This is a genomic window from Microbacterium sp. ACRRU, from assembly GCF_022346945.1.
Classification (GTDB): Bacteria; Actinomycetota; Actinomycetes; order Actinomycetales; family Microbacteriaceae; genus Microbacterium; species Microbacterium mcarthurae.
Genome location: NZ_JAKRNI010000003.1, coordinates 56,122 through 170,544, shown reverse-complemented (window position 1 = coordinate 170,544; position 114,423 = coordinate 56,122). Strand labels below are relative to the sequence as shown.

The window sequence follows — 114,423 nt, the reverse complement described above, 5'->3', positions numbered from 1 at the left end:
AATCTCCCTCGCCGTCGTCGGCGCCACCGGCCAGGTCGGCACCGTCATGCTCGAGATCCTCGCGGAGCGCGCCTTCCCGATTCGCGAGCTGCGCCTGTTCGCCACCGCCCGCTCGGCGGGCACCTCGATCGACTTCAGCGGCCACACGGTCGTCGTCGAGGACGTCGCCACCGCCGACCCGGCCGGCGTGGAGGTTGCGCTGTTCTCCGCCGGCGCCACCGGTTCGCGCGCCCACGCGCCGCGCTTCGCCGAGGCGGGGGCGCTCGTGATCGACAACTCCAGCGCGTGGCGCATGGACCCCGAGGTTCCGCTGGTCGTGAGCGAGGTCAACCCCCACGCCATCGCCGAGGCGAAGAAGGGGATCGTCGCGAACCCCAACTGCACGACCATGGCCGCCATGCCGGTGCTGAAGGTGCTCGACGCCGAAGCGGGTCTCGGACGTCTCATCGTCAGCACCTACCAGGCCGTGTCGGGTTCCGGCCTCGCGGGTGCGCGGGAGCTCCTCGGCCAGGTCGAGGGCGTCCTCGCCCAGGGCGACGTCGAGCGTCTCGTGCGCGACGGCTCGGCGCTCGACTTCCCGCAGCCCGAGAAGTACGTCGCGCCCATCGCGTTCGACGTCATCCCCTTCGCGGGCAACCTCGTCGATGACGGCCTCAACGAGACCGACGAGGAGAAGAAGCTCCGCAACGAGAGCCGCAAGATCCTCGAGCTCCCCGACCTGCGCGTCGCGGGCACGTGCGTGCGCGTCCCCGTCTTCACCGGCCACTCGCTCAGCATCAACGCCGAGTTCGACCGTGACATCACGCCGGAGCGCGCGCGTGAGCTGCTCGCCGATGCGCCCGGCGTCGTCCTCGAAGAGGTGCCGACCCCGCTGCAGGCCGCGGGCACCGATCCCAGCTACGTGGGCCGCATCCGCGCCGACCAGTCCGCGCCCGAAGGCAAGGGCCTGGTGCTGTTCATCAGCAACGACAACCTCCGCAAGGGGGCCGCGCTGAACGCCGTGCAGATCGCCGAGCTCGTGGCGAAGGAGCTTTCCGCACGCGTCTGAGCTCGGCATCCGGATGCCGTTCGAGCGGGCGTTGTCTCGATATCGAACCGACGGATCTCTCGATGTCGAGACACTCTCACCCGGCACCTAGAATCGTCTGGTGACCGAAAACGTCGACGTTCTCCTCATCGGAGGCGGCATCATGTCCGCCACCCTCGGCACGATGCTGAAGGATCTGCAGCCCGATCTGAAGATCGCGGTGCTCGAGAGGTTGAGCGACGTCGCGCAAGAGAGCTCGAACGCCTGGAACAACGCCGGCACCGGGCACGCGGCACTGTGCGAGCTGAACTACATGCCCGACAACCCCAACGGGCCGCTCGATCCGTCCAAGGCCGTCACGATCAACGAGCAGTTCCAGCAGAGCCGCCAGTTCTGGGCCTCGCTGGTCGCGGAGGGCGTGCTCGACGAGCCGTCGACCTTCATCAACCCGACCCCGCACATGACGTTCGTGCGGGGCGAGAAAGACGTCGCCTACCTGCGCCGCCGCTACGAGGTGCTCAAGCAGCAGCCGCTGTTCGCCGGCATCGAGTACAGCGAGGACTCCCGCGTCATCAACCAGTGGGCGCCGCTGCTCATGCAGAAGCGTCGGAAGGGGGAGCCGTTCGCGGCGACCCGGGTTCCCGCGGGAACCGACGTCGACTTCGGCTCGCTGACGCGTCAGCTGTTCGCGGGGCTTCGCGAGAAGGGCGTCGAGGTCGTCACCAACCACGAGGTGAAGAAGCTCAAGAAGCGCAAGGACGGTCGGTGGGACGTGAGCTACCGTCACGTCATCGGTCACACCCCCGGCACGATCACGGCGAAGTTCGTCTTCGTCGGCGCCGGCGGCTGGGCGCTGAAGCTCCTCCAGCGCTCCGGCATCCCCGAGATCAAGGGGTACGGCGTCTTCCCGATCGGCGGCCAGTGGCTCAAGACGTCGAACCCGGCGATCGTCGCGCAGCACCGGGCCAAGGTGTACTCGCAGGCGTCGGTCGGAGCGCCCCCGATGTCGGTGCCGCACCTCGACACCCGTGTCGTGGACGGCGAGACGTCGCTGCTGTTCGGTCCGTTCGCGACGTTCAGCCCGAAGTTCCTCAAGAACGGCTCGATGCTCGACATCGTCACGCAGGTGCGCCCCCACAACATCTTCCCGATGCTCAAGGTCGCCATCGACAACCCCAGCCTGCTGAAGTACCTCATCAGCGAACTCCTCAAGAGTCACGCGAAGAAGGTCGACAGCCTGCGGGAGTTCATGCCGACGGCCAAGGCCGAGGACTGGGAGCTGCTCGACGCCGGTCAGCGCGCGCAGGTGATGAAGCGCGACAAGGACAAGGGCGGTGTGCTGCAGTTCGGCACAGAGGTCGTCACGTCGGGCGACCGCTCCATCGCGGGTCTCCTCGGGGCGTCGCCGGGGGCCTCGACCGCCGTCTCGATCATGCTGGGCCTGATCAAGACCTGTTTCCCCGAGCGGATGCCCGAGTGGGAGCCGCGCCTGCGTCAGCTCATCCCCAGCTATGGCGAGACGCTCAACACGCGTCCCGAAGCGGCGCGCGCCGAACTGGATGCCACGGCCCAGGCGCTCGCGATCAACGCCTGAGGCACCCGTGGCCAAGCTGTACTTCCGCTACGGAGCGATGAACTCCGGCAAGTCCACGGCCCTGCTGCAAGCGGCGTACAACTACGAGGAACGCGGCCAGCGGGTGCTTCTCGCCAAACCCGAGATCGACACCAAGGGCGCTGACCAGATCGACAGCCGACTGGGGGTCACCCGGGCGGTGGACTTCCTCGTCGGCCCGGCCGATGACCTGCGCGCCGTCTTCCACGAGGCCGCGGGTAAGGCGCCCGTGGCGTGTCTCCTGGTCGACGAGGCGCAATTCCTGACCGCCGAGCAGGTCGACGACCTCCTGCGCATCGCCGTGCTCGACGGCATCCCCGTCCTCGCCTACGGCATCCGCACGGATTTCCGTACCGACGCGTTCCCCGGTTCGGCGCGGCTCCTCGAGATCGCGCACAGCCTGGAAGAACTCAAGACCATCTGCCGGTGCGGCCGCAAAGCCGTGTTCAACGCGCGTCTGGTGGGCGGCCGGTTCGTGTTCGACGGCGACCAGGTCGCGATCGACGAGGGGCAGATCGCCGGCGAGGTGACGTACGAGTCGATGTGCGCGGCGTGCTACCTGCGCGAGTCCGGCGGTCGTCTCGACGGGCGCTGAGGCCGCGCCGACCGACCTCGTCGGGCGAGGCCGTCGTCGGCCGATAGCCTGGAGACATGCGCGTACTCCTGGCCGGTGGTGCCGGCTACATCGGAACACACACGGCCGTCGCTCTTCTGGATGCCGGTCACGACGTCGTCCTCCTCGATGACCTCTCGGGCACGCACGCCGTCGCCGCAGAACGCGTCGAGCGCATCACCGGAAAGTCGGCGCCCCTCGTCGTCGGCGACGCGGCCGACGAGGCCGTGGTCGCGTCCGTGTTCGACGAGCACGGCCCCATCGACGCGATCATTCACCTGGCCGCGTTCAAGGCCGTGGGCGAGTCCACGCAGAAGCCGTTGGAGTACTACTCCAACAACCTCGACACGACGTTCACGCTTCTGCGTGTCGGTATCGCCCGCGGCATCCGATCGTTCGTGTTCTCCAGCACGGGAACGGTGTACTCCGACCCGGCGGACCTCCCCTTCACGGAGGAGTCCACGACGAGCGTCGACCTGTCGAACGCCTACAGCAAGTCCAAGCGCATGAACGAGGTCGTCCTCGCGGACGTCGCCCGCGTGAACCCCGAGCTGAACGTCACGGTGCTGCGCTACTTCAATCCCGTCGGGGCGCACCCGTCCGGGCTCATCGGCGAAGACCCGGCCGGCATCCCGAACAACCTGATGCCGTTCGTGTCACGCGTCGCGATCGGAACGCTCGATGAGATCGGCGTGTTCGGTGACGACTACGACACCCCCGACGGCACGGGGCTGCGCGACTACATCCACGTCGTCGACCTCGCCGAGGGGCACGTCGTGGCGCTCGAGCAGGCACGGCCCGGACACCAGGTGTTCAACCTCGGCACGGGCCGACCCGTCAGCGTTCTCGAGCTCGTGGCCTCGTTCGAGAAGGCAGTCGGTCACGAACTGTCCAAGAAGATCCTCGCCCGCCGTCCCGGCGACGTCGCCGCGACGTACTGCGACCCGACGAAGGCCGCCGACGTGCTCGGGTGGCGGACGCGTCTGACGATCGATGACGCGTGCCGTGACTACTGGAACTGGCAGTCCAAGAACCCGGCCGGTTACGCAACCCCCGCCGAGGACTGACGGACCGCGCGTAGTGTCGTGTGGTCAGGCCACATGGTCTGCCGCATCGACCGAGGGGATGCCATGTCGGATTCCGCACTGCGCGCGTGGCAGGTGGTTCTCGAACGTATCGAGACCGACCTGCGTGAGGGGCGGCTCTCGCCGGGCGAGCGTCTGACGCCCGAGCGTGAACTCGCCGCCCAGCTGGGTGTGGGGCGTTCGAGCGTCCGCGAGGCGATCCGCGTGCTGGAGGTACTGGGGGTCGTGCGCACGGCGACCGGATCCGGTCCGTCCTCGGGAGCGATGATCGTCACGACGCCGCGCGGGGGGCTCGCCGCCTTCCTGCGACTCCAGGTGGCGGCGAGCGGCTTTCCGCTGGGTGATGTGGTCCGCACTCGCACCGTGCTCGAGTGCGATGTCGCCGAGACGCTCGCCGACGCGGATGCCGACCTCACCGAGATCCGCGGCATCCTGGATGCCATGGATGCCGCCGCGCTCGATCGCGACGAGTTCCTCGCTCTGGATGCGCGCTTCCACCAGGCTCTGGCGGAGGCGTCGGGCAACGCCGTGATCTCGGCGATGATGGCGGGCCTTCGCAGTTCGATCGAGTCGTACACGCGGGCCGGTGCGGCGATGCTCGAGGACTGGGACGAGACCTCTCGCCGGCTGCGGGCCGAGCATCGGGGCATCGTGCAGGCGGTCGCCGACGGTGACGCCGCGGCCGCACGCGACCGCGTCCACGCGCACATCGCGGGCTACTCCGCGCAGGTGGCCGATGCGTTGCGTCGCCGAGGAGCGGGGGTGGATGCCGCGTGAGCGACCGTCCCGTGCGCCCGCCGCGCCCGCAGCACGTGCTCGAGGTGGTCTCGGCGGAGCGCCTCACGCCCCACCTCGTGCGCCTGCGGGCGCGCGGTGTCGATCTGGCGGTGTTCCGCGACAGCCCGCACACCGACCGGTACGTGAAGATCACCTTCGCCAAGCCCGAGCTGGGCCTGGAACCGCCCTACGACCTGGCGGCGCTGCGAGAGACCCTCGCCCCGGAGGATCTGCCCGTCACCCGCACGTACACCGTGCGGGAGGTCCGGGGCGACGAGCTGACGATCGATTTCGTCGTCCACGGCGACGAGGGACTCACGGGACCGTGGGCGGCGCGCGCGCAGCCGGGGGAGCGGCTGGTGGTGTCGCCGCCCGGTGGAGGGTACGCCCCCGACCCCACGGCATCCTGGCACCTGCTGGTCGGCGACGAGTCGGCGCTGCCGGCGATCTCGGCGGCGCTCGAGGCCCTCGCCCCCGACGCGCGCGGGACGGTGTTCGTCGAGGTATCCGGCACCGACGATGAGATCGCGCTGGTGTCTCCACCCGGTCTCGAGATCGTGTGGCTGCACCGGGGAGGGGCGGCGGCGGGAACGTCCCGTGTTCTCGTGGAGGCCGTCACGGCGTGGACGGTGCCCTCGGGGCGAGTGCACGTCTTCGCTCACGGAGAGCGCGAGGCGATGAAGGCTCTGCGCGAGGTCTTCTTCACGGCGTGGGGTCTGGAACGCGCCCAGGTGTCGCTGTCGGGCTACTGGGCGTACGGCCGCACCGAGGACCGATTCCAGGCCGAGAAGCGCGAACCGATCGGGAAGATCCTCTAGTCGCGGCTCGTGCGCCCCGGCATCGGTCGCGTCGCGGTCGGCGGGATCCGATCGTGTCGGTCGCGTGCGGCGGGTCAGTCGCGTGCGGGCAGAGTGGGGATGAGGGCCTCGAGGTAGTCCGCGGTGTCTTCCCACCCGTGGACGGCGTGACACTCGACACCCATGGCCAGCACGGGGTAGTCGTTGCCGTCGGGGTCGAGCCGGTCGCCGATGAACAGCATGTCGTCGAGCGAGATGCCGGTGGCGTCGGCGAGCTGACGCATGCCGTACGCCTTGTCGATGCCGCGGTGGGTGATGTCGACCGAGGTGGATCCGCCCGAGCGCACCTCGAGGTCGGGAATACGGGCGGCGACCGCCTCGCGCAGCGTGTTCTTCTTCTCGCCCGTGGGATCCCAGGCCATCTTGGCCTCGAGGGGAGCGCTCTGGCCGAGCGCGGAGAAGGTGATCTGAGAACCGCGATCCTCGAGGATCTCGCCCCACGGCTCGGCCTCCCACAGCCCGAGACGCTCCGCCTCCTCGCGAACGGCGGTGAGGGCGCGCGACTTCTCGTCGTCGGTCAGCGAGTGAGCGTAGACGGTCGTGATGCCGTCTTCGCTGAGGCGGTAGTACTGCGTTCCACACGTCGGCATCAGGTGGAGGTGTGACACGAGTGCGGCGTCCGCCTGAGGCAGGCGCTCGACCACCTGCGTCTTGAACTGCTGGAGCTGGCCACCCGAGATGATCGCGACCTCGACACGCTCGGCCAGAGCGAGCAGCAGGTCGCCCATGCGCGGGTCGATCGCGGTCTTCGATGGAGCGAGGGTGTCGTCGAGGTCGAAGGCGACGAGGCGGGGCGAGGTATCGGACACGGTGCTCCTGAGGGCGGGTGAAGTCGGTATCTCGGTACACGAGAGGCCCCACCCGAAGGTGGAGCCTCTCTGCGGTCGGGGTGACAGGATTTGAACCTGCGGCCTCGTCGTCCCGAACGACGCGCGCTACCAAGCTGCGCCACACCCCGTGGCCAACCCTGCAAGTCTACCCCGTCTGCGACCGTGGTCCGAACCGGGCCGTCGGGCGGGCGCGTCGCGATGGGCGCCACGACCCGACGGCGCCGCTCGGTCGTCAGCGGTAGTCGAACCTGTGCTGTTCAGACGCGCCTGGTGACGCGGCGGCGAGCGATGACGAGCGCAATGAGCCCGACCGCGATCGCCGACGCCGCAAGGCCCCCGGCCGTGCCGACGTCGGGGGTCGTCAGACCCGTCGCTGCGAGAGCCGCGGTCGGAGGCGCCGCCGGCGGCGCTACCGGTGCGGGAGTCGAGACGGGCGTCGGCGTCGGCGCGGGGGCGGGAGGGGCGAGCTGCTCGGTCTGGCTGGGCGTGGCGAACCGCTCCACCCACACGTAGCGGGTTGGCAAGTGAGCAAGGGTGGCAACCTCCTGATCGGCGCGTTCGATACGCCAGACCGCGCTGTAGACGCCGGGTCCCGGCAGCGGCCCCGTCGATGCCGTGTAGGTACCCGGCCCGATGTCGGGGGAGGTGGTCAGCTCGAGCTGGGCGACGGGTGTGAGCCCGGCCGGGATCTCGGCAGACTCGGCCGGAAATGCCCCCGTACGGTAGACGTCCGCGCGGGCCCGGAGCCGGACGAAGCTGCCGTCCGCGTGACGGGGCCATACCCCCTCGCCCGAGGTGAACTCCACGTCGTCGACGAAGCGCCCCTCCTGGATGCGGGCGAACGTCTGAATCCGGGGCGAGAACCGCACCGGTCGCGCCGTGGCGTCTTCGGCCGCCAGAGTGAACCGCTGCGGCTCAGCGGGGCCGGCGGACTCCTGCTGGCCCGGTGTCGTGAACAGGCGCACGGCTGCCGACCGCACGGAGAAGGTGCCGCGGACCCGCACGGTGTATGGCCGCCCGTCGGTGTCGACGGGCGGTGGCGCGAGGATCGGATACGCCACCCCGGCGAGGACATCGCTGCGTTCGGACAACCCGGTATCGGCGAACACTGCACCTTCGAGGCGAAGGGCGCCCCGTGCGTCGGGGTCGACGTCGGCGACGACGGTCCCCTGGGTGGGATCGTCGGGGTGCACCGTCAGCGTCAGCGTCCCGCCGACGCGAGGAACTCGGACGGCCGCGGCCTCCGCCAGATACTGCTCCGCGCGCTCTTGAATGGCGAGGCTGTTCTCAGGGCTCGCTCGCCGCATGATGTAGTCGATCGCCTCGCGGAACGAATCCCCCTGGTATCCCCACGAGTGCAACGTCGTGTCGCGGTCGGCGATCGCCTTGACCGCCCACCCGACGCTCGCCGCTTGAACCGGGTCGTCGGTCTGGCCGTAGGTCGTGACGAGGTGGTTGATCGAGACCAACTGCTGGGGGCTCATTCCGTCGGCATCCGTGCGGACACCCTGGTCGGTCGTGGGACCGGTGGCCAAGGGAAGGCCCGGGTGGATGCAGTACGTGTGGATGTCGCCGACGCGCATGGAGCCGTGCCACCCGGTGGAAGACAGCGGGGCCCACGTGCCGAATCCGGTTCCCCGGTCTGCGGCGTGCGCGGGAGCCGCCACGAGAGCCGGAGAGGTCAGGACGGCGGCGCTGAGGAGGAGTGCGATCGCCGAGGGGAGTCGGCGGCGGCGGGGAGGTGGTCGGTGCATCGAGTTTCCCTTCGGTCGAGGAGACTCGATCATGCGATGTCGGCGTGGGCACGGAACGACCGAAAGGGCCGATCCGTGAACGGATCGACCCTTTCGCCAGAGGGGGAGGAGCGGTCAGCGCGGCAGCAGCGTCAGCAGTGTCGCCTCGGGACGGCACGCGAAGCGCACGGGCGCGTAGATCGAGTGGCCGAGACCGGCACTGACGTTGAGCGGAACCGTCCGTCCGCCGTGCGACCACTCGCTCAACCCGCGGGCCTGATCGAGCGGCAGATCGCAGTTGGAGACGAGCGCTTCGCGGCGGAACGGCACGCGGACCTGACCGCCGTGCGTGTGACCGGCGAGGAGGATATCGGCGCCGAGAACGACGAAGCGATCCAGCGTTCGCCGATAAGGCGCGTGCATCACGCCGAGCGTGAGGTCGGCGGCATCCAGGGTCGACAGCACCGGGGGAATGAGCTCGGGCTTGTCCCAATTGCGATGCGCGTCGTTCACCCCGAACGCGGTCAGACGCACACCCTTCACGTCGACGGACACCGCGGTGTCGTCGAGGATGTGCCAGCCGAGATCGTCGGTGAAGAAGCGATCGAGCGCGTCGACATCGAGGTGTTTGTGCTCGGGAACGTTCTCGGACGGTCCGAGGAAGTAGCGCAGCGGGTTGCGCGGCGACGGTTCCTGAAAATCGTTCGAGCCGTGAACGACGAGACCCGGTACGCCGCGCAGCGGCGCGAAGGCCGTCCGGATGCCGGTCAGCCCGTCGCGGTGGCCCAGGTTGTCGCCCGTATTGACGACGAGATCGGGCGACAGCTCGGCGAGCCGCGCCATCCACTCCTGCTTCCGGTGCTGCCACGGCGCCATGTGAGCGTCAGAGACATGGAGGACACGCATCGCGTCCACGCCCGGCGGGAGTACGCGAAGCGCGTGATAACGCACGGTGAAGAGGTAGCGCTCGACGCCCATACCCCATACAGCAGCGCCGACAGCGGCCGCCCCCGCAACCCCGAGGGGTGCGAGGGCGGCCTTCACGAGCGGACCCGTCACGGGCAATCCTTCGCCACGATGTCGAGTCGGATGCCGGTGTTCTTGTTGGCGGACGAGTTCGCGGCCGGATCGGTCGACCTCACCTGACCCTCGTCGGGGGCAGATCCGTTCTCTTCGCAGTCACCGATCGAGACATTGCCGAAGCCCGCGGACTGCAGCGCCGCTCGTGCGGCGTTGACGTTCTGACCGCTGACGTCCGGCACCGTCCCGCCCTGGCCGTTGCCGGGGCGGATCGTGATCACGGAACCGGCGGCCGCCGACCCGCTCGGGCTCTGCTCCGCCACGCGGTCGCCCCCGAACTCGGCGTCCACCGGGTCGCCGACGTTCACGCGGAAGCCCGCGCGTTCGAGCGTGCTCCGCGCTTCGTCGATGCCGCGTCCGACGACGTTCGGCACGTCGCGCTGGATGGTGCGCAAGAGGTTCTGCGCCGGGTCGGGGAACCGGTCGCCACCGTAGAACTCGTTGGCGGCGCTCTGAACGTCGCGAGCGAGCGTGTAACGCATGTCGCTGAGCCGCAGCCCGTTGGAGTACCGGTTGAACAGGTCGACGTCGCCCGTCCAGTTACCGACCCACACCGCGGTGGTGGCGTTCGTGGACGACTCGATCATCCAGGTCTGGAAGCCTTCGTGTGTACCGGTCTTTCCGATCACGGGGACGCCGTCGCGCGGGTTGGCCGACGAACCCGTGCCGCCACCGGCCATGACGCCCTGCAGGGCGTACGCTGTCGTCGCCGCGACCTCGGGGGTCAGCACCGGCTCGCACTTCCGCTCCGGAATGGGCCGCTCGGCGCCATCGGCATCCGTCACCTTGTCGATGACTTTCGGCTGGCAGTGGTTGCCGCCGTTGGCCACTGTGGCGTACGCACCGGCCATGGCGATCGGCGACACGTTGTCGCTTCCGATCACCTCGTTGGCGTTGGCCATGAGGATCTCATTGCCGTCGCCCGTGGTGACGCCCAGCTTCTTCACCGTCTTCGCGATGTCGCACAGGTCGAGCTGAGCGGCCATGGCGAGGTAGCCGGTGTTGAGGGAGTCGCGCGTGAACATCATCGGGGTTCCGACGTAGCCCGAGTTGTTCGCGAAGTTGTTGATGCGCACGTTGCCCTGGTTGACCCACCGGCCCTGGCAGGAGTTCTCCATGTTGGGCACCGGCTGCAGGCGACCGTTCAGCTGCTCGTTGAGCGATTTGCCCTGCTCCAGCCAGTCGACCAGGGTGAACAGCTTGAAGGTCGATCCGGCGTTGAAGCCGATCGAGCCGCCGTTGGTGGAGTCTCCCGCGAAGATGATCGAGTTGTACGACGGGTCGGACTGGGCGAGGTCGGGGTCCTGCGTGAACTTCGTGTTCTGCGCGATGGCGAGTAGGCGCCCGGTCTTGGCCTCCAGGCTCACGGCCGTGGCGCCGAACTTCATGCCGTCGAGGCTCTGCGGCGTGTTCTCGTTGATCGAGTTCTGCGCGGCATCCTGCATGCGCCAGTCGAGCGTCGTCTGGATCGTGAGCCCGTCCTGGCGGAGGGCGCGCACGCGGTCGTCGACCTCGGCGCCGAAGGCGGGGTCGTTCAGGATCGTCGAGACGACGTACTGGCAGAAGTACGGAGCGCGCGAGCTGCCGCAGCCCTGATCGGTCGGGGTGATCTGCGGCGAGATCGGCTCGGTCGCGTACTGCACGTACTGTTCGTGCGTGATCTTGCCGTCAGCCTCCATGCGGCTGAGCACGTAGAGCTGGCGGCCCTTGGTCTCGCTGTAGCCGTCGGCGGCGGCGACGAGCTGCTCCTGGGTGATCTCGCCGTTGTCGAGAAGGGTGTACAGAGCCTGGATCGTGCCCGGGTCGACGTCGTCGATCGAGCCGTCCGGCTGCTTGTTGTAGGCCGTGCCGTCGTTGTCGAAGATCGAACCTTCGGCGCGGTCGATGCGGAAGCGGTTGGGGTTCTGCACCATGCCGGCGAGGACGGCCGACTGCCCGATGTTCAGCTCCGACGCGGGGACGTTGAAGTAGTACTTGGCGGCGGCGTCGATGCCGTACGTCACACCGCCGAAGTTGGCGATGTTCAGGTATCCCAGAAGGATCTGGTCCTTGGTGTACTGCTTCTCGAGCTGCACGGCGTAGCGCATCTCCTGCAGCTTGCGCTGATACCCCTCCACGCCCTCGGCCTGGATCGCCTCGAGAGCGCACGCCTGCAGCGCCTCGTCGCGCGTCATCGCCGGGGTGTCGTCGGTGGCCTCGACCGCGCGCGCGTCGCGCTCGCAACGCTGGACGAGCACGTTCTTGACGTACTGCTGGCTGATCGACGACCCACCCTGCGTCTCGCCGCCCGCGGCGTTGCTGAGGAGGGCGCGCGTGGTTCCGATGAGGTCGACACCGCCGTGCTGGTAGTAGCGCGGGTCTTCCGACGAGAGGATCGCGTCGTACATGACGGGGTTGATCTGGTCGAACGTCACCGGCGAACGGTTCTGGTCGTAGAACTTCGCGAGGACCTCGTCGCCGGCCATGAACGTCGTCGGCAGCATCAGCTGGTCGGGCTGCAGGTAGCTCGGCATGTTGTCGAAGATCGTGATCGCGCTCGACGCCGCGAGGCCCGAAACGGCGATCGCCGGGGTCACTGCCGCGGTCACGAGGACGCCGGCGGCCGCGCTCAGGCCGACGAGGCCGACGATGCCGCCGAGGGCACCACTGGCCGTACGTTTGTTCTCAGGCATAGGCTTGATGCTAAGCGACGTTGCTGGGCGATGCCTCGAAGGCGTGCCCTCGCGCGCGTACGCGCCCATCCTCTCGCTCGCTGATCGAGCCGACCCGCCGGGAGTCCGTATGACCACGTGGGAGTACCTCACCACGCCGCTGCTGATCCACAACACCGCCGCGATCCTCAACAACTGGGGCAAGCAGGGGTGGGAGCTCGTCCAGGTCGTGACCGGCCCCGAGGGGGGACTCGTGGCGTACTTCAAGCGCCCCGTCGGCGGGGGTGAGGCCAACGCCGGCCTGGGCGCCGCCGCGACCGCCGCTCGCCAGTTCGAGGGTCAGCAGTGAGCGTCTCGGAGCGCCTCGCCGCGCTCGGCGTCGAGCTCCCCGGTGTCGTCCCGCCCGTGGCGGCCTACATCCCCGCGAAGCGGCACGGCGACCTCGTCTACACCTCCGGTCAGCTCCCGATGGTGCAGGGCGCGCTCCCCGCGACCGGCAAGGTCGGCGAGGCCGACGCGCTGGTGTCCCCGGCGGATGCCAAGACCCTCGCGCGTCAGTGCGCGCTCAATGCCCTCGCGGCCGCCGCGTCGCTCGTGGGCGGTGTCGACAACGTCACCGGCGTGCTGAAGATCACCGGGTTCGTGGCATCCGTGCCCGAGTTCACCGGCCAGCCCGGCGTGATCAACGGCGCGAGCGAGTTCCTCGGCGAGGTGTTCGGCGAAGCGGGTGCCCACGCGCGTTCCGCCGTCGGCGTGCCGGTGCTGCCGCTCGACAGCCCCGTCGAGGTCGAGGTCGTCTTCACCGTCTCCTGAGCTCGCGTCCGTCGCTGCGCGTCACCGCGACGCGACGCTGCCGAAGACGCGCGCGACGGAGGCGAGCACGGAGGGCCGAGCGGCGATCCACGCCGCGGCGATCACCGCGAGGGATGCCGCGAACACGATGACCCCGAGCCATCCGTCGCCGTCCTGCGCGGCGTACATGTGGTTGAGGTTCCTGCGCGCCCCCGTGGCGAGCACGAGCCCGACGTGCACGACGGTGAAGGCGACGAAGAACAGCATCACCGGGTAGTGCACCGCGCGGGCCCACGCGATCGGGTAGGCGCGGTTGAGGCGCTCGGCGTCCCTCGGCCACACACCCGACATCCGCACCCCCGACACGATCGCGAGCGGGGCCGCGACGAACACGATGGTGAAGTACGCCATCTGCTGCAGCGCGTTGTACGCCACCCACCCGTTCTCGGTCGGCCACTGGAGCGACGCGTACTGCAGGACGGCGCTGACGGCGTTCGGGAAGACCTCCCACGATGTCGGCACGATCCGCATCCACTGCCCGGTGGCGAACAGGAGGACGACGAACAGGATGCCGTTGGCGATCCACAGCACGTCGAGGGCCTGATGGAACCACAGCGTCAGGCTGATCTTGCGCTTGGCGTTGCGACGGGGTGACCAGAAGGCCGACGGGCGCTTCTCGTGCCGCACCTGCAGACCCGACCGCACGATGAGCACGAGGAAGAACGCGTTCAAAAAGTGCTGCCAGCCGAGCCACGCCGGAAGCCCCACGGGGGCGGTCTCGGGCAGCGGGTAGTCGCCCGGGTAGGCGATGAGGAAGGCGGCGACGGCGGGGGTGCTGACGATCCACCGGGTGAAGAGCACCACCATCACGGCCGCGACGGCGAGGGCCGCACCGCCCGCGAGAGCCTGAGCGACGCGTCGCGAGGGCGCGGGCGCCGGGGTTCGCTCGCGTCCGAGCCGTTCGGCGCGCAGGTCGCTCCACTGCTCCGACGACGCCGTGGGGACGACGGTGCGCGGCATGCGGAGCGGAGGTCGGTCGGCGGCCGCGGTCGCAACGGCCGGAACCTCGGATGCCGCGGGATCGGCGAGAGCCGTTGCGCCGGTCGTTTCGTCGCCGACGTGGACGGAGGATGCAACGGCATCCTCGACCGGCCGTCGCGCCGCCGCCGGGGGCCACGGATCGCCCCCCGGGGTGCGGGGGAGTCCGCGGCGCAGCGGGAGTCCCTCGGTGGCGGCGGGAAGGACGGCGTCGGTCGTGCGCGTGCTCGTCGCAGAGGGCATCGGTGCCGCGGCCGGGGCGGCGGGCGCGTCGGAGGACCCCACGGCATCGACCGGAGCGGTGGTCGCCGCCGTGGCCGCGCCGGTTCCCGGCGGCCACGGCTCGCCGCCGGGAACACGGGGGAGCCCGCGGCGCCGCACGGTGGCGTTCATGACCGCTTCGCCTCGAGCGCGGCGATCGCCTGCGGCACCACGGTGAAGACGTCACCGACGATGCCGAGGTCGGCGATGGCGAAGATCGGCGCCTCGGGATCCTTGTTGACGGCCACGATCGTCTGCGCGGTCTGCATCCCCGCGCGGTGCTGGATCGCACCGCTGATGCCGAGCGCGACGTACAGCCGGGGGGATACCGACACCCCCGTCTGCCCGACCTGGGCCGCCGCCGCGACGTAGCCGGCATCCACCGCCGCCCGGGACGCGCCGACGGCGGCACCGAGCGCGTCGGCGAGCTGCTCGACGAGGGCGAACCCCTCGGCCGAGCCCAGGCCGCGGCCGCCCGATACGACGGCGGAGGCCCCGCGCAGCTCGGGGCGGGCCGACGTCGCGACGACGGGTTCGACGCGCTCGATGATCGCGGCGGGCGCGTCCGAGGCCGCGACGTCGAGCGTCTCGACCGGGACGTCGGCGACCCGATCGGCGCGCGCGTCGATCGCTCCGAGACGGACGGTCACGACGAGCGGCCCGAACGTCGAGGCCGAGGTCACGTCATACCCCCCGCCGTACACCGAGTGCCGCGCCAGGACGCCCTGGTCGTCGCGCTCCACGCCGACGGCATCCACCGCCAGCGGAAGGTGACGTCGTGCCGCGAAACGTGCCGCGGCATCGCGACCATCGACGGAGTTCGGGACGAGCACGGCCGCGGGAGAGACGCGGTCGAACGCCGCGTCGAGGGCGTCGACGACGGGGACGGTCAGCGCCGTGGCGTCGCCGCGCGCGACGAGCACGCGCTCGGCGCCCGCGCCCATGGCCTCGTCGGCGAGCGTGGCGACCTCGCCGTCGCCGACGACGAGCGCGACCGCCGTGCCGAGCTCCCGCGCGGCGGCGAGCAGACCCGCCGCGGAGCGTGTCAGGGTGCGCGCGGGGGTGGTCTCCAGCAGGACCAGGATCGTGTCGGTCACAGTCGTCCCCCTCACGCCAGCCGGTTCTCGAGCAGGAACGCCGCGAGCCGCTCGCCCGCGTCGCCCTCGTCGACGATCACGGTTCCCGCCGTGCGGGCGGGTCGCGGCGAGATCGTCGTCATGATCGACCAGGGTGCTCGCGCCGGGTCGGCGTCGAGATCCAGATCGGCGAGCGTCAGCGTCTCGTACGGCTTCTTCTTGGCGGCCAGGATGCCTTTGAACGTGGGGAAGCGTCCGTCGGGCAGCGCCTCCGTCACGGAGATGACCGCGGGAAGCGGCGCCGACACCCGTGCCGTGACGGCCTCGGTCACCCGCGTGCCGGACACCTCGGCGTCACCGAGTTCGACCGTCGACAGCGAAGTCGCGTGCGGCACGCGCAGGTGCTCGGCGAGCATCGCGGGCAGCACCCCGCCGGATCCGTCGGTGGAGAGGTTCCCCGCGATGACGAGGTCGAAGCCGACGCGCGTGACCGCGGCCGCGAGCACCTCCGCCGTCAACGACAGGTCCGCGCCGCGCAGGGCATCGTCGACGATGTGCACCGCCGCGTGCGCCCCCATCGCGAGCGCTTTGCGCACCGTGGCCGCCGCCGCTTCCGGTGCCATCGTCACGGCGACGACCTCGGCATCCGGATGCGTGTCGGCGTAGGCGAGGGCGACCTCGAGGGCGCGCTCGTTGATCTCGTCGACGACGTGATCGCTCGCGTCGCGTCGCGCCAGGCCCGTTTCGAGGTCGAGCGTGCGCTCGCCCCACGTGTCGGGCACGTCTTTCACCAGGACCACGATCTTCATCGATCTCTCCTTGTCCGATTCCGCCGCGTCGCGGAATCCGCCGTCGCCCCGGGTCGGGGCCGATCTCGCGCCCCGGGTCAGGGCGACGAGGTCACTGTGCTTCTGCGTCGCGTTCCGCGACCTCCCGTTCGGCCTCGGAGGCGACGTAGCCCTCGATGTGCCGTTCGTCCGGCCCGTTGTAGGCGGACAGCGGACGGATGAGGGCGTTGGATGCCGCCTGCTCCCTCACGTGGGCCGTCCACCCGGTCACGCGCGCGGCGACGAACAGCGGCGTGAAGGTGAGCGTGTCGAACCCCATGAGGTGGTACGCCGGGCCCGACGGGTAGTCCAGGTTCGGGTAGATGCCCTTGCGTCCGACGAACTCCGCCTCGAGCGCGTCGTACAGCGCGGCGAGGTCGCCGGCGCCGTAGTGCTCGACGAGGGTGTCCAGTGCGGCCTTCATCGTCGGGACGCGCGAGTCGCCCTTCTTGTAGACGCGGTGGCCGAATCCCATGATCTTGCGCTTCTCGGCGAGAGCGGCATCCAGCCAGGGGCCGACGTTCTCGGCGGATCCGATCTCGTCGAGGATGTGCATCACGGCCTCGTTCGCGCCGCCGTGCAGCGCGCCCTTGAGGGCGCCGATGGCCCCGACGACCGCGGAGTACAGGTCGGCGGTGGTCGAGGTGATAACGCGCGCGGTGAACGTCGAGGCGTTGAAGGAGTGCTCGGCGTAGAGCACCATCGACACCGTGAACGCCCGGGCGACGACATCGTCCGGGTCTTCACCGAACGTCATCCAGAGGAAGTTGCGCGCGTAGTCCAGGTCGGCGCGCGGCTCGATCAGGGCCTCGCCGCGTCGACGCCGCTGGTCGTACGCCACCATCGCGGGGATCTTGGCGAACAGCAGCTTCGCCTTGGCGAGGTCGGCCGCGGGGGAGTTGTCGTCGACCCCGGCGGCGGACGCGCCGAGGACCGACACCGCGGTGCGCAGCACATCCATCGGGTGCGCCTCGAGCGGCAGCAGGTCGATCACGGTGCGGACGGCGTCATCGAGATCGCGGTTCGCGCGCTCGTACTCCTCGAACGCGCGCAGTTCCTCGTGAGTGGGCAGCTCGCCGTTCCACAGCAGCAGCGCAACGGCCTCGAACGACTGCGTCGCCGCGAGCTCCTGAACCGGGTAGCCGCGGTAGAGCAGGCTGTTGGTCTCGGGGTTGACCTTGCTGATGGCGGTGTGGTCCACCGTCACCCCGGCCAGGCCCTTCTTGATCTCGACGTCGGTCATGCTCACTCCTTCGTGACGGTGAAATCGAACACGTTCGCGTCGAAGCGCGAGTAGTGCTCGTAGTCGATGAGGTCGTACAGGTCGGCACGGTGCTGCATCTGGTCGAGCTGGTCGCGCAGGTGCCCCTCGGATGCCAGCGCGTCCAGGCCGCGGCCGGCGGCACCCATCGCCAGGCGCAGGAGCGACACGGGCCAGATGACCATGTTCACGCCGGCGTCGCGCAGCTGGGTCGTGGAGAACAGCTCGCTCTTGCCGAACTCGGTCATGTTCGCCAGGATCGGCACGTCCAGGGCGGCGCGCATGGCCTCGAACTCTCCGAGGTCGCGCATCGCCTCGGGGAACACCGCGTCGGCGCCGGCGTCGACCAGGGCTTTGGCGCGGTCGATCGCGGCAGGAAGCCCCTCCACCGCCCGCACGTCGGTGCGGGCCATGATGAGGAAGTCCGGGTCGCGGCGGGCGTCGACGGCGGCGCGGATGCGCTTGATCGCGGTGTCGGCATCCACCACGCTCTTACCGTCGAGGTGGCCGCAGCGCTTCGGGTTGACCTGGTCCTCGATGTGGGTGCCCGCGAGCCCCGCGTCTTCGAGCGTCTGGATCGTGCGGGCGACGTTCATCGGCTCGCCGAAGCCGGTGTCGGCGTCGATGATCGCCGGCAGCTCCGTCATGCGCGCGATCTGCTGGCCACGGCCGGCGACCTCGCTGAGCGTCGTCAGCCCGATGTCGGGGAGCCCGAGGTCGGCCGAGATCACGGCGCCGGAGATGTAGACGCCCTCGAAGCCCTTGCGCTCGATGAGGCGGGCGGACAGTGGGTTGAAGGCCCCCGGCATCCGCACGAGCTCCCCGGATGCCAGTCTCTCGCGCAGCGCGCGGCGCTTCTGCGCCGGAGTGGTCTGGGAGTACAGCATCAGTTCTCCTCCATCGGGCGTGCACAACTCCTGCAGAACCGTGTCGACCGGGGCGTGCGACCGCGGAAACCCGCGGGCCAGGCGCCCCCGACCGGCCGGATTGCCGGAGTTGTGCGGGGCATCGCCCCCGCGCGCGTCATCAGAACAGCCCCTTCGGGGCCGGAGCCAGGGCCAAGACGCCGGGCTTCGCGACAATCGTCAGCTGCAGCACCTCGTCGGCGGTCAGCTCGGGCAGGCGCTGCGCGAGGTCGAGGAAGCGCTCGATCTCGTCGGGCAGCAGCACCGGCTCGGCGAGCAGGCGGAACTTGCGGACGTAGTCCTCGCGCGCGAACGGCCGCGCCCCGAGCGGGTGGGCGTCGGCGACGGCGATCTCGTCCTCGACCACCGAGCCGTCGGCGAGGGTGATCACGACCCGCCCGCCGAACGCCTTCTCGTTCGGGTCCTCGGAGTGGTAGCGGCGCGTCCACTCGGCATCCTCGGCCGTCGTGATCTTGTGCCACAGGGCGACGGTGTCTTCGCGGCCGGCGCGCTCGGGCGAGTAGGAGTCGACGTGGTGCCACGCGGCGTCCTGCAGGGCGACGGCGAAGATGTACGGAATCGAGTGGTCGAGCGTCTCGCGCGACGCGGTGGGGTCGTACTTCTGCGGGTCTCCCGACCCCGAGCCGATCACGTAGTGCGTGTGGTGGCTGGTGTGCAGGACGATGGATGCCACGTTCTCGGGGTCGCGCAGGTCGGGGCGCTCCGTGCCGAGGCGGCGGGCGAGGTCGATCCACGCCTGCGCCTGGTACTCGGCCGAGTGCTCCTTCGTGTACGAGTCGAGGATCGCGCGCTTGGACTCGCCCTCGGCCGGCAGCGGCACGTCGTAGGTGGCATCCGGTCCGCCCAGCATCCAGGCGATGACGCCGTCTTCGCCCTCGTAGATGGGGGAGGGGCTGGTCTCGCCGCGCATCGCGCGGTCGACGGCCTCGATCGCCATCTTGCCCGCGAAGGCGGGGGCGTGCGCCTTCCACGTCGAGATCTCGCCCTTGCGCGACTGCCGTGTGGCCGTGGTGGTGTGCAGGGCCTGACCGATCGCCTGGTAGATCGTCTCCTGGTCGAGGTCGAGCAGCGTGCCGATGCCGGCGGCGGCCGAGGGGCCGAGGTGGGCGACGTGATCGATCTTGTGCTTGTGCAGCGAGATCGCCCGGACGAGGTCGATCTGCACCTCGTACGCGGTTGCCAGCGCGCGCACGACGGCGGCGCCGTCGCGGCCGGTGTGCTGCGCGACGGCGAGCACGGGCGGGATGTTGTCGCCGGGGTGGGAGTAGTCGGCGGCGAGGAACGTGTCGTGGTAGTCGAGTTCGCGCACGGCGACGCCGTTGGCCCATGCCGCCCATTCGGGGCTCGAGCGGCGTTCGAGGGTGCAGCCGAACACGGTCGCTCCGACGCCCCCGATCGAGACGGCGTGGTCGAGGGCCTGCTGCCGGGCGGCGCTGACGGGCCGGCGGGTGAGCGAGGCGGCGGCGACGGCGGCGTTGTCGATGATGCGGTTGATGATCATGTCGACCACGTCGTCTTCGACCGCGACCGGGTCGACGGCGATGCGCGCGAGGGCCCACGCCAGCTGTCCTTCGCGGGCGAGGTTCTCGTCGCTGCGGTGGACACGGAGGTGGTGGGTGATCGTCATGCGGAGGCCTTTCGTTCGGGCGAGGGCGCGGCGTCGTCGAGAGACTCGAGGATGCTCGTCAGGGCGTTGTGCAGGTGCACGTGGGTGGCGTCGGCGGCGAGATCGGCGTCACCGGCGGCGATCGCGGCGGCGATGAGGCGGTGCTCCGACACCGAGGCGGCGAGCCGCTCGGGCTGGTAGCGGGCGAGGCGACGCACGCGCACGAGGTGGGTGCGGACGGTGCGGAGCGCGGAGCTCAGGTATTCGTTCGCCGCGGCCTCGTCGAGCGCCGCATCGAAGCGGGCGATGAGGCGGTAGTACGCGTCGCGCGCGGCCTCGCCGTCGAGGCGGGCGTCGTCGAACGCGTGGACGAGGGCGGCGAATTCCGCCGAACGGTTCGACGCGGCGGCGAGACGCGCCGCGGTCTCTTCCAGGGCGCGCCGGACGACGAAGAGGGCGCGGATGTCATCCCCGTCGATGTGGGTGACGACGGTGACGCGGGGCGAGGTCTGGGCGACGAGTCCGTCCGCGGTGAGGCGCGCGAGGGCCGCGCGCAAGGGTGTGCGGCTCACACCGAGTCGGGCGGCCTGCTCGACCTCGCCGAGGACGGTTCCGGGAGCGAGAGCGCCGGTCTGGATCTCTTCGAGGAGCGCGGCGTACGCACGGTCGCTGGCGCGCATGGCATCCCTCCTCCCCGCCCGTTCCTCTCAGTGTATACACACGGTGCGAGGGTGGCGCTTGAAGGCTGCTGCCTTGCGTCTTTCGTATACAACACCGCCGCGCCGGCATCCGCCGTGAAGAACGCGCCGCGGATGCCAGGGCTCGGGCATCCGCGGCGCGTCCGGGTCTCACTTCACTTGCGCGCTGATGACGCTCATGACCGCGGTGTCGGCCAGCGTCGTGGTGTCGCCGACCTCGCGGCCTTCGGCGACGTCGCGGAGCAGGCGCCGCATGATCTTGCCGGAGCGGGTCTTGGGGAGCTCGCCGACGATGTAGACGTCGCGCGGGCGGGCGATGGGGCCGATCTGCTCCCCGACCCACCGGCGCAGTACGTCGCCGAGTCCGTCGACGCCATTCTTCTTCATGTAGCGGCTCTTGATGATGACGAACGCGACGACGGCCTGACCCGTGGTCTCGTCGGAGGCGCCAACGACCGCCGCTTCGGCGACTCCCTCGTGCCCGACGAGCGCCGACTCGATCTCGGCGGTCGAGAGGCGGTGTCCCGAGACGTTCATGACGTCGTCGACGCGGCCGAGCAGCCACACGTCGCCGTCGTCGTCGAGGCGCGCACCGTCGCCGGCGAAGTAGTAGCCCTTGTCGGCGAACTTCTGCCAGTACGTCTCGACGAAGCGCTCGGGGTCGCCCCAGATGCCACGCAGCATCGACGGCCACGGTTCGGTGATGACGAGCAGACCGCCGTTGCCGTGGCCGACGTGCTCGCCGGCGTCGTCGACGACGTCGACCGAGATGCCGGGGAGCGGCACCTGCGCCGAGCCGGGCTTGGTCTCGGTGACCCCGGGAAGGGCCGAGATCATGATCGCCCCGGTCTCGGTCTGCCACCACGTGTCGACGATCGGGGCGCGGTCGCCGCCGATGATGTCGCGGTACCAGACCCACGCTTCGGGGTTGATGGGCTCACCGACCGATCCGAGCAGACGCAGCGACGACAGGTCGAAGCCCTGCGGCACATCGCGCCCGATCTTCATGAACGAGCGGATCGCGGTGGGCGCGGTGTAGAAGATCGTCACGCCGTGGTTCTGGATCAGCTCCCACCAGCGGCCGGGGTGCGGGGTGTCGGGCGTGCCCTCGAACAGCAGCTGCGTCGCGCCGTTGGCGAGCGGGCCGTACGCGACGTACGTGTGCCCGGTGATCCAGCCGATGTCGGCGGTGCACCAGTACACGTCGGTCTCGGGATGCACGTCGTGGACGACGCGGTTGGTGAACGCGGCCTGGGTGAGGTAACCGCCCGAGGTGTGCAGGATGCCCTTCGGCTTCCCGGTCGTGCCGGAGGTGTAGAGGATGAACAGCGGGTTCTCGGCCGGGAAGGCTTCGGCCTCGTGGTCGCTCGAGGCCTGCGGCACGACGTCGTGCCACCAGATGTCGCGGTCGTCGGTCCATTCGACGTCGTTCTCGCCGCGCTTGATCACGAGGACGTGCTCGACGGTCTCCTGGATGCCGGACCCGTTGCGGTCGGCGAGGGCTTGATCGACCGCGGGCTTGAGGGGCGAGACCTTGCCCTTGCGCCATCCGCCGTCGGCGGTGATGACGAGCTTGGCGCCGGCGTCGTCGATGCGGGCGCGCAGGCTGTCGGCCGAGAAGCCACCGAACACCACCGAGTGGACGGCGCCGATGCGGGCGACGGCGAGCATCGAGGCGATGGCCTCGGGGATCATCGGCAGGTAGATCGCGACACGGTCGCCGCGCTCGACGCCGAGGTCGAGGAGCACGTTCGAGAGGCGCTTGACCTCGTCGGTGAGTTCGGCGTACGTGACATTGCGGCGGTCGCCGGGCTCACCCTCCCAGCGCAGTGCGATGCGGTCGCCGTTGCCGGCCTCGACGTGGCGATCGAGGCAGTTGTAGGCGACGTTGAGCTCGCCGTCGGCGAACCATTCGGCGAACGGCGGGTTCGACCAGTCGAGCACGGTCGTGAACGGCGTGTGCCAGTGCAGTTCCCGCGCCTGGTCGGCCCAGAACCCCTCGCGATCGGCGGCCGCGCGCTCGTACAGACTCGCGTCGGCGACGGCGTTCGCGGCGAATTCCGCCGACGGGGCGAAACGGCGGGTCTCGTTGAGGAGATGATCGATCTGGCTGCTCATCTGGCGCTCCTTCGCGGTCGAGGCACGGCGCGTCCTCGCGCCACGGTCACGTTATCCCGCGGCCTCGCACGGCGGTTACCTCCGATAGTTGGCATCCCTCCTCCGCGACCCGCCTGATATATCGCTCGCTTATCGAGATATATGAGTTGGTGCTCGCTGCTCGCCTGCGTACGCTGGACTTGCCCGAACATCGTTCGGCAGCGCGTCGGGGGGAGCCCCCCAATTTTTCCCCGGCGCGTGGCGGCATCCTTCGCCCCCCATTGACGGGATGCCGCCCCCTCTTTTTTCCGCCGACATCCCTGGCGCGGGTTCTCCCCAGGCGGGCGATCGGCCGAATGCTTCACGCAATCGGCAGCGAGCCCCGCGCGGCCGGCGGCGCTTTTCTTACGTTGTCGGCGTGACTTCCCCCCGCCTCGTTCCCGTCCCGACCTCGCCCCGGTCGTCCGCGGCGCCATCGCCCGCGCCATCGCCGCCCTGGGGTGAGCCCTCGCTCGCCTTTCTGCGTCCCTTTCTCGATGACCCCGCGGTGACCGACGTCTTCGTCAACGGCGAGGACGGCCTCTTCGTCGACCGCGGTGCCGGCCCGGTCCGCGTGCCGTCGTGGCGGGCGAGCGAGAGCGAGGTGAGACATCTCGCTGTGCGCTTGATCGCGCTCGGTGGTCGGCATCTCGACGACGCGTCTCCGTGTGTCGATGTCCGCATCGAACGGGGGGTACGTGTGCACGCCGTGCTCGCTCCGGTCGCCGCGCGGGGGACGGCCATATCGATCCGCGTTCCGCGGTGGGACGCTCCCGATCTCGACGAACTGCAGCACACGGGAATGCTGTCGGGCCCGGTCCGGGATCGCCTGGAGGCGGCCGTTTCCGCCCGATCCAACGTGCTGATCACGGGCGCGACGGGGGCGGGCAAGACCACACTTCTGTCGGCGCTGCTGTCGCGCGTTCCGGCGACGGAGCGCATCGTGACCATCGAAGAAGTGGCGGAGTTAAGCCCCCGACACCCGCATCATGTCTCGCTGGAGGCGCGCCAGGCCAACATCGAGGGTGCCGGCGCTGTCGACCTTGCGCGGCTCGTTCGTGAGGCGCTGCGCATGCGGCCTGACCGGTTGGTGCTGGGGGAGTGCCGCGGCGCCGAGATCCGGGAACTCCTCCTCGCGCTGAACACCGGTCACGACGGCGGGGCGGGCACACTGCACGCGCGCGGGCTCGCCGAAGTTCCCGCGAGGCTCGAAGCCCTCGGAGCGCTGGCAGGAATGGATGCCGTGGCCCTCGCGCGCCAGGGGGTGAGCGCGCTGCACGTCGTCATCCACGTCGAGCGCGTGGCCGGACTCCGGCGCGTGGCCGGACTGGGCCGGCCCGTTCTGCGCGACGGGCGGCTGGCGATCGTCGAGGAGCCCAGCCCGTGAGGACTGCCCGCCGAGAGGACTCCGACGCCGTCATCATCGAGACGACCATGCGGTTGGCTGTCCTCCTCACCGCGGGGGTGGCCGTGGCGTCCGCCTGGGCCCACCTCGCGAAGGCCGGCGACCCCCTACTCGTGCGTGCGGCGCACGCCGCCGAATCGGGGGGAGATGTCGCCGCCGTCTTGCGCTCGGGCGAGGGTGCCTGGCCTGACATCGCGGCCGTCTGGGCGGTGGCGGTGGACGTCGGGGCGCCGCTCGCCGACACCCTGCGATCCGCTGTGGCGGCGTTGCAAGCCGCCACGGAGGTGAAAGCCGAGGTAACCGTCGCGCTGGCCGAACCCGCGGCCACCGCGCGCTTGTTGACGTGGTTGCCGCTTCTGGGCGTTCCGCTCGGATGTGTTCTCGGGCTCGATCTGCTGCGGGCGGTGAGAGAGCCCTTCGGCGCCTGCTGCGTGATCGGCGGGCTGATGCTCGTCGGAATCTCGCACGTCTGGACCTCACGTCTGGCCCGACGCGCCCGACCCTCGCCCGGTATACCGGGCTGGGATGCCGAACTCCTCGCTCTCGCTCTGGCATCGGGGGCGTCGATCGATCGCGCCCGCGAACTCGCAGACGGGCACCGGAGTCTCGCGGAGGCCGAGCCGCCGGAGGGCGTGGACGCGGCACTCGACCTGTCGATGAGCGCGGGGGCGCCCGCGGTAGACCTCCTCCGGGGCGAAGCCTGGCTTGCGCGGCACCGCGCACGCACGAGAGGGCGAGAAGCGGCCGCGCGGCTGTCGACGCGGCTGCTCGTCCCCCTTGGCGTCTGCACTCTGCCCGCGTTTCTGCTCCTCGCCGTGGTTCCCGCGGTGTTCGGCATCGTCCGCTCCACTGTCGTGCCCGTCTAGCCCGTGGTCGGCCCCGCTCGTGCCCACACCTCAAGAAGAAGGAGTCCTATGTTCCGGTTTCTCGCCCCTCGTCCCCTGCCCACAGTCGGTCCTCTGCCCGCGCCCCCGCGGCTCGACTCCCGGCGCGCGTCGTTCCTGTTCCTCGATGACCGCGGGGCCGCCACCGCCGAGTACGCGATCGCAACGATGGCCGCTGTCGCCTTCGCGGGGCTACTGGTCGTCATCATGCGGTCCGACGAGGTGCGGGGCATTTTGACCGACCTCGTGCGCCGAGCGCTGACGGTGCAGTGATACGTCCGCTGCACGACGACCGTGGAGCGGTCACGGCGGAGTTCGCCGTGGCCCTCCCCGCGGTCATCCTCGTCCTGGCGCTGGGTCTCGGTGCTCTCGCCGCCGGCGCGACGGCGGTGCGTCTGCAGCACGCCGCCGCGGAGTCGGCGCGGCTATTCGGCCGCGGTGACGACGGCCGCGCTCGAGAGGTGGTCGCGGGCGTCGGCGCCACGATCTCCGTCGAACGGCACGATCGACTCGTCTGCGTCGAGGCCTCGGCGCCGGTCCCTATTCCCCTTCCCTTCGGACCGCTCACCGCGCGCTCGTGCGCGCTCGACGGGGGCGAGTGATGGCGGGGAGCGTTTCGGCCGTCGGCGTGGTCGCCGCCGTCGCCGTCGCCGCCGTCGGCCTGGCGGTCGTCGCCGGCGCCGCCGTGCAGGCGCAACGTGTCGCGGGCATCGCGGATGCCGCGGCGCTCGCCGCCGCCGACACCGTCAGCGGCGCCATCCCCGGGGTGCCGTGCGAGGCGGCCGCGGAGGTGGCGAGCGCGGGTGGTGTGAACCTGAACGGATGCGATGTCGACGGCCTCGTCGCGACGGTCACGGTCGGTACCGCGTACGGTGGGATTCCGTTCGCTGCACGCTCGCGGGCAGGACCGCCCGATGTCTCGACCGCGTACGACCTCCCGGATCCCGACCAGGAAGGCGTGTGTATGGTGTGCAACGAAGAAAGGACCCCAGTGGCAAACGGCAAGAAGCTCGTCATCGTCGAGTCCCCGACGAAGATGAAGTCGATCCAGGGATACCTCGGCGACGGTTATGAAGTGCTCAGCTCGGTCGGGCACATCCGCGACCTCGCCTCCAAGAAGGAGATCCCCGCCGACAAGAAGGCGGCCTACGGCAAGTACTCCATCGACGTCGAGAACGACTTCGACCCGTACTACGTCGTCAACGACCGCAAGACCAAGACGGTCGCCGAGCTCAAGCGTGCCCTGAAGTCCGCCGACGAAGTCCTGCTCGCCACCGATGGTGACCGCGAGGGCGAGGCCATCGCGTGGCACCTGCGCGAGGTGCTCAAGCCCAAGGTCCCCGTGCGCCGCATGGTGTTCCACGAGATCACCAAGGACGCCATCCAGGATGCCGTCCAGCACACCCGCGACCTCGACGAGTCGCTCGTCGACGCGCAGGAGACCAGGCGCGTCCTCGACCGCCTCTACGGCTGGGACGTCTCGCCCGTGCTGTGGCGCAAGGTCGGTTCCGGCCGCGAGGGCACGGCTCTCAGCGCCGGCCGCGTCCAGTCCGCCGCCACCCGCATGGTCGTCGAGCGCGAGCGCGAGCGCATGGCGTTCGTTTCGGCCACGTACTGGGACGTCGAGGCCTTGGCATCCAAGTCCGGCTCCTCGTTTACCACGCGCCTCAACCGTCTCGACGGCGCCCCGCTCGCCCGCGGCGGTGACTACGACGACAACGGAAAGCTCAAGAAGGCCGTCGTCGTGCTCGACGAGGCGCAGGCACGCGCGCTCGCCGCCGACATCGTCGCCGCGGCTAAGGCCACGGTCGCCAAGGTCGAGGCCAAGCCCGGAACCCGCAGCCCCCGCGCCCCCTTCACCACCTCCACCATGCAGCAGGAGGCCGGTCGCAAGCTCTCGATGAGCGCCAAGCACGCCATGGGCGTCGCTCAGCGTCTCTATGAGAAGGGGTACATCACCTATATGCGTACCGACTCCACGGCGCTGTCGACGCAGGCCGTGAAGGCCGCGCGGGCGCAGGCCGTGGCGCTGTACGGCGACAAGGCCGTCCCGGCCAACCCCCGCGTCTACAAGAGCAAGTCCAAGAACGCGCAAGAGGCGCACGAGGCCATCCGCCCCTCCGGCGAAGACTTCCGCACCCCGGCGTCGGTCGCCTCCGCGCTCGACCGCGACGAGCAGAAGCTGTACGACCTGATCTGGAAGCGCACCATCGCCAGCCAGATGTCGGATGCCAAGTACGAGACCACCACGGTCACCCTCGCCGTCCAGGCGGGGGAGAAGAGCGCCGAGTTCACCGCGTCGGGCACCGTCTACACCTTCAAGGGCTTCCTCGAGGCCTACGAAGAGGGCAACGACGAGAAGCGCAACGACGACGACGCCGACCAGTCGCTCCCGGCCGTCGCCGTCGGCGACGAGCTGGCGATCAGCGACGTCGAGCCCAAGGGCCACAGCACCTCGCCCAAGCCCCGCTACACCGAGGCGAGCCTGGTGAAGGCCCTCGAAGAGAAGGGCATCGGTCGCCCGTCGACGTTCGCGAGCATCATCGGCGTGATCCTCGACCGCGGCTACGTCACCAAGCGCGGACAGGCGCTCGTGCCCAGCTGGCTCGCCTTCAGCGTCGTGCGGCTCCTCGAACAGCACTTCGCCGACCTCGTCGACTACGACTTCACCGCCGCGCTCGAAGACGACCTGGATGCCATCGCCCGCGGCGAGCAGCGCCGCACCGAGTGGCTCAAGGCCTTCTACTTCGGCTCCGACAAGCAGGTGGGTCTGCGCCACATCGTCGAGAACCTCGGCGAGATCGACGCACGCGAGCTCAACTCCACGCGCATCACCGACACCGCGACCCTCCGCTTCGGCAAGTACGGCCCCTACCTCGAGGTCGTCGAGCCCGGCGCCCCCGAGGACGCCAAGCCGCGCATCGTCAACATCCCCGAAGACCTCGCCCCCGACGAGCTCACGCCCGAGAAGGCGCAGGAGCTCATCGACGCCCCCGTCGCCGGCGACCGTGTGCTGGGCGAGAACCCCGAGAACGGCAAGCTCGTCGTCGTCAAGGACGGTCGCTTCGGTCCGTACGTGCAAGAAGTCGAGGCCGAAGAGCCCGAAGAGGTCGACCAGGCCACCGGCGAGGTCGTCGAAGCGCCGAAGAAGCGTGGTGCCAAAAAGGAAGCGGCGCCCAAGCCCCGCACCGCGTCGCTGTTCCGCTCGATGTCGGTCGACACCATCGACCTCGACACCGCGCTGCAGCTGCTCTCGCTCCCGCGCGTCGTGGGCGTCGACCCCGAGTCCGGGGCGGAGATCACCGCGCAGAACGGTCGCTTCGGCCCGTACCTGAAGAAGGGCACCGACTCCCGGTCGCTCGACTCCGAGCAGCAGATCTTCGACATCACGCTCGAAGAGGCCATCGCCAAGTACGCCGAGCCCAAGTACGGGGCGCGTCGTGCCTCCAGCGCGCTGAAGGAATTCGACGCCGACCCGGTCAGCGGCAAGCCGATCAAGCTCAAGGACGGGCGCTTCGGCCCTTACGTCACCGACGGTGAGACCAACGCCACAGTGCCGCGCGGCGAGGACGCGATGGCGATCACCTTCGAGCGGGCCGTCGAGCTCATCGCCGACAAGCGCGCCAAGGGCCCCGCCCCCAAGCGCACCGCGGCGAAGAAGACGACCACCACCCGCAAGGCCCCGGCGAAGAAGTCGTGACCGGCGCGTCTCCCCGGCCGCCCCACGCCCCCCGCGCGGCAGCAGCCGGGGGGCCCGGGCTGTTCCTCACCTTCGAGGGCGGCGACGGCGCCGGAAAGACCACACAGGCCGCACTGCTCGAGGAATGGCTGCGGGCGCAAGGTCGCGAGGTCGTGCGCACCCGCGAACCGGGAGGCACCGACGTCGGCGTCCGCATCCGCGACATCGTGCTCCACCATCGCGGCCACATCGCGCCCCGCGCCGAAGCCCTGCTCTACGCCGCCGACCGCGCCCACCACATCGAGACCGTCGTGCAGCCCGCCATCGCGCGCGGCGACGTCGTCATCCAAGACCGGTACCTCGACTCGTCGGTGGCGTACCAGGGCGCCGGTCGCGTGCTCGACGCCGACGACGTCCGCGAACTCTCGCTGTGGGCCACCGGGGGACTCCTCCCCGACCTCACCGTGCTGCTCGACCTCGACCCCGCCGCAGCCCGCGCGCGCCTCGACGCCGACGACAAGCCCTTCGACCGGCTCGAAGCCGAGAAGGCCGAGTTCCACGAGCGCGTGCGCGCCGCGTTCCTCGCCCTCGCCGCCGACGAGCCGAATCGCTTCCTGGTCCTGGATGCCACCGAGCCCGCGCTCGCGCTCGCCGAGCGCGTCCGCGAGGCCGTGGCATCCCGACTGTCCTGACCGTGCCAGCCGCCGACGCTCAGCGGATCGACAGCGGCCGTGTCGGCGCCCGCGATTAGGGTGGAACCCATGTCGGCCGCCGTGGACTCGCCCCCTCGACCCGTCGCCGCCCCCTTCCCGTGGGACGCCGTGTGGGGCCAAGACGATGCGGTCGAAACCCTCCGCGCCGCCGCCACCGACCCGGCCGCCCTCGCGCACGCGTGGCTCATCACGGGACCTCCCGGGTCGGGCCGCTCCACCCTCGCCTACGCGTTCGCGGCCGCCCTCATCGCCGATCCCGGCGACGAAGCCGCCCAGCGCCAGGTGCTCGCCCGCACCCACCCCGACCTCACGGCCCTCCGCACCGAGCAGGTCGTCATCCGCATCGACGAGGCCCGCCGGCTCGTCGAGCGCGCGTCGTTCGCCCCCTCGCTCGGCCGCTACCGCGTCATCGTCGTCGAAGACGCCGACCGCATGGCCGAGCGCACCTCGAACGTCCTGCTCAAGGCACTCGAAGAGCCGCCCGAGCAGACCGTCTGGGTGCTGTGCGCCCCCAGCGACGCCGACCTGCTGCCCACGATCCGCTCCCGCGTCCGCGTGCTGCGCCTGCGCGAACCGTCGGTCACCGACGTCGCCTCCCTGATCGTCGAGCGCACGGGCGTCCCCGCCGACGTCGCCGAAGAATCCGCGCGCCACGCGCAGCGGCACATCGGCATGGCCCAGCGCCTCGCGACCGACGACGACGCCCGCGCGCGCCGTGCCGAGACGCTCTCGGCCGTGCTCGCCGTGCGGGGCATCAGCGACGCCGTCGAGGTCGCCGGGCACATCGTGCGTCTCGCCACCGACGACGCGAAGGCACTCACCGCCACCCGCGACGAGGAAGAGCGCCGCACCCTGCTGCGCACCCTCGGCGTCGCCGAAGGGGCGGCCGTCCCGCCCAGCGTGCGCGGGCAGCTCAACGCCCTCGAAGACGACCAGAAGCGCCGTGCCACCCGCAGCCTCCGCGACGGCATCGATCGGGTTCTCACCGACCTCCAGTCGCTCTTCCGCGACGTCGTCATGCTGCAGTACGGGCGCGACGGCGACCTCGTCAACGCCGAAAGGATCGACGCCCTGCGCTCCCTCGCCGCCGAATGGACCCCCGCGCGCACGCTCGGGGTGCTCGACCGCATCACCGACACGCGCCGCAACCTCGAGCAGAACGCCGCCCCGCTGCTCGCGCTCGAGAGTCTGCTCATCACCGTCGCGAACGGGTCGGCGCCGTGAGCCTGCGTCGACGGCTCGTCACGGCCGTGGCGGGCGTCGCGGCGCTCGCCGTCGCACTGTCCGGATGCCTCTACGCCCAGATCCCGCCGATCGCGCCCGGCAACGGCGCGTCACTGGCCCCGCAGACCGACGGGGTACCCGCCGAGCTGCTGCCGTACTACGGGCAAACCCTCGACTGGGAGGAGTGCGGCACGGGCTTCGACTGCACGCGTGTCACCGTCCCCCGCGACTACGCCGACCCGAGCGTGGGCGAGCTCGAACTCGCCGTCGTGCGGCACCGCGCGACGTCGGGCGAGCCGATCGGCTCGCTGCTGACCAACCCCGGCGGGCCGGGCGCCGCCGGCGTCTCGCTGATGAAGCAGGCCCTGTCGGTGCTCGTCGACGACCGGCTGACCGACGCGTACGACGTCATCGGCTTCGACCCGCGCGGAGTCGGCGAGTCCACCGCCGTCACCTGCTACGACCCTCCGCAGCTCGACGCGTACCTCTACGACATCCCGCCCGGGACGCGGGGAAGCGAGGAGCGCGAGGCCGCCCTCGACCAGCGCGCCAGCGCGTTCGCTCAGGCCTGCGAGGCGCGCAGCGACGGCATCCTGCCCTACATCACCACCGACAACTCCGCACGCGACATGGACGTGCTCCGCGCGGTGCTCGGCGACCCGCAGCTGAACTACCTCGGGTTCTCGTACGGCACGTTCCTCGGAGCCACCTACGCCGGGCTGTTCCCCGAACGTGTCGGCCGCATGGTGCTCGACGGCGGCATCGACCCGAGCGTCTCCGGAACCAACACATCACTGCGGCAAGCCGTCGGCTTCGAGAACTCGCTCCGCGCGTTCATGGCCGACTGCCTCAACACGAACGAGTGCCCCTTCGCCGGCAGCGTCGACGACGCGATGTCCGACCTGTCCGCGCTTCTCGCCCGCGTCGACGCCCGCCCGATTCCCGCCGCCGACGGGCGTCAGCTCGGCGGTGACTCTCTCATGACCGCGATCACCGCGGCCCTGTACAGCGAAGAGAGCTGGCCGTACCTCCGAGCCGCCCTCTCCGATGCGCGCGACGGCCGCGCCGACGTCGCCTTCCAGCTCGCCGACTTCTACAACGGGCGCATCGGCGACGAGTACGACGGCAACACGATGGAAGCCTTCGTCGCCTACAACTGCATGGACTACCCCGACGAGGGGACGGATGCCGATCTGGCGGCGCTGCAGCAGAAGCTCGACGCCCAAGCCCCCGTCGTCGCGCCGTACTGGGCCGGCGCAGGAGACCCGTGCGCGTCGTGGCCCGTGCCGCCCACCGGTGTGCGTGAGCCCATCACCGCGCCCGGCTCGCCGCCCATCGTCGTGATCGGAACGACCGGAGATCCGGCGACGCCGTACGACGGCGCGGTGAGCCTGGCGTCGCAGCTGGAGCAGGGCGTGCTCGTCACCAACGTCGGAGAGGGACACCTCGGCTACAACAAGGGCAACGCCTGCGTCACCGACGCCGTTGACGACTACCTGATCAACGGCACGATCCCCGAGGACGGTCTGCGCTGCGGCTGATACTGGGTCCCGCGAAGCAGCACGCACACGAGCGTCGACGGGGCCGGGAACGTAGGCTTGTCGTCGTCCCCGCCCGAAGGAGCATCATGACCCCGTCCGTCGCCGACCTCGCCACCTTCATCGACCACACGCTGCTCAAGCCCGAGGCCACCCGCGCCGATGTCGAGCGCACCATTGCCGACGCCGCGGAGCTCGGCACCTACAGCGTGTGCCTGTCGCCCTCGTTCCTCCCTGTCGAGGTGCCGGCGGGGCTCAAGGTCGCCGTCGTCTGCGGCTTCCCCAGCGGCAAGCACCACGCCGAGGTCAAGGCCGCCGAAGCCGCGCTGTCGGTCGCGCAGGGCGCTGACGAGATCGACATGGTCATCGACATCGGTGCCGCCGTCGAAGGACGCTACGAGGTCGTCGAAGCCGAGATCCGGGCCGTGCGGACCGCGGTTCCCGCGCCGACCGTCCTGAAGGTCATCATCGAATCCGCGGCACTGTCCGACGATGCGATCGTCGCCGTCTGCGAGGCCGCCGTCGCCGCCGGGGCAGACTTCGTCAAGACCTCCACCGGTTTCCACCCCGCCGGCGGCGCGAGCGTGCACGCCGTGCGGCTCATGAAGCAGACGGTCGGCGACCGCGCCGAGGTCAAGGCATCCGGGGGCATCCGCACCCGCGCCGCGGCCGAAGAGATGATCGCCGCCGGCGCGACGCGCCTCGGCCTGTCATCGAGCCGCGACATCCTCGCCGACCGCGCAGCGAGCGGCGACTACTGACCCCCGCCCGATTGGTCAGGCAGCCCGCTGAGCATGTAAGATCGATGATCGTGCACGCGTCAGCGGCGCGCGCCGCCTTAGCTCAGACGGCAGAGCGATTCACTCGTAATGAATAGGTCAAGGGTTCGATTCCCTTAGGCGGCTCCACATCACGAAAGGCCCGGGTTCTCCCGGGCCTTTCGTGCTTCCCACCCCGAGGGTGGGCCCGCACGGTGCGACGACGACGGCGCACCCGCCGCCGCCCGATAGGCTGGAGGACCCACCCGTCGCGCCTCGGCGCGGAGATCGTCGCCCCGCCCGCAGGAGCCCCCGTGTCGAACGTCCTCGATGTCGTCATCGAGCTCTTCACATGGGTGGGCCTCGGTGGCGGGACCCTGCTGGCCGTCGTCGCGCTGATCCTCTACGTCGCCGACGGCACGTGGCTCCCCGCTCGCGCCGTCGTCGAAGACCTCGGCGACCATCGCGTCGTGCGGTGGTTCGACGACGAGGGCGGCGTCAACGAAGCCCCGCTGTCACACCATGACGAGGCGAAGGTGGGCGTGGCCGACATGACCGACATCTTCTATCGCCGCGGCTCGCAGCACCGCATGCGGCTCACCCGCTCGTCACCGCTCGTACGGTTCGTCGCGCTGGCCGCGACGGGAGTCCTGAGCCTCGGACTCGTGGCTTTCGCCGTGTCGATCGTGCTGCTCTTCGCCCGCGGCTGACGCGCCCCTCGGTTCCCCGCCCGCGAAAGCCCTGCCCTCGACAGAACCACGCCGGTCTCCGCCGCCGAGCGTAGGCTCGGAGCATGAGCCGCGCACTGTTCATCGTCGACGTCCAGAACGACTTCACCGAACGCGGTGCGCTCGGGGTCGTCGGGGGAGACGAGGTCGCCGCGCGCATCTCCCGCTACCTCGACGCGCACGCCGACGACTACGCGATCGTCGTCGCGTCCCGCGACTGGCACAACGGGGACGACGACAACGGCGGCCACTTCTCGACCGAGCCGGACTTCGTCGACACGTGGCCCGTGCACTGCGTGGGCGGGACCTACGGCGCCGACTACGACGAGGTCTTCGACACGAGCCGTGTCACGCACCACCTCAAGAAGGGGCAGGGAAAACCCGCCTACTCCTTGTTCGAAGGGGTGACCGACGACGGCCTCACCGCCGACGACATCCTCGAAGAGCACGGCATCCGCGACATCGATGTCGTCGGCATCGCGACCGACTACTGCGTGCGCGCGTCCGCGCTTGACGCGATCGCCGCCGGCCGGGGCGTGCGCGTCCTCACCGACCTCGTCGCGGGCGTGCACCCGGATTCCAGCGCCGCCGCGCTCGACGAGATCGCATCGGCGGGGGCCCGGCTCACTCGATCGGAGTGACCTCGTCGTCGGCGCGGGGGATCGTCAGCGTCACGGTCGTTCCGACGCCGAGCTCGCTCGCGATGCGTACGGTGCCGCCGTGCTCCTCCACGATCTGCCGGACACTGGCCAAGCCGATCCCGTTGCCGCCGTCGCCGGCATCGGCGAGCCGTCCGCGTTGTCCCTCACGCAGCACCGTCCGGAGGTCGTCGGGGTGGATGCCACGCCCCCGGTCCTTCACGGTCACCGCCGCGCCCTCGTCGGTCTCGCGCACACAGACGTCGATCGCGTCGTCGGAGTACTTCGCGGCGTTCTCCAGCACGTTGGCCACCGCACGGCGCAAGCCGAGGACATCCCCGCGGACGGGCACGGCATCCATCCGACCGAAAACGGCGCGGTCGGGCCCATTGCCCGGCAGGACGAGGGCGACCGCCCCGCGGGTCACGAGGTCCATCGTTGTGCGTCGCCGCCCGCGTTGGGGACGCGCGTGCGTGTCGGCCAACAGGGCCTGCGCCATCGCGACGATGTGGTCGCTGGCCTCGGTGGCCAGACGCAGGATCCGGTGGTCGGCGGGCAACTCGTCGACGAGCAGGTCGAGGTATCCGCGGATCGCGGTGACGGGCGAAAGCAGATCGTGCGCGAAGGTGCGCTGCAATGCCGCCTGTTCCTCCTCGACGCGCTTCTCGGTCGTGAGGTCACGGACGATCTTGACGAAACCCCGCACCTGCCCCGCGTCGCTGCGGATCGCGGAAATCGTCACGCGGGCCCAGAACTCGCCACCGTCCTTGCGGACCCGCCACCCCGTGTCTTCCACGTGCCCGTCGCGCTGCGCGGCGGCGAGCAGACGATCGGGAAGGCCCCGACGGCGATCCTCCTCCCGGTAGAACCGCGAGAAGTGCGTCCCGACGATCTCGTCCTCGGTGTACCCCTTGATGCGCTCCGCGCCCAGGTTCCACCCGCGCACAACGCCTCCGCCGTCGAGCTTGACGATGGCGAAGAGATCGACCTGGTCGTCCCAGTCGGGAGGCAGAGAGCGCCGCAGGCTCGCTAACGGCCGGTCGGAGCCGTCCCGCTCATCCGCGAGAGGGGAAACCGGGTCACCCTCGACCACGCTCATGCGATCGGACCGGACGAAGACGGGATGCTTGCTGAAGGCATGAACCGATCTTGCCCGTCGCCGGAAAGCGCAGACGAGGACTTGACACGCACCACACGCCGACGGCGGTCAGCTGACGGTGACCAGCGTCCGCTGCCAGCCGCTCGACCCGTTCGGGGCGATCGCGGCCGGTTCCTGGATCTGGACGTTGCCCTCTTTGTCGATCGCGCGAACGGTGATGTAGTGCGAACCCGGCTCGGCATCCCATTCGAGCACCCACTGCACCCACGACTGGTCGTTGATGGGAGTGGAGAGCGTCGCCTGCTGCCAGTCGCCGTCGTCGATGCTCACCTCGACGGCTTGCACGCCGATGGGCTGCGCCCACGCCATACCCGCGATGGGCACGGTGCCCGCGGAGACCGGGCTGCCGATCTTGGGGGTGTCCACGCGCGACGACATCTTGATCGGCGCCTCCGCCGAGTAGCCACGAGGCGTCCAGTAGGCCTCGTCTTGATCGAATCGCGTGACCGTGAGCTTGGTGACCCACTTCGTCGCCGAGACGTACCCGTAGAGCCCGGGCACGACCATGCGCACGGGGAAGCCGTGCTCGAAGGGGAGCGGTTCGCCGTTCATGGCCACCGCGAAGATGGCATCCAGTCCGTCGTCGGTGAGGGCAGACAGGGGAGTGGATGCCGTGTACCCGTCGACGCTCTCGGAGAGCACCATGTCGGCGTCCGCCTGGGGGCCCGCCATGCGCAGCACATCGCGGATGGGAATGCCGGTCCAGATGGCGTTGCCGACGAGGCCGCCGCCCACCTCGTTCGAGACGCAGGTGAGGGTGACGCCGTACTCGTCGAGTCCCATGGCGACGAGGTCGTCGAAGCTCAGCTCGATCGGCTGGTCCACCATGCCCTCGATCTGGAGGCGCCACGTGGAGGGGTCGACGTTCGGCACGGTCAACGCGGTGTCGACGCGGTAGAAGTCGGCATTGGGTGTGATGATCGGCGACAGGCCCGGCACGTCGAGCGACGCGCCCTCGGGGATCGTGACCGTGCTGCGGGCGGACGGCAGCCGCAGGGCGTCCCGGGCGGCGGCGACCGATGCGGTGGCGGCGTTCACGACACGGGCGCCCACACCGACGACGACCGCGGTGGCGGCCGCGATGCCGGACAGCAGGAAGAATCCGCGGCGGTTGACGCCGGCGGCGGTGGCGTTATCGCCCAACGCCGCGGCGTCCCAGCGGCGCAGGCGCCGCACGAGGAACACCAGGAGCACGACGCCCGCCACGGTGCCGAGCACGGGAGGCAGCCAGGCGAGGGCACCGGCCGCGGCGCGCGTGATGATCGCGGCGGTCGCCAGCGCGCCACCCACCCCGAGGAGGATCGCCCCGACAGGCCGGAAGCGGTACTGCAGAATTCCCGCAACCGCGGCGGCCACCGCGGCCCCGAGTCCGACACCGACCAGCAGCGCGACCTTGTCCGCCTCGCCGAAGACGGTGATCGCGAACTCCTTCAGGGGGCGCGGGACGATGTCCACGATGAATGACCCGACCGCGAGGACGGGACTCGCCGACCGGGCGACGAGCACAGCGAACAGCTCGGCGACGGCCAGCAACGCGGCGGCCGAGACGAGCCCGGCGAGAGACGCCCAGAACCAGGCGCGCGGCCGCCGGACGGTGGTGGCGTCATCGGTGCGGGCCGCAGTTTCGGTGGTCATGGCATCCCTCTCGTCGGCGACGACGCACGAAGCACCGCCCTCATCCGATTGTTCGGAGCGGGGGGTCGAACGGATGCCGCTTGACAAGCGCGCGCGACAGTCCGGCGCCGTGATGCGGCGGCCCGGGTGCCCTCGCCGTTCGCGCGCGGCGTGCGTCCGGACCTCCGCCGACGCCACTCGACTCCGGTCTCGCCCCCGCTACGCTGTGGAGCGTTCGCCCCGTGGCATCCGGCCCGCCCGTGCGAGAGGAGCCCGTCGTGACCGATGTCGCTCGCTGGGCCGCGGCACTGTCGACCCTCGTCGGACTCGGTGTCAGCCTGGGGCTGAACCCGGCGCTGTACGCGGCCACGACGACGGTGCTGGCGCAGAACACGCGCGTCGCGTCCCGCATCGGGGGGATGATCGCCGGGCTCGCCGTCGGGGCGACCGCACTGTACTTCCTGCTGCAGAGCTTCGATCCCACAGCGCTCGTCTCGGCGGCCGAGGAGCGCGCGTCCGAGGCGGTGCGCGACGCTCGCGTGGATGCCGTCACCGGCGCGGTCTTCCTCGTCGGTGCCGCCGCGGTCGCCGTGTGGAAGCTGCGCTCCCCGATCCCGACGCCCCGGACCGCGCCGATGACCGCGCGGACGCGTCCGTGGAGCTATGTCGCCCTCGGGCTCGGGTGCTCGGTCATCGGTTTCACCACGCTGCCCATCATGTACATGACCGGGCGCGTGACCGAGGGGGTGACCGCCGACCCCGCCCTGCGGCTCGTGGCGTTCGCGGTTTTCCTCGTCGCGCTCGCCGCACCGTTCGCGGGTCTCGCGGGGGCGTGGTCGCTCTTCCCGTCGACGGCGGCGAGGGTCAACCTCATCTACGCGCGGCTGGCTCGCACGGATCACCGCTGGCTGTACACCGGCCTGCTCGCCGCTGCCGGCGTCGCCTGCCTGGGGTTCGCGCTGCTGCCGGTGCGGTGAGACACCGGCAGCAGCACCGGCCCCTAGGCGCGCGTGATGTCGCTGATGGTGCCCTTCGCCAGGCGCAGCCGTCGCCGGGCACGGCGGGCGACCGCGGAATCGTGCGTCACGACGACGAGGGTGAGTCCCTCGCGATTGAGGGCGTCCAGCACGTCCAGGATCTCGTCGCGCATGTGTTCGTCGAGGTTCCCCGTCGGCTCATCCGCCAGAAGCACGCGGGGGTGCTTCGCCACGGCGCGGGCGATCGCCACCCGCTGCTGCTGACCACCCGACAGCTCACCCGGACGATGGTCGTGGCGGTCGGTGAGGCCGACGCGGTCGAGCGCTTCGGTGACGCGTCGACGGCGTTCGTCGCGGTCGAGGCCGAGCGGCTCGAGCCCCATGTGGACGTTCTCGGCGGCACTGAGGGTGGGGATGAGATTGAACCCCTGGAAGACGAAACCGATCTCGGCGGCACGGACGCGGCCGAGGTCGAGGTTCGACGCCCGGGCGAGATCGAGGTCGCCGAGGCGCACGCTGCCGGATGTCGGGCGGTCGAGGGCCCCGAGCATCTGCAGCAGCGTCGACTTCCCGCCCCCGGTCGGCCCCTGGATCGTGACGAAGTCGCCGGCGGCGATCTCGAGGTCGATGCCCGCGAGGGCGGTCACCGTCCGTTCGCGCTGTCGGTAGGTCCGCGTGACCCCGGTGAGGCGGTAGGCGGTCGCGCTCGCGGCCGGATCGGCGATGGAGGACGCAGCTGTCATGGTCATGATGTCTCCTTCGAAGGACGAATCGGATGCCGGTCAGGCGACGGCGCGGAGGGCGGCGGCCGGGCTGAGGCGGGCGGCGCGCCATCCGCCGAAGGCGCCCGCGAGAACTCCGCCGAGGACGGCGATGCCGACCGCCGCGACCACGACCGTGGGCGTCACCGGTGCGTGGAGGACGATGTCCGTGGCCTGCTGCGCCGCCTGACCGAAACCGCCGGAGCCGCCCATCCGAGGACCCCCTTGCCCGGTCGGGGCGGTGGAGTCGGTCGCCGCGGACGTCACCGAGATCGTGGGGGAGATCAGGTTGACCAGCAGGATGCCGCCGAGCCCGAGCACGAGGCCTACGGCGCCCCCGATGAGCCCCTGCACGAGCGACTCCCCGGCGACCTGACGGACGACCCGGCCGTTCGACCAGCCGATCGCCTTGAGGGTGCCGAACTCCCGCGTACGCCGGGCGACGCCCGAAAGGGTGAACAGCACCGCCAGGGCCACGGCCACGGCCAGGACGACGATCGACAGCCACGTGCCGAGGTTCGAGATGAGCGACGACGCGCTGGACAGCGACCCGGACACGGTCGAGGCGAGCTCGGACTGCGTGCTCACCGTCGCCTCGGGCAGCACGGCCGACACCTCACTCTGCACGGTGTCGATGGCATCCGCCGATGCCGCCTGCACATAGACGGTCGAGACCACGTCGCCGACGCCCGCGAGCTCCTGCGCGACATCGAGGGGAAGGTACACGTTCGCGGCCGTGTCGGCTTCGGCCGACGCGGATGCGACGATGCCGACGATCTGCAGGGAGGTGCCCCCCACGTCGATCGTGCCGCCGACGGTGAGGTCGTGGGAAGCGGCGTAGGTCGCATCGATCACGGCGACGTCGGTCCCCGCGTCCGCCGCGGTGAGTGCGCGTCCGTCGGAGACGGTGATGGACGACAGGGGTCCCACGGTCGCTGCGGGGTCCACGCCGAGCACGCTGAACGACTCGATGCCGAACGCGCTCCCGCCGTCTCCGTTCGGTCCGCCCGCGGGAGGTTCGCCCATGCCGCCGCCCTGCGCGCCGTCCGTTCCGGACATCGCGCTGCGGTCAGGGATCTCGCCCGAGAAGGTGGTGTTCGTCAGCGACAGGGCCCCCGTCGCGGCGGCGACTCCGTCGAGATCGGCGACGGTGGTCACGGTGGAGGCATCGAGCGTCTCACGCAGGAAGTCGGCCATCAGACGCGACTGGCTGAGCGATGTCGTGCCGTCTTCTGTCGATCCATCCTCGGCGCCGAAGTCGAAGCGGGGACCTCCGCCGCCCTCGGCGGGCTGCGTCTGAGCCCCGGTCACGGTCAGGTCGGTGCCCACGCCGTACACCGACGACAGCGCCTCGGATTGTGCGTCGCGCACGCCCGCGGAAAGGGCGTTGACGACGATGACGAGTGCGATCGCGACAGCCAGCCCGATGGCGACGATCACGGTCTGTTTCGTGCGGCCCGCGAGTTCGCGCCGCAGGTACGTCCAGTACATGTTTCTCCTTCCGGCGCGGGATACGGCCGTGGACCCGAAGGTAGGAACGCCGCCCTCACCGTTCCCTCACCGTTCCTATGAACCGTTTATGCACGTGCGGGAGGGCGTGCCTCGCGGACCCGGACGCGGCATGCTGATCCCCATGCCCGCGCCTCGATCGCCGCTGACTCGTCCCGACGGCTCGCCCATCCGTGCCCTCGTGGTCGACGACGAGGTCAACCTCGGCGAGCTGCTGCGCATGGCGATGAGCAATGAGGGGTGGGACGCGCGGGCCGCCACCAACGGTCGTGACGCGCTGGAGCTGATGCGCGGCTTCGGTCCGGACCTTCTCGTGCTCGATGTGATGATGCCGGGCCTCGACGGCATCGAGCTGTTGACGCGCATCCGAGCGGCGGGAGATGACCTCCCGGTGCTCTTTCTGACCGCGAGGGATGCCGTCGAGGACCGCATCGCCGGGATCGCCGCCGGCGGCGACGACTACGTGACCAAGCCGTTCAACCTCGAGGAGGTGATCCTGCGGCTGCGTGGGATGGCGCGGCGACACGTCGCGGCCGCCGTCGCGGCGGACACGCTCCTGCGCGTCGGCGATCTCGCGCTCGACGAGGACGCGTACGAGGTCACCAGAGGGGGGAGCGAGATCAAGCTCACCGCCAAGGAGTTCGAGCTGTTGCGCTACCTGATGCAGAACACGCGGCGGGTCGTGAGCAAGGCGCAGATCCTCGACGCCGTCTGGGGGTACGACTTCGGGGGAGATAGCGGCGTCGTGGAGATCTACATCTCGTACCTGCGGCGCAAGATCGATGCGGGCCGTGACCCGCTCATCCACACCGTGCGCGGTGTCGGGTACACGATCAAGGCCTCATGACGCGGCGGCCGGTGACGCTCCAGCGGACCCTGGTGATCGGAGCCATCGCCCTCGTCGCCATCGCCCTCGTGCTCATGAGCGTCGCGACGGTGACGGCATTGCGGGCTTTCGTCTACGACAGACTCGACGAACAGGTCGTCGGGGGTCTCGTTGTTGCCGGCGGTCCGGAAGACGGGCGTGGCTGGCCGCCATCGGAAGAATCGACCGGTGCTCCGACGCCGAGCGCTAGCGCCGGCGTCCCCGCCGAGGGGCGCGGCCCGGCGCCGCGGATCGGCTCCTTGCTGGTGAGGGTTGCGGACGACGGCGCTGTCGCATCGAGCTACACCCGCTCCGACGGCACGGTGCAGACGCTCTCCGACGAGCAGGTCTCGGTGCTTTCCCGCGGCGTTCCGCCCGATGAGGTGCCGGTGACCGTCGACCTCGGCGCTGAGCTGGGGACGTTCCGCGTCGCGGCGCGGAGCGCGAACGGCTCGACCGTGTTCTCGGGCATCTCCCTCGCCGATGCTGCCGCCACGACGTCCGCGTTGACGACGATCCTCATCGCGGTCGGAGCCGTGACGCTGCTCGCCGCGGTCGTGGGCCTGTCGTTCTTCGTCCGGCGGGCTCTTCGCCCCCTGGACCGCGTCGCCGCCGTCGCGCAGCGGGTGTCCGAGCGGACTCTCGGTCGAGGCCCCGCGGAGATCCCCGATCGCGTCGAGGCGGCGGACACCGACACGCGTACCGAGGTCGGGCGAGTGGGGGCGTCGCTGAACGATCTGCTCGGGCATGTGCAAGCGGCCTTGACCGCCCGCGCTCACAGCGAGAGCGAGCTCCGCCGGTTCATCGCGGATGCCAGTCACGAGCTGCGGACGCCGTTGGCCAGCGTCCGTGGCTACACCCAGCTGACGCTGACCGGGCCCGAGCCGATGACGGCGACGCAGCGGCGCTCGCTCGAGCGCATCGAGTCGGAGGCCCGTCGGATGACCACACTCGTCGAGGATCTGCTGTTGCTCGCACGATTGGACGCCGGACAGCGATTGCGGGTGGAGGACGTCGAGCTGCCGCTCGTGGCGATCGATGCCGTCAGCGATGCACAGGCCGTCGACCGTGAGAGGGAGTGGCGTCTCGACATCGCCTCCGACGCCCCGCTGACCGTTCCGGGCGACGAGGATCGTCTGCGGCAGGTGGTGGCCAATCTTCTGCGTAACGCGCACGCGCACACCCCGCCCGGCACGATCGTGACGACGTCGATCGAACGCCATGACGACGACGCGGTACTCCGCGTGACCGACACGGGGCCGGGGATCGACCCGGCGGTGGCCGACACGCTCTTCGAACGCTTCTCGCGCGGTGATCGGGCACGCAACCGTGACGCCGGCAGCACGGGCCTCGGACTCTCGATCGCGCAGGCGATCGTGGTCGCGCATCGTGGCACGATCGCCGTGCACAGCCGTCCCGGCGAGACGACATTCACCGTCCGTCTGCCCGCGCATCGACCGCGTGCAGCAACGGACTCCTAGATCCGACGCCTTCCGTCGCGCCTGATCAGGGGCGAAGCGTCCGCAGCAACTCGCCGATCCGGTGGTCTGCCTCGAGCGGATGCCGCAGAGGAAGGTCTTCGACGCAGTCGTAGCGGTTGCGTCGACCTTCCTTCGTCCGTCGCAGGTACCCGGCGTCGACGAGGTCGGTCAGGATGCCCTGCGCGGTTCGCTCGGTGATGCCGACGGCGTCGGCGATCTCACGGACGCGCGCGCCCGGGTCTCGGGCGACGTAGATGAGCACGTGGGCGTGATTCGTGAGGAACGTCCACTGGCCCATCCGGTCATCGTAGCCGAAGCGCACAACGCGAGACGCGAATCCGGACTCACATCACGTGTGATTCAACACCGGCATTGAAATACATGTATTGTGCATCCCATGTCGATGGCATCCCTGATCGTGACCGCCGCCCTGCTCGTCGCCGTCCTCGTCGCTTCGCTCGCGCGAACCGAAGGGCGTCGCCGGACGGCGGGGTTCGCCGCGGTATGGCCCACGGGCGTGGCCGCGGTCATCGCCGCGGCGGGCCTCTCGCACGAGGTGCTCACCCGGGGCGACATCGCGGGTGCGTCGCTGACGGTCCTCGTCGCGGTGCTGACGCTCGTGGTTCAGGTCTTCGCCGACCGCCATCTGCGGGGCGACCCGCGGGCGCGGGCGTTCTTCGCCCTGTCCGCCCTCGTCGCGGCGGGGTCGACGGTCGCCGTCTCCGCGGACGGTGTCGTGCTCCTTGCCGGGGGGTGGACTGTCGCGACGGCCGGAATGATCGGGCTGATCGGGACCGGGAGTCGTGGGCCACAGACGCGGGCGGCCGTGCGACGCGCAGCCCTCGCGCTGGGCATGGGCGACGCTGCGCTGTGGCTCGCGGTCGCGATCACGATCACGACGATCGGCTCCGTTAATCTCGCCGACCTCGAGAACCTCCGCGGTGCGCCGGCGGTCGCCGTGGGCGTGCTCGTCGCCGTCACCGCGATCGCCCGCGCCGGGTCCTTCCCGGTGCACACGTGGCTCGCGGCCACCGCGGCCACGACGACCCCTGCGTCGGCGCTCCTGCACGCGGGTTTCGTCAACGCCGGTGCGCTCCTGCTGCTGCGGTTCGCCGAGGTGCCCTCGGTCATCGGTCCCTGGATCGTCGGGGTCGCGGGCGGGATCACCCTGCTCGCCGCCGCGGTCGCGATGCGCACGCGCCCCGACGTCAAGGGTCGACTCGTGCAATCCACGGCAGCGCAGATGGGCTTCATGCTGCTCGCCTGCGGGATCGGCGCCTTCGGTGTCGCGCTCGTCCACGTCCTCGGCCACGCGCTGTTCAAGGCCAGCCTGTTCCTCGGCGCCGGCTCCGCGGTCGAGCGCGCGATCGCCCTGCGGTCCGCGCCCACGGCACCCCGGTCACGCGGGGGCAGTGCCGCGGCGGCCGGCGCGGTGATCGTCGTCGGAGCGGCCGTGATCCTTCTCGGAGGAGCCGTCGCGCACACCTCGGCCGTCCTGTTGCTCTTCGTCGTGGCCACCGCCGCGCTCGCGGGAGCCCGTCTCGGCGGAGCCACCTCGTCGCCCGGCATCCGCGCCCTGCTCGTCGCCCTGGTCGCGGGCGCCGTCGTCGGATACGTCCTGGTCGTCGCCCGGGGAGCCGAGGCCCTCGCGCCGGTCGAGCCCGCAGCCGCCCTGTCGCCGCTGTTCGCGCTCGCCGTCTTCGTCGTGGCGAGTGTGCTCGCCCTCGTGTCGTCCACGTCCGGGCGCGCGGCGGACGCGGTGTTCGCCTTCGCCTTCGCCTGGGGTCGATCCCCGCTTCCGGTCGCTGCTCGGACCACCGACACCACCACACCCCCGACCGCCGCGCGCGGTCCCCTCGAGTACGGGAGGCTCTCATGACCACGAACACCCCGGAATCACGCCGGGCAGCCATCCGGGGGTGGGTCGCCGTCGCCGGTCGGGCGATCTCCCCGCACTACCCCCTCGAGACGTTCATCGCCCGCAATCCGCTCGCCGACTACGAGCACCTCCCGTACGAGGAGGCCCTCCGGGCGGTCGCGCGCGAGCACGGCATCCTGCTCACCCGCGCGGAAGCAGAGTTCCGGGAGATGCACGCGGCCGGGCGCATCACCGACGAGGACCTCGTCGCGGCGCTGCATGTCGTCGTGCCCGAAGCGCGCACTCCGCGCCCGGTGATCGTGGACGGGCGGATCACGAGCATCACGGAGATCCTGCGTCAGGACCTGCTCGTCTCCCCGCCCGCGGTCACGTCGGGAGCATCGATGCCGACTCCGGCCGCGGCGCTCTTCCCGCGCCTCCACGCTCGAGTCGACGACCTCACCGGCCGGTGGCTGGCCGCATTGCTCGGTGCGCCCGCGTGGTCGACACCGATCCGGCGCGGACCGATGTGGGAGACGTGGCGTCGCCTCGCTGCCCTCGACCCGAGCGTGCCACGGCGCGTGCGCGCTGGCATCCGCACCGCTCCGGTGGATCCCGCGGATGCCATCGACGCGGCGCTGCAGCGCTGGGGCATCGACGACGACGGCGCCGAATCGTTCATCCGCGCGCACCTGCTCGCCCAGCCCGGGTGGACGGCTCTAGTGCGTTCCGTCGGTGACCGGGCCCGGGGGACCGACCTGACCTCGCTCGTCGCGGTCCGCGCGACGTGGGAGCGGCTCCTCCTCCCCGCCGATGCGGCACTGCCGGAGACGACGGCGTCGAGTTCCGACACCGCCGCGCGTCAGGAGGCGGTGGCGCACGCGCTCGGCGCGGACGGGGCAGGGGTCGGTGTTTCGGCGACGCTGCACCGCACGCTCTCGCTCGTCGACGCGACGGCACGTCTGGCCGTCTGGCAGGAGGCGTACGAGCGGCGCGTCGCTCGCACGCTCAGCCCGTCGGCCGAACCGGTGCTGCGTCCTGTCGGTCCTGCCATGGCTCGGCCGCTCGCGCACGCGGTGTTCTGCATCGATCCGCGGTCCGAGAGCTTCCGTCGCCACCTCGAAGCCGCCGCCGACGTCGAGACGCTCGGATTTGCCGGCTTCTTCGCCGTCCCCATCTCGTTCCGCCCGGCCGACGGTTCGCCCGAGGTCGCATCGTGCCCCGTCCTGTTGACGCCGCGCGTGGCGATCAGCGAGTCGTCGGTCGACCGCGACGCCATCACCGGGTGGCGCAGACGTCGCTCGGCGCACCTCGAACGGCGAGCGACCGTGCAGGCTCTCGAGAAATCCACCCTCGCGCCGTACGCGTTCGCCGAGACGGCCGGCTGGGTCTTCGGGGCGGCGGCCGCGGCCCGCACGGTGGCCCCGCGCGCATGGCGGGCAGCGAGCGAGCGGCTGCGCTCGCGGAAACCGCCCACCCATGTCGACGCCGATGTCGTCTTCGGTCTCGAGGAGCGGGTGCTGTACGCCGAGACGGCCCTGCGCATGATGGGGCTCGTCGACGGATTCGCACGCATCGTGCTGCTGTGCGGACACGGGGCGTCGGTCACCAACAACCCCTTCGCGTCGAGCCTGCAGTGCGGGGCGTGCGGCGGACACGAGGGAGAGCCCAACGCGCGCGCCGCGGCGATGATCTTCAACGACCCTGCGACGCGTGCGGGGCTGGTCGAGCGCGGCATCCATATCCCCGATGACACGCTCTTCGTGGCCGCGCAGATGGACACCGTGACCGACGAGGTGACAGTGCTCGAGCCGTGGCGCATCCCGGCGACGCACGAGACGGCCGTGTGGGAGCTCTCCCGCGCGCTCGAGCGGGCCCGCTCCGCGAACGTCGTCGACCGTGCGGCGGAGCTCCCCGGTGCGCCGGTCGGTACGGCCGACTCCGTCGTCGTGGCGGACGCCCGCCGACGCGCGGCGGACTGGGCCGAGGCCTACCCCGAGTGGGGGCTCGTCGGCAACGCCGCGTTCATCGTTGGGCCGCGCGCCATCACCGCGGGCCGCGACCTCGGCCGCCGCGCCTTCCTGCACAGCTACGACACGGCCGCCGATCCGGACGGCTCCGGTCTGGAGACGATCCTGACCGCGCCGATGATCGTGGCGCAGTGGATCAACGCGCAGTACGCCGCCTCGACGGTGGCGCCCGACCGCTTCGGTGCCGGACCGAAACCGCTGCACAACGTCGTCGGCACCGTCGGCGTGCTGTCCGGATTCGGGGGAGACGTGCGCATCGGGCTGCCCTGGCAGTCGGTCGGGGTGGGCCGCGAAGCCCGGCACGAACCGGTCCGACTGCAGGTGTTCGTGCAGGCGCCCCTCGCGCGCATCAACGCGATCGTCGAGTCGTCGGAGGTGGTGCGCACTCTCGTGCTCCACCGCTGGATCACCCTGCGCGCGCGCGAGCACGACACCGACCGCTGGATGCGGTTCGGTTCGTACGGCTGGCAGACCGAACCCGGCTTCGACGCCGCCGAAGCCTCCGCCGCGACCGTCGCGCGCGAAGAACAGCGAGAGAAGGAGAACCTGTGATGAGCCTGTCCGACCTCACTCCCATGACGAAGATCGAGGTGGTCGTCGGCAGCGACGACGTCCGCGAGATCGGCGACCTCATGCAGTCGCTCGGGGCGCGCGGCTACACCGCGATCACCGGGGTGGCCGGGGTCGGCCATAACGGCCCGCGGGGCGGGCGTCTGCTGTTCAACGATCACGACGCGCTGACGTTGCTGGTCACGGTCGTGGACCCCGAGCGTGCGGACGCGATCGTGGCCGGCATCCGTCCCATCCTCGATCACGCGTCCGGGGTCATGTTCGTCTCGCCGACGGCCGTGAGCCGCCCCGACTACTTCGCGTGACGCCCAGCAGCGGATGCCGTGCCCCGGCGTCGTACGTCGGCGCCGAGGTCGCCGTCGGCACCCGTCACGGCAAGGAGACGGCTTTCGCCCCCGCTTTCGCCCGCTGGCTCGGAGCGTCCGTGCGGGCTGCCCACCTCGCGCGTGCGGGCCGACGTCGACGGGTGCGCCTCCTGCGGCGTGCGGGTGGAGCGCCCCCGGGCGCTGACGCGTGCGGATCCCGCCACGTGCGACGTGTGCAATCCGTGAGCCGCGCGCTTGCGGCGGCAGATCCGAGTCAGAGCCCGTCGATGAAGTCTCGGACGGCGGCCGCGACCTCGGGGGAGGCCGGGTACACGTGGTCGGGTGCGGGGAACGTGCTCTCGCGCACCTCTCGCGCGTACGCCTCGACGCCCTCGACCATCGCGTCGCCGACCGCGGCGTAGCGCTTGACGAACACGGGCGGGCGCCCCTCGGTGATTCCGAGGAGGTCGTGCTGCACGAGCACCTGTCCGTCGGCGGCGCCCGCGCCGATACCGATCACGGGGATGTCGAGTGCCCGCCGGATCTCGTGCACCACATCGGCGGGGACCGCTTCGATCACGAGCGCGAAGGCCCCCGCCGCCTGGACCGCGAGGGCGTCGCGGGCGACCCGGATGGCATCCTCCGCCGTCCGGCCCTGGGCGCGGAGGCCGCCGAGTGCCGTCGCTGTCTGAGGGGTGAGCCCGACGTGGCCCACCACGGGAATGCCCGCGTCGACGATCGCCCGCACACGCGAGAGGCGCGCCGGGTTCGCGCCCTCGATCTTGACCGCCTCGGCGCCCGCCTCGTGCACGAAGCGCACGGAGGTGGCGACGGCCTGCTCGTCGCTCAGCTCGGTCGATCCGAACGGCAGATCGCACAGCAGCAGGGGAGTGCGGACCGCCCGGCGCACGGCCTTGGCGAGGGTCAGCATCTCGTCGAGGGTGATGGAGGTGGTGTCGGGGTACCCCAGCACCACCTGTGCGCCGGAGTCGCCGACGAGCACGATGTCGACGCCGGCACGTTCGGCGACGCGACCCGACACGAAGTCGTAGGCGGTCACCATCACGATCGGTGTTTCCGCGTCGGCGAGTTCGCGGAGGCGGCGGAGCGTGACTTTTGGACTCGTCACGGGTGACTCCTGTCGGTGGGGGCGAGGGGAATGGGGTCGGTGACGCCCGGCACCAGCACCACGTTGTCGATGAGCCGCACGGGTCCGACGCGCACCGCGAAGGCCAGCAGGGCGGGGCTCGCCACCTGCGCGATCGGCTCGAGGCTGTCGGCGTCGACCACCTCCACGTACTCGGGCTCCAGCTCGGCGGCGGCGAGATGCTCGCGCACCGTCGCCGCGAGGCGGCGAGGATCCCGGATGCCGGAGGCGAAGGCATCCTGAGCTGCCCGAAGCGACCGCGGAATCGCCGCCGCGAGCTCTCGTTCGGTCGGGGAGAGCCGCGTATTGCGGCTGGAACGCGCGAGGCCGTCGGCGTCGCGGGAGGTCGGGCACGTGATGATCTCGACCGGGATGCCGAGGTCGGCCACCATGCGCCGGACCACGACGACCTGCTGCGCATCCTTCGCGCCGAAGTAGGCGCGGTCGGGCTGCACCGCGAGGAGGAGCTTGGAGACGACCGTCGCGACACCGTCGAAGTGGGAGCGGCCGCGGAGGGCTCCCTCGAGCGTGCCGGTGATGGCGCCGCCGACCGACACGGTGGTGGCGAACCCGGCCGGGTACATCTCGCCCACCGAGGGGGCGAAGATCAGGTCGGTGCCCGCGCCGCCCGCGAGAGCGACATCGGATGCCTCGGTTCGGGGGTAGGCGTCGAGGTCGGCCGCTTCGCCGAACTGCGTCGGGTTGACGAAGATCGACAGCACCACGACGGCGTTCTCGTCGCGCGCGGCACGCAGGAGCGAGAGGTGGCCCTCGTGCAGCGCGCCCATGGTGGGGACGAACCCGATGCTCGAGGCACGGTGCGGTGCGAGGGCCGCGCGCAGCTCGGCGACCGTGCGGACGATGCGGGGACTCATGGGCCCACCGCGGTTTTCGTCTGCTGCGTCGCAGCGAGGTCGCGGGTCGCATCCACCAGCGCGTCGAAGAGCGCCAGACGGTGCGGGAGGCGTTCGGCGATCGCGTCACGTTGCCGCGCGATCGTCGCCGCGTCACCGCGCGAGACGGGCCCGGTGAGGGCACCTGCGGCTCCGCGCTCGGCCCAGTTGTCGACGGCGGCACGCACGAGCGGGACGAGCGCGGCCCGTTCGACTCCCGCGGTTTCGGCGAGCTCCTCCGCCAGCCCTTCGAGCGTGACCAGGAAGTTCGCGGCGATCGAGGCGGCGGCGTGGTACGCCGCGCGGTCCTCATCGCGGACGGCGACCCCCGTCATCCCGAGCACATCGGCGAGAGCCGCGGCCGCGGCGTACGCGCGCGGGGTCGTGCCCGCGAGCGCGGCCGTGGCGCCCGCGAACGTCGCACCGGGCCCGGTGACGGTGAGCAGGGGATGGATGCCGAACGCCTCGTGCGGCGTCAGCGGTGAAAGGTCGAGCGCGCCCGAGAGGTGGCCGACGAGGCGGCCGGGGGCGATGGCGCGCGCGGCATCCGCGATCGCGGCGTCCGGCACGGCGAGCAGGACGATGCCGGCATCCGTCGCGGTCTCTCCCCGCCCCGCGGGTCCGATCACGGGCACCGCGGCGGACTCGAGCGCGTCGGCGAGCGCGCGGCCCATTCGGCCGTCGCCGACGATGAGGACCGGCCCGGAGAGCCGGAGGACGGAGAGGGAGGTGGAGGTCGACATATCGAGCGGCGAGGACCGCGGGGACGGCTTCGCCGTAGAACACCGTACCTCCTGCGGGGGGACAGGGGCCCTCAGGACCTCAGACCGCCCGGCGAGGACACGACCGCCGCGGTGGTGGCATCCACCGCCACCGCCAGGGTGCCGACGTAGCCGTTGCGCGCGTCGCCGGCGAAGCTCGCCATCTCCAGGGCGTAGCCGTCCGAGAACACGTTGTCGTTGTCGAGGCTGCCGATGTCCGAGAGATTCTCCGCGGAACCCGTGTACGCCGCGTCCTGATAGACGGCATCGAGCATGTCCTGCGGAAAGGCGACCTGCGACGTGGCGATCTGGTTGGACACGTTCGTCGCGGAGGCGGCATCCGGGTACACCTCGAAGTGGATGTGGGTCCATCGGCCGCGGTAGCAGCCGGGCACGATCGTGGTGAAGGTTACCCGCCCCTGAGCGTCGGCGACCTGGATGCCGCGCAGGTACGTCTCGGTGACGATCTCGTCGGAGTACATGGAGTATCTGCCGAGCGCGTCGCAGTGCCAGATGTACACCGCGGCGCCGGCGTAAGCGGTGTTGCCGGCCGCCAGGTCGCTCAGCGTGAACGTGAAGGTGAGGGGCACGCCCTCGGCGGTGGTGCCCCCGTCGAGGCTGGAGCGGATGTCGCTGCGGACCATCCCCGACCGTTCGAGCACGTTGAGACCGTTCGTCCCGTCGGCGGGGTAGGGGCCGTTCGTCTCCTGCGGGATCTCTTCCGTCGCGAACGCCGCCGCACTGGCGGTGGGCGTCGCCGTGGCTGTGGCTGTCCCAGTGGGGGTGGATGTCGGGGACGGGGAGGCGGTCGCCGTGACGGTGGCTGCGCTCTGCGGTGTGCAGGCGGCGAGCAACGTCGCGCCGGCGCCCAGCCCGACGAGCCCCAGAAGGCCGCGGCGATCGACGAGGGTGAGCAGATCGAATCTCGCGCCCTGATCGACGACCTCGTCGTCGGGTCGGTCGAGCAGCCGACCCTCGTAGGCGGGGCCGAGGGGTGTCTGGTCTGGTTCGGGGACGCGGTTCACGAGGACTCCTGAATGCCGAGGGAACGGGACATCCACAGAATGGGCGGGCTACCCTGACCGCACCCTCACGGTTCCTGTGGGCGGTTTATGGAGGGCGGAAGTGTGTGCCGCGGGTCGCCGCACTGCGCCCGAGTGCGACAAGCTGTGCGGGACGACGGAGGATGTGGGGGCGTGTCTTGAATGACGAAGAAGGCAGCGAGCTCAGACGCCTCTCGGCGCGCAGGCGAACGTATGTCGCCGCGATGGTGCTGAGCTTTTTCCTGCTGGGGGATTCCTCGTGAACGCCCTCCGCAGTGGGGGGTCGCTCGAAGCGTGGCTCACCTGGGGAGTCGTCTTCGTCGTCGCGCTCGCCGAGATCGTCTTCGCCGGGGTGCGGGCAAATCGCCTCGCCCGACGCTACCGACGTTTGCGGTGGAACGAGCGCTGAGACGCGAGCGCGCGTTCCGACGAGTGCTGAGGTGGGCCCCGTGGGGCTCGAACCCACGACCCGCGGATTAAAAGTCCGATGCTCTACCGACTGAGCTAGAGGCCCGTGGCATCCAGCCTACCGGGCCGCGCGAGGCGGATCGTGCACGGGTGGACACGCAAAGAGCGAGCGCCGGACCCCCTCGCCTGGGGTCCGGCGCTCGCCGTCAGGTCCGATCGGTCATCGATCGGTCGGAAGCGTGGAGATCACGCTCCGAGGACTTACATCGGGGGCATCAGCACCGAGTCGATGAGGTACACCGTGGCGTTGGCGGTCTGCACGCCACCGCAGATGACGTTGGCGTCGTTGACCATGATCGAGTCACCCGAGCCCGAGACGGTGACTTCCTGGCCCTCGACCGTGGCCTGCGCGCCCTCGATCTCGTCGGGGGTCATCTGGCCGGGAACCACGTGGTACGTGAGGATCTTGGTCAGCAGGTCGGTGTCGGTCTTCAGCGTCTCGATCGTGGCGGGGTCGATCTTGGCGAACGCGTCGTCGACCGGAGCGAAGACGGTGAACTCGCCACCGTTGAGGGTGTCGACGAGGTTCACGTTGGGGTTCAGCTCGCCGCTGACGGCAGCGGTCAGCGTGGTGAGCAGCGGGTTGTTCGAGGCGGCGACGGCGACCGGGTCGGCAGCCATGCCCTCGACCGAGCCAGCGCCCGAGGGGACGGCCTCGGCGTAGTCGGCGCAGCCGGGGCCGACGAGGTTGGCGGCGGGGTCCATCATGTTGGACGAGGCCGAGGGCGACGCCTCCATGGACGGGGCGGCCGAGGTCTCCTCAGCGGCGCCACCGGCGGTCGAACCACCCGAACATGCGGTGAGAGCGAAGGCCGAGCCCAGGACGAGGGCGAGACCGGCGACGACAGGCTTCTTCTTGGTGAGCATGACATTCCTCCGAAATCGTTCGGACCGCGGCTGCGACCCGTCAGGGACACCCCGGTGCGAGGGGCGGTCCGCCGTGTTGCGGCGTACACAGGGTCTTCGGGATGCCCCCGCCTTCGGATTGCGGAATGTTGCGAAATCCGCCCTGACCCGGCACCCCGATGCCGGAAAAGCCCAGATCAGAGGTGGGGAAATATTCTTGAGAATGTTTTTGCGTGGGTACGGTCCCGCGTGATCCGCCCTGCGTTCGGATGCAGTGGTCACGGTTCTGTACCTCATGCGCGCCACGCGCGCACGAGGAAGGGAAGTCTCGGTGCGGTACGGCATGCTGGGAGGCATGGTGATCGACGGATTCTCTCTCCCCGATGACGGGGCAGACCACGTCGACCACGTCGGAGAATTGCTGCAGAGAGTCGCCGAGGGCGACCGGAATGCCTTCGCCGAGCTGTACGACACGCTGTCTGCTCGCGCGTTCGGTCTCATCCTGCGGGTGCTCGTCGACCGGTCGCAGAGCGAGGAAGTGCTTCAAGAGGTGTTCCTCGAGATCTGGCAATCCGCCGGGCGCTTCACTCCGAAGAAAGGACAAGGAAGGTCGTGGGTCCTCACGATCGCGCACCGACGAGCGGTGGACCGGGTCCGGTCGTCGCAGTCCAGTGCCGATCGTGACGTGCGCGCGGGCTTCCGGGATATCGACGTCGCCTACGACGGTGTCTCCGAAAGAGTAGAACTCAAGATCGAGGGGCGGCGCGTCGTGGATGCACTCGCGACACTGCCCGATCCGCAGAAAGAGGCGATCACTCTCGCCTACTTCGGTGGGTACAGCCAGAGCGAAATCGCTACCCTCGTCGGAGCGCCGCTCGGTACGGTCAAAACACGAATGCGCGACGGCCTGTCGCGATTGAGAATGGAAATGGGGGTGGACAAGTGAACGAGAGGGATTTCGCCGACCTCGCTGCCGGTCACGCGTTGAACGCGCTATCGGAAGCTGATGAGCGCGCGTACCAGGAGGCTCTCGCGGGGAATCCGCACTGGTCCTCCCATGTTCGGGATGCCACCGACGCCGTCGCCGCGATCAGCGCGACGATCGAGCCCGTCGAGCCGCCGGCATCCATTCGGGCTTCGCTGCTCGCGCGGATCACCGATCTGCCGCAGGAGGGCACCGCGGGTCCGGAGTCGAACTCAGCCGACGCGGAGGACTACGCCGCCGCCGGCCCCGCTCCTGTCGTCTCCGAGCCGTCCGCCCCGACCCTGACCACGTCGGGTTGGGGGATGCGCCGCTGGTTCACGCTGGCCGCGTCCATCGTGGCCGTTCTCGTCCTCGGCTTCGGCGCCGTCACCGTCAGCCAGCAGCTGACACGCCCGGCCTCCGTCGTCGCGCTCGAGCAGATCACCACGGCGCCCGACGCGCAGTCGGCGACCGCGACCATGCCCGGCGGTGCCGTCGCGACGGCGCACTGGTCGGCATCCACCGGCCAGAGCGTTCTCGTCACGGAAGGCATGCCGACGCTGCCGGACGACCAGACGTACGAACTGTGGTTCGTGCGGGACGACACCCCCATCGCCGCGGGAATCTTCTCGACGGATGCCGAGGGCAAAGCGACCGCCGTGCTGCAGGGCGAATTCCACTCCGGCGACGTCATCGCCGTGACGGTCGAGCCCGCGGGCGGATCACCGGACGGCACGCCCAGTTCGGCGCCCGTCGTCGCGGTGGCCACCGCCTGAACGCTCTCCCGCGACGGCCCGTGCTTCACGGGGCACGCTCTAGCCTGGAACGATGAGCGATTCCCCCCGCGAGTTTCACAAACCGGTGCGGCGCCCCGCCGAGCTGTTCGACCGGCTCTTCGCGGCGGACGACCCCGCCGAGGTGTCGCGCGTCGCGCACAGCACCGCTCAGGCCCTGCTGTCGCGCGTCCGCGCTGACCCGACCGTCGACGTGGTCGAACGGCTCGTCGCCTTCACCGACGACAACGGCATCGACGACATCGCCGAACTGTGGTCGCGCTCTCCTGCCCGCTCGCTGCCCGGCGCCCTGTGGCGGCTGTACCTGCTGCAGCTCATGATCCACGACGACGCGGCCACCGCCGCACTGCTGTACGAGCGGGGGCGCGGCGAGATGGCCACGGTCGATCCGGTGGTGGTCGGTGCGCCGGCGCCCGCCGGACCGGAAGAACTGGTGCAGCTGATCGACACCATCCTTCGCGGCCTGTTCCAGGGGGATTTCGCTGTCGCCCTCGAGCGCGCCGCCGCGTTCTGCCGCGTGCAGGCGTCCGGATCCACGCATCTCGCCGACGACTACGAAAACACCGAGTCCGAGCGCGCGACGGCACTCACGACGCGCGCGCTGCGGCTGTCGACGTACGCCGACGATCTCGCCGCGGCTGCGGCCCTGTGGCGTCGTGACGCGCTGACCTGACCGCGCTCGCGCAGTCCCGCGCCCGCCGTCGCGCCGAGCAGCGCCCAGGCTCGGCCTCAGGGCCTGCGGCGAGCCCAACCGTCGAGACAAAGAAAGTGCCGGGCCGCAGAACGCCTCTCGGCGCAAGGCCGCTCGCAGCGGCAGAAGATGGAGCCCGGGGTTACTGCGGCCCGGCTATGAAAGTGTAACAAGCGCATGCCTGAGGCATTCCCTCGGGCGGGGTGGTTGACGCGGCCCGGGCGTGTCGGTAGGAGGGCATAGAGTCGATCCATGGCTTGGCGTTTCGCGCTCGTGATCGACTCCGTGGCATCCGGTTCCGGGCGTGGAGACTTCTCCGACACGTTCACGGTCGTCGACCCGGCCGGTCCGGTGCTGAGCCTCGGCGAGCTGAGCGCCCAGCGCGGAGACGGCGTCTTCGAATCGCTCGGCGTGGTCGACGGCCACGCGCAGGAGGTGGGGCCGCACCTCGACCGCCTCGCGCACTCCGCACGGCTGTGCGACCTGCCGGCCCCGAACGTCGATCAGTGGCGCGCGGCGATCGCCCGCGTCGCCGTCGAGGCGGGACCGGGGGAGTCCGTCATCAAACTCATCCTCAGCCGCGGGGTCGAAGACGGCCCGTCGCCGACCGCGTGGGTGACCCTGGGCGACGCCCCCGACAACGCGCGCTCCCGCACCGAGGGGGTGCGCGTCGCGACCCTCGACCGCGGGTACGCGCTCGACACGCCGAGCCGAGCGCCCTGGCTGCTCCTCGGGGCCAAAACCCTGTCGTACGCGGTGAACATGGCTGCGATCCGCGAGGCCAAGCGGCGGGGGGCCGACGACGCCGTCTTCGTCACGACCGACGGCTTCGTGCTGGAAGCCCCCACGGCATCCGTCCTGCTCCGTTTCGGCGACCGGTTCGTCACCCCCGCCCCGGCCGCCGGGATCCTGCACGGCACGACGCAGCTCAGCCTCTTCGCCCTGCTCGAGCGGCGCGGTTTCCGCACCGCATACGAGACGGTGCCGGTCCAAGACCTCGTGCGGGCGGATGCCGCGTGGCTGCTGTCGAGCGTGCGACTCGCGGCCCCGATCGCCGCTGTCGATGGCGAAGTCCGACCCGTCGATCGGGTGTTCACCGACGAGCTGAACGCCTACCTGCTCTCCCCGCGCGAGTGATCCGGAAACGACGACGGCCCCGCCGAAGCGGGGCCGTCGTGGAACCGGGGCTTATCCGAAGCGGCCCGAGACGTAATCCTCGGTCGCCTGCACGGCCGGGGTGGTGAAGATCGTCGCGGTGTCGTTGTACTCGATGAGCTTGCCCGGCTTGCCGGTGCCGGCGATGTTGAAGAACGCCGTCTTGTCGCTCACGCGAGAGGCCTGCTGCATGTTGTGGGTCACGATGACGATCGTGTACTCGTTCTTCAGCTCGCTGATGAGCTCCTCGATCGCAAAGGTCGAGATCGGGTCGAGCGCCGAGCACGGCTCATCCATGAGCAGCACATCGGGCGACACGGCGATGGCGCGGGCGATGCACAGACGCTGCTGCTGACCGCCGGACAGGCCCGAGCCCGGGCGGTCGAGGCGGTCCTTGACCTCGTTCCACAGGTTCGCGCCCTTCAGCGACTTCTCCACGAGCGCGTCGGCGTCGGACTTGGAGATGCGCCGGTTGTTCAGCTTCACGCCGGCCAGGACGTTCTCGCGGATCGACATCGTCGGGAAGGGGTTCGGGCGCTGGAAGACCATGCCGACCTGACGGCGCACGAGCACCGGGTCGACACCCGCGCCGTACAGGTCGTCGCCGTCGAGCAGCACGGATCCCTCGACGCGGGCGCCGGGAATGACCTCGTGCATGCGGTTCAGCGTGCGCAGGAAGGTGGACTTGCCACAGCCGGACGGGCCGATGAAGGCGGTGACGCTGCGGGGCTCGATATCGAGGGACACACCCTCGACGGCGAGGAAGTCGCCGTAGTAGACGTTCAGATCGTTGACTTCGATGCTCTTGGACACGATTCCTCGGGTGTTTCTACTGGGGTCTGACGATAAAGGGTTCAGCGGCCGAGCTTGGGCGAGAAGATCTTCGCCACGACGCGGGCTACGAGGTTCAACACCATGACGATGACGATGAGCACCAGGGCGGCGCCCCAGGCCCGATCGACGAAGGCCGTGGCCGGGATGCCCTGGTTCATGTACTGGGAGTAAGCGAACACCGGCAGCGTCATCATGCGGCCGCTGAAGAGGTCGTAGTTGACGGAGGTGGCCACACCGGCGGTGAGCAGCAGCGGGGCGGTCTCGCCGATCACGCGCGAGATCGACAGCATGACGCCGGTCGTGATGCCCGCGACCGCGGTCGGCAGGACCACCTTGCTGATGGTGAGCCACTTGGGCACGCCCAGGGCGTACGAGGCTTCGCGCAGCTCGTTCGGCACCAGGCGCAGCATCTCCTCGGTCGAGCGCACCACGACCGGGATCATCAGCACGGACAGGGCGATCGCGCCCATGATGCCCATGCGGATGCCGGGACCGAAGATCAGCGCGAACAGGGCGTAGGCGAACAGACCCGCGACGATCGAGGGGATGCCGGTCATGACGTCGACGAGGAACGTGATGGCCTGCGCGAGACGACGCCCCGCGCCGTACTCGATGAGGTAGATCGCGGTGAAGATGCCGATCGGGATCGAGATGACCGCGGCCGCCAGCGTGATCATCAGCGTTCCGACGATCGCGTGGAGAGCGCCGCCGCCCTCACCGACGACGTTGCGCATCGAGGAGCTGAAGAACTCTCCCGTGATGCCGTTGACGCCATTGGTCACGACGGTCACGGCGACCGACACCAGCGGCACCATCGCGATGGCGAAGGCGGTGACCACGATGCCGGTGACGAGGCGGTCGACGCCCTTGCGGCGACCCTCGACGATCGTCGAGGTCAGGGTGATGAAGACGAGGTACAGGATCGCGGTGACGACGGCCCAGCCGGCGATGTTGAAGCCGCCGGCGCCGCCGAGAGCCAGGATGCCGAACAGGGCGGCGCTCAGCGCAGCCGAGGCGACGAGGATCGCCCACGGGGCCCACGACGGGAGGTGGCCGCCACGGAGGCCGCTGACGGGCGCGACCGGCGACTCCGTGGCCGGGGTCTGGGGAGCGGTGGTGGTCGTGGTCATGTCAGTTGGCCCCCGAGAATTCCTTGCGACGGCTCACGACGTAGCGCGCCAGCGCATTCACAGCGAAAGTGACAATGAAGAGCACAAGGCCGGTGGCGATGAGCACGTTGACGTTGAAGCCGTAGGCCTCGGGGAAGGTGAGCGCGATGTTGGCGGGGATCGTGCTCGGGTTCTCGGACGTGAAGAGCTGGAAGGTGATGACACCGGATGCCGAGAGCACCAGGGCCACCGCCATGGTCTCGCCGAGCGCACGGCCCAGGCCCAGCATCGAGGCCGAGACGATTCCGCTGCGACCGAAGGGGAAGACGGCCATGCGGATCATCTCCCAGCGCGTGGCGCCGAGGGCGAGCGCGGCCTCTTCGTGGAGGACGGGGGTCTGCAGGAAGATCTCACGACAGATCGCCGTGATGATGGGCGTGATCATGACGGCGAGGACGACGGCGGCGGTGAGGATCGTTCGGCCCGTCGCCGACACCGTGCCGGAGAAGAGCGGGAACCAGCCGGCGTTGGTGTTGAGCCACGCGTAGACCGGCTGGATTGCGGGAGCGAGAACCAGGATGCCCCACAGGCCGAAGACGACCGAGGGGACGGCCGCCAGGAGGTCGACGATGTAGCCGAGGCCCTGAGCCAACCGGCGCGGCGCGTAGTGCGAGATGAAGAGGGCGACGCAGACCGACAGCGGCACGGCGAGGATGAGGGCCAGGATCGAAGCCCAGATCGTTCCGAAGGCGAGAGGGCCGACGTAGGCCCAGAAGTTGCTGCCCAGGACCGAGGCGTTCTCGCTCGTGGCGGTGAAGCCCGGAATGGACTGGACGACGAGGAAGATCGTCACCGCGGCGAGTGTGACGAGAATCATCGACCCTGCGAACAGGGCGGTACCGGAGAAGACGCGGTCTCCGGGGCGTTGCTTCGGCTTTTCGGGTGCCGGAGCAGTGGTGGCTGTCATGGCTTCCTGTTTCGGGTCGATAACGGGCGGAAACCCGGCCCGACGCGGTGACGCATCGGGCCGGGCATCCAAAGGGGTGATTACTCCGCGACGATCAGGTCGATCGCCGAGTTCACGCGCTCGCGCAGCGTGTCGGTGATGGGGGCGCTACCGGCGGCGTCGGCGGCCGCCTGCTGGCCCTCTTCGCTCGCGACGTACTGGAGGAACGACTTCACGATCGGAGCGCTCGACGCGTCGGCGTACTCCTGGCACGCGATCATGTAGCTGATGAGGACGATCGGGTAGACGCCCGCCTCCTGCGAGTCGCGCTCGAGCTCGATCGCGAGGTCGCCCTCCGTGCGGCCCTCGACGAACGGCGAGGCGTCGACGATGGCGGCGGCAGCCTCGGGCGAGTAGGCGACGAACTCTTCGCCGACCTTGATCGCGACCGTGGACAGGCCCTCCTCGGCGGCGCGCGACGCGTCGGCGTAGCCGATGGTGCCGTTGGCGCCGGAGACAGCCGAGACGACACCGGAGGTGCCGTTGGCGGCCTCGCCCGAGCTCAGCGGCCACTCGCCGTCAGGCTCCGACGTCCAGACGCTCGGGGCGGCCTGGTAGAGGTAGTCGGTGAAGTTCTCGGTGGTGCCCGAGTCGTCCTGACGGTGGACGGGGGTCACGGCGAGGTCGGGCAGGGTGACACCCGGGTTGGTCGCGGCGATGGCCGGGTCGTTCCAGTTGGTGATCGTGCCGGCGAACAGGCCCGCCACCGTCGCGGCGTCGAGGTTGAGCGAGTCGACACCCTCGAGGTTGAAGATGACGGCGATCGGCGAGATGTAGGTCGGCAGCTCGATGATGCCCGAGCCGTCGACGCATGCGGCGAACTCGCCGGAGGCGATCTCCTCGTCGTTGAACGCGCGGTCGGAGCCGACGAAGGGGAAGGCGCCGGCCTGGAACGACTCGCGTCCCGCACCCGAACCCGAGGGCTCGTAGGTGATGGTGACGTCGGGGTTGGCGGTCTGGAAACCGGCGGTCCAGGCCTGGACCGCGACCTCCTGAGCCGACGAGCCGCCGCTGGCGACCTCGCCGGAGAGCGTGGAGCCCGAGCCGCCACCGTCGGTGCTGCCGGATCCGCCCTCGTTCGCGGCACAACCGGCGAGAGCGAGTGCTGCGACGGCCGAGACGGCGCCGAGCTGGGCGAAGCGAGTGATCTTCACGATGTGGAATCCTTCTGGATATCGGGTGCTGTGGTCGAAACCCTGTGCGGGGTTCGCCGGGAACGCTAAACGCCGACCCTTACCAGAGTGCGTTGCACGGGTGAACGGAAGGTGAACCGGGGCGGCCTTTCCGGGGCGTTTCCCCGGCCCGTATACGCTTCACCCCCGTGACGACCCCCGCGTTCTCGCCCCAGGCGATGCTCGATCGCACGAGCGCCGCCGCGCCGCCGCGCACGCTCATCGATCTCCTCGCCGACGTCGCCGCCCGGCATCCGGAAGCCTCCGCGATAGACGACGGTTCCGGCGCCCTCAGCTACCGCGAGCTGTTGGCCAGGGTGTGGCGCACGGCCGCCGCCCTGCACGACGCCGGGGTCGGTCGCGGCGACCGGGTGGGCGTGCGCATGCCGTCGGGTTCGAAGGAGCTGTACGTCTCGATCCTCGCCGTGATGGCGGCGGGTGCCGCTTATGTCCCCGTGGATGCCGACGACCCTGACGAGCGCGCGCGTCTGGTGTTCAGCGAGGCGGGGGTGAAAGGCATCGTGGCGGGCGACGGTGAGTTCGTCGCGGGCGACGCGCAGGTGGTGCGCCTCTATGACGGCACGGCTCCGCACCCCCATACCAGTGCGGTTCCGATCGTGCCACCGCCCGCCGTCGACGACGACGCGTGGATCATCTTCACGTCGGGTTCTACCGGGGTGCCCAAGGGCGTCGCCGTCACGCACCGGTCGGCGGCGGCGTTCGTCGAGGCGGAGGGGCGGCTGTTCCTCCAGGAGGACCCGCTCGGGCCGGGGGATCGCGTGCTCGCCGGGCTGTCGGTGGCCTTCGACGCGTCGTGCGAGGAGATGTGGCTCGCGTGGGGACACGGGGCGTGCCTCGTGCCCGCCCCGCGTTCCCTCGTGCGCTCCGGCGAGGATCTGGCGCCGTGGCTGCTGCGACAGGGCATCACGGTCGTCTCGACCGTCCCCACCCTCGCGGCGATGTGGCCCGCCGACGCGATCGAGAACGTGCGCCTGCTGATCTTCGGCGGCGAGGCGTGCCCTCCCGAACTTGCCGCGCGGCTCGTGGCGGACGGGCGCGAGGTCTGGAACACCTACGGCCCCACCGAGGCGACCGTGGTGGCGTGCGCCGCTCCGCTCGACGGCACTCTGCCGGTCCGCATCGGCCTGCCCTTGGACGGCTGGGCGCTGGCGGTGGTCGACGCCGAGGGGCACCCGGTCGCCGAGGGCGGGGTCGGCGAGCTCATCATCGGGGGAGTGGGCCTCGCGCGGTACCTCGACCCGGCGAAGGATGCCGAGAAGTACGCGCCCATGCCGACGCTCGGGTGGGAGCGCGCGTACCGATCCGGCGACCTCGTCCGCTTCGAGAGCGCGGGACTGGTCTTCCAGGGGCGCGCCGACGATCAGGTGAAGGTCGGCGGTCGCCGGATCGAGCTGGGGGAGGTGGAGTCGGCTCTGCAGGATCTGCCCCGGGTCCATGCCGCCACGGTCGCTGTCCGCACGACCGGTGCGGGTGTGCCCGTTCTCGTCGGTTACCTCGTGATGGACGAGGGGGCCGAGCTCGATCGCGCCGCCGCCCGTGCGGCGCTCGCGGAGCGTCTGCCGGCGGCCACCATCCCGTTGCTGGGCGTCGTGGACGAGCTTCCCGTCCGCACCTCGGGCAAGGTCGACCGCGCCGCTCTGCCGTGGCCGCTCCCCGGCGTCGACGCCCCCGCCGCCGCCGATTTCTCGCCGGATGAGGCGTGGCTCGCCGAGCAGTGGCAGGCGGTGCTCGGCCTCCCCGTGACCGAACGCAAGGCGGACTTCTTCGATCTGGGCGGGGGATCCCTGTCGGCGGCGCAGTTGGTCTCGCGGATCCGTGCCCGTGTGCCGGAGTTCTCGGTCGCCGATATCTACGACGTCCCGCGCCTGGGGGCGATGGCCAAGGCGCTGGGGCCACAGCTGACCGACGACGCATCGGCGACGTTCCACCGCCCGTCGCCGACACCACGGGCGACGCAGTGGGTGCAGACGCTCCTGGGGGCTCCACTGTTCATCCTCTCGGGCGTGCGGTGGCTGCTGTACCTCCTCACCGCCTCGGCGATCCTGCAGACCACCGCCGGTTTCGAGGTGCTCCCGGACGTACCGTGGCCGCTCCTCCTCGTCGGCCTCCTCGTGTTCGCGACCCCGTTCGGACGCATGGCGATCGCCGTCGCGGCGGCGCGGGTGCTCCTGGCCGGGCTGCGCCCCGGCGACTACCCCCGGGGCGGATGGGTGCACGTGCGGCTGTGGCTGTCCGAGCAGATCGCCGCCCAGGTGGACGCGGTGGGTCTCGCGGGCGCGCCGTGGGTGTCCTACTACGCTCGTGCGCTCGGAGCGCGGATCGGCCGCAACGTCGACCTCCACGCGATTCCGCCGGTCACCGGGATGCTCGAGATCGGCGACGGGGCTTCCATCGAACCGGAGGTCGATCTCACCGGCTACTGGATCGACGGCGATCTCGTGCGCATCGGAGAGGTGCGTATCGGGGCGGATGCCACCGTCGGGGCACGCTCCACCCTCGCCCCGGGCACCCGAATCGGCCGGCGCGCCGAGATCGCCCCCGGCTCGGCGGTGTTCGGCCGCGTCAAGGCCGATCAGTCGTGGGCGGGTTCGCCCGCCGTCCGCGTCGGCGGAACCACCAGGGGATGGCCGGCGCAGCGTCCCCCCGCCCCGACGCGCTGGCTGTGGGCCTACGCCGCTTCGGCGGTCGTCCTGGCCCTGCTCCCGCTCACCGCCTTCGCCGTCGGGGGTCTCGTGGTGGCCCACGGTCTCCGCGGGGCGGACTCTCTCGCCGCCGCCGCTGTGGCGGCGTTCGCCTGGCTCGTCCCCGGTGTCGCCGTCACGGGCGTGGTGTTCGCGGCATCCGTCGTACTCCTGGTCCGGATCCTCTCGATCGGCCTCGTGGAGGGGACCTTCCCCGTGCGCAGCCGTGTCGCATGGCAGGCGTGGACGATCGAGCGCCTGTTGGACGCGGCGCGGACGATCCTGTTCCCCCTGTACTCGAGCCTGTTCACCCCCGTCTGGCTGCGTCTGCTCGGCGCACGGGTGGGCCGCGACGTCGAAGCATCCACGGTTCTCCTCCTGCCGACGATGACGTGGATCGAGGACGGCGCGTTCCTCGCGGACGACACGATGGTGGCGTCGTACGAATTGCGCGCCGGATGGCTGCGCGTCGGGTCGGTGCGCATCGGAAAGCGCGCGTTCCTCGGCAACTCGGGCATGGCGGCCCCCGGACACCGGGTCCCGCGCGACGGACTGGTCGCGGTGCTGTCGTCGGCGCCGCGGAAGGCGAAGCCCGGATCCTCGTGGCTGGGCTCACCCGCGGTGCGGTTGCGACGGTTGTCGGCGGAGGGGGACGAATCACGCACGTACCGTCCGACGCGCGCCCTGCGGGTCGCGCGCGCCCTGTGGGAGCTCGGGCGCTTCGTGCCCGTCCTCGTGACCTGCGGCATCGGGCTCGCCGTGCTGTTCGCGCTCGCCGCGCTGTGGGAGGCGACGGGGCCGGTGGGGACGCTCCTGCTCTCGGGAATCGTGCTGCTGGCCGCGGGGGCGGTGGCGGCCGGTGTCTCGACGGCGGCGAAGTGGCTCATCGTCGGGGTCATCCGTGCGGGCGAGCAGCCGCTGTGGTCCAGCTTCGTCTGGCGCACCGAGGTCTCGGACACGTTCACCGAGATGGTCGCCGCTCCCTGGTTCGCTCGGGCCGCCGCGGGCACCCCCGCGCTCGCGGTCTGGCTGCGCAGTCTCGGCGCCCGCATCGGGCGGGGCGTGTGGTGCGAGAGCTACTGGTTGCCGGAGCCCGACCTGGTGACGCTCGGCGACGCCTCGACCGTCAACCGCGGGTGCGTCGTGCAGACCCATCTTTTCCATGATCGAATCATGAGCATGGACACCGTCGAGCTCGAGCCCGGTGCGACCCTCGGGCCGCACAGCGTGGTGCTGCCCGCCTCGACCGTCGGGGCGCACGCCACCGTCGGCCCCGCCTCGCTGGTCATGCGGGGTGAGTCCGTCCCGGTGGGCTCGCGGTGGAGCGGCAACCCCATCGGACCGTGGCGCGCGGTGAAGGTGCGCGCCTACCAGTCGACCACGTGAGCGGGGTCGATCCGTACGCTCCCCAGAGCGGCGACGCCGGGTATCGCGTCACGTCGTACGACGTGACGCTGGGATACCGCGTCCGCACGAACCGTCTCGAGGGAAGCGCCGTCATCGCCGCCGTCGCCACCGATGCGCTGGCGACCGTCGTCCTCGACCTCGTTGGGCTTCGGGCATCGCGGGTGAGAGTCGACGCGGCGCCCGCGCGATTCACGGCCGCGGCGGGGAAGCTGCGGGTGACGCCCCCGGCATCCCTCGTTCCCGGCCAGGCCTTCGAGGTCGAGGTGGCCTACGCGGGCGCCCCCGCCCCGCGGCGGTCGCGGTGGGGAGCCGTCGGGTGGGAGGAACTGACCGACGGAGCGCTCGTCGCCGGCCAGCCCATCGGCGCTCCGACGTGGTTCCCGTGCAACGACCGTCCGGACGATCGTGCGCGCATGACCCTGCGCGTGACCGTCGACGAAGGGTACACGGTCGCCGCCACGGGCGTCGCCGGTCGCTCCGCGCGGCGGGGCGGCCGGGTCACGACGACCTTCACCTCGAACGTCCCGACCGCCACCTATCTCGCCGCCGTCCACGTGGGTCGCTATCGGACCGTGCCGCTTGCGGGGACCGGGGCCGATGACGTGCCCGCCGTGACCGTCACGGCTCCGCCCGCGCTGTCCGCGGCGGCCGATCGGGCGTTCGCGACCGTGCCCGAGATGCTGCGCGTCTTCGGCGAGCTGTTCGGTCCATACCCGCAGGAGGCGTGCACGCTCGTCGTCACGGCCGACGAGCTCGAGATCCCGCTGGAAGCACAGGGCCTGGCCGTCTTCGGCATGAACCACCTCGTTCCCGCCGCGCAGCGGTTGATCGCGCACGAGCTGGCCCACCAGTGGTTCGGCAACAGCGTCGGGATTGCGCGCTGGAGCGACATCTGGCTCAACGAAGGCTTCGCCTGCTACGCGGAATGGCTGTGGTCCGAGGCATCCGGAGGTCGCACCGCGGACGACTGGGCCCGCACCCACGAGGCGCGCGTGGCCGCGCAGCCGCACGACCTGCTGCTGGTCGACCCGGGACCGGACGACATGTTCGACGACCGCGTCTACAAGCGCGGCGCGCTCGCTCTGCACGCCGTGCGGCGGCTCATCGGGGACGAGGCCTTCTTCGATCTGCTGCGCGGATGGACCGCGACGCACCGGCACTCGCTCGTCGCGACCGACGACTTCCGTGCCGCCGTGCGCGCGGCGGGCGGACCTGATGCCGTGGCCCTGCTGTCGCGTTGGATCGACCGCGCCGAGCTGCCGCCGCGGGGCTGAGAGTCCGAGCGCGCATCGCCGAAGCGCGTCAGCCCCGCGGGGGCAGTGTCACGGCGACGACGACCCCGGGCGGTCCCGTGACATCCCACCCCGTCAGCGCGGGACCGTCGTCGATGCGGGCGTTCCAGTCCGCACCGGGCGAGGCCGCGGCGAATCGGACGCGTGCAGGATCGACGGCCAGTCCCCGCCCGTCGGCCTTGAGCACCGCCTCGACACGGGCCCATACCCCTGCATCGGCGCCGGGGAGCACTCGTTCGAGCCCCGTCACCGCAACCGGCACGGCATCCAGGCCCACGCTCATCGCCCCGGATACCGTCACCGCGAACGCCCACCCTTCGGCGTAGGACACCGACACCGCGGCATCCGCCCCCGACACCCGGAGCCGGCCATGCTCGCCCCCGCAGCGGACGCACCGCGCGGCGAACGACGCCCCCGGGAGCAGCTCGGCTAGGAGGGCGCGGGAGACGGTGCGGCGCTCGACGCCCCCGGGGATGCGGCGCCACGCCACGCGGATCTCGGCCGGAAGCGTCACACCTGCGGCTCGTGCGTCTCGATCGCGACGATGCCCGATCCCGGGTGGGAGACCGGGATGTGGGCCACCGAGAACCCGGCCGGATCCAGCGCCGATGAGCTGCCGAGGTACGATCCGCGCATCGTGCCCGTGGCCAGCGCCAGCTCGTGCATGATGTCCGGGAGCACGGGACCGTGGCTGACGAGCACCACCGGTCTGCGGGCGCGGACGCGTTCCCCCACGACCGTGCGCGCGTCGCTGCGTCCCTCTTCCCACGCGTCCTGACTGATCGCCTCGCTCAGCTGCACACGCTGCGCGAGGGTCGCGGACAGTGGTGTCACCGTTCGCACGCAGCGTTCCGCCGGGCTGGACACGATCCGCCGGATTCCGAACGCCAGGAGCGGACCGACGATCGCGTTCGCCTGACGGCGGCCCCTCGTGCTCAGCGGGCGCGCCGTGTCCGACCCGTCCCACTCGTCGCGGGAGCGCGCCTTCGCGTGGCGGAGCGCCACGATCGGGAAGGTGGGGAGGGCCTGCTCGTCGACGAGACGGACGAACTCGTCGAGGATCTCGATGTCGACGGGGTAGCTGAGGTGCTTCCGAGCCTTCTTCAGGCCCACCCACTCGATCGCCGCGATCTCCTTGTTCGGCACGAACGTGGACGTGCGCACGGCGGCGTCGGTGGCCTCGGCCGCCCAGTAGTGCACGATCTTCGTCCGGGAGCTCGGCATCCGGTACCGGGACACTCCGACAGGGACCCCGAGGGCGACCCGGATGCCGGTCTCCTCACGGATCTCACGCACAGCGGTCTCGGCCAGGGTCTCGCCGGGGTCGACCTTGCCCTTGGGAAGCGTGACGTCGCGGTACTTGGTGCGATGGATGAGCAGGACGCGGTACTTGCCCTCGACCAGGCGCCACACCACTCCGCCGGCGGCGTAGACGGCGGTTTCGGTCACCGGACCGCCCGCGAGCGCCGCTTGCGCTGGACGCGCGACATGGTGTGCTCCTGCAGATCGATCAACGGTGTGCCGTCGGCGGACGTGCTGTGCCGCGTCCATTCGCCGTCGGGGCCGAGGTGCCACGAACTCGTGCCGTCGTCCATCGCCAGGTCGAACAGGTCGGACAGTTCCTGGATCTGCTTGGCATCCACGACGCGCACGAGCGCCTCGACGCGACGGTCGAGGTTGCGGTGCATCATGTCGGCGCTGCCGATGAACACCTGCGGGTCGCCGTCGTTGACGAAGGTGAAGATGCGGGAGTGCTCGAGGTAGCGGCCGAGGATCGACCGCACCCGGATGTTCTCGCTCATGCCCGGGACGCCCGGCTTGATCGAACAGATGCCGCGCACCCAGACCTCGACGGGCACGCCCGCCTGGCTCGCCCGGTAGAGGGCGTCGATGATCTGTTCGTCGACCATCGAGTTGACCTTGATGCGCACCCCGGACGGCTTGCCCTCGAGCGCGTTCGCGCGCTCGCGTTCGATGTGGCGCACGAGGCCCTTGCGCAGGTGCAGCGGGGCGACGAGGAGCCGCTTGAACTTCTTCTCGATGGCGTAGCCGCTGAGCTCGTTGAACAGACGGGTGAGATCGCGCCCGACCTGGTCGTCGACGGTGAACAGGCCGAAGTCTTCGTAGATGCGGCTCGTCTTCGGGTTGTAATTGCCGGTGCCGACGTGGCTGTAGTGGCGCAGTCGGCCCTCCTCCTCACGGATGACGAGGGCGAGCTTGCAGTGCGTCTTGAGGCCGACGAGGCCGTAGACGACGTGGACGCCCGCCTTCTCGAGCTTGCGCGCCCACACGATGTTGTTCGCCTCGTCGAAGCGCGCCTTCACCTCGACGAGCGCGAGCACCTGCTTGCCGGCCTCGGCCGCGTCGATGAGCGCCTGGACGATCGGGCTGTCGCCGGACGTGCGGTACAGGGTCTGCTTGATGGCGAGGACGTTCGGGTCCTTCGCCGCCTGCTCCAGGAACGCCTGAACGCTGGTCGCGAACGACTCGTAGGGATGATGCACGAGCACATCCGCCTTGCGGATCGCGCCGAAGACGTCGGCGCGGCCGTTCTGCTCGCCCGGCTGGAACGCCAGCGCCGTCTTCGGAACGTGCGGCGGGTAGTGCAGGTCGGGACGGTCGATGCGCGACAGGTCGAAGAGCCCGCGGAGGTCCAGCGCACCGGGGAGGCGGTAGACCTCCTGCTCGGTGATGTCGAGTTCGCCGAGCAGCAGCTCGCGCGTGACGTCATCCATGTCGTCGGTGATCTCGAGACGGATCGGCGGGCCGAACCGGCGGCGCAGCAGCTCGGCCTCGAGCGCCTGGATGAGGTTCTCGGTCTCGTCCTCCTCGATCGTGACGTCTTCGTTCCGGGTGAGCCGGAAGGCGTGGTGATCGAGGACCTCCATCCCGGGGAAGAGATCGCCGAGATGGTTGGAGATGAGCTCCTCCAGGGGGAGATACCGCACCCCGGGGCCGTCGCCGGGCACCTCGACGAACCGGGGGAGCATCGGGGGGACCTTGAGGCGAGCGAACTCCTGACGCCCCGTGCGGGCGTTGCGGATCCGGATGGCCAGGTTCAGCGACAGGCCGGAGATGTAGGGGAAGGGGTGCGCGGGGTCGACGGCCAGCGGCATGAGCACCGGGAAGACGTTGCGCTGGAAGTACTCGGTGAGCCGCGCGGAGGAATGCTCGTCGAGGGAATCCCACGACACCACCTCGATGCCCGCCTCGGCGAGGGCGGGGCGCACCTGGTCGGTCCAGACGGCGGCGTGACGCAGCTGAAGGCGGTGGGCCTCGGCGGAGATGTCGGCCAGGACGTCCTGGGGAGCGCGACCGACGTTCGTGGGGACGGCGAGACCCGTGACGATGCGGCGCTTCAGGCCCGCGACCCGCACCATGAAGAACTCGTCGAGGTTACTGGCGAAAATGGCGAGGAAGTTGGCCCGCTCGAGCACCGGGACGGTGGGGTCCTCGGCCAGCTCGAGCACGCGCTGATTGAACGCCAGCCAGCTGACCTCGCGGTCGAGGTACCGGTGGTCGGGGAGCTGGGCGTCCTCGGCCTCCACCGCCTCGTCGAAGTCGTCGTCGTCCGCGTCACCGAGGCCCGCGTCCAGCACGTCGTGTTCGATCATTCCCACATCATTGCAGGGGACGATGACGTGCGCGTGAACGTGTGCGCCGAGGGGTCAGGGCGTTGGGGCCGGAACGGGCGGCTGATCGTCTTCGTAGACGTTGAAGCGATACCCCACGTTGCGCACCGTGCCGATGAGCTGCTCGAGGTCGCCGAGCTTGGCGCGCAGGCGCCGGACGTGCACATCGACGGTGCGGGTGCCGCCGAAGTAGTCGTAGCCCCACACCTCGCTCAGCAGCTGCTCGCGCGTGAAGACGCGGGAGGGGTGCGTGGCGAAGAAGTGCAGGAGCTGGAACTCCTTGTACGTCAGGTCGAGCGGCTTGCCGTGGACCTTCGCCGAGTAGGAGGACTCGTCGATGGTGATCCCCGACGTCGAGATGCGGGACGACACCTGCTCGGCGCTGCGGCGTCCCATTGCGAGGCGGATGCGCGCGTCGATCTCGGCGGGCCCGGCCCCCACGAGCACGACGTCGTCGACGCCCCAGTCGGTGGACACGGCGGTCAGACCGCCCTCGGTGACCACCAGCACGAGGGGAGCTTCCATCCCCGTCGTGGTGAGGATCTTGCACAGCGACTTCGCGCCGACGAGGTCGACGCGCGCGTCGACGAAGACGACGTCGGCGCTCGGCGCATTGACCAGCTGCGCCGGCTCGGCGGGGATCTGCCGGACCCGGTGGCTCAGCAGTTCGAGCGCAGGCAGCACAGCGCTGCCGCCGGGGGCGGAGCTGAGAACGAGAAGCTGAGCCAAACGGACCTCCCCGTGCGGGCCTGCCGCACACCCGCCCATCTTAGGGTCAGCCGCGCGGTGCCGCCGTCACGCTGCCGTCCGGCGACGCATGTGACGTCCGAGGCGCGCGAGAAACGGCCGGCGTGCGGAATGATGGGGGCATGTCCACCCCTGATCTCGCGCCGCGCCGCACCTTCGGCGGCATCGTCGCCGTGTGGGTCCTGGCCGTCGTCGCGGGCGTAGCCATCGGGCTGTTCGTCCCGACGGAGTGGCGGGCGCAGTGGATCACCGTCGCGCTCGGCGGGTGCGTCATCGCGGCGTTCGCCGTGCAGCTGTGGGGCGGACGGTCGCAGGCGTTCATCCAGAGGGTCGCCGTCAGCGTCCTGGGTGCCCTCGTGGTGCTCGGCCTCATCACCGCGGGGTTCGGGCTGGCATCCATCGTTCCCCGGTAGGATTGGGCCATGGACCTCCTCGCGCTCGAACTCTTCTTCGTGGGACTTCTCGGCCTCGCCTCGCTCGCGATCGCCTTCGTCTCCGGAACGGTCATCTGGAACCTCTACCGCGGCCAGCGCTGACGAGCGCCGTCGTGATCGAGATTCCGACCGACCTCCCCGCCGACCTCGTCCCGCTCTCGTGGCTGATCGGCGTGTGGGAGGGCACCGGCGTCATCGACTACGAGGCCGACGGCCGCACGTTCTCGGGCGAGTTCGCGCACCGCGTGAGCTTCAGTCATGACGGCGGCGACTTCCTGAACTACACCGCGCACGCGTGGCTCCTCGACGGCGAGGACCGCCGTCCCCTCGTATCCGAGACGGGGTACTGGCGCGTCGCGCGTCCCGCCACCGACGCGGATCCGGGCCCCGCCTTGCTGCCCGCCACCGCCGAGGCCCCCCGCCGCACCGCCGACGACGTCGGAGCGTTGCGCACCGACGAGGGCGGTTTCCCGCTCGAGGTGAGCCTCGCCCACGCCGACGGCATCCTCGAGCTGTACCTCGGCCAGGTGCGCGGTCCCCGCATCGACCTGGCCACCGACGCGGTCGTCCGCACCGCGGGGGCCAAGCCCTATGGGTCCGCGACCCGGCTGTACGGACTCGTCGACGACCACCTTCTGTGGGCGTGGGACATCGCGGCGTTCGGCCGCGAACTGTCGTCGCACGCCTCCGCGCGTCTGGCCCGGGTGGAGTGATGCCCTCTCTCTCCGAAGTCCCCGGGGCCGTCGTCGACGAGGCGGGTCTCCGTCACGTCGGTGCGCCCCTCGCCGAGCAGCGGAAGCTGGCATCCGGTACCGCCCTCGCCCCCCTGGGCGATCGGCGAGTGATCTCGGTCACCGGACCCGACCGGCTGAGCTGGCTCGACTCGCTGTCGTCGCAGGCGCTCACGCACCTCCCGGCCGGGGTGTCGACCGAGACGCTGATCCTCGACCCGCACGGTCGGGTCGAGCACGCCGCCGCCGTGGTCGACGACGGTGACACGACCTGGCTCCTCGTGGATGCCGCCGACGCCGAGCCGCTCGCGACGTGGCTCGGCCGCATGCGCTTCCGTCTCCGGGTGGAGGTGCGCGACCGGTCCGACGAGCTCTCCGTCGTCGGCGGGACGCGTGCCGCCGTCGGCGCGCTGGCGGCGATCTCACTGGCGGGCGTCCCCGTCGTGTGGGTCGATCCGTGGCCGGACGTCTCGCCCGGTGGGTGGGCGTACGCCCGTGTCGACGACCACCCGGGCGTCGAGCGCGACTGGGCCGAAGCGGTCGTGGATGCCGCCGAGTTCGACCGCGTCGTGGCCGCCGCCGCTGCCGGCGAGATGTCTCTGGCCGGTCGCGACGCCGTAGAGGCTCTGCGCGTCGCCGCTTGGCGTCCACGCCTCGCGGTCGACGCGGATGAACGCTTGCTTCCCCACGAGATGGACTGGTTGCGCACGGCCGTGCACCTCTCCAAAGGCTGTTACCGCGGGCAGGAGACGGTCGCCAAGGTGCACAACCTCGGACACCCGCCCCGTCGAGTCGTGGCCCTGCAGCTCGACGGAAGCGACAGCGTGCTGCCCGCGCGCGGCGACGTCGTCCGCGTGGGTGACGACCCCGTCGGCGCCGTGACGTCGGTCGCAGTGCATTATGAAGAGGGTCCCATCGCGCTGGCCCTGGTCAAGCGCACGGCGCCCGCCGATGTGCCGTACGTCGTGGACACGACCGACGGCCCGATCGCCGCGTCCGTCGAGACGGTCGTGCCGGCGGACGCCGGCGCCACCGCGGGCGTGCCGCGCTTGCCGCGCCTCGGTCGTCGCCGCGCCGCGGAATGACCGGCGAGGAGTCTTCCACGACGACCGGCGTCGTCGTTCCTCGATCGCGTCTGCGTGCGACGCTGCGACGCCGGCTCGGTCGGGTGCGGGAGTCGCTTCCGGCGATCGTGCAGATCGTCGTGGCCGCCACCGCCGCGTACGCCTTCGCGCATTTCGTGCTGGGCCACACCGTACCGCTGCTCGCGGCGACCGTCACCGTCTCGAGCCTCGGGCTCGTGCGCGACGCGCGACCGTGGCGTGTGGCCGAGACCGTCGCGGGGATGCTCGTCGGCATCCTGCTGGCCGAGCTCGTGCTCCTTCTCGCGGGTGCCGGCTGGTGGCAGATCGGCCTGGCGATGCTGGTCACGCTGGTGGTGTCGCGTTTTCTTTCGCCACAGCCGGGGTTCGCGCTCGCCGCGGTCGTCCAGGCGCTCATCGCGCTCGTGCTCGTCACGGGTGCCCCGTTCGTCCGCGTCATCGACGGCGCAGTCGGGGGAGCGGCGGCGCTGCTGGTCACCGCGCTCATTCCGCGCACGCTGCGCCGGACCGAGCTCCGTGACGCCGACGAGCTCTTCGACGCCTTCGACGTCGCCACGGCGACCATCGTGCGGGCCCTGCGGCGCGGCGACCGTGCCCGGGCCGAACGCGGCCTCGAACGCGCGCGCGCCCTGCAGACCTACGTCGACGCGTGGAGCGGATCGCTGGAGTCCGGACAGGAGGTCGCGCGGATCTCTCCGTTCCTTCGGCGGCAGCGGACCGAGCTCGAGCGCCATGCGAGGGTGCGTGCGGCGATGGACCTGGCGACGCGCAATCTGCGCGTCGTCGCTCGGCGTGCGGCGTACCTGTGCGCCGACGGACAGGCACGAGCGGTGCCCGCGGATCTGCTCGGCGAGATCGAGCGCGGCGCCGGACTCGTGCGCGACGCGCTCGACGACGTCTCGATGGAGCCCGCCGCCCGCGCCGCCCTCGCGGCCCTCGCTCGGCGTCTGGATCCGGCGGCGATCCTCCCCGACGGCAACATCGGCGAGATCAACCTCGTCGCGGCCATGCGCCCGCTCACGGTCGACCTGCTCGTGGCGACCGGGATGCCATCCGCCGAGGCCCAGGCGCTGCTCCCGCGGATCTGACCCTCAGCGCGGAGCCACCGCGCTCCAGTCGACGCTCACCTCGCCGAGCCGCCAGCGGGAGCGCCCCCGCACCGGCCACCCTGCCGTCGCGAGGGCCTCGACGGTCGTGCGCCACCGGTGCACGGGGCCGAACGGCGCGACGACCGCGGCACGGTTCCACTCCCGCTGCAGCGCGCCGACGTAGTCGTGCACGCGTTCGCCCGGCACGTTGCGATGGATCAGCGCCTTCGGCAGACGCTCGGCGAGAATGGCAGGATCCTCCAAGCCCGCGAGACGGAGAGAGACGCTGAGGGTGCGCGGCTCGGCATCCGCACCCACCTCGATCCACGTCACGACCCGCCCGATCTCGTCGCACGTCCCCTCGACCAGGATGCCGTCGGGCGCCAAGCGTCCGCACATCCGGGCCCACGCGTCGGCGACGTCGGCCTCGTCGTACTGCCGGAGCACGTTCATCGCCCGGATGATCGCGGGCCTCCGGCCGCCCGCGATGGGGATCTCGAACCCCCCGAGCGCGAAGTCGAGTCCGGGCACGCCCTCGGCCTGCGCCCGGGCGCGGGAGACCCGTTCCGGATCGATCTCGAGGCCCAGGACGGTGGCATCCGGGCGTACGCGGGTCACCCGTGCGTGCAGTTCGAGAGGGGTCACCGCGCTGGCACCGAAACCCAGGTCGACCACGAGGGGGTCGTCGGTCCGCCGCAACACCGGATGCCGTGCGATCCAGCGATCCACCCGCCGCAGACGATTGACCCCCGTGGTGCCGCGCGTGGGGCGGCCGATGGGGGAGGGGGTCACGTCCGACATGATGCCAGTCGCCGGCTCGGAACGGCCCGTGCGGCGTCGCTAGCATGGAGGCATGCCTCACACGCTGATCCTCCTCCGCCACGGGCAGAGCGAGTGGAACAAGACCAACCAGTTCACCGGCTGGGTCGACGTCCGGCTCACCGACCAGGGGAAGGCCGAGGCCCAGCGCGGCGGCGAACTCCTGAAGGAATCGGGCGTCCTGCCCGACGTGCTGCACACCTCCGTGCTCAGCCGTGCCATCCAGACGGCCAACATCGCCCTCGACGCCGCGGACCGCCTGTGGATCCCCGTGAAGCGCTCGTGGCGTCTCAACGAGCGGCACTACGGGGCGCTGCAGGGCAAGGACAAGGCGCAGACGCTCGAGGAGTTCGGCAACGAGCAGTTCATGCTGTGGCGCCGCTCGTTCGACGTGCCGCCGCCGCCGCTGCCCGCGGACGACGAGTACAGCCAGTCCGGCGACCCCCGCTACGTCGGCATCGACGGCGAGGTGCCCGACACCGAGTCGCTCAAGATCGTCATCGATCGCATGCTGCCGTACTGGCACAACGACATCGTTCCCGACCTGCAGGCCGGGAAGACGGTGCTCGTCACCGCGCACGGAAACTCGCTGCGCGGTCTCGTCAAGCACCTCGAGGGCATCAGCGACGCCGACATCGCCGAGCTGAACATCCCCACCGGGATTCCGCTGGTCTACCAGCTCGACGACGACATGAAGCCGCTCGGACCCGGCGAGTACCTCGACCCCGAGGCCGCGGCGGCCGGCGCCGCCGCCGTCGCGGCGCAGGGCAAGAAGTAACGCCGATCGCAACGAGAAGGGGGTGGATGCCATCGGCATCCACCCCCTTCGACGTTCTGTGTCAGATCACCGGGGCCGGGGTGACGTCGTCATCCGCGCCCGCCCAGTCACCGGTCGCAAGGTAGACGACCTTCTTGGCGACCGAGACCGCGTGGTCGGCGAAGCGCTCGTGGTAGCGGCTGGCGAGCGTGGCATCGACGGTGGCCGTGGCCTCGCCCTTCCACGAGTCGCCGAGCACCTTCTCGAAGACGCTGACGTGCAGCTCGTCGATGTCGTCGTCGGCGTCGCGGATCTCTTCGGCGATGCGCAGATCCTGCGTGCGCAGCAGCTCCGCCAGACGACGGGCGACCTGGACGTCGAGCTCGCCCATGCGCGTGAAGGTGCCCTTCAGGCCCTTGGGGATCGCGCGCTCGGGGAAGCGCGACCGCGCGAGCTGAGCGATGTGCTCGGCCATGTCGCCCATGCGCTCGAGCGACGCGCTCACGCGCAGCGCCGTGACCACGATGCGCAGGTCGCGGGCGACCGGCTGCTGGCGGGCGAGGATCTCGATCGCGAGCTCGTCGAGCGCGACCGCCTTCTCGTCGATGATCGCGTCGGCCTCGATGACCTCCTCGGCGAGGGCGACGTCGCTCGTTCCGAAGGCGCGCGTGGCGCGATCGATCGCGACCGCCACCAGATCGGCGATCTCGACCAGTCGACCTTGGACGTCCTCGAGGGACTGGTGGAACACTTCGCGCATCGCGATACCTTCCTCGTCGGCGGCACGGCACACATGCGTCCCGCGACCCTCCGGGATTCTTCCCAGCGAAGGTTAACGAGTGGTGCTGTGACAGTGAATAGTATCCGCTCGCGTCGCCCGGCCCTGTCTGAACGGCAGGTGACGCGTGCGGGGCGGCTCTACGCTGGACCCATGGATCACACGCAGCTCTCGCTGCTCGCGCTCCTCGTGGGAGTCATCGTCGGGAGCTCCGTCGTGGGTCTGGTCGTCACCGCGCAGCGTGCGCGCGACCGTGCTCTCGCCCAGGGATCGTCCGATCTCCCCGAGGGTGTGGAGTCCATGCTCGGCGCTCTGGACGATCCCGCCGTGGTGTGCGACACGTCGGCCACGGTCCTGGCTCTGTCGCCCGCGGCCGAGGTGTTCGGTCTGACCGCCGGCAACGTCATCGCCGACGAGGACCTGCGGCGTGTGGCTCGCGCGGCGCGCGACAACGGCGCCGCGGTGAGCGAGAACCTGCGTCTGCGCCGCGGAGCAGCGCCGGCCGAGCCCCGCCTCGTCGCGGTACGGGCGGCACCGGTGACTCCTCGCATCGTTCTGCTCGTGCTGCGCGACATCACCGAGCGCGAGCGCGTCGAAGAGATGAGGCGCGACTTCGTCGCTAACACCAGCCACGAGCTGAAGACGCCCGTCGGCGCGGTGAGCCTCCTCGCCGAAGCGATCGAGTCGGCGGCCGACGACCCCGCGCAGGTCCGGTACTTCTCGGGCCGGCTCCAAGCCGAGATCCAGCGACTGTCGGCGCTGACCAATCGCATCCTCAGCCTGTCTCGCCTGCAGGCATCGGACGAACTCAGCGAGGTCAGGGACGTCTCGATCGACGAGGTCGTGACTGCCGCCGTGGAGTCCAACACCGTCCAGGCCGACTCCGCGCAGGTCACCGTGGTGCGCGGGGGAACGAAGGGTCTGTGGGTCCGGGGTGAGCCGCAGATCCTCACCGAAGCGCTCGGCAACCTCATCGCCAACGCGATCGCCTACTCGCCGCAGGGGTCGAAGGTCGGTGTCGGCGTCAAACTCGACGATGACGTCGTGGAGATCGCAGTGACCGACCGCGGTATCGGCATCCCCGAGAGCGATCAGCATCGGGTGTTCGAGCGCTTCTACCGCGCCGACCAGGCGCGGTCGCGCCGTACCGGAGGAACCGGGCTCGGCCTGTCGATCGTGAAGCACGCGGTCCAACGGCACGGCGGTGAGGTGCGGCTGTGGTCGCGGCCCGAACGCGGCTCCACGTTCACCATCCGCCTTCCGCGGTCCGAGGCGCCCGACCTCGACCTCGTCCGTCCCAAAGCCCGGCGCAAGAGCCGCAAGACCGGCTCCGCCGCACGCTCCACACCCGTGAAGGGAGACACCGCATGACCCGTGTTCTTATCGTCGAGGACGAGCCCGACCTCGCCGACCCGCTCGCCTATCTGCTGCGACGAGAGGGCTACGAGGTCGAGATCGCCGAGGACGGTGCGCTCGCCCTGGCAGCGTTCCGCGAGCGCGGAGCCGACATCCTGCTGCTCGACCTCATGCTGCCGGGCATGCCCGGGACCGAGGTGTGCCGTCAGCTGCGGCTGACGTCGCAGGTGCCGATCATCATGCTCACCGCGAAAGACTCCGAGGTCGACATCGTGGTGGGGCTCGAGCTCGGCGCAGACGACTATGTCACCAAGCCCTACTCGACTCGCGAGCTGCTGGCGCGCATGCGCGCAGTGCTGCGTCGCCGCAGCCCCGAGGAGTCCGACCTCGATGAGCGCGTGCTGACCGGTGGGCGTGTGACGCTCGACATCGACCGTCACACCGTCTCGGTCGACGGTGCCGAGATCAACATGCCGCTGAAGGAGTTCGAGCTGCTCGAGGTGCTCATGCGCAACGCCGGCCGCGTTCTCACCCGCGGTCAGCTCATCGACCGGGTGTGGGGAACCGACTACTTCGGTGACACCAAGACCCTCGACGTGCACATCAAGCGCATCCGGTCGCGCATCGAGCAGAGCCCGAGCGAGCCGTCGATGCTCGTCACCGTGCGCGGGCTCGGCTACCGTTTCGAGGCCTGAGCCCGAGAACGACGAAGGCGCCGACGGGAGAACCGTCGGCGCCTTCGTGCGCAGTCAGGAGGACGGCGTCGGCGTGGGCGTGGGCGTGGCCGAGGGCGTCGTCGCCGGAACGAGAGCACTCGTCGGCGTGGGCGTGGGGGCGAGCGGGCTCAGGTACTCGAGGGCGCCGTCGAGGACGGGCACCTGAATGAGAGCGCCTTCGCCGTCGCCGGACTGGAAGAAGACGGGGACGGTCGAGCCGGGTGCGCCCTCGAAGCCCTCGAGGGGGAGCGGCTCGACGTCGTTGGCCAGGTCGCCCAGGCTCAGCGTGCGGCCGGCCGGAACGTTCACCGAGGCACGGATGACGTCGCTGCCCTCGCCGACCTCCAGGCGCAGGGTCTGCGCCTCGGCGGTGTCGTTGACGATCGCCGCGACCAGGTTGCCGGCGGTGCCCTCGTCGTCGGCCACGATCAGGGCGTTGCGCACCTGCAGGGGTCCCGACTCGGGAACATTGACTCCGTCGGAGGCGGAGTACTCGATGGTCGTCGCCTGGGGCGCGATGAGGTTGCATCCCGTCGTTCCGAGAACGACGGCGGCACCAACGGCCAAGGACGCGAACAGGCGCGTTTTCACGGATCCTCCCGGAACGACAGACGGCATCCAGATCATCCTACGGGGTCGGGGAGGACGAGCAGCCCGCGGGCGCCGCCTCGCGCGCACGGGGACCGGAGGGGTGCGGGTGGGGCGGAACCTTAGCGCATCAGGGCCTGTGGTATCCTGGATGTTGCCGAAAGGACATAACTCCATGCTTTTTGAGGTTGGCGAGACCGTCGTTTACCCGCACCATGGCGCGGCCACGATCATCGAGGTCAAAGAACGCGTCATCAAGGGCGAGACGAAGAAGTACCTGAAGCTCAACGTCACGCAGGGCGACCTGGTCATCGAGGTCCCCGCCGACAACGTCGACCTCGTGGGCGTTCGTGACGTGATCGGCAAAGAGGGTCTCGACCGCGTCTTCGAGGTGCTGCGTGCGCCCTTCACAGAGGAGCCGACCAACTGGTCGCGCCGCTACAAGGCGAACCTCGAGAAGTTGGCTTCGGGCGACGTCATCAAGGTGAGCGAGGTCGTGCGCGACCTGTGGCGCCGTGACCAGGACCGCGGTCTGTCCGCGGGCGAGAAGCGCATGCTGGCCAAGGCCCGGCAGATCCTCGTCTCCGAGCTCGCTCTGGCGGAGAAGACCGACGAAGACCGTGCGAGCGTCGTGCTCGACGAGGTCCTCGCCTCCTGATCGTCGGCGCGGTTCTCCCGCGCGTGCGCGCTAGCGTGGTCGGGTGATTCCCTCACCCGTACCGCGTCTGGCCGTCATCGTCGTCGCCGCCGGCTCCGGCACTCGCTTGAACGGCGGTGCTCCCAAGGCCTTCGTCGGCCTCGACGAACACACGATCCTGCGTCATGCCCTTCGGGGGGTGTTCGCTGCGCCGCGCGCGCAGGTGGTCGTCGTCGTGCCCGCGGGGTTCGAGGGCCCTGCTCTCACGGAGGTCCGTGAGGTGGCGGGCGATCGAATCGATCTGGTGTCGGTCGTGGCCGGGGGAACGACGCGCCAGTCCTCGGTGGCGGCCGGTCTCGCGGCCCTCTGGGCGGACGTCGACACCGTCCTCGTCCACGACGCTGCCCGCGCGCTCACGCCCCCGTCGGTGTTCGAACGCGTCGTCGCCGCGCTCGATCAGGGTGCGGACGCGGTCATCCCGGCGGTGCCCGTCGTGGACACCATCAAAAAGGTGGATGCCACCGGGGCCATCGTCGCGGCCGTCGACCGCTCCGAGCTCGCCGCTGCGCAGACGCCGCAGGGATTCCGCCGGCACGTGCTGGTGGAGGCGGTGAACGCCGCCGACGCCGACCATACGGACGACGCCGCTCTCGTCGCCGCCGCCGGCCACCCCGTGATCACGGTCGCGGGGGACGCGACATCCTTCAAGATCACGACCGCTCCCGATCTCGATCGCGCACGAGCGCTCGTGTCGGACTCGCCGGCGATCACCGCCCCCGCCCGCGCGCTCCCCGCTCCCCGGGTCGGCGTCGGCACCGACGTGCACGCGTTCGGCGGCGAGGGCTCGCTGTGGCTGGCGGGCCTGGAATGGCCGGGAGAACCGGCACTGTCCGGCCACTCCGACGGCGATGCGGTGGCGCACGCGATCGTCGACGCCCTGCTAGCCGCGGCGGGCCTCGGCGACATCGGCACCCACTTCGGCACGGATCGTCCCGAGTTCGCGGGCGCGCACGCGAAGGCGTTCCTCGCACATACGCGAGAGCTGCTGGGCGCGGCGGGCTGGCGCATCGGGAACGTCTCGGTGCAGGTGCAGGCCAACCGACCGCGCTTCGCTGCGCGGCGGGCCGAGGCCGAGCGGGTGCTCTCCGCGGCCCTCGGCGGTGCGCCGGTGTCGGTGAGTGCGACGACCACCGATGGTCTCGGTTTCACCGGACGCACCGAGGGCGTCGCCGCCTTCGCGACCGCGCTCGTCGTCCCGGCCTAGAGCTCGCGCATCATGAAGGTCGAGAGCGGGTCGGGCCGGTACGACCCGAACGGCCCGCATTCGACGAATCCCTCGCTCCGGTAGAGGCCGCGTGCGGCGAGGAAGTCGTCGCCGCTTCCGGTCTCCAACCACAGGCTCCGGATGCCGCGGCCGCGCGCCTCGTTCATGATGTGCCGCAGAATCGCGCGGCCGACCCCCTGCCCGAGGAACTGTTCGGTGACGCGCATCGACTTCAGCTCACCCGCGTCCTCGCCCCACGGGGCGAGCGCGCCGATACCGGCGAGCTCGCCGTCGACACGTGCGGACCACAGGAGCGCGCCCCCGTCCAGGAGCGCGTCGGCGTCGAGGGCGTGGCAGCTCTCGGGCGGGGTGTTCTCCCGCATCCCGGACACGTGTGCGGTGACGAGCGCGCGTGTGTCGGCGGCGGACACGTCGTCGAGTCGGATCTCCCACACCATGAGGCGACCCTAGCGGGGCCGTGTTTCGGGCCCGGGTCGCCGTCCGAGGCGGCCGATAGGCTGGAGCGGTGACCGTCCGGCTGTATGACACGAAAGCGCAGGCTCTGCGCGACTTCGTCCCCGTCGACCCCACGAACGTCACGATGTACGTCTGCGGGCCCACGGTCCAGTCCGGCCCGCACATCGGTCACGTCCGCGCCGCCCTCGCTTTCGATCTGCTTCGCCGCTGGCTGCAGTACCGCTTCGAACGGGTGACGTTCGTCCGCAACGTCACCGACATCGACGACAAGGTGCTCGCCAACGCCACCGACGCCGAGCCGTGGTGGGCGCTGGCCTATCGCATGGAGCTGGAGTTCACCCGCGCCTACGCCTCCGTCGGCATCCTGCCCCCGACGTACGAGCCCCGCGCGACCGCATCGGTGACCCAGATGCAGGAGCTCATCGCTCAGCTGATCGATCGCGGGCACGCCTACGCCGCCGCGGGCGACGTCTACTTCGATGTGCGCTCGTGGCCCGCCTACGGCGAGCTCACGCACCAGAGCGTGGATGCCATGGAGTCCGCCGCCGACGCCGATCCCCGCGGCAAGCGCGACCCGCGGGATTTCGCCCTGTGGAAGGGGGCGAAGGAGGGCGAGCCCGCGTCGGCGACCTGGGCGTCGCCGTGGGGCGCGGGACGACCCGGATGGCACATCGAGTGCTCCGCGATGTCGCGGCGCTACCTCGGCCCGACGTTCGACATCCACGGGGGTGGCCTCGACCTGCGCTTCCCGCACCACGAGAACGAGATCGCGCAGTCCACCGCGGCCGGCGATGCCTTCGCGCGCTACTGGGTGCACAACGGTCTCGTGACCGTCGACGGGCAGAAGATGTCGAAGTCGCTCGGCAACTTCACGCTCGCTTCCGACGTGCTCGCCGCGCGCGATCCGCGGGTGGTGCGGTATGCGCTCGCCGGCGCCCACTACCGGTCGAGTCTCGATATCTCGGACCGTGCTTTCGAAGAGGCCGAAAGCGCCCTCGGGCGCGTGGATGCCTTCATCGCGAACGTCGAGCGCGTCTTCGGACCGTCGCTGCGCACGACCCTTCCGTCCGAGTTCGAGGAAGCGCTCGACGACGATCTGAACGTGCCGCGTGCTCTCGCGGTTCTGCACGAGACCGTTCGTGCAGGCAACAGAGCCTATGATTGGGCGGGCGATCCGAGCGTGGAGATCGAAAGACACGCATCGGACGTCCTCGGGATGATCCACGTGCTCGGACTGGAACGGTCCGCCTTCGCGGGTTCCCGAGATCACGCCGACGCCGCCGCAGAGTCGACACTGGATTCGCTCATGCGCGGACTCGTCGACGAGCGCGCCCGTGCGCGCGCCGACAAGGACTGGGCCGCTGCCGATCGCATCCGTGATGCCATCGCCGCCGCCGGAATCACGCTGGAGGACACTCCGGCCGGAACCACCTGGAGTATCGAATGAGCAAGCCTGGACGGCCCGGAGCCCGCAAGCCCGGCAAGAAGAAAGGCCCGCTGAAGGGAACCGGCGGTCACTCGCGCAAGGCGCTCGAGGGCAAGGGCCCCACGCCCAAGGCGGAGGACCGCAGCTGGCACGTCGCCGGCAAGCGCAAGGCCGCTCAGGAGCGTTACGCCGCCGCCGGTGGCAAGGGCAAGCCCGGGGTGCGCCCGGTCGGCTCCTCGCAGAACCGCGCGCGGCCCAAGCAGTCCGACGACACCGAAACCGTCACCGGCCGCAACTCGGTCCTCGAGGCGCTGCGCGCGAAGATCCCTGCGACGGCGTTCTACATCGCGCAGCGCGTCGAGATGGACGACCGTGTCAAGGAGATGCTGTCGATCGCTACGCACCGTGGCATCCCCGTGCTCGAGGTCACCCGGCCCGAACTGGACCGGATGGCGGGCTTCGACGGCGTTCACCAGGGCGTCGCCCTGAAGGTGCCGCCGTACGAGTACGCCCACCCGCAGGACATGCTCGAGCAGATCATCGACCGTGGCGAGCTGCCGCTCCTGGTCGCTCTCGACGGTGTGACCGATCCGCGCAATCTCGGCGCGATCATCCGCTCGACCGCCGCTTTCGGGGGTCAGGGTCTCGTCCTGCCGCAGCGTCGATCGGCGAGCGTGAACTCGGCGGCCTGGAAGACCAGCGCCGGTGCGGCTGCGCGCGTGCCGGTGGCGCTCGCGGCGAACCTCACCGCGACGCTGAAGGACTTCAAGAAGCAGGGCGTCTTCGTGCTCGGCCTCGCCGGCGACGGCGACGTGTCGCTGCCCGAGCTGGAACTGGCCGACCGCCCCGTCGTCATCGTCGTCGGGTCCGAGGGCAAGGGCCTGTCGCGCCTGGTGACCGAGACGTGCGATCAGGTGGTGTCGATCCCGATCTCGACGGCGACCGAGTCGCTGAACGCGGGGATCGCGGCATCCGTCGCCCTGTACCAGGTCTCGACGCTGCGTAACGCCAACTGATCCCTCAGCCGCGCTGCATCTCGCGCAGCGCGGCCGGGGACGGTTCGACGTCGCCCCGCTCGATGGCGTGTCCGACGGCGACGATCGCCTCGTTGACGGGCGTCGGGATGCCGAGCCGGCGGCCCGCGGCCACGACGGCGCCGTTGATGTCGTCGACTTCGCTGTGCCGGCCCTTGCGCCAGTCCTGGAGCACCGTGGTCGTCGCCCCCGGCACGGTGAACCGTTCGTAGAGCGCATCGAGCATCGTCTCCACGACATCCGGCGAGTCCGCGATCGACGCGGGCGTGAGGCCGAAGATCGGCAGCACGCGGTGGGTGCCCGCCACTCGCAGTGCCTCACGGCCCGCCTCGAGCATGACGTCGCGCATGCCCGGCACCGTGATGGCATCCACCATGGGCAGACCGAGTGCCGCCGTGGGAACCAGCACCGATGCGTTGCTGACGAGCTTCATCCACTTCGCCGAGGCGATGTCGTCGACGCGGGCGACCTCGCCCGAGTGCGACAGGAGGTCTGCCACGTCTGCGCCGCGCGGGGCTCGAGCATCCACGGCGAACCAGGACCGCTCGGGATCGACGTGGCGATGCACGATGCCGGGGTCGGTCATCGTCGAGGAGATCTCGATCACGGCACCGACGCACCGGTCCGCTCCGACCACGTCGGCGACCGCCTCTGTCGTCATGCCGTTCTGCACGGCGGCGATCGCACCGTCGGGGGCGAGATACGGCTCGATGAGCGCGGCGGACCAGCGGGCGTCGTACGCCTTGGTCACCAGGAGAACCAGGTCGAACCGCTCCCGCAGGGTCGCAACCTCGCACAGGTGAAGTGTGCGCGGGTGCACGTGCCGGATTCCGGACGGCATCTCGATGCGGAGGCCGTCGCGGCGCATCGCCTCCACGTGCGCCGGCCACTGTTCGATGAGCACCGGGTCGAGGCCGGCGTGGATCAGATCCGCGCCGATGGAGGCGCCGTTGGCCCCCGCGCCCAGGACGGCGATGGACGGTGTGGTCATCATGCTCCTTCGTTGGAGTGGGGGCGAACGTACGAGACACGACCGCGCAATTCATGAAACTCGGCTGAACGTTCCGTCCCGCTCTTGCCGGGAACTTGGGAAGAGTGTAAACCAGGAACGAACATTCTCAATGGGGAGAAGACCATGACCGACAGCACACCCTCCGCTGAGCAGTTCTCGGCGGACCGCCCGTTCGTCTTCCGCAACGCCACCGTCATCACCATGGACGAGCAGGGCGTGCTGAACGACGCCGACGTTCTCGTGATCGGCCGCGACATCGCCGCGGTCGGGCACCGACTCGCCGTTCCCGAGGGCACTCTCGAGATCGATGCCGCCGGCGGCATCGTCACCCCCGGGTTCGTCGACACCCACCGTCACATGTGGCAGTCCGCGTTGCGCGGATACGGCGGGGACTGGGCGCTCAGCCAATACTTCGTCTTCTACTACCTGAACTGGGGAGAGGTGTTCCGCCCCGAAGACGTCTACGCCGGCAACCTCCTCAGCGCGCTGGAATCCGTCGACACCGGTGTCACCACGACGCTCGACTGGTCGCACGGCCTCCGCACTCCCGAGTACGGGGAGGCGGCGCTCCAGGCGTTGCGCGAGATCCCGGGGCGGTTCGTCCTCGGCTACGGCAACTATCTCGGCGCGCCGTGGGAGTGGGCCAACGCTCCCGAGTTCCGCGACTTCGTCTCGCGCAACTTCTCGGCGCCCGACGACATGATGACGCTGCAGCTGGCCTTCGACGTCCCCGGTTCCCCAGAGTTCCCCGAGCGGGGCGCGTTCGAGGCGGCGCGCGAACTCGGCCTGCGCGTGACCACGCACGCCGGTGTCTGGGGAGCCACGACCGACACCGCGATCACGCAGATGTACGACGCCGGGTTCATGACGCCCGAGATCTGCTACGTCCACTCCGCGTCGCTCAACGAGCAGAGCTACCAGAAGATCGCGGCGACCGGGGGGACCGTGTCGGTGGCCACCGAGTCCGAGCAGAGCGCCGGCCAGGGATACCCCTCGACGTGGGCGATCCGCAAGCACGGAATCCCGGCATCTCTCTCGATGGACACGAGCGTCTGGTGGAGCGCCGACTTCTTCTCGGCCATGCGGGCAACCCTGAGCGCCGACCGCTCACGCGACCACCTCGAGGCGCACGCCCGGGGTGAGACCATCGTGGCCAACCGGCTGCGGGCCGAGGACGTGCTGCGGATGGCGACGATGGGCGGTGCGCGTTCCCTCGGTCTCGAGGATCGCATCGGTTCATTGACGCCCGGCAAGCGCGCCGACATCGTGCTGATCAAGAACGACGAGTCTCCCGCGATGACCCCGATCCTCCACCCGTACGCGCACGTGGTGTACCAGGCCGGGACCGCGGACGTCCACACGGTCGTCGTGAACGGAAAGGTCGTCAAGTACCAGGGGACCCGCATCGGCCTTCCTCTGGCGCCCGTGCGGGACAAGGTGGCCGCGTCGGTGGAGTACGTGCGCTCGAAGCTGGGCGACCAGGCGTGGGAAGAGGGCATGCACCCCGAGATCCCCGTCGACGAGGAGATCGAGAACCCGTACCGCTACACCGACGGCGACGCCCACGTCGTCGCCCGCGCCCAGGACTGAGGAGACCGGATGATTCTGCACGCCGCCCTGTTCACGTGGAGGTCCGAGGTCACCCCCGAGGAGGTGGAGGCTCTGACCGAAGCGCTCGAGGACATGGCGGCGGGCCTACCGGTCCTGCGCGGATATCGGTGTGGCGTGAATCTGCGCCTACGCCCGAGCCCCGCGGACTACGCCGTCGTCGCTCTCGTCGACGATGAGCAGGCGCTCGCTGCGTACCTGGACTCCCCGGCGCACGCGGCGGTGTACGACGCCCACCTGTCCCGGATGATCGAGGACCGCCAGGCGGCGCAGCTCGAGGTTCCCGACGGGACCGCCCTGTGACCGTCATGCGGGCGGCCGTGCTCTACGGGCCGGGGGACCTGCGCGTCGAGAGCCGGCCGGTGCCCGTCCCCGGTCCCGGCGAGGTCCTCGTCCGGGTGACGGGGTGCGGGGTGTGCGGGTCGGATGCCACCGAGTACTCCCGCGGTCCCGTGCTCACGCATCTGCCGGTCGTGCTGGGTCACGAGTTCACCGGGACCGTCGAGGCCGTCGGCGAGGGCGTGGATCTTCCGCTCGACGCGCAGGTGGTGTGCGGCGCCGGGATCTCGTGCGGTGAGTGCAAGCCGTGCCGTGCGGGCCGGACCAACCTGTGCCGCCGCTATCGCACGGCCGGACTGCAGGTGGACGGGGGGCTCGCGGAGTTCGTGCGCGTCCCGGCGGGCACGGTGCAGGATGTCTCGGCGTGGGGGCTGGCATCCGACACGCTCGCGCTCGCGCAGCCGATGGCCATCGCGGTGCACGCGGTGGCGCGGAGCGGGCTCTCGGAGGGGCAGGACGCCGTGGTCGTCGGTGTGGGAGGGATCGGCGCTTTCCTGACGTACGCCGCCGCGTCCGTCGGTGCTCGGGTGCTCGCGGTCGACCGTTCCGAGAGCCGACTCGCTCTCGCCCGCGCTCTCGGAGCCGAACGCACCTTGACGGCCGGGGAGAGCTCCGTCGCCGCTGAGCTGAGGTCTGCGGGGCGCGAGGCCGACGTCCTGTTCGAGGTGAGCGGGTCTCGGGCCGGATGGGACGAGGTCGTCGACGCGGCCCTCCCGGGCGCGGTGCTCGTACCCGTCGGCATCCAGCGCGAGGACATCCCCGTCCCTCTGGGAGCGTGGACGTTGCGCGAATACACGATCGTCGGCACCGTCGCCCACGCGATCGCGGCCGATCTCCCTCGCGCGGTGGAGCTGCTGGCCGCCCGGGCGGACTGGTCCGACGTCGCCGACGAGGTGCTCCCTCTCGACGAGGTCGCGGAGGGGGCGCTCGGCCCCCTGACCCGCGGAGGGTCGCGCCAGATCAAGACCGTGATCGACCCGACCGCGACACGGCGGCGCGTGGCGCGACACGGCGCGGTGCGCTGAGGGCGTCAGCGGCCGAGGTCGTCCATCGCGCGCAGGACGTCGACCGCGGACTCGATCGTCTCGCGGGGCGTGCCGAGCTGCCCCGCCGACGGCATGGCCTGATTGTGCTCGCGGCGTCCGACGACGAACCAGATGCCGCGAGCGATCTGATCGCTCTGGTTGACGTACAGGTGGGGGCGGATCGAGTCGAAGTGCAGGCTGTCGCCCGGCCGGAGGGTGAAGGTGTCGAACTCCAGGCGCAGGGTCAGCTCGCCCTCCAGGAGATAGGCGTACTCCATGCCCGCGTGGCGCATCATCTTGCCCTCCACGGAGCTGGAGGCGCCCGGCTGATAGGTGACGAGCAGAGCATCGGCCGGGCCCGCGCCGGCGGCCAGGCGCTCCCACCGAACGCCGTTCTCCATGTCGAGGACGGCGTTGTCGGCCGCGTGCTGCACGGTGGGGTCGGACGATGTCGGCGCGGGTGAGGGAACCGTCGTCTCGGTGGGAGCGGTCGCGGACACGCCGAGCAGCTCGTCGATGGAGATTCCCAGATGCGTCACGATCGCGTACAGCGTCGACACGGACGGCTGCGTCTTTCCCGTCTCCACCTGAGAGATCAGGCTCGCCGACACGCCCAGAGAGCTCGCGACGCTTCGCAGACTCATCCCGCGCTGCAGCCGCGCGTCACGCAGTCGCTGGCCGATGTCGTCGGTCATGTCCGCGCCTCCTCGTCCGAGGGCGGTGATCCCGATCACCGGGAGACCGCCCGTCGAGGGACCACGCTACCGGCCTGCTCGCGCACATCCTGTGCGCCGCGCCTGAACACGGTGACGCCTCATCCGTTCACGACGACGTCGAGGAGGGCATCGACGTTCGCTGCGGAGCGGGGCATCCGTCCCGCCTCGATCTCTTTCGCGAGGCGAACGGTGTGCGCGTTGTACGGCGCTTCCTGCCCCGCGGCCGCGAGCACGGATACGACGAGCCCGTTCACCTCGTCGTACTCCGCGTGACGACCCTTCATCCAGTCCTGCAGGACCGTCGTCTTGGTGTCGGGGAGGGAGAAGCTGTCGAGCACGGCGCCGAGGAGGTCGGCCGCGTAGCGGTCGGGGTCGGTCACGGCGTCCTCGGAGAGCCCGAAGATCGGCATGAGCCGGCTGCCGTCGGCGAGCGCGGCGCGCGCGGCCTCTTTGCCGCACTCGATCATGAAGTCGTGCACGCCGGGGAGTGCCACCGCGGATGCCAGGGGGAGGTCGAGGATCGCGGAGGGGACGAGTTCACCGGCGTTGGCGACCAGCTTCATCCACTTGGACGAGCGGATGTCGGGCGAGATGTCGACGCGTCCGGTGTGGGAGAGGACCGCCTGGACCTCGGGCTCTCGCCCGCGGGCGCTGTCGTCGTACGCACCGACGGCGAACCATGAGCCCGAGACGGGTGTCTGCCGGTTCACGATGCCGGGTTCGAACATGTTCGACGCGACCTCGATCACGGCGCCCATGGTGCGGTGCGCGCCGACGGCGGCCGCGATGGCATCCTGCGTCATCCCGTTCTGCAGGCCCACGACCAACCCGTCCTCCGCGACGTACGGGGCGATCAGCTCGGCGACCCAGCGGGTGTCGTACGCCTTGACGACGATGAAGACGATGTCGAAGGGCTCGCGGAGGGTCGCCACCTCGCACAGATGCAGGGCGTGGACGGGCGTGACGTGGGTCTCGTCGGGCAGGCGCACTTCGATCCCGCGCGCGCGCATGGCCTCGACGTGCGCCGGCCACTGCTCGATGTACGTGACGTCGAGACCGGCACGGACGAGGTCCGCCCCGATGCTTGCGCCCTGCGCGCCGGTGCCGAGCACGGCGATGCGGGGATTCTTCTGGCCCATGGGTCCTCCTTGACCGGCGGTTTGTGCGCTCAGGCTTTACAAATCTTGCTGCGACTGTACATTCGTGTGTAGTTCAGCACAACGTCGGGTCGAGGAAGACCCGAACGGATCGCGAGGGAGCGAGCATGCGCACACTCATCCGTGACGTGGCGGCGGCCACCGTCGACGACGATCTGGGCGACCTCGCCCGGACCGACATCCTGATCGAGGACGGTGTCATCCGTGAGATCCGCCCCGACATCGCGGTGTCGGACGCCACCGTCATCGAGGGGCGCGACATGATCGCCATCCCCGGGATGGTCGACACCCACCGTCACACGTGGCAGACGGCGCTGCGCGGGATCCTCGCCGACGGCAACATCCCCGACTACCTGAGGGGCATCCGGCTGCACATGGCGCCGCTGTACCGCGCGGACGACATGTACGCCGGCAACTACGTCGGCGCCCTCGACGCGCTCAACTCCGGCATCACGACGATCGTCGACTACTGCCACAACATCCTCGACCCGGACGGCGCGCACGCGGCCGTGACGGGGCTTCGGGATGCCGGCATCCGGGCGCTCTACGCCCACGGCCTCACGCCCATCACGACGAACACCTGGAGCCAGTCCCGCGGCGGGTCGCACGCCGGGGCGGACCCGGCGGCTCTCGCCACGCGCGCGCTGCTGGCCGAGAGGATCCGCGAGGAATACTTCTCCAGCGAGGACCAATTGCTGCGTTTCGGGATCGCGCCGCAGGAGCTGGCCATCGCGCCCGTCGCAGACGTGGCGGCGGAGTTCCGACTGGCGCGTGAGCTCGGCGCGCGGATCACTTTCCACGCCAATCAGGTCATGGTCCGCCAGCTCTTCCAGGACGTGGAGGTGCTTCATGCGCACGGGCTGCTCGCCGACGACCTGCTCCTCGTGCATTGCACCTTCAACACCCCCCACGAGTGGGCGCTGCTCGACGGCAGCGGGGTGACCGTCTCGGTCTGTGCCGAGACCGAGATGCAGATGGGGATGGGGTATCCCGCGATCGCTGAGGTCACGGCTCACACGCCCGGGCCCAGCCTCGGGATCGACTGCGTCTCGGGGAACGGGGGCGACATGATCTCGCACAGTCGCCTCGTGCTGCAGGCGTCGCGCTATCGCGCCGACGAACCCGAGTACGCCGTGATGCGCGCGCCGCAGACGATGTCGTGGACGACGCGCGACGCGTTGCGCTGGGTCACTCTCAACGGGGCGCGTGCGGCCGGCGTCGATCACCTCGTCGGCTCGCTGACCCCGGGTAAACGTGCGGACATCGTCCTGGTGAACATGTCGGGGATCAGCCAGGTCGGGTGGAACCGCGCCGACCCGACCGGGGCCGTGGTGTCGCAGGCGCACGCCGGCTGCGTGGACACGGTGCTCGTGGACGGGCGGATCGTTAAGCGCGGCGGCCTCCTGACGCACGTCGACGTCGGGGCGGCGGCCGCCACGCTCGAGCGCTCGCACGAGTACCTGTACGACCGGATGGGGGGAGCGGGGTCGTTCATCCCGCAGCCTCCCATCGACATCCCGCTGTATCGGGAGCGCGCGTGAATTCAGCGACGCTGGACGTAGGGCTACGGAGTGATAACAAATACTTGACATGTTCAGTCACACTTTCTAGCATCCGAACAACGCACATCACCGGCGCGACGACGCTCCGGTTCGACGAGGGAGTCACCACGACATGAGCACGCGCACGCTGCTGCGGGGAGGGACCGTCATCACCGCGGTCCGGCCCGGCGAGGTCCTCACCGACACCGACATCCTGATCGGTGCAGACGGAACGATCGAGGCCATCGGCCAGGGCCTGGATGCCGCGGACGCCGAGGTCATCGATGTCCGCGGGCGCATCGTGCACCCGGGCTTCGTCGACACCCACCGTCACACCTGGCAGTCGGTCGTTCGCAACCTCGCGTCGGACTGGTCGCTGACGGAGTACCTGGCCGGGCTCCACACCGGACTCAGCAAGCACTTCCGCCCCGAGGATACCTACACCGGCAACTACCTCGGCGCCCTCGAAGCGCTGGACTCCGGCATCACCACCCTGGTCGACTGGTCCCACAACCTCGCCACGCCCGAGCACGCCGATGCGGCGGTCGCGGCGCTCAAGGACACGGGCATGCGGGCGGTCTTCGCGCACGGCGGCGGTGCCGAGCAGTGGGGGAGCCTCCCGTCGGCCAACCCGCACCCCGCCGACGCGCGACGCGTCCGCGACGAGCACTTCTCCTCCGGCGACGGACTGGTGACCATGGCCCTCGCTCTGCGCGGACCCCAGTTCGTCACGCCCGAGGTGAACGTCCTGGACTTCCGCCTCGCCGCCGACCTCGATCTGCGCGTCACGATGCACGCGGGCGACGGATACTGGGGCAAGTCCGGACCCATCCACAAGATGAACGCCGACGGCCTGCTCTCGGACCGCATCACCTACGTGCACTGCTGCACGCTCAGCGACGACGAGTTGCGCCTCATCTCCGACAGCGGCGGAACCGCCTCGGTCGCGCCCGACGTCGAGATGCAGATGGGGCACGGGTTCCCCGCCACCGGTCGTCTGCTGCGCGCGGGCATCCGCCCGACGTTCTCGATCGACGTCTGCAGCTCCAACGGCGGCGACATGTTCGCCACGATGCGCACGGCCATCGGCATGCAGCGGGCGCTCGACAACGCGCCGTCGGTCGACACCGGCGAAGTGCTCGAGCGCATCAGCCTCACGTGCGCCGACGTCGTGCAGTTCGCCACGATCGACGGCGCGCACGCCGCGGGGCTGGCCGAGACGACGGGATCGCTGGCCGTCGGCAAGGCCGCCGACATCGTCGTGCTCGACGATCGTTCGCTCGCCCTGACCCCGCTGAACAACCCGATCGGGAGCCTCGTCTACTCGGCCCACCCGGGTCTCGTCCGCGACGTGTTCGTGCAGGGACGACGAGTGAAGAAGGACGGCGAGCTGGTCGGAGTCGACCTCGCCCGGCTGAAGGCGGATGCCGAGGCATCCCGCTCGTACCTGCTCGGACAGATGCCGGAGGCCCGGCTCGACGGCACCTGGCACCCCACACTGGTGACGGCATGACCGGTCTCGCCGCTCCCGCCCGCATCGCGCCGAAGGACCACGGCCCCACGGCGCGGATGGTGCTCGCCTGGCCCGGCACCCGCGCGCTCATCGCGGTGGCCGCGCTGTTCCTGGTGAGCCCCCTCATCGCGCCGGGCAGCGTTGGACCGACCGCGATCGTGTCGATGCTGCCGTTCGCGGCCCTCATCGCCATCGTCGCCATCGGACAGACCCTCGTCATCCAGCAGGGCGGCCTCGACCTGTCGATTCCCGGCGCGGTGACCCTGGGCGCCTTGATCGTCGCCCGATTCGGCGGAGACGACGCCCTGGGGCTTCCCGCCGCGATCGTGGCCGCCATCGTCGCGACCGCCGCGTTCGGCCTCGCCAGCGGCCTGGTCATCACGCTCTTCGGTCTGCCGCCCCTCGTGGTCACCATCGCGGTGAACGCGCTGATGATCGGTACCGTCCAGGCCGTCTCCGGGGGCTTCGCGACCCAGAGCCCCGACGCGCTGAACCAGTTCGCGCTCAGCCGGTGGGGCGGCATCCCGGTCCTCGTCTTCTTCGCGGTCGCGCTGACCCTCGCGGTGCACATCGTGCTGAAGCTGACGCGGCTCGGCCGCCGCTTCGAGCTCGTCGGGGAGAACCCCCGCAGCGCGGCGAATCTCGGCATCGGCACACGCGGCTACACGATCGTGGCGTATGTGCTCTCGGCGGGTCTCGCCGCCGCCGGTGGCGTGCTGCTCGCGGGACTCCTGCGCACCCCCACGCTGACCGCGGGCGACGACTACCTGCTGCCCTCGATCGCCGCGGTCGTCCTCGGCGGTACCGCCCTCACGGGCGGCCGGGGGAGTGTCGTCGGCACCGCGCTCGGCGCTCTCTTCCTCGCCCAGCTCACGCAGCTGGTCCAGACGTTCACGCAGGCCACCGCCGTGCAGAACATCGTCCAGGCGCTCATCATCGGCGTCGGGATCGTCGCCCAGCTGCAGCTGGGAGGCACTACGTCACGTATCCGGAATCTCATGAGACGGCGTCCCGGAGCCTGAACCGGCCCTCCGAACACCGCGGCCCACGGGTCGACGGGCGACCCGTCACGCCCACCCACGTCCCTGCATACCCGATCACCCACTCGAAGAGGAGTACCCCATGATCACCACAGCACCCGCACGGCGAACAGGAGTCGCCGTCATCGCGCTCGGCGCGCTCGTCCTCGCCGGCTGTTCCTCGACCAACAGCGCCGGAGGCAGCGCCGAGGGCGCCAACAACCTCACCGCCGACATCGCCGCCGGAACCGTCGGCACCGTCGATCAGTTCGCGGACATCGCCGACATCTGCCCCGCCGACGGTGAGCCGGTGTCGGTCGGCGTCGTCGACGGCTACGGCACCAACACGTGGTCGCAGACCGTGCTCGCCGAAATCGAGAGCGAAGCGGCCAAGTGCGACGCGATCTCGGGCGTGGAGTTCATCGCCGGACGCGGCGACCTCGAGGCGACCACCTCGGGCATCACGAGCCTCGCGGCCAAGGGCACCGACATCATCCTCGTCATCCCCGACGCGGGACCCGGTGAGGCGCACCTCCCCGCGATCCGGCAGGCCACCCAGGCCGGCTCGATCGTGGTGAACTTCGCCTCCGACCCGCAGGGAACCGCCGGCACGGACTACCTGGACTACACCGACCAGGTTCCTCAGTTCGTGGGCAAGTCCAAGGCGCAGTGGATCGTCGACCAGCTCGGCGACGCCGGTGGCAACGTCGTCTTCTTCGGTGGTCCTTCGGGGGCGCTCGTGTCCACGCAGGAGTTCGCCGGCGCAAAGGAGGTCTTCGACGCCAACCCGCAGATCACCCTCGTGAACGAAGAGCCGATCTGGACCAACTGGGATCCCGCTCAGGCGCAGCAGGCGATGGCGGGTGTCCTCTCTCAGGGCACGCCCATCGACGCGATCATCGCGGACTACGGCGCTTCCGCCTCCGGCGTCATCCGCGCCTACGAGGCGGCCGGACAGCCCCTGCCGATCCTCACCTCGACCGACGACAACTCCCTCAGCTGCGGCTTCGCCGACCTCAAGGCCGCGAACCCGGACTACGAGCTGGCCACCGTCTCGTCGCGCACGTGGATCGGCCGCGTGGCGCTGCGCAAGGCGCTCGCCGCGAAGTTCGGCGCGCAGAACGTCGAGCCCTCGCTGTACGAGCTCGCGCTCTTCGAGGACTCCACGGGATCCGCGTCCGGGGCCATCACCCCGGAAGAGGCCTGCCTGTCCTCCGCCCCGTCGGACGCCACGCCGTCGACGCTGCTGACGGCCGACGAGATCACGAAGCTCTTCGGCTGATGAACGAGACCCCCACGACCGTGGCATCCGCACTCACTCTCTCGGGCATCACCAAGACCTACCCCGGTGTCACCGCGCTGGACGCGGTCTCGGTCGACATCGCCGCCGGTCGCGTGCACGCCGTGCTGGGCGAGAACGGCGCCGGAAAGTCCACCCTCGTGGGGATCGCGGCGGGGTCGGTGGTGCCGGATTCGGGCACCATCGGCCTCGCCGGGCGGGAGTTCGACCGCATCCGTCCCGCCGAAGCGCGCGAGGCCGGCCTGGCGATCGTGTACCAGATCCCGGCCCTCGCACCCTCGCTCAGCGTTGTGGATGCCGTACTCCTCCTGCTTCCGGCGAGCAAGCGCCCCTCGCGCCGAACGGCGGCCGCGTGGGTGGCGGCTCATTTCGAGAAGCTGTCGCTGAAGATCGATCCCCACGCGCAGGTGTCGTCGCTCTCGCTGCGCGAGGCCCACCTGGTCGAGATCGCGGCCGCGCTGGCATCCGATCCTCGTGTGCTCGTCCTCGACGAACCGACCGAGGCGCTGGGGCCCGAGGAGACCGCGTGGCTGTTCGCCCAGGTGCGCAGTCTGCTCGCGGAGGGCGTGGCGATCGTCTACATCACGCACCGCATCCCCGAGGTGATGGAGATCGGCAACGACCTCACGGTGCTGCGCGACGGTCGCGTCGTCGGGCGGGGCCTGGTGGCCGACTTCACCGCCGACGAGGTGGTGGAGCTCATCGTCGGCCGCTCGCTGGAGACGACGTTCCCCGACAAACCCGCTGCGCCCTCGGCATCCGATGCGCCCGCACTCGAAGTGCTGGAACTCAGCGGTCCCGGCTATGACAACGTGTCGTTCTCGGTGTACCCCGGGCAGATCATCGGTCTGGCCGGCGTCGAGGGGAACGGACAGCGCCGCGTCCTGCGCGGCATCGCCGGCGACGGAGCGACGGGCGGCCGGATCCTCGTGAACGGCCACGAGATCCCGACACGGTCGCGCCGGGCCGCGGCTGCCGCGGGAGTGGTGTTCCTGCCGGGCGATCGCATCGGCGAAGCCATGTTCGGCAAGATGTCGATCCGCGAGAACGCCGTCGCCGGTGCCCTGAAGGCCGCGATGCCGGGGGGCTTCGTCCGACGACGCCGCGAGTACGAGCTGACCCGCGAGGGTGTCGACGGCCTCGCGGTGAAGACGCCCCACTTCGAAGTGCCCGTCTCGGCCCTGTCCGGCGGCAATCAGCAGAAGGTGCTCCTGGCCCGCGGGCGCCTCGGCGACCCGAAGGTCCTCCTGGTCGAAGACCCGACCCAGGGCGTCGACGCCGGTGCCCGCGTGGACATCTACGCGTTCCTGCGCGAGATGGCCGCCTCCGGCGTCGCCGTCGTCGTCCTCTCCACCGACGCCGTGGAGCTGGAGGGCCTGTGCGACCGGGTCGTGGTCTTCTCGCGCGGCCGCGTCCAGACCACTCTCATCGGCGACGACGTCGACGAGCGCGCCATCACCGGCGCGGCGGTGCTGTCGTCGGAGACGGCGTCCGTGGAGATCGCCGTCAAGGCGCGCCGCTCCCGCTCGCGCAGCATCCTCGCCGGCGAGACGCAGGCGGTCGTGCTGCTGGGGTTGGCGGTGACGCTGTCGGTCATCACGTCGTTCGTGTCCTCGGCGTTCCTGAGCCCCCTCAGCATCAGTCAGCTGCTCGCCGCGGCGAGCGTGCTCATCCTCGTCGGTCTCGCGCAGCTCGTGGTCGTGATGACCGGGGGCATCGATCTGAGCATCGGGTCGGTGACCGCGCTCTCGGCCGTGGTGCTGTCGTTCTTCGCGCAGCAGGGCATCGGTCTGTTCCTCGTCGGCCTGGTGATGGCGCTCGCGGCCGGGGCCGTCGTCGGATTGATCAACGGCCTTCTGGTGACACGGCTGTCGCTGCCCCCGGTCATCGCCACGTTGGTCAGCTCCATCGCTGTCCTCGGGGTCGCGCAGGTGCTCCGCCCCAGCCCGGGCGGCGCCGCCCGCGCCGACGTGCTCACGACCCTCGGTCTCGCCGTCGCGGGAGTGCCGGTGATCCTGGCGCTGGCGATCGTGATCGCCGTCGCGATGTGGTTCGTCATCCAGCGCACCCGTGGGGGACGCGCCCTGCGCGCGGCCGGCTCCGACCCCGTCAAGGCCAACCGCATGGGCGTCCGTGTGCCGCGCACGCGTCTGCTCGCCTCGGTCACCGCCGGGGGGCTCGCCGCGCTCGCCGGACTGGCGGTGTACTCGCGCTCGGGCATCGGTGACGCCAACGCGGCGCAGGCCCTGACCCTCACGTCGGTGACGGCGGTCGTCATCGCGGGCGCGAGCATCTTCGGCGGGTCGGGCTCGGCGCTCGCGGTTGCCGCCGCCGGCGTGCTGCTGCAGACGGTGACGAGCGCCCTCGCGTTCCTGTCGCTCGGCCTGTCGTGGCAGTACTGGATCCAGGGCGCCTTCGTGCTCTTCGCCGCCGTCGTCCCCCTCGTCATGGTGCTCGTGCGCCGTGGTCGCTCGTCGAGAGTGCGGACCGGCTGAACCGCCGGCCCACGCAACCCTCCCGGAACCCCTCGAACCTCAGGAAGGCCATCATGAAGAACACCGGAACCACGGGCACGAACGGCGTCGACTGGGAGGCCCGGGTCGACTTCGACCGGCTCCGCGATGAGCGCCTCGCTCGCGTGAAGGCCGAACTCGAACGCTCGGACCTCGGTGCGGTCCTCGCGTTCGACTTCTCCAACATCCGCTACATGACCGCGACCCACATCGGCACGTGGGCGATGGACAAACTGATCCGCTTCTCGCTGCTGACGCGCAACACCGACCCCATCTCGTGGGACTTCGGGTCGGCGGCCAAGCACCACGCGCTGTACAACCCCTGGCTGGACGTCACCTCGTCCGAGATGGATGCCGACCCGCACGCGCCGCACGAGGGAACCAAGCGGCCGCGGCTCGAGTCCGGTGCCCGCGCCGGAATCTCGACCCTCCGGGGCGCCTTCCCGCCCGACGCCGGTATCGCCGAGGAAGTCGCCCGCAAGATCAAGCGCGAGCTGAAGAAGTTCGGGGTCGCCGATCAGCCGCTCGGCGTCGACGTCATCGAGCTGCCGATCCTGTTCGCGCTGCAGAAGGTCGGCATCCAGGTGGTCGACGGGCAACAGATCTTCATGGAGGCGCGACGCATCAAGACGAATGACGAGATCCGTCTGCTGACGCAGGCGGCGTCGATGGTGGATGCCGCGTACGAAGACCTGTACCGGTTCCTGCGCCCCGGTGTCCGCGAGAACGAGGCCGTGGGGCTCGTGGCCAAGACCCTCTACGACCTCGGCTCGGAGTACGTCGAGGGCGTCAACGCGATCTCGGGGGAGCGGTGCTCGCCCCACCCCCACGTGTTCTCGGACCGGCTCATCCGGCCGGGCGACCCCGCGTTCTTCGACATCCTGCACAGCTGGAACGGCTACCGCACCTGCTACTACCGGACGTTCGCGGTCGGCTCGGCCAGCACCAAGCAGAAGGACGCCTACACGCGGGCCCGCGAGTACATGGACCGGGCGATCGCCCTCGTGCGTCCGGGAGCTACGACCGCCGACATCGTCTCGGTGTGGCCGACCGCGCAGGAGTTCGGATTCGCCGACGAAGAGGCGGCGTTCGCCCTGCAGTACGGCCACGGGGTCGGCCTGTCGATCTGGGAGAAGCCGATCTTCTCGCGCCTGGTGTCGTTCGATCACCCGGAGGAACTGAAGGAGGGCATGGTCTTCGCCCTCGAGACGTACTGGCCCTCGGCCGACGGGTGGGGTGCGGCCCGCATCGAGGAGGAGGTCGTCGTCACGGCCACCGGCTGCGAGGTGATCACGAAGTTCCCCGCCGAGGAACTGCTGATCGCCGGTCCCCGCTACATCGCCGTGGGCGGGCCGTTGAACAATCAGCGCGACTCGCAGTCGCACTTGAACACGACCTGGGGCCGCGGGGAGGCGTGATGGCATCGGTCGGGTTCCTCGGTCTCGGCTCGATGGGGGCGGCCCTGGCCCGCCGCCTCATTGACGCAGGGCACCTCGTGCACGTCTGGAACCGTTCGCGAGGGCCGGTCGACGACCTCGTCGCGGTCGGGGCCGTGGCCTGCGCGACGCCGCGCGAGGCGCTCGCGCACCCGGTGTCGTTCTCGATGCTCGCCGACGGCCCCGCGGCGCTCGCCGTCCTGGATGCCGAGTCCGTGGCATCCACGACCGGCGGCGTCCACGTGAACATGGCGTCGATCAGCCCCGCGGAGGCGGGGGAGCTGCAGCGGCGGTTCGCGGCCGTCGACGCCCGGTACGTCGCCGCGCCCGTGCTCGGGCGGCCGACCGTCGCGGCGGAGGGCAAGCTGAACGTCCTCGTCGCGGGGGCGCCCGGCGACGTTGCCGAGGTCGAGCCGTTCCTGCAGCTCTTCGCCGCGCGCCTGTGGCCGCTTGGCGCCGAGCCGTCGACCGCGAACGCCGTGAAGATCGCGGTGAACTACGACATCATCCACGCCATCCAGGCGATCGGTGAGTCCGTCGCCCTCGTCGAAGCGCGCGGCGTCGACCCCGGCCTGTTCGTCGAGATCCTCACCTCGACGCTGTTCGGTGGGGTGGTGTACAGCGGCTATGGCGGGATGATCGCCCGGCAGGCGTATGACCCGCCGGGGTTCGATGTGGCACTGGGGTACAAAGACCTCCGGCTGAGCGCAGAGATCGCGGGTGAGACCGGGACGCACCTGCCCACGCTCGCCGCACTGACCGCCGTGTTCGAGCGCGCCTTGGCCGAACCCGACCTCGCGCGCCTCGACTGGGGCGCCGCGGCGGAAGTCACCCGGCGCGGACTGCTGCCGGCATCCGACGATGAACGAGAGGAAGGTGCGGCATGAGCCGCAGGTACTTGGTGGTCGGGGGTACGTCCGGCATCGGGCGGGAGATCGTCGCGTCGCTCGCCGCTGACGGCCACGAGGTGACGCTCACCGGTCGTGACGCCGCGGCCGCGGAGGCGATCGCGCGCGAGATCGGGCCCAACGTCCGCGGCATCGCTGTCGACATCTCCGAGCCCGAGGACATCGCTCCGGCGCTCGCCGACGTCGGCGAACTGGACGGCCTCGTGCTCGCCGCGATCGAACGCGACGCGAACACCGTGCGCGACTACGACATCGCGCGCGCTCGGCGGCTGGTCACCCTCAAGCTCGTCGGGTACACCGAGACCGTGCACGCGCTGCTCGATCGGCTCGTTCCGTCGCGGTCGACCGGGATCGTCCTGTTCGGCGGCAGAGCGAAAGACGCCCCGTACCCCGGATCGATCACGGTGTCGACGATCAACGGGGGTGTCGAGGGGCTCACGACGGCCCTGGCGCTGGAGCTCGCGCCCCTGCGCGTGAACGCTCTGCATCCCGGCATCATCGGCGACAGCCCGTTCTGGGCGGGGAAGCCCGCGGGAGTCTTGGACGGCTACTCATCGCGGACGCCGGGTGGGGAACTCGCGACCATGCGGGACGTGGTGGATGCCACCCGCTTCCTGTTGCACAACGAGGGCGTCTCGGCGACCAACCTGTACGTCGACCGGGGTTGGCGCATCACCTGACCGGCGGCTCGTTCGCGAAGATCTCCGGATGCCGCTCGAGTTCGATGCGCGTGCGTCGGATGTGCCGCTCGAGCACGTGGGCCGCTTCGTCGGCGTCACCGCGACGCAGTGCCGCGACCAGCAGTCGGTGATCGTGATGCGCCGCGCCGTCGTGCCGGGCGTGGGCCGCGGTGACGAAGGCGCGGCGGTAGTGGTGCGTCCGGTTCCACAGGCCCACCACCGTATCGCCGAGCATCACGGTGCGCGCGGGCGCGTAGGTGGCGAAGTGGAACTCCCGGTCGTGGCGGAGGAAGTCCTCGGCATCCGCGTCCTCCATCCGCTCGGCCAGGTCGTCCAGGAGGTCGAGGTCGGCCGTCGAAAGCAGCGGCGCGCTCATCGCCAGGAGCACCGGTTCGACGCGCTCGCGTACCAGGTACAGCTCTTGACACTCGTCCAGCGTCAAGCGCGACACCCAGGCGCCGGCGTTGGCGACGCGGGTGACCAGCCCCTCCGCCTCGAGGATGCGCAGCGCTTCGCGCACCGGGATCCGGCTCGTGGTGTGTCGGGTGGCGAGGTCTTCTTGCCGGATACGGGCGCCGGGCGGATGGATGCCGCGCAGGATCTCGTCGCGAAGAGTGTCGGCGATTCCCGCCCCGGCGCTGCCGTGATCCCGGGGGACGCGGAGCAGCCCGGTCACTCGGCGGGCCTCGCGGGGTGCCAGAGAAGCGTGGACGCGGTGCGTTCGTACGCCTTGCCCTCGGGGAAGCTGACGAGCTCGAACTGCATCCCCCACGGTGCGCGGAAGTAGATCCATCGCTGTCCCGTCGAGGCCGCGCCGCTGATCACCGGATCCCCCATCACCTCGACGCCGTGCGCGCGGAGGTGGGCGACCGCGGCATCCAGGTCGTCGACGTACAGCGCGAGGTGGTGCCCACCGATGTCGCTGTTGCGCGGAGGAGGAGCCTGTCCGTCGGCGGCGTCGTACGCGAAGACCTCCAGGTTGGTGCCCATGCCGAGGCGGTAGAAGCGGATCTCGCGGATGTGCGTGCGCGGGTGGACGCCGAGCTGCCGCGTCATCCAGTCGCCTTCTCCGCTGCGGCCGGGAAGCGTGTACACCGGCTCGGCGCCGAGGACGCCCACCAGGAACGCCTCCGCCTCGTCGAGGTCCGGAACCGTGAAACCGATGTGGTCGCTGCCACGCAGCCCCGGAAGTCCCATCGCACATCCTCCATTGGATCCATTCGCGGCGCTCAGGCCGCCTCCGAAGCGTATCGCTCCGTAGAACACCTTGTTTTGGCAACAATGTGATCGTACAGTGTGGGTGAACGACTGTATAGATCGACGCAACGACGCGTGAGGAGCGACATGGCCAAGCGGAAACGGTTGAACACCGGTGTCGAATGGGTGCAACTGGAGACCACCACGGCGGACTGGAAAGCCGCGGACCCCGCGCTCCTGGGCACGATGCTGGGCCAGCTGCACCTGATCCGGGCGTTCGAGGAGGCCGTGCTCGACCTGGCCGGCGCGGGCCTCGTCCACGGCCCCGCGCATTCCAGCATCGGCCAGGAGGGGGGCGCAGTCGGCTCCATCGTCGGTCTGCGTCCCGCCGACGCGGTCAACGGCTCCCACCGCGGGCATCACCAGTTCCTGGCCAAGACGTTGACGTACGTCTCCGGGGGAGCGCTGGATCCCGCTTCGCTCGTCACCCCGGACGTGCAGACGCTCCTGGACCGCACCCTCGCCGAGATCCTCGGCCTCGCCTCGGGCTTCTCGGGCGGACGCGGGGGCTCCATGCACCTGCAGTGGCTCGAAGCGGGCGCGCTCGGCACCAACGCGATCGTCGGCGGCGGCGCGCCGTTGGCGACGGGGCACGCGTGGGCCCAGAAGCACGCCGGAACGTCGGACGTGTCGATCAACTACTTCGGAGACGGATCGAGCCAGATCGGGTCGGTTCTCGAGTCCATGAACCTGGCCTCGACGTGGAAACTGCCCGTCGCCTTCTTCATCGAGAACAACCTCTACGCGGTATCGACCCGTGCCGACGAGGCGAGCGCCGACACCCGCTTCTCGGTGCGCGGACAGGGCTTCTCGATTCCCGCCTGGCGGGTGGACGGCATGGATCCCCTCGCCGTCCACCTCGCGATGGGCGAAGCGCTCGACCGCATGCGCGCGGGGGAGGGCCCCGCCATCGTCGAGGCCGAGGTCTACCGCTTCTTCCACCAGAACGGCCCCTACCCGGGGAGTGCCTTCGGCTACCGGACCAAGGACGAAGAGGGGCAGTGGCGCGCGCGCGATCCGCTCGAGCGGATGGCGTCGGAGATGCGCCGACTCGGCCTCCTCGACGACGCCGAAGCCGCCGCGGTGCGCGAGCAGGCGGTGGCGGCCGTCGCGCAGTCGGTGTCGGCGGTCGTCGAGCCGGATCCCGACCGCCCCGGCCGGCGCCGTATCCGTCCGCAGCTGTGGCCCGACCCGGCGGTCGTGGACACCGGCATCCGGGGGGATGCCTCTGAGCTCGACGCCCTCACGGCGGACGAGCCCGCCGATTGGACGGGTTCCTGGCGCGATGTGAAGTTCGTCGACGCCGTCGCCCAGACCATGGACCGCCGCATGGCAGAGGATCCCCGCATCATCGTCCTCGGCGAAGATGTGCACCGGCTCGGCGGCGGCACGAACGGAGCGACCAAGGGGCTCGCCGAGAAGTATGGACCCGACCGCGTCATCGGCACGCCGATCAGCGAGAACGGCTTCTTCGGCGCCGCGGGCGGCATCGCGATGGACGGGCGTTTCCGTCCCGTCGTGGAGTTCATGTACCCCGACTTCATGTGGGTGGCCGCCGATCAGGTGTTCAACCAGGTCGGCAAGGCCCGGCACATGTTGGGCGACAACAACACCGTCCCGCTCGTGCTGCGCACCAAGGTCGCCATGGGGTCGGGCTACGGCTCGCAGCACCTCATGGATCCGGCCGGCATCTTCGCGACCCAGGCGGGCTGGCGCATCGTCGCCGCCTCGACGGCGGCCGACTACGTCGGGCTCATGAACGCCGCACTCGCCCTCGAGGACCCGGTGCTCGTGATCGAGCACGTCGACCTGTACGGCACGGCGGACCGCGTACCCGACACCGAGCTCGACTACGTCATCCCGCCGGGCCGCGCCGCCATCCGGCGTGAGGGGAACGACGTCACCGTGCTCACCTACCTCTCGATGGTGGGACACACCCTCGAAGCGGTCGAGCAGACCGGGACGGATGCCGAGGTCATCGACCTGCGATGGCTCGACCGGGCCTCGCTCGACTGGGACACCGTCGGGGAGAGCATCCGCAAGACCAACGCCGTCCTGATCGTCGAGCAGGGCGCGCGCGGACCGTCGTACGGCGGCTGGCTCGCGGACGAGATCCAGCGCCGGTTCTTCGACTGGCTGGATCAGCCGGTCGAGCGGGTCACCGGCGGAGAAGCGAGCCCCAGCATCTCGAAGGTCCTGGAGCGAGCGGCCATCGCGCGCAGCGAGGAGGTCGTCGCCGGCCTGGAACGGGTGCGCGCGGCGGGAGGGATCCACTGATGGCCGTCGTCGTCCGCATGCCCGAGATCGCCACCGGCGCCGCCGAAGCGGCGATCCAGAGCTGGCTCGTCGAGGTCGGCAGCCCCGTGCGCGCCGGTCAGGCGATCGTCGAGATCGAGACCGAGAAGGCCGTCGTCGAGTACGAGGCCGAGCGCGCCGGTGTCCTCGCCGGCATCCTGCTCCCCGCCGGGGACGCCGCGGCCGTCGGGGTACCGATCGCCGTGCTCGCCGAGGAGGGGGAGACCGTCGACGCGGCGCTCGCCGCCGCCGGCGGCGCACCCGCGCCCGCGACGGCCGACCCCACCGACGCCGACATCGCCGCCGTCCCGGAGGAAGGTGCGGAGTCCGCAGCGGCACCCTCCGAGGGCGCACCGGAGGCTGCCCCACACGCCCCGGCGGAGAAACCGGCCGCGTCCGCACCCGCCTCGGCCGCGGACGCCGCGCCCCGCGATCAGCGTCTCTTCGCCTCGCCGCTCGTGCGGCGTCTCGCCCACGAGCGCGGGATCGACCTCACCGACGTCCCGGGATCGGGACCGCGGGGCCGCATCGTCCGCCGCGACCTCGACGCGTGGACGCAGGCGCTCCGGGAGCGGCATCCGGAACCCCGGCCGCAGGCGTCCACCCCCGCACCGGCCGCACCCGCCGGGACGTCTCCCGAGCCCGCCGGAGCACAGTACGAAGACGTGCCGCACACCGGCATGCGGCGTGCGATCGCGCGGCGGCTGACGGAGTCGAAGGCCACCGTCCCGCACTTCTACCTGCAGGCCGACTGCCGCGTCGACGCGTTGCTGGCTCTGCGCGCCCAGATCAACGAGGGGCGCGAGCAGCGCATCTCGGTCAACGATCTCGTGGTGAAAGCCGTGGCGGGAGCGATGCGCGATGTGCCTGAGGCCAACGCGATCTGGACACCGGATGCCACCCGCCGATTCGCCTCGGCCGACATCGCGGTGGCGGTGTCCGTCCCCGGCGGCCTGCTGACACCCGTGGTCCGCGGCGCCGACCGTCTGTCGATCGGAGAGCTCTCTGCCACGGTGCGCGACCTCGCCGGGCGTGCGCGCGAGGGGCGGCTGAAGCAGAACGAACTCGAGGGCGGCACCTTCGCGGTCTCCAACCTCGGCATGTACGGCACGACATCCTTCGCCGCGATCATCAACCCCCCGCACGCCGGCATCCTCGCCGTCGGGGCGGCGACCCGGCGTCCGGTGGTCCTGTCCGACGGCTCGCTCGCTTCGGCGACGGTGATGACGGTGACCCTGTCGGCCGACCACCGCGTGCTCGACGGCGCGCTGGCCGCGCAGTGGTTGGCCGCCTTCGTGGCACGTATCGAGAATCCGCTTCAGATCCTGCTGTGAATCCGGGCGACACCGGGGTTCCGGCTTCCCGGTGGCGCCGAGAACCGGCACGCTGAACAAAGACGTCCGCGCGAGGGTGCGGACCGGAGGAAAGGAACACCCGTGCCCCGTATCGCCGTCATCGGAGGAACCGGCTACGCCGGTAGCCACATCGTCGCCGAGGCCGTCCGCCGCGGCCACACGGTCGTCTCGGTCGCCCGCTCGGTTCCCTCCGAGCGTGTCGACGGTGCCACCTATGTCGAGGGCACCGTGCTCGACGTGCCCGGCCTGGTCGCCGAACTCGACGGCGTCGACGTGGTCGTCTCGGCCGTCGCCCCCCGCGGCGACATGCTGGGCAAGCTCCGCCCGGCCATCGCCCAGTTGACGTCCGTGCTCCCCGAGAGCGTCCGGCTCGGGGTCGTCGGTGGCGCCGGGGGCTCGCTCGTCGCGGAAGGCGGCCCGCGCCTGATCGACACGGACGGTTTCACCGACGACTACAAGCCCGAGGCGTCCGAGGCGATCGGCATCCTGGAGGATCTGCGGGCGGACGCGTCCGACCGCGACTGGTTCTACGTGCACCCGGCCGGCGGCTTCGGTGCGTGGGCGCCCGGTGAGCGCACCGGGAACTACCGCGACGGCGGGCACGTGCTCGTCGTCGACGACAACGGAGACTCGTTCATCTCGGGCGCCGATTTCGCCGTCGCCGTGCTCGACGAGATCGAGAACCCGCGCCACTCTCGCGACAACTTCACGGTCGGGTACTGACCCGAACGACGACGGCGCCGTCCCTCCGGGGCGGCGCCGTCGTCGTCTTCGTCACACCAGGTCGCGCCAGTCCACGGCATCCGTGTCGGTGGTCGGGACCTCTCCGGTCTCCGGGGCCGAACCGTCTGAGATGGTCGAGAGCGACATCGTGTCGGTGGGCGGTCCCATCACGGTCGCCTCGTCGCGGCGGTGGCTGAGGACGTCGTCGATGTAGGACGTCACGACCTCCGCCAGCGGAACGGATCGCCCGCGTGCTTGCGACATATACCACCGGTGCTCGAGCACCTGATGGAACACCTCGGCGGGTTCGAGCTTGGCGCGCAGGTCGAACGGGATCGCCATGACGATCGGCTCGAACACGCGTGTCAGCCACTCGTGCGCGACCATCTCCTCGTCGGCGCCCAGGCGTGACACGCGCGCGCGGAACTCGTCGAGGTCGTTCAGCAGTCGTCGAGCCTGATTCTCTTCGACGTCCAGGCCGGTGAGGCGCAGCAGGCGGCGCTGGTGGTGGCCGGCGTCCACCACCTTCGGCTGGATCGAGACGCGAGTGCCGTCGCCGGTGGTCTGGATGGACATCTCGCCGATGTCGAAGCCCAGCGCGTTCAAGCGATGCACGCGCTCGGTGATGCGCCACGATTCGTCGACGGCGAACGTCTCTTTGTCCGTCAACGCGCCCCAGAGCGAGTGGTACGACGACACGAGTCCGTCGGCGATCGCGACGGCATCCACCCCGCCCTCGAGGCGGCCACCGGCTTCGAGGTCCATGATCTCGCCGGCGATGTTGGTGCGCGCGATGTCGAGATCGTGCGCGCGTTGCCCGTTCGTGAGGCGGTTGCCGTGCAGCTCGCCGGTCTCGGCATCCACGAGGTAGGCGGCGAACTCACCCGCGTCGCGGCGGAAGAGCGTGTTGGAGAGCGACACGTCACCCCAGTAGAAGCCGACGTTGTGCAGGCGCACGAGCAGCACGGCCAGGGCGTCGACGAGGCGCGTCGCCGTATGCGGCCGCAGCACCTGGGTGAAGAGGGCGCGATAGGGGAGGGAGAAGCGCAGGTGGGCGGTGACGAGCGCCGCGGGGAGGGGGCGGCCCGAGGCATCCGTCCGACCGGCGATCACGGCGACCCGGTCGACGCACGGTGCGGCGAGCCGGTCGAGGTTGCCCAGCATGTCGTACTCGCGCCGCGCCATCTCTTCGGTCGTCTCCTTGATGGCGACGACGCGGCCCGACAGGTTGGCGAAGCGCACGAGGTGGCGGGAGATGCCCTTCGGCAGGGCGACGATGTGCGAACTCGGCCAGTCAGCGAGACCGGTCGACCACGGCAGCTGCAGGAGCCCCGGGTCGACGGTGCTGGCGGTGATGCTGAGGGATTCGGCCACGGTTCCTCCGAGAAAACGGGCGCGGCGCGGGGAGTCTCGGAAGACTCCCCGCGCCGCGACGATGCGTCGGGTCAGGCCGAAGCGATGGCCTTGTCCGTGAGACGGTCGCCCGACTCGAGGTCGAACACGTGCACGTGACCGGGGACCGGTGCCAGCACGACCGTCTCGCCCGCGTTGGGGTGACGGCGGCCGTCGACGCGGGCCACGATGTCGGTGCGCTTGCCGTTGATGTCGGTGTGGCCGTAAAGGTAGCCGTCGGCACCGAGTTCTTCGACGAGGTCGACGACGACCGAGAGGCCGCGGCCGTCGGCCGGAGCGACCTGGATGTCTTCGGGGCGGACGCCGATGGTGACCTCGGAGCCGTGCGCCTTGCCGATGACGTCGGCCTCGACGGGGACGACGAGGTCGCCGAAGCGGACGCCGCCCTCGGCCAGGTCGACCGGGAACAGGTTCATCGCGGGCGAGCCGATGAAGCCGGCGACGAAGACGTTCTTCGGCTTCTCGTACAGGTCGCGCGGGGTGCCGACCTGCTGGAGCAGGCCGTCCTTCAGAACGGCGATGCGGTCGCCCATCGTGAGGGCCTCGGTCTGGTCGTGCGTGACGTAGACCGTGGTGACGCCGAGGCGGCGCTGCAGCGACGCGATCTGGGTGCGGGTCTGGACGCGGAGCTTGGCGTCGAGGTTCGACAGCGGCTCGTCCATGAGGAAGACCTGCGGCTGGCGGACGATCGCGCGGCCCATGGCGACGCGCTGACGCTGACCACCCGAGAGGGCCTTCGGCTTGCGGGTCAGGTACTGCTCGAGGTCGAGGAGCTTGGCGGCCTCGAGGACGCGGGCGGCACGCTCTTCCTTGCCGACGCCGGCGATCTTGAGCGCGAAGCCCATGTTCTCGGCGACCGTCATGTGCGGGTACAGCGCGTAGTTCTGGAAGACCATCGCGATGTCGCGGTCCTTGGGGGGCACATCGGTGACGTCGCGGTCACCGATCAGGATGCGGCCGGAGTTGACCTCTTCGAGGCCCGCGAGCATGCGCAGCGAGGTGGACTTTCCGCAACCGGAGGGACCGACCAGGACGAGGAACTCGCCATCGCCCACCTCGAGGTTGAGCTTGTCGACCGCGGGGCGGGTGCCACCGGGGTACAGACGGGTTGCGTTGTCAAAGGTGACGGACGCCATTTCTTCTTCTCCTTCACCGGCAGGTACGTGCCGGACGATCCGTAGTGAATGGAATGAACGGGGGCGACCCCGAGCGCGCACGACATTGAGCGCACGGTCAGTATCGCACGTGTCTGGGCATTTCTCAGCCAGGCTCATTACCATCGATGTTCGTTCGCCTTCCCGTGCGTTCCCATCATCGTCAGCGGCTCCCGTCCGCGCCCGAGAGGTCCCATGTCCAACGACCAGACGCCGAATCTGCCCGCCGAGAACGCCCGCCGCGAGGCGGTGCGCGAGAAGGCGCAGCAGGTCAAGGCGCGGCAGACGCGGGCGCGCATTCTCCGTCGCTCCCTCGTGACCGTCGGCGCGGTCGCGGTCGTGGCGGTGGGCGCCGCCGGCGTCACGTACGCTCTGTCGTCGCGCGACGGGCGGTCGCAGGCGCTTCCGGATGTCGCGTCGGACGACGGTTTCGTCGTGACGGCCGCCACCGGCATCGCCGACCCGCTCGCCGACCAGACCGTCGACGGCAACGCCTCCGCCCTCGCGGCCGAGGCGACGGCGACACCGACGCCGGCTCCGACGACGACCGCCGCTCCCGTCGACATCCGCGTCTACGTCGACTACCTCTCGACCGAGGCTCGGGAGTTCCAGCTCGCCAACGCCGAGCAACTCTCGAAGTGGGTGTCGCAGGATGCCGCCTCCCTGACGTACTACCCGGTGGCGATGCTGACGTCGAAGTCCAACGGCACCAAGTACAGCCTGCGTGCCGCCGGTGCCGCCGCGTGCGTCGCCACGCATGCCTCCGACCGCTTCTTCGCGTACAACCACGAACTCCTCGTCAACCAGCCGGCGGTGGACTCCGAGGGGTACAGCGACGAGAAGCTCGCCGACATGGCGCAGGGCGCCGGTGTGAGCGACCCCGACACGGTGCGTGCGTGCATCGAGGACGAGACGTTCACCGGTTGGGCGAAGGCCGCCACCGATCGAGCCATCAAGGGGTTGCCCGACACTGAGGGTCAAGCGCTGACGGCGACGCCCACGGTGCTCGTGAACGGCACGCCCTACGTCGGCCGCATGGACGACCCGAAGGAGTTCGCGCAGTTCGTCCTCACGGTCGACAGCAACGCCTACTACTCGACGGCGACCCCGACCCCGACGCCCGTCCCGGCGGACACGCCCGCCGGGTGAGACGCGTGGGGCACCGCCCTCGCGCGTCGATAGACTGGCGTTCTCGCCGGCTTGGCGCAATTGGTAGCGCACCGTACTTGTAATACGGGGGTTGCAGGTTCAAGTCCTGTAGCCGGCACATACCCCCGCGGCTCGTTCGTGGTTTCCTCCGCTGGTGATCGCGGATGTCCCGCGAGTCGCCGGCACGAGGAGTGCCCCCTCCCTCCGGGGCGGAAGGGGGCACTCCGCTTCTGTGGGGGCTTCACCGCGCGGCGGGGCGACGAAACCGAGGGGGGTTACCGTCGTAGGATCTCGACCTCGAGGTCGCGGGCTTTCTCGGAGTCCTTCAGCGCCCAGGGCGTGCCGGCGGCATCGATGGCGAGTGCATAGTTGCCGGTGCCGGTGGCATTGCCCTCGAGGGAGGTGATGGTCTGCTCCGAAGGAGTCACGACCGTCACCCGGCCGTCCGCGATGTACGACACGCGCCCGTCGTCGCTGAGGATGAAGGCGTGTCCCGCGGTGGTCGTCGCTTTCCTGGGGAGGTCGATCCTGACCATCGGAATGCTGTCATGCGCGGACCATACGGTTCCATCGTTGGCGATGGCGAGACCCCGGTTACCGTCGCCGGCGGGGTTCCCCGTGAGAGAGACGAAGGTCCTCGAGGAGGGCGAGACCACGGTGACGCGGCCATCGGCGACGTACGAGATGCGACCGTTCTCGCCGAGGACGAAGGCGTGCGCGGCAGTCGCTCTCGCCTTCCCCGCCAGCGCGAGCTTGACCATCGGGTCGCTGTCACGGGCGGACCACACGTCACCGTTCTCATCGATGCCCAGGCCGTAGTTCTGGCCCGCGGCCCAGTCGCCGGTGACCGACGCGAATTTCACGCCGGAGGGGGAGACGACCGTGACCCGCCCGTCAGCGACGTACGAAACACGACCGTCCTCGCCGAGGACGAAGGCGTGTCCGGCGGTGGCCTTGGCCTTTCCGGGGACGGCGATCTTCTGCATCACGCGGCCGTCGTGGGCTGACCATACCGACCCGTCGGCGGCGATGCCGAGTCCCATGTTGCCGAAGGGCGTGGGGTCGGCGGACACGGATGTGAAGGTCACGCCTGCCGGCGAAACGACCCTCGCCGGGCCGTCGGCGACGAAGGAGATGCGACCGTCGCTGCCGAGCGTGAAGGCGTGCCCCCCCATGTCGGTCACCGTTCCGCACCCCAGTTCCTCGGCCAGACCAGCGAACGTGGCGATGCCGGTCGTGTCGGCCAGCGGTGCAGCCGGGTCGGCGGTCGACATCGCTGAGCGGCCGGTGGGCGTACCCGACGCGGGTGCGGTGCCGATGTTCTGAAGCGTCCGGGTGGTGCCGTTCTCGGTCACCGTGACGCTCATCGAGGTGCCGGCCACCCCGCTGAAGCTTCCCTCGCCTGAGAACCGGGCGGTGTCACCGGCGGGGACGACCGACGACGGGGTCACGACCGTCCCGTCGTTCTTCTGGAGCGCGAGAACCCTCCCTACAGGGACGGAGAACTTCTCCCCGCAGCGATTCGCGAACTTCACGTTCCCGACGATGTCGCCTTCCAGCTTCAACTTCCCCGAGAAGGACGCTCGTTGCATGAGCGCCTGCACCGTGACGGACGTATGGGCCGGCACGGAGATCGCCTGACTGGGGACGGTCCACGCGTTGGTCACCGTCTTCGTGGCCGTGTCGGTCCTGCGGAACGACGCCTCGACCTCGACAGACAGGCGATGCGTTACCTCGACCCCGGTCCCGAGCACGGTGACGGACACTTTCCGGTCCAACTCGTTCTTGACCCGGAGGGCCGCGCCCACCTCCGTGGAGGATGTCGTCGTATCCCACGTGGTGACCGTGTTCGATTGCGAGGTCAGCGTCTGGGGGTAGGGGAGATCGTTCCGGAGGGTCGTGGTGTAGGCAGAGTACGGTGCTTGATACTCGGCTGACACGCCGTACGGCGTCACAGCCGGATTGTCGAGCATCACCTCGCTCGTGTCGACGCGAAGGTTGGCGAGTTCGGGGATCGCCAGTGCCCGCTCGATGTCGAAGTCTCCGGTCACCGCTGCGTGAGCTTCGGGCGGTGGGGGACACGAGAGGGCGACGGCGCAGGCGAGGGCGCCGCTGAGCAGCCCGACGGCAGTCTTCTTCATGAAATTCCTTTCCTCATCGAATGGATTCGACCCGACCCCCGGATGCCGGGCATCGAAAGCATTCGACTGCCGTGATGGTGCCGAGGTCGAATGGATTCGATCCGAGAGCGGGGGCGGGTGAGGCAACCCTGTGGTGTCGTCGACGAGAAAATGTTGCGCGCCCCTGCAAATACGGCGAAGTCGACCGTTCAGTTCATGACGACGCCACCCGATGACCCGCCACACCTCACCATGCTGATGCGACTCCCGCCGCCCCGCCGAGGTGTGCCGGGAGCGTCCGTCCCTCGAAACGAGAAGCCCGGGACCGTTCGTCAGCGCATCCCGACGCGCAGCCAGAGCACCCCGTGCGCGGGTGCCGTCAGCCCGCCGGCCAGAGCGACGGGCTCGTTCGCGATGAGGTCGACGGCATCCGGTTCCAGGCCCGTGAGGGTCAGGGCATCGATCTCGACAGCGTGATCGGCGACGTTAGCGACGACGAGCACCGCTGCTCCCGCCTCGCCCAGACGCAGGAATGCCACGACCGAGTCCACGTGGGCGTCGAAAGCGATGAGGTCGTTGCCGGCGAGCTCGGGGGTCGAGCGCCGCACCTCGATGAGCCGCGTGAGGCGGGCGAAGACGCGGCCTGCGGGGGTCGTGGCATCCGTCCGGTCGGCGTAGTTCTGCTCGGGGCGGTGCGGTCGGTGCACCCAGCGGCTGTCGCCGGCCTCGGCCCGGTTGCGGCGGTACGAGTAGTCGTTGAGCTGGGCGACCTCATCGCCGAGGTAGAGCAGCGGGATGCCACCGGTCGATAGCGCGAGCGCGTGGGCGAGGATCACCCGGTCCTCGCCGCCGGCGTCTCCGGCTTCGATACCGGCGAGCGAGGCGGTGGTGCCGGCGATGCGCGCGTCACCGGTGCGCGGATTCTCCTGGAACGGCACGCCCCGCGAGAACGAGCCCTCGACGCGGCCGACGTAGAAGTCGTTGAGGAAGCGGCGGTGCGGGTATCCCTGGACGCCGAGCTCGGCGGCGTCCTCATCGGCGAACGTCCAACCGATGTCGTCGTGGCTGCGGACGTAATTCACCCACGCCGTTCCGTCGGGCAAGGCGTGGCGACGCTCCAGGGCCTGCTGCAGCAGCCGGCCGTCGCGCGTCGCGAGCGCTTCCCACGTCAGGGCCATCTGGAGCGGGTTGTAGGAGAGCTGGCACTCCTCGGGCGAGATGTAGGAGATGACCTCGTCCGGGTGCACGATTGCCTCGGACTTGAACAGCAGGCTCGGCGCTGCCATCCGCAGCACCGCGTTGAACGCCTGCAGCAACAGGTGCGCCTCGGGCAACGACTCGCACGCCGTTCCCAGGCGCTTCCAGATGAAGGCCACGGCATCCATCCGGAGGATCTCCACACCCCGGTTGGCGAGGAACAGCATCTCGCCCGCCATGGCTTCGAACACCGCGGGGTTGGCGTAGTTGAGGTCCCACTGGAAGTGGTAGAACGTGGCCCAGATCCAGCGCCCGTCGGGCAGCTGCACGAACGAGCCGGGGTGGTCGTCGGGGAAAATCTCGCGCGTCGTGCGCTCGTAGGCGTCGGGCAGCGCGCGGTCGGGGAAGATGAGGTAGAAGTCCTCGTACCCGGCGTCGCCGGCCACCGCCTTCTGAGCCCACTCGTGCTCATTGCTGGTGTGGTTGAAGATGAAGTCGACCACCAGCGAGATCCCGGCGCGGCGAAGCTCCGCGGCCAGTTCCGTCAGTTCCTCCATTGTGCCCAGGGCCGGGTTGACCCGGCGATAGCTCGAGACGGCGTACCCGCCGTCGCTGTTGCCCTCGGGGCTCTCGAACAGCGGCATGAGGTGCAGGTAGGTCAGTCCCAGCTCGCGGAAGTACGGGATCGACTCCCGGATGCCATGGAGCCCGCCGGCATAGCGGTCGACGTAGCAGACACCGCCGAGCATGCGTTCGCTCTCGAACCAGTCGGGTGCGCTCGCCCGTTCCCGGTCGAGGGCTTTGAGCCCCGCGGGGCGCGCATCCCACGAACGGTGTGCGAGGTCGACAACGGAGGCCAGCCGTTCGCGCCCATCGGGACGATCGCCGTAGAGCCGGAGGAAGAGATCGTGCAAGCGGGGGAGGTGGAGCTCGACTCCCGCGATGAAGTCGCGGTCGGCGCGCGCGGCGGTCAGTCGGGACAGGATTGCCGAGACGTCATCGGGGCCGGCGCTGAGGTGGGGCACGGGGAAAGCCTCGCGCATCGGGGCCGGTGGGTCCACTCGGCGCGCGGGCACGTACGATCGACGACGGCCCCCGACGTGGGCGGCGCCCAGGGAAGAGGATCCATGTCTCAGCGACGATCGGTCGGGATCGCGGTTCTCGGGGCGGTGCTGATCGGCGCGCTGACGGCGCTGCAGGCGCGCATCAACGGCTCGCTCGGGGCGCAGATCGGCGACGGCGTCCTGGCCGGGGCCATCTCGTTCGGTTCGGGTCTGGTGGTCGTGCTCGTCATCGCCGCCGTGCTCCCCGTCGGGCGGGCCGGTGTGCGGCGCCTGGCCGCGGCGATCCGGGAGCGGTCGATCCCCGGGTGGATGCTCCTGGGCGGCGTGATCGGAGCTTTCACGGTGGCCTCCCAGGGACTCGCGGTCGCCACGATCGGGGTGGCTCTGTTCACCGTGGGATTCGTTGCCGGGCAGACCACCGGAGGACTGTTCCTCGACCGATTCGGTCACGGCCCGTCCGGCGTCGTCCCGGTGAC

At 70.3% G+C, this 114,423-nt stretch carries 102 protein-coding genes and 4 tRNA genes (2 of these 106 cut by a window edge); 61 read left to right on the top strand and 45 right to left on the bottom strand.

Translation table 11 applies throughout. From position 1 onward, the window contains the following. From MHY30_RS03635 to MHY30_RS03610, 6 genes are all read left to right on the top strand, one after another. Positions 1-1,048, top strand: the 3' portion of a protein-coding gene (locus MHY30_RS03635; RefSeq protein ID WP_239275150.1) for an aspartate-semialdehyde dehydrogenase. It extends 23 nt beyond the left edge of the window; 1,048 of the gene's 1,071 nt are visible here — the last part of the coding sequence; its start codon lies off the left edge, out of view; it ends in the stop codon at positions 1,046-1,048. Between the two features lie 100 nt (positions 1,049-1,148). Then, positions 1,149-2,621 carry a malate:quinone oxidoreductase gene (locus MHY30_RS03630; protein ID WP_239275148.1) on the top strand — a complete coding sequence of 491 codons (1,473 nt, stop codon included), beginning with the start codon at positions 1,149-1,151 and terminating at the stop codon, positions 2,619-2,621. Between the two features lie 7 nt (positions 2,622-2,628). Then, positions 2,629-3,234 (top strand): thymidine kinase, encoded by a 606-nt coding sequence (locus tag MHY30_RS03625; RefSeq protein ID WP_239275146.1) that lies wholly within the window; start codon positions 2,629-2,631, stop codon positions 3,232-3,234. Positions 3,235-3,290: 56 nt separating this feature from the next. Beyond that, entirely contained in the window at positions 3,291-4,319 is a 1,029-nt protein-coding gene (galE, locus tag MHY30_RS03620; protein ID WP_239275144.1) for a UDP-glucose 4-epimerase GalE, read from the top strand. A 63-nt stretch (positions 4,320-4,382) separates the two neighbouring features. Then, positions 4,383-5,114 carry a FadR/GntR family transcriptional regulator gene (locus MHY30_RS03615; RefSeq protein WP_239275142.1) on the top strand — a complete coding sequence of 244 codons (732 nt, stop codon included), beginning with the start codon at positions 4,383-4,385 and terminating at the stop codon, positions 5,112-5,114. Beyond that, positions 5,111-5,932: a siderophore-interacting protein gene (locus tag MHY30_RS03610; RefSeq protein ID WP_239275140.1), complete on the top strand. Its 822-nt coding sequence runs from the start codon at positions 5,111-5,113 to the stop codon at positions 5,930-5,932. Before MHY30_RS03615 ends, MHY30_RS03610 begins: the two co-directional genes overlap by 4 nt. 74 nt (positions 5,933-6,006) lie before the next feature. Here MHY30_RS03610 and MHY30_RS03605 read toward each other — a convergent pair whose 3' ends face one another. The 5 genes from MHY30_RS03605 to MHY30_RS03585 form a co-directional block, all read right to left on the bottom strand. Further along, positions 6,007-6,780 (bottom strand): HAD-IIB family hydrolase, encoded by a 774-nt coding sequence (locus MHY30_RS03605; RefSeq protein ID WP_239275138.1) that lies wholly within the window; start codon positions 6,778-6,780, stop codon positions 6,007-6,009. A 75-nt stretch (positions 6,781-6,855) separates the two neighbouring features. Beyond that, positions 6,856-6,929 (bottom strand) — tRNA-Pro (locus tag MHY30_RS03600). A gap of 129 nt (positions 6,930-7,058) precedes the next feature. Beyond that, positions 7,059-8,555 (bottom strand): hypothetical protein, encoded by a 1,497-nt coding sequence (locus MHY30_RS03595; RefSeq protein ID WP_239275136.1) that lies wholly within the window; start codon positions 8,553-8,555, stop codon positions 7,059-7,061. Between the two features lie 114 nt (positions 8,556-8,669). After that, entirely contained in the window at positions 8,670-9,593 is a 924-nt protein-coding gene (locus tag MHY30_RS03590; protein WP_239275134.1) for a metallophosphoesterase, read from the bottom strand. Then, entirely contained in the window at positions 9,590-12,286 is a 2,697-nt protein-coding gene (locus tag MHY30_RS03585) for a transglycosylase domain-containing protein (RefSeq protein WP_239275132.1), read from the bottom strand. Before MHY30_RS03585 ends, MHY30_RS03590 begins: the two co-directional genes overlap by 4 nt. 109 nt (positions 12,287-12,395) lie before the next feature. Here MHY30_RS03585 and MHY30_RS03580 point away from each other — a divergent pair, with 109 nt between their 5' ends. Both MHY30_RS03580 and MHY30_RS03575 read left to right on the top strand, forming a co-directional pair. Next, entirely contained in the window at positions 12,396-12,614 is a 219-nt protein-coding gene (locus tag MHY30_RS03580) for a hypothetical protein (protein WP_026095616.1), read from the top strand. After that, positions 12,611-13,078, top strand: coding sequence for a RidA family protein (locus MHY30_RS03575; RefSeq protein ID WP_239275130.1), 468 nt, complete (start codon positions 12,611-12,613; stop codon positions 13,076-13,078). The genes MHY30_RS03580 and MHY30_RS03575 overlap by 4 nt, the downstream gene beginning before the upstream one ends. Before the next feature lie 21 nt (positions 13,079-13,099). Here MHY30_RS03575 and MHY30_RS03570 read toward each other — a convergent pair whose 3' ends face one another. The 8 genes from MHY30_RS03570 to acs form a co-directional block, all read right to left on the bottom strand. Next, entirely contained in the window at positions 13,100-14,488 is a 1,389-nt protein-coding gene (locus tag MHY30_RS03570; RefSeq protein WP_239275128.1) for a cytochrome b/b6 domain-containing protein, read from the bottom strand. Further along, complete coding sequence (locus MHY30_RS03565) at positions 14,485-15,453, bottom strand: electron transfer flavoprotein subunit alpha/FixB family protein (protein ID WP_239275126.1); 969 nt, start codon at positions 15,451-15,453, stop codon at positions 14,485-14,487. The genes MHY30_RS03570 and MHY30_RS03565 overlap by 4 nt, the downstream gene beginning before the upstream one ends. An 11-nt stretch (positions 15,454-15,464) precedes the next feature. Continuing rightward, complete coding sequence (locus tag MHY30_RS03560) at positions 15,465-16,241, bottom strand: electron transfer flavoprotein subunit beta/FixA family protein (RefSeq protein WP_239275124.1); 777 nt, start codon at positions 16,239-16,241, stop codon at positions 15,465-15,467. 91 nt (positions 16,242-16,332) lie between these two features. Beyond that, on the bottom strand, positions 16,333-17,502 hold the full coding sequence (locus tag MHY30_RS03555; RefSeq protein WP_239275122.1) for a bifunctional 2-methylcitrate synthase/citrate synthase: 1,170 nt from the start codon (positions 17,500-17,502) through the stop codon (positions 16,333-16,335). 2 nt (positions 17,503-17,504) lie between these two features. Further along, on the bottom strand, positions 17,505-18,407 hold the full coding sequence (gene prpB, locus MHY30_RS03550) for a methylisocitrate lyase (protein ID WP_239275120.1): 903 nt from the start codon (positions 18,405-18,407) through the stop codon (positions 17,505-17,507). A 139-nt stretch (positions 18,408-18,546) separates the two neighbouring features. Further along, positions 18,547-20,073, bottom strand: coding sequence for an MmgE/PrpD family protein (locus MHY30_RS03545; RefSeq protein ID WP_239275119.1), 1,527 nt, complete (start codon positions 20,071-20,073; stop codon positions 18,547-18,549). Then, a complete protein-coding gene (locus tag MHY30_RS03540) occupies positions 20,070-20,732 on the bottom strand; it encodes a GntR family transcriptional regulator (RefSeq protein ID WP_239275118.1) in 663 nt (220 codons plus the stop codon). The genes MHY30_RS03545 and MHY30_RS03540 overlap by 4 nt, the downstream gene beginning before the upstream one ends. 168 nt (positions 20,733-20,900) lie before the next feature. After that, positions 20,901-22,868: an acetate--CoA ligase gene (gene acs, locus MHY30_RS03535; RefSeq protein WP_239275117.1), complete on the bottom strand. Its 1,968-nt coding sequence runs from the start codon at positions 22,866-22,868 to the stop codon at positions 20,901-20,903. A 397-nt stretch (positions 22,869-23,265) separates the two neighbouring features. On the opposite strand from acs, the gene MHY30_RS03530 reads away from it, so the two are divergent. The 12 genes from MHY30_RS03530 (at position 23,266) to MHY30_RS03475 (ending at position 34,456) form a co-directional block, all read left to right on the top strand. Then, entirely contained in the window at positions 23,266-24,273 is a 1,008-nt protein-coding gene (locus MHY30_RS03530; protein WP_308192644.1) for a TadA family conjugal transfer-associated ATPase, read from the top strand. Then, a complete protein-coding gene (locus MHY30_RS03525; protein ID WP_239275116.1) occupies positions 24,270-25,157 on the top strand; it encodes a type II secretion system F family protein in 888 nt (295 codons plus the stop codon). Before MHY30_RS03530 ends, MHY30_RS03525 begins: the two co-directional genes overlap by 4 nt. A 48-nt stretch (positions 25,158-25,205) precedes the next feature. After that, positions 25,206-25,448 (top strand): DUF4244 domain-containing protein, encoded by a 243-nt coding sequence (locus MHY30_RS03520; protein WP_239275115.1) that lies wholly within the window; start codon positions 25,206-25,208, stop codon positions 25,446-25,448. Continuing rightward, positions 25,445-25,777 (top strand): TadE family type IV pilus minor pilin, encoded by a 333-nt coding sequence (locus tag MHY30_RS03515; protein WP_239275114.1) that lies wholly within the window; start codon positions 25,445-25,447, stop codon positions 25,775-25,777. Before MHY30_RS03520 ends, MHY30_RS03515 begins: the two co-directional genes overlap by 4 nt. 389 nt (positions 25,778-26,166) lie before the next feature. Beyond that, positions 26,167-28,875: a type I DNA topoisomerase gene (topA, locus tag MHY30_RS03510; protein ID WP_239275184.1), complete on the top strand. Its 2,709-nt coding sequence runs from the start codon at positions 26,167-26,169 to the stop codon at positions 28,873-28,875. Further along, positions 28,872-29,546 carry a dTMP kinase gene (gene tmk / locus MHY30_RS03505; RefSeq protein WP_239275113.1) on the top strand — a complete coding sequence of 225 codons (675 nt, stop codon included), beginning with the start codon at positions 28,872-28,874 and terminating at the stop codon, positions 29,544-29,546. The genes topA and tmk overlap by 4 nt, the downstream gene beginning before the upstream one ends. A 69-nt stretch (positions 29,547-29,615) precedes the next feature. Further along, positions 29,616-30,791 carry a DNA polymerase III subunit delta' gene (locus MHY30_RS03500; protein WP_239275112.1) on the top strand — a complete coding sequence of 392 codons (1,176 nt, stop codon included), beginning with the start codon at positions 29,616-29,618 and terminating at the stop codon, positions 30,789-30,791. Further along, positions 30,788-32,332, top strand: coding sequence for an alpha/beta hydrolase (locus MHY30_RS03495; RefSeq protein ID WP_239275111.1), 1,545 nt, complete (start codon positions 30,788-30,790; stop codon positions 32,330-32,332). The genes MHY30_RS03500 and MHY30_RS03495 overlap by 4 nt, the downstream gene beginning before the upstream one ends. A gap of 86 nt (positions 32,333-32,418) precedes the next feature. Next, positions 32,419-33,090 (top strand): deoxyribose-phosphate aldolase, encoded by a 672-nt coding sequence (gene deoC / locus MHY30_RS03490; RefSeq protein WP_239275110.1) that lies wholly within the window; start codon positions 32,419-32,421, stop codon positions 33,088-33,090. 71 nt (positions 33,091-33,161) lie between these two features. Further along, positions 33,162-33,237 (top strand) — tRNA-Thr (locus MHY30_RS03485). Between the two features lie 164 nt (positions 33,238-33,401). After that, positions 33,402-33,797, top strand: a complete 396-nt coding sequence (locus MHY30_RS03480) for a hypothetical protein (protein WP_239275109.1) — start codon at positions 33,402-33,404, stop codon at positions 33,795-33,797. Positions 33,798-33,880: 83 nt separating this feature from the next. Continuing rightward, positions 33,881-34,456 carry an isochorismatase family protein gene (locus MHY30_RS03475; protein WP_239275108.1) on the top strand — a complete coding sequence of 192 codons (576 nt, stop codon included), beginning with the start codon at positions 33,881-33,883 and terminating at the stop codon, positions 34,454-34,456. Here MHY30_RS03475 and MHY30_RS03470 read toward each other — a convergent pair. Both MHY30_RS03470 and MHY30_RS03465 read right to left on the bottom strand, forming a co-directional pair. Next, positions 34,440-35,552: a PAS domain-containing sensor histidine kinase gene (locus MHY30_RS03470; protein ID WP_239275107.1), complete on the bottom strand. Its 1,113-nt coding sequence runs from the start codon at positions 35,550-35,552 to the stop codon at positions 34,440-34,442. The genes MHY30_RS03475 and MHY30_RS03470 overlap by 17 nt on opposite strands. 108 nt (positions 35,553-35,660) lie before the next feature. Beyond that, the gene (locus MHY30_RS03465) at positions 35,661-37,247 is read right to left on the bottom strand and encodes a molybdopterin-dependent oxidoreductase (protein ID WP_239275106.1); all 1,587 of its coding nucleotides are present in this window, start codon (positions 37,245-37,247) and stop codon (positions 35,661-35,663) included. A 257-nt stretch (positions 37,248-37,504) separates the two neighbouring features. On the opposite strand from MHY30_RS03465, the gene MHY30_RS03460 reads away from it, so the two are divergent. Further along, positions 37,505-38,203 (top strand): hypothetical protein, encoded by a 699-nt coding sequence (locus MHY30_RS03460; RefSeq protein ID WP_239275105.1) that lies wholly within the window; start codon positions 37,505-37,507, stop codon positions 38,201-38,203. 23 nt (positions 38,204-38,226) lie between these two features. Here MHY30_RS03460 and MHY30_RS03455 read toward each other — a convergent pair whose 3' ends face one another. Both MHY30_RS03455 and MHY30_RS03450 read right to left on the bottom strand, forming a co-directional pair. Continuing rightward, positions 38,227-38,952, bottom strand: a complete 726-nt coding sequence (locus MHY30_RS03455) for an ABC transporter ATP-binding protein (RefSeq protein ID WP_239275104.1) — start codon at positions 38,950-38,952, stop codon at positions 38,227-38,229. Positions 38,953-38,985: 33 nt separating this feature from the next. After that, the gene (locus MHY30_RS03450; RefSeq protein ID WP_239275103.1) at positions 38,986-40,455 is read right to left on the bottom strand and encodes an ABC transporter permease; all 1,470 of its coding nucleotides are present in this window, start codon (positions 40,453-40,455) and stop codon (positions 38,986-38,988) included. A 142-nt stretch (positions 40,456-40,597) separates the two neighbouring features. Between MHY30_RS03450 and MHY30_RS03445 the strand changes: the two genes are divergently transcribed. Next, positions 40,598-41,320 carry a response regulator transcription factor gene (locus MHY30_RS03445; protein ID WP_275437944.1) on the top strand — a complete coding sequence of 241 codons (723 nt, stop codon included), beginning with the start codon at positions 40,598-40,600 and terminating at the stop codon, positions 41,318-41,320. Then, positions 41,317-42,819 carry a cell wall metabolism sensor histidine kinase WalK gene (locus MHY30_RS03440; protein WP_239275102.1) on the top strand — a complete coding sequence of 501 codons (1,503 nt, stop codon included), beginning with the start codon at positions 41,317-41,319 and terminating at the stop codon, positions 42,817-42,819. The genes MHY30_RS03445 and MHY30_RS03440 overlap by 4 nt, the downstream gene beginning before the upstream one ends. 25 nt (positions 42,820-42,844) lie before the next feature. Here the strand turns inward: MHY30_RS03440 and MHY30_RS03435 are convergent, their stop codons facing one another. Further along, positions 42,845-43,117 carry a helix-turn-helix domain-containing protein gene (locus tag MHY30_RS03435; RefSeq protein ID WP_239275101.1) on the bottom strand — a complete coding sequence of 91 codons (273 nt, stop codon included), beginning with the start codon at positions 43,115-43,117 and terminating at the stop codon, positions 42,845-42,847. A 105-nt stretch (positions 43,118-43,222) separates the two neighbouring features. On the opposite strand from MHY30_RS03435, the gene MHY30_RS03430 reads away from it, so the two are divergent. Genes MHY30_RS03430 through MHY30_RS03420 form a run of 3 tightly spaced genes read left to right on the top strand, consistent with a single transcriptional unit; the run spans position 43,223 to position 47,582 of the window. Next, positions 43,223-44,698 (top strand): proton-conducting transporter membrane subunit, encoded by a 1,476-nt coding sequence (locus MHY30_RS03430; RefSeq protein ID WP_239275100.1) that lies wholly within the window; start codon positions 43,223-43,225, stop codon positions 44,696-44,698. Further along, entirely contained in the window at positions 44,695-47,259 is a 2,565-nt protein-coding gene (locus MHY30_RS03425; protein ID WP_239275099.1) for a DUF2309 domain-containing protein, read from the top strand. The genes MHY30_RS03430 and MHY30_RS03425 overlap by 4 nt, the downstream gene beginning before the upstream one ends. After that, positions 47,259-47,582: a P-II family nitrogen regulator gene (locus tag MHY30_RS03420; RefSeq protein WP_239275098.1), complete on the top strand. Its 324-nt coding sequence runs from the start codon at positions 47,259-47,261 to the stop codon at positions 47,580-47,582. Before MHY30_RS03425 ends, MHY30_RS03420 begins: the two co-directional genes overlap by 1 nt. Positions 47,583-47,856: 274 nt before the next feature. Here the strand turns inward: MHY30_RS03420 and panB are convergent, their stop codons facing one another. From panB to MHY30_RS03400, 4 genes are all read right to left on the bottom strand, one after another. Continuing rightward, entirely contained in the window at positions 47,857-48,711 is an 855-nt protein-coding gene (gene panB / locus MHY30_RS03415) for a 3-methyl-2-oxobutanoate hydroxymethyltransferase (protein WP_239275097.1), read from the bottom strand. After that, positions 48,708-49,604 (bottom strand): pantoate--beta-alanine ligase, encoded by an 897-nt coding sequence (panC, locus tag MHY30_RS03410; RefSeq protein ID WP_239275096.1) that lies wholly within the window; start codon positions 49,602-49,604, stop codon positions 48,708-48,710. The genes panB and panC overlap by 4 nt, the downstream gene beginning before the upstream one ends. Continuing rightward, on the bottom strand, positions 49,601-50,365 hold the full coding sequence (locus MHY30_RS03405) for a DUF2520 domain-containing protein (RefSeq protein ID WP_239275095.1): 765 nt from the start codon (positions 50,363-50,365) through the stop codon (positions 49,601-49,603). Before MHY30_RS03405 ends, panC begins: the two co-directional genes overlap by 4 nt. Before the next feature lie 71 nt (positions 50,366-50,436). After that, positions 50,437-51,408 carry an intradiol ring-cleavage dioxygenase gene (locus MHY30_RS03400; RefSeq protein ID WP_239275094.1) on the bottom strand — a complete coding sequence of 324 codons (972 nt, stop codon included), beginning with the start codon at positions 51,406-51,408 and terminating at the stop codon, positions 50,437-50,439. Between the two features lie 277 nt (positions 51,409-51,685). Here MHY30_RS03400 and MHY30_RS03395 point away from each other — a divergent pair, with 277 nt between their 5' ends. Further along, positions 51,686-51,835: a hypothetical protein gene (locus MHY30_RS03395; protein WP_239275093.1), complete on the top strand. Its 150-nt coding sequence runs from the start codon at positions 51,686-51,688 to the stop codon at positions 51,833-51,835. Between the two features lie 32 nt (positions 51,836-51,867). Here the strand turns inward: MHY30_RS03395 and MHY30_RS03390 are convergent. After that, a tRNA-Lys gene (locus tag MHY30_RS03390) sits at positions 51,868-51,940 on the bottom strand. 155 nt (positions 51,941-52,095) lie between these two features. Then, complete coding sequence (locus MHY30_RS03385; protein ID WP_239275092.1) at positions 52,096-52,761, bottom strand: fasciclin domain-containing protein; 666 nt, start codon at positions 52,759-52,761, stop codon at positions 52,096-52,098. A 322-nt stretch (positions 52,762-53,083) separates the two neighbouring features. Between MHY30_RS03385 and sigK the strand changes: the two genes are divergently transcribed. The 4 genes from sigK (at position 53,084) to MHY30_RS03365 (ending at position 56,326) form a co-directional block, all read left to right on the top strand. Continuing rightward, a complete protein-coding gene (gene sigK / locus MHY30_RS03380; RefSeq protein ID WP_239275180.1) occupies positions 53,084-53,686 on the top strand; it encodes an ECF RNA polymerase sigma factor SigK in 603 nt (200 codons plus the stop codon). Continuing rightward, a complete protein-coding gene (locus MHY30_RS03375) occupies positions 53,683-54,480 on the top strand; it encodes an anti-sigma factor domain-containing protein (protein ID WP_239275091.1) in 798 nt (265 codons plus the stop codon). The genes sigK and MHY30_RS03375 overlap by 4 nt, the downstream gene beginning before the upstream one ends. A gap of 52 nt (positions 54,481-54,532) precedes the next feature. Continuing rightward, complete coding sequence (locus tag MHY30_RS03370) at positions 54,533-55,171, top strand: DNA-directed RNA polymerase subunit beta (protein WP_239275090.1); 639 nt, start codon at positions 54,533-54,535, stop codon at positions 55,169-55,171. A gap of 270 nt (positions 55,172-55,441) precedes the next feature. Further along, positions 55,442-56,326: an aminotransferase class IV gene (locus tag MHY30_RS03365; protein ID WP_239275089.1), complete on the top strand. Its 885-nt coding sequence runs from the start codon at positions 55,442-55,444 to the stop codon at positions 56,324-56,326. A gap of 51 nt (positions 56,327-56,377) precedes the next feature. On the opposite strand, the gene pstB is transcribed toward MHY30_RS03365, so the two are convergent. The 4 genes from pstB to pstS all read right to left on the bottom strand — a co-directional run bounded on the left by pstB (position 56,378) and on the right by pstS (position 60,447). Next, entirely contained in the window at positions 56,378-57,157 is a 780-nt protein-coding gene (gene pstB, locus MHY30_RS03360; RefSeq protein ID WP_239275088.1) for a phosphate ABC transporter ATP-binding protein PstB, read from the bottom strand. A gap of 41 nt (positions 57,158-57,198) precedes the next feature. Further along, complete coding sequence (gene pstA / locus MHY30_RS03355) at positions 57,199-58,308, bottom strand: phosphate ABC transporter permease PstA (protein ID WP_239275087.1); 1,110 nt, start codon at positions 58,306-58,308, stop codon at positions 57,199-57,201. Between the two features lies 1 nt (position 58,309). After that, positions 58,310-59,254, bottom strand: coding sequence for a phosphate ABC transporter permease subunit PstC (gene pstC, locus MHY30_RS03350; protein ID WP_239275086.1), 945 nt, complete (start codon positions 59,252-59,254; stop codon positions 58,310-58,312). An 80-nt stretch (positions 59,255-59,334) separates the two neighbouring features. Next, entirely contained in the window at positions 59,335-60,447 is a 1,113-nt protein-coding gene (pstS, locus tag MHY30_RS03345) for a phosphate ABC transporter substrate-binding protein PstS (RefSeq protein ID WP_239275085.1), read from the bottom strand. 197 nt (positions 60,448-60,644) lie between these two features. Here pstS and MHY30_RS03340 point away from each other — a divergent pair, with 197 nt between their 5' ends. Then, positions 60,645-64,553: a Pls/PosA family non-ribosomal peptide synthetase gene (locus MHY30_RS03340; RefSeq protein ID WP_239275178.1), complete on the top strand. Its 3,909-nt coding sequence runs from the start codon at positions 60,645-60,647 to the stop codon at positions 64,551-64,553. Continuing rightward, entirely contained in the window at positions 64,550-65,848 is a 1,299-nt protein-coding gene (locus MHY30_RS15295) for a M1 family metallopeptidase (protein ID WP_239275084.1), read from the top strand. Before MHY30_RS03340 ends, MHY30_RS15295 begins: the two co-directional genes overlap by 4 nt. Positions 65,849-65,876: 28 nt before the next feature. On the opposite strand, the gene MHY30_RS03330 is transcribed toward MHY30_RS15295, so the two are convergent. From MHY30_RS03330 to MHY30_RS03315, 4 genes are read right to left on the bottom strand one after another with little or no spacing between them, the layout of a single operon-like run. Next, positions 65,877-66,380: a hypothetical protein gene (locus tag MHY30_RS03330; RefSeq protein WP_239275083.1), complete on the bottom strand. Its 504-nt coding sequence runs from the start codon at positions 66,378-66,380 to the stop codon at positions 65,877-65,879. Continuing rightward, on the bottom strand, positions 66,377-67,315 hold the full coding sequence (locus MHY30_RS03325; RefSeq protein ID WP_239275082.1) for an NUDIX hydrolase: 939 nt from the start codon (positions 67,313-67,315) through the stop codon (positions 66,377-66,379). Before MHY30_RS03325 ends, MHY30_RS03330 begins: the two co-directional genes overlap by 4 nt. Continuing rightward, entirely contained in the window at positions 67,312-69,480 is a 2,169-nt protein-coding gene (locus MHY30_RS03320) for an RNA degradosome polyphosphate kinase (protein ID WP_239275081.1), read from the bottom strand. The genes MHY30_RS03325 and MHY30_RS03320 overlap by 4 nt, the downstream gene beginning before the upstream one ends. 54 nt (positions 69,481-69,534) lie before the next feature. Continuing rightward, positions 69,535-70,227, bottom strand: coding sequence for a response regulator transcription factor (locus MHY30_RS03315; protein WP_239275080.1), 693 nt, complete (start codon positions 70,225-70,227; stop codon positions 69,535-69,537). A gap of 140 nt (positions 70,228-70,367) precedes the next feature. Here MHY30_RS03315 and MHY30_RS03310 point away from each other — a divergent pair, with 140 nt between their 5' ends. The 4 genes from MHY30_RS03310 to MHY30_RS03295 all read left to right on the top strand — a co-directional run bounded on the left by MHY30_RS03310 (position 70,368) and on the right by MHY30_RS03295 (position 73,601). Continuing rightward, a complete protein-coding gene (locus MHY30_RS03310; RefSeq protein ID WP_239275079.1) occupies positions 70,368-70,658 on the top strand; it encodes a hypothetical protein in 291 nt (96 codons plus the stop codon). 134 nt (positions 70,659-70,792) lie between these two features. Continuing rightward, positions 70,793-71,392, top strand: coding sequence for an FABP family protein (locus MHY30_RS03305; RefSeq protein WP_239275078.1), 600 nt, complete (start codon positions 70,793-70,795; stop codon positions 71,390-71,392). Continuing rightward, complete coding sequence (locus tag MHY30_RS03300) at positions 71,392-72,495, top strand: folate-binding protein YgfZ (protein ID WP_239275077.1); 1,104 nt, start codon at positions 71,392-71,394, stop codon at positions 72,493-72,495. The genes MHY30_RS03305 and MHY30_RS03300 overlap by 1 nt, the downstream gene beginning before the upstream one ends. Continuing rightward, positions 72,492-73,601, top strand: coding sequence for an aromatic acid exporter family protein (locus MHY30_RS03295; protein ID WP_239275076.1), 1,110 nt, complete (start codon positions 72,492-72,494; stop codon positions 73,599-73,601). The genes MHY30_RS03300 and MHY30_RS03295 overlap by 4 nt, the downstream gene beginning before the upstream one ends. A 3-nt stretch (positions 73,602-73,604) precedes the next feature. Here the strand turns inward: MHY30_RS03295 and MHY30_RS03290 are convergent, their stop codons facing one another. Then, positions 73,605-74,402, bottom strand: coding sequence for a class I SAM-dependent methyltransferase (locus MHY30_RS03290; protein ID WP_239275075.1), 798 nt, complete (start codon positions 74,400-74,402; stop codon positions 73,605-73,607). A gap of 52 nt (positions 74,403-74,454) precedes the next feature. On the opposite strand from MHY30_RS03290, the gene MHY30_RS03285 reads away from it, so the two are divergent. Continuing rightward, positions 74,455-75,198, top strand: a complete 744-nt coding sequence (locus tag MHY30_RS03285) for a phosphoglyceromutase (protein WP_239275074.1) — start codon at positions 74,455-74,457, stop codon at positions 75,196-75,198. 61 nt (positions 75,199-75,259) lie between these two features. On the opposite strand, the gene phoU is transcribed toward MHY30_RS03285, so the two are convergent. Next, on the bottom strand, positions 75,260-75,937 hold the full coding sequence (gene phoU, locus MHY30_RS03280; RefSeq protein WP_239275073.1) for a phosphate signaling complex protein PhoU: 678 nt from the start codon (positions 75,935-75,937) through the stop codon (positions 75,260-75,262). Positions 75,938-76,108: 171 nt separating this feature from the next. On the opposite strand from phoU, the gene MHY30_RS03275 reads away from it, so the two are divergent. Beyond that, positions 76,109-77,326, top strand: a complete 1,218-nt coding sequence (locus MHY30_RS03275) for a cell wall metabolism sensor histidine kinase WalK (protein WP_239275072.1) — start codon at positions 76,109-76,111, stop codon at positions 77,324-77,326. Continuing rightward, positions 77,323-78,006, top strand: a complete 684-nt coding sequence (locus tag MHY30_RS03270; protein WP_239275071.1) for a response regulator transcription factor — start codon at positions 77,323-77,325, stop codon at positions 78,004-78,006. Before MHY30_RS03275 ends, MHY30_RS03270 begins: the two co-directional genes overlap by 4 nt. A gap of 54 nt (positions 78,007-78,060) precedes the next feature. Here MHY30_RS03270 and MHY30_RS03265 read toward each other — a convergent pair whose 3' ends face one another. Beyond that, entirely contained in the window at positions 78,061-78,618 is a 558-nt protein-coding gene (locus MHY30_RS03265; protein ID WP_239275070.1) for a DNA modification methylase, read from the bottom strand. Positions 78,619-78,790: 172 nt separating this feature from the next. On the opposite strand from MHY30_RS03265, the gene MHY30_RS03260 reads away from it, so the two are divergent. Then, positions 78,791-79,273 carry a CarD family transcriptional regulator gene (locus MHY30_RS03260; protein WP_056229249.1) on the top strand — a complete coding sequence of 161 codons (483 nt, stop codon included), beginning with the start codon at positions 78,791-78,793 and terminating at the stop codon, positions 79,271-79,273. 43 nt (positions 79,274-79,316) lie between these two features. Beyond that, positions 79,317-80,516, top strand: a complete 1,200-nt coding sequence (gene ispD, locus MHY30_RS03255; RefSeq protein ID WP_239275069.1) for a 2-C-methyl-D-erythritol 4-phosphate cytidylyltransferase — start codon at positions 79,317-79,319, stop codon at positions 80,514-80,516. On the opposite strand, the gene MHY30_RS03250 is transcribed toward ispD, so the two are convergent. Beyond that, positions 80,513-80,974: a GNAT family N-acetyltransferase gene (locus tag MHY30_RS03250; RefSeq protein ID WP_239275068.1), complete on the bottom strand. Its 462-nt coding sequence runs from the start codon at positions 80,972-80,974 to the stop codon at positions 80,513-80,515. The two genes, ispD and MHY30_RS03250, sit on opposite strands and share 4 nt — an antisense overlap. Before the next feature lie 68 nt (positions 80,975-81,042). On the opposite strand from MHY30_RS03250, the gene cysS reads away from it, so the two are divergent. Together cysS and rlmB are read left to right on the top strand one after the other, a co-directional pair. Beyond that, the gene (gene cysS / locus MHY30_RS03245; protein WP_239275067.1) at positions 81,043-82,440 is read left to right on the top strand and encodes a cysteine--tRNA ligase; all 1,398 of its coding nucleotides are present in this window, start codon (positions 81,043-81,045) and stop codon (positions 82,438-82,440) included. Continuing rightward, a complete protein-coding gene (rlmB, locus tag MHY30_RS03240; protein WP_239275066.1) occupies positions 82,437-83,435 on the top strand; it encodes a 23S rRNA (guanosine(2251)-2'-O)-methyltransferase RlmB in 999 nt (332 codons plus the stop codon). The genes cysS and rlmB overlap by 4 nt, the downstream gene beginning before the upstream one ends. Before the next feature lie 4 nt (positions 83,436-83,439). Here the strand turns inward: rlmB and MHY30_RS03235 are convergent, their stop codons facing one another. After that, positions 83,440-84,444 carry a ketopantoate reductase family protein gene (locus tag MHY30_RS03235; protein WP_239275065.1) on the bottom strand — a complete coding sequence of 335 codons (1,005 nt, stop codon included), beginning with the start codon at positions 84,442-84,444 and terminating at the stop codon, positions 83,440-83,442. A gap of 144 nt (positions 84,445-84,588) precedes the next feature. On the opposite strand from MHY30_RS03235, the gene MHY30_RS03230 reads away from it, so the two are divergent. The 3 genes from MHY30_RS03230 to MHY30_RS03220 are packed head-to-tail and all read left to right on the top strand — an operon-like array spanning position 84,589 to position 87,437. Further along, complete coding sequence (locus MHY30_RS03230; protein WP_239275064.1) at positions 84,589-86,055, top strand: amidohydrolase family protein; 1,467 nt, start codon at positions 84,589-84,591, stop codon at positions 86,053-86,055. Between the two features lie 9 nt (positions 86,056-86,064). After that, positions 86,065-86,376 carry a Dabb family protein gene (locus MHY30_RS03225; protein ID WP_239275063.1) on the top strand — a complete coding sequence of 104 codons (312 nt, stop codon included), beginning with the start codon at positions 86,065-86,067 and terminating at the stop codon, positions 86,374-86,376. A 5-nt stretch (positions 86,377-86,381) separates the two neighbouring features. Continuing rightward, the gene (locus tag MHY30_RS03220; RefSeq protein ID WP_239275176.1) at positions 86,382-87,437 is read left to right on the top strand and encodes a zinc-binding dehydrogenase; all 1,056 of its coding nucleotides are present in this window, start codon (positions 86,382-86,384) and stop codon (positions 87,435-87,437) included. Between the two features lie 5 nt (positions 87,438-87,442). Here MHY30_RS03220 and MHY30_RS03215 read toward each other — a convergent pair whose 3' ends face one another. Together MHY30_RS03215 and MHY30_RS03210 are read right to left on the bottom strand one after the other, a co-directional pair. Continuing rightward, positions 87,443-88,132: a helix-turn-helix domain-containing protein gene (locus tag MHY30_RS03215; RefSeq protein WP_239275062.1), complete on the bottom strand. Its 690-nt coding sequence runs from the start codon at positions 88,130-88,132 to the stop codon at positions 87,443-87,445. 119 nt (positions 88,133-88,251) lie between these two features. Beyond that, positions 88,252-89,292 carry a ketopantoate reductase family protein gene (locus MHY30_RS03210; RefSeq protein WP_239275061.1) on the bottom strand — a complete coding sequence of 347 codons (1,041 nt, stop codon included), beginning with the start codon at positions 89,290-89,292 and terminating at the stop codon, positions 88,252-88,254. A 125-nt stretch (positions 89,293-89,417) separates the two neighbouring features. Between MHY30_RS03210 and MHY30_RS03205 the strand changes: the two genes are divergently transcribed. The 8 genes from MHY30_RS03205 (at position 89,418) to MHY30_RS03170 (ending at position 100,220) form a co-directional block, all read left to right on the top strand. Beyond that, positions 89,418-90,851 carry an amidohydrolase family protein gene (locus MHY30_RS03205; RefSeq protein ID WP_239275060.1) on the top strand — a complete coding sequence of 478 codons (1,434 nt, stop codon included), beginning with the start codon at positions 89,418-89,420 and terminating at the stop codon, positions 90,849-90,851. 133 nt (positions 90,852-90,984) lie between these two features. Further along, positions 90,985-92,364, top strand: a complete 1,380-nt coding sequence (locus MHY30_RS03200; protein WP_239275059.1) for an amidohydrolase family protein — start codon at positions 90,985-90,987, stop codon at positions 92,362-92,364. Beyond that, positions 92,361-93,386 carry an ABC transporter permease gene (locus MHY30_RS03195; protein WP_239275058.1) on the top strand — a complete coding sequence of 342 codons (1,026 nt, stop codon included), beginning with the start codon at positions 92,361-92,363 and terminating at the stop codon, positions 93,384-93,386. The genes MHY30_RS03200 and MHY30_RS03195 overlap by 4 nt, the downstream gene beginning before the upstream one ends. 100 nt (positions 93,387-93,486) lie before the next feature. Beyond that, complete coding sequence (locus MHY30_RS03190) at positions 93,487-94,665, top strand: substrate-binding domain-containing protein (protein WP_239275057.1); 1,179 nt, start codon at positions 93,487-93,489, stop codon at positions 94,663-94,665. Beyond that, positions 94,665-97,178, top strand: a complete 2,514-nt coding sequence (locus tag MHY30_RS03185; RefSeq protein WP_239275056.1) for an ATP-binding cassette domain-containing protein — start codon at positions 94,665-94,667, stop codon at positions 97,176-97,178. Before MHY30_RS03190 ends, MHY30_RS03185 begins: the two co-directional genes overlap by 1 nt. Before the next feature lie 53 nt (positions 97,179-97,231). Beyond that, positions 97,232-98,614 (top strand): Xaa-Pro peptidase family protein, encoded by a 1,383-nt coding sequence (locus tag MHY30_RS03180; RefSeq protein WP_239275055.1) that lies wholly within the window; start codon positions 97,232-97,234, stop codon positions 98,612-98,614. After that, the gene (locus MHY30_RS03175) at positions 98,614-99,519 is read left to right on the top strand and encodes an NAD(P)-dependent oxidoreductase (RefSeq protein WP_239275054.1); all 906 of its coding nucleotides are present in this window, start codon (positions 98,614-98,616) and stop codon (positions 99,517-99,519) included. The genes MHY30_RS03180 and MHY30_RS03175 overlap by 1 nt, the downstream gene beginning before the upstream one ends. Continuing rightward, on the top strand, positions 99,516-100,220 hold the full coding sequence (locus MHY30_RS03170) for an SDR family oxidoreductase (RefSeq protein WP_239275053.1): 705 nt from the start codon (positions 99,516-99,518) through the stop codon (positions 100,218-100,220). The genes MHY30_RS03175 and MHY30_RS03170 overlap by 4 nt, the downstream gene beginning before the upstream one ends. On the opposite strand, the gene MHY30_RS03165 is transcribed toward MHY30_RS03170, so the two are convergent. Then, positions 100,213-100,896, bottom strand: coding sequence for a GntR family transcriptional regulator (locus MHY30_RS03165; RefSeq protein WP_239275052.1), 684 nt, complete (start codon positions 100,894-100,896; stop codon positions 100,213-100,215). The two genes, MHY30_RS03170 and MHY30_RS03165, sit on opposite strands and share 8 nt — an antisense overlap. After that, complete coding sequence (locus tag MHY30_RS03160) at positions 100,893-101,417, bottom strand: VOC family protein (protein ID WP_239275051.1); 525 nt, start codon at positions 101,415-101,417, stop codon at positions 100,893-100,895. Before MHY30_RS03160 ends, MHY30_RS03165 begins: the two co-directional genes overlap by 4 nt. A 147-nt stretch (positions 101,418-101,564) precedes the next feature. On the opposite strand from MHY30_RS03160, the gene MHY30_RS03155 reads away from it, so the two are divergent. The 3 genes from MHY30_RS03155 to MHY30_RS03145 all read left to right on the top strand — a co-directional run bounded on the left by MHY30_RS03155 (position 101,565) and on the right by MHY30_RS03145 (position 105,850). After that, positions 101,565-103,754, top strand: a complete 2,190-nt coding sequence (locus MHY30_RS03155; RefSeq protein ID WP_239275050.1) for a thiamine pyrophosphate-dependent enzyme — start codon at positions 101,565-101,567, stop codon at positions 103,752-103,754. Continuing rightward, the gene (locus MHY30_RS03150; RefSeq protein ID WP_239275049.1) at positions 103,754-105,106 is read left to right on the top strand and encodes a 2-oxo acid dehydrogenase subunit E2; all 1,353 of its coding nucleotides are present in this window, start codon (positions 103,754-103,756) and stop codon (positions 105,104-105,106) included. The genes MHY30_RS03155 and MHY30_RS03150 overlap by 1 nt, the downstream gene beginning before the upstream one ends. Before the next feature lie 102 nt (positions 105,107-105,208). After that, entirely contained in the window at positions 105,209-105,850 is a 642-nt protein-coding gene (locus tag MHY30_RS03145; protein ID WP_239275048.1) for an NAD(P)-dependent oxidoreductase, read from the top strand. 51 nt (positions 105,851-105,901) lie between these two features. Here the strand turns inward: MHY30_RS03145 and MHY30_RS03140 are convergent, their stop codons facing one another. Then, a complete protein-coding gene (locus tag MHY30_RS03140) occupies positions 105,902-107,224 on the bottom strand; it encodes a DUF4032 domain-containing protein (RefSeq protein WP_239275047.1) in 1,323 nt (440 codons plus the stop codon). 71 nt (positions 107,225-107,295) lie between these two features. Further along, the gene (locus MHY30_RS03135; protein ID WP_239275046.1) at positions 107,296-108,399 is read right to left on the bottom strand and encodes an ABC transporter ATP-binding protein; all 1,104 of its coding nucleotides are present in this window, start codon (positions 108,397-108,399) and stop codon (positions 107,296-107,298) included. A 213-nt stretch (positions 108,400-108,612) separates the two neighbouring features. Here MHY30_RS03135 and MHY30_RS03130 point away from each other — a divergent pair, with 213 nt between their 5' ends. Both MHY30_RS03130 and MHY30_RS03125 read left to right on the top strand, forming a co-directional pair. After that, entirely contained in the window at positions 108,613-109,566 is a 954-nt protein-coding gene (locus tag MHY30_RS03130; RefSeq protein WP_239275045.1) for a thioredoxin domain-containing protein, read from the top strand. A 45-nt stretch (positions 109,567-109,611) separates the two neighbouring features. Then, positions 109,612-109,684, top strand: a tRNA-Thr gene (locus MHY30_RS03125). A 157-nt stretch (positions 109,685-109,841) separates the two neighbouring features. Here the strand turns inward: MHY30_RS03125 and MHY30_RS03120 are convergent. Then, positions 109,842-111,707: an ETX/MTX2 family pore-forming toxin gene (locus MHY30_RS03120; protein WP_239275044.1), complete on the bottom strand. Its 1,866-nt coding sequence runs from the start codon at positions 111,705-111,707 to the stop codon at positions 109,842-109,844. 311 nt (positions 111,708-112,018) lie between these two features. Further along, on the bottom strand, positions 112,019-113,926 hold the full coding sequence (locus MHY30_RS03115; RefSeq protein WP_275437942.1) for an alpha-amylase family protein: 1,908 nt from the start codon (positions 113,924-113,926) through the stop codon (positions 112,019-112,021). A gap of 84 nt (positions 113,927-114,010) precedes the next feature. On the opposite strand from MHY30_RS03115, the gene MHY30_RS03110 reads away from it, so the two are divergent. After that, on the top strand, positions 114,011-114,423 hold the 5' end (the start) of the coding sequence (locus tag MHY30_RS03110) for a DMT family transporter (protein WP_239275042.1). It continues 532 nt past the right edge of the window; 413 of the gene's 945 nt are visible here — the first part of the coding sequence; it begins with the start codon at positions 114,011-114,013; its stop codon lies beyond the right edge, outside the window.

Excerpts from the sequence above, each read along its gene's own strand:
- galE (WP_239275144.1), top strand. The coding sequence starts at position 3,291 with ATGCGCGTACTCCTGGCCGGTGGTGCCGGCTACATCGGAACACACACG.
- MHY30_RS03615 (WP_239275142.1), top strand. The coding sequence starts at position 4,383 with ATGTCGGATTCCGCACTGCGCGCGTGGCAGGTGGTTCTCGAACGTATC.
- MHY30_RS03595 (WP_239275136.1), bottom strand. The coding sequence starts at position 8,555 with ATGCACCGACCACCTCCCCGCCGCCGCCGACTCCCCTCGGCGATCGCA.
- MHY30_RS03585 (WP_239275132.1), bottom strand. The coding sequence starts at position 12,286 with ATGCCTGAGAACAAACGTACGGCCAGTGGTGCCCTCGGCGGCATCGTC.
- MHY30_RS03580 (WP_026095616.1), top strand. The coding sequence starts at position 12,396 with ATGACCACGTGGGAGTACCTCACCACGCCGCTGCTGATCCACAACACC.
- MHY30_RS03570 (WP_239275128.1), bottom strand. The coding sequence starts at position 14,488 with ATGAACGCCACCGTGCGGCGCCGCGGGCTCCCCCGTGTTCCCGGCGGC.
- MHY30_RS03560 (WP_239275124.1), bottom strand. The coding sequence starts at position 16,241 with ATGAAGATCGTGGTCCTGGTGAAAGACGTGCCCGACACGTGGGGCGAG.
- MHY30_RS03555 (WP_239275122.1), bottom strand. The coding sequence starts at position 17,502 with ATGACCGACGTCGAGATCAAGAAGGGCCTGGCCGGGGTGACGGTGGAC.
- prpB (WP_239275120.1), bottom strand. The coding sequence starts at position 18,407 with ATGCTGTACTCCCAGACCACTCCGGCGCAGAAGCGCCGCGCGCTGCGC.
- MHY30_RS03545 (WP_239275119.1), bottom strand. The coding sequence starts at position 20,073 with ATGACGATCACCCACCACCTCCGTGTCCACCGCAGCGACGAGAACCTC.
- MHY30_RS03540 (WP_239275118.1), bottom strand. The coding sequence starts at position 20,732 with ATGCGCGCCAGCGACCGTGCGTACGCCGCGCTCCTCGAAGAGATCCAG.
- acs (WP_239275117.1), bottom strand. The coding sequence starts at position 22,868 with ATGAGCAGCCAGATCGATCATCTCCTCAACGAGACCCGCCGTTTCGCC.
- MHY30_RS03520 (WP_239275115.1), top strand. The coding sequence starts at position 25,206 with ATGTTCCGGTTTCTCGCCCCTCGTCCCCTGCCCACAGTCGGTCCTCTG.
- MHY30_RS03500 (WP_239275112.1), top strand. The coding sequence starts at position 29,616 with ATGTCGGCCGCCGTGGACTCGCCCCCTCGACCCGTCGCCGCCCCCTTC.
- deoC (WP_239275110.1), top strand. The coding sequence starts at position 32,419 with ATGACCCCGTCCGTCGCCGACCTCGCCACCTTCATCGACCACACGCTG.
- MHY30_RS03475 (WP_239275108.1), top strand. The coding sequence starts at position 33,881 with ATGAGCCGCGCACTGTTCATCGTCGACGTCCAGAACGACTTCACCGAA.
- MHY30_RS03470 (WP_239275107.1), bottom strand. The coding sequence starts at position 35,552 with ATGAGCGTGGTCGAGGGTGACCCGGTTTCCCCTCTCGCGGATGAGCGG.
- MHY30_RS03465 (WP_239275106.1), bottom strand. The coding sequence starts at position 37,247 with ATGACCACCGAAACTGCGGCCCGCACCGATGACGCCACCACCGTCCGG.
- MHY30_RS03455 (WP_239275104.1), bottom strand. The coding sequence starts at position 38,952 with ATGACCATGACAGCTGCGTCCTCCATCGCCGATCCGGCCGCGAGCGCG.
- MHY30_RS03450 (WP_239275103.1), bottom strand. The coding sequence starts at position 40,455 with ATGTACTGGACGTACCTGCGGCGCGAACTCGCGGGCCGCACGAAACAG.
- MHY30_RS03445 (WP_275437944.1), top strand. The coding sequence starts at position 40,598 with ATGCCCGCGCCTCGATCGCCGCTGACTCGTCCCGACGGCTCGCCCATC.
- MHY30_RS03440 (WP_239275102.1), top strand. The coding sequence starts at position 41,317 with ATGACGCGGCGGCCGGTGACGCTCCAGCGGACCCTGGTGATCGGAGCC.
- MHY30_RS03435 (WP_239275101.1), bottom strand. The coding sequence starts at position 43,117 with ATGGGCCAGTGGACGTTCCTCACGAATCACGCCCACGTGCTCATCTAC.
- MHY30_RS03430 (WP_239275100.1), top strand. The coding sequence starts at position 43,223 with ATGGCATCCCTGATCGTGACCGCCGCCCTGCTCGTCGCCGTCCTCGTC.
- MHY30_RS03425 (WP_239275099.1), top strand. The coding sequence starts at position 44,695 with ATGACCACGAACACCCCGGAATCACGCCGGGCAGCCATCCGGGGGTGG.
- MHY30_RS03420 (WP_239275098.1), top strand. The coding sequence starts at position 47,259 with ATGAGCCTGTCCGACCTCACTCCCATGACGAAGATCGAGGTGGTCGTC.
- panC (WP_239275096.1), bottom strand. The coding sequence starts at position 49,604 with ATGAGTCCCCGCATCGTCCGCACGGTCGCCGAGCTGCGCGCGGCCCTC.
- MHY30_RS03405 (WP_239275095.1), bottom strand. The coding sequence starts at position 50,365 with ATGTCGACCTCCACCTCCCTCTCCGTCCTCCGGCTCTCCGGGCCGGTC.
- MHY30_RS03385 (WP_239275092.1), bottom strand. The coding sequence starts at position 52,761 with ATGCTCACCAAGAAGAAGCCTGTCGTCGCCGGTCTCGCCCTCGTCCTG.
- sigK (WP_239275180.1), top strand. The coding sequence starts at position 53,084 with ATGCTGGGAGGCATGGTGATCGACGGATTCTCTCTCCCCGATGACGGG.
- MHY30_RS03370 (WP_239275090.1), top strand. The coding sequence starts at position 54,533 with ATGAGCGATTCCCCCCGCGAGTTTCACAAACCGGTGCGGCGCCCCGCC.
- MHY30_RS03365 (WP_239275089.1), top strand. The coding sequence starts at position 55,442 with ATGGCTTGGCGTTTCGCGCTCGTGATCGACTCCGTGGCATCCGGTTCC.
- pstA (WP_239275087.1), bottom strand. The coding sequence starts at position 58,308 with ATGACCACGACCACCACCGCTCCCCAGACCCCGGCCACGGAGTCGCCG.
- pstC (WP_239275086.1), bottom strand. The coding sequence starts at position 59,254 with ATGACAGCCACCACTGCTCCGGCACCCGAAAAGCCGAAGCAACGCCCC.
- MHY30_RS03340 (WP_239275178.1), top strand. The coding sequence starts at position 60,645 with ATGCTCGATCGCACGAGCGCCGCCGCGCCGCCGCGCACGCTCATCGAT.
- MHY30_RS03320 (WP_239275081.1), bottom strand. The coding sequence starts at position 69,480 with ATGATCGAACACGACGTGCTGGACGCGGGCCTCGGTGACGCGGACGAC.
- MHY30_RS03310 (WP_239275079.1), top strand. The coding sequence starts at position 70,368 with ATGTCCACCCCTGATCTCGCGCCGCGCCGCACCTTCGGCGGCATCGTC.
- MHY30_RS03300 (WP_239275077.1), top strand. The coding sequence starts at position 71,392 with ATGCCCTCTCTCTCCGAAGTCCCCGGGGCCGTCGTCGACGAGGCGGGT.
- MHY30_RS03295 (WP_239275076.1), top strand. The coding sequence starts at position 72,492 with ATGACCGGCGAGGAGTCTTCCACGACGACCGGCGTCGTCGTTCCTCGA.
- MHY30_RS03290 (WP_239275075.1), bottom strand. The coding sequence starts at position 74,402 with ATGTCGGACGTGACCCCCTCCCCCATCGGCCGCCCCACGCGCGGCACC.
- MHY30_RS03285 (WP_239275074.1), top strand. The coding sequence starts at position 74,455 with ATGCCTCACACGCTGATCCTCCTCCGCCACGGGCAGAGCGAGTGGAAC.
- phoU (WP_239275073.1), bottom strand. The coding sequence starts at position 75,937 with ATGCGCGAAGTGTTCCACCAGTCCCTCGAGGACGTCCAAGGTCGACTG.
- MHY30_RS03275 (WP_239275072.1), top strand. The coding sequence starts at position 76,109 with ATGGATCACACGCAGCTCTCGCTGCTCGCGCTCCTCGTGGGAGTCATC.
- MHY30_RS03270 (WP_239275071.1), top strand. The coding sequence starts at position 77,323 with ATGACCCGTGTTCTTATCGTCGAGGACGAGCCCGACCTCGCCGACCCG.
- MHY30_RS03260 (WP_056229249.1), top strand. The coding sequence starts at position 78,791 with ATGCTTTTTGAGGTTGGCGAGACCGTCGTTTACCCGCACCATGGCGCG.
- MHY30_RS03250 (WP_239275068.1), bottom strand. The coding sequence starts at position 80,974 with ATGGTGTGGGAGATCCGACTCGACGACGTGTCCGCCGCCGACACACGC.
- rlmB (WP_239275066.1), top strand. The coding sequence starts at position 82,437 with ATGAGCAAGCCTGGACGGCCCGGAGCCCGCAAGCCCGGCAAGAAGAAA.
- MHY30_RS03235 (WP_239275065.1), bottom strand. The coding sequence starts at position 84,444 with ATGACCACACCGTCCATCGCCGTCCTGGGCGCGGGGGCCAACGGCGCC.
- MHY30_RS03230 (WP_239275064.1), top strand. The coding sequence starts at position 84,589 with ATGACCGACAGCACACCCTCCGCTGAGCAGTTCTCGGCGGACCGCCCG.
- MHY30_RS03225 (WP_239275063.1), top strand. The coding sequence starts at position 86,065 with ATGATTCTGCACGCCGCCCTGTTCACGTGGAGGTCCGAGGTCACCCCC.
- MHY30_RS03220 (WP_239275176.1), top strand. The coding sequence starts at position 86,382 with ATGCGGGCGGCCGTGCTCTACGGGCCGGGGGACCTGCGCGTCGAGAGC.
- MHY30_RS03215 (WP_239275062.1), bottom strand. The coding sequence starts at position 88,132 with ATGACCGACGACATCGGCCAGCGACTGCGTGACGCGCGGCTGCAGCGC.
- MHY30_RS03210 (WP_239275061.1), bottom strand. The coding sequence starts at position 89,292 with ATGGGCCAGAAGAATCCCCGCATCGCCGTGCTCGGCACCGGCGCGCAG.
- MHY30_RS03205 (WP_239275060.1), top strand. The coding sequence starts at position 89,418 with ATGCGCACACTCATCCGTGACGTGGCGGCGGCCACCGTCGACGACGAT.
- MHY30_RS03200 (WP_239275059.1), top strand. The coding sequence starts at position 90,985 with ATGAGCACGCGCACGCTGCTGCGGGGAGGGACCGTCATCACCGCGGTC.
- MHY30_RS03195 (WP_239275058.1), top strand. The coding sequence starts at position 92,361 with ATGACCGGTCTCGCCGCTCCCGCCCGCATCGCGCCGAAGGACCACGGC.
- MHY30_RS03190 (WP_239275057.1), top strand. The coding sequence starts at position 93,487 with ATGATCACCACAGCACCCGCACGGCGAACAGGAGTCGCCGTCATCGCG.
- MHY30_RS03185 (WP_239275056.1), top strand. The coding sequence starts at position 94,665 with ATGAACGAGACCCCCACGACCGTGGCATCCGCACTCACTCTCTCGGGC.
- MHY30_RS03180 (WP_239275055.1), top strand. The coding sequence starts at position 97,232 with ATGAAGAACACCGGAACCACGGGCACGAACGGCGTCGACTGGGAGGCC.
- MHY30_RS03175 (WP_239275054.1), top strand. The coding sequence starts at position 98,614 with ATGGCATCGGTCGGGTTCCTCGGTCTCGGCTCGATGGGGGCGGCCCTG.
- MHY30_RS03170 (WP_239275053.1), top strand. The coding sequence starts at position 99,516 with ATGAGCCGCAGGTACTTGGTGGTCGGGGGTACGTCCGGCATCGGGCGG.
- MHY30_RS03160 (WP_239275051.1), bottom strand. The coding sequence starts at position 101,417 with ATGGGACTTCCGGGGCTGCGTGGCAGCGACCACATCGGTTTCACGGTT.
- MHY30_RS03155 (WP_239275050.1), top strand. The coding sequence starts at position 101,565 with ATGGCCAAGCGGAAACGGTTGAACACCGGTGTCGAATGGGTGCAACTG.
- MHY30_RS03150 (WP_239275049.1), top strand. The coding sequence starts at position 103,754 with ATGGCCGTCGTCGTCCGCATGCCCGAGATCGCCACCGGCGCCGCCGAA.
- MHY30_RS03135 (WP_239275046.1), bottom strand. The coding sequence starts at position 108,399 with ATGGCGTCCGTCACCTTTGACAACGCAACCCGTCTGTACCCCGGTGGC.
- MHY30_RS03130 (WP_239275045.1), top strand. The coding sequence starts at position 108,613 with ATGTCCAACGACCAGACGCCGAATCTGCCCGCCGAGAACGCCCGCCGC.
- MHY30_RS03120 (WP_239275044.1), bottom strand. The coding sequence starts at position 111,707 with ATGAAGAAGACTGCCGTCGGGCTGCTCAGCGGCGCCCTCGCCTGCGCC.
- MHY30_RS03115 (WP_275437942.1), bottom strand. The coding sequence starts at position 113,926 with ATGCGCGAGGCTTTCCCCGTGCCCCACCTCAGCGCCGGCCCCGATGAC.